The organism is Streptomyces sp. NPDC060049 (assembly GCF_042736715.1).
In the GTDB taxonomy this organism is placed as follows: Bacteria; Actinomycetota; Actinomycetes; order Streptomycetales; family Streptomycetaceae; genus Streptomyces.
Genome location: NZ_JBHWVV010000002.1, coordinates 248,468 through 362,361, shown reverse-complemented (window position 1 = coordinate 362,361; position 113,894 = coordinate 248,468). Strand labels below are relative to the sequence as shown.

General features: G+C 72.6%; 96 protein-coding genes and 1 tRNA gene (2 of these 97 running past the window's edge). 46 read left to right on the top strand and 51 right to left on the bottom strand.

The features are described from left to right. Positions 1-340: the 3' portion of a hypothetical protein gene (locus tag ACFWBY_RS04395; RefSeq protein WP_385329840.1), read on the top strand. Its footprint begins 11 nt before the window's first position; only the last 340 of its 351 coding nucleotides appear in the window; the start codon falls outside the window, past its left edge; its stop codon occupies positions 338-340. A 44-nt stretch (positions 341-384) separates the two neighbouring features. Here the strand turns inward: ACFWBY_RS04395 and ACFWBY_RS04390 are convergent, their stop codons facing one another. The 6 genes from ACFWBY_RS04390 to ACFWBY_RS04365 form a co-directional block, all read right to left on the bottom strand. Next, positions 385-570 (bottom strand): DUF6381 family protein, encoded by a 186-nt coding sequence (locus tag ACFWBY_RS04390; protein WP_385329837.1) that lies wholly within the window; start codon positions 568-570, stop codon positions 385-387. A gap of 97 nt (positions 571-667) precedes the next feature. Continuing rightward, positions 668-1,240, bottom strand: coding sequence for an HPP family protein (locus tag ACFWBY_RS04385; RefSeq protein ID WP_385329834.1), 573 nt, complete (start codon positions 1,238-1,240; stop codon positions 668-670). Positions 1,241-1,585: 345 nt separating this feature from the next. Then, positions 1,586-2,386: an NPP1 family protein gene (locus tag ACFWBY_RS04380; RefSeq protein WP_385329831.1), complete on the bottom strand. Its 801-nt coding sequence runs from the start codon at positions 2,384-2,386 to the stop codon at positions 1,586-1,588. A 117-nt stretch (positions 2,387-2,503) separates the two neighbouring features. Then, on the bottom strand, positions 2,504-3,796 hold the full coding sequence (locus ACFWBY_RS04375; RefSeq protein ID WP_385329828.1) for a serine hydrolase domain-containing protein: 1,293 nt from the start codon (positions 3,794-3,796) through the stop codon (positions 2,504-2,506). A 193-nt stretch (positions 3,797-3,989) separates the two neighbouring features. Further along, entirely contained in the window at positions 3,990-8,156 is a 4,167-nt protein-coding gene (locus ACFWBY_RS04370; protein ID WP_385329825.1) for a helix-turn-helix domain-containing protein, read from the bottom strand. 153 nt (positions 8,157-8,309) lie between these two features. Further along, positions 8,310-8,675, bottom strand: a complete 366-nt coding sequence (locus tag ACFWBY_RS04365; RefSeq protein ID WP_385329823.1) for a hypothetical protein — start codon at positions 8,673-8,675, stop codon at positions 8,310-8,312. Positions 8,676-8,942: 267 nt separating this feature from the next. On the opposite strand from ACFWBY_RS04365, the gene ACFWBY_RS04360 reads away from it, so the two are divergent. From ACFWBY_RS04360 to ACFWBY_RS04350, 3 genes are all read left to right on the top strand, one after another. Further along, positions 8,943-10,121 carry an AI-2E family transporter gene (locus tag ACFWBY_RS04360; protein WP_385329820.1) on the top strand — a complete coding sequence of 393 codons (1,179 nt, stop codon included), beginning with the start codon at positions 8,943-8,945 and terminating at the stop codon, positions 10,119-10,121. Between the two features lie 27 nt (positions 10,122-10,148). Continuing rightward, positions 10,149-11,033: a hypothetical protein gene (locus tag ACFWBY_RS04355; RefSeq protein WP_385329817.1), complete on the top strand. Its 885-nt coding sequence runs from the start codon at positions 10,149-10,151 to the stop codon at positions 11,031-11,033. Between the two features lie 146 nt (positions 11,034-11,179). Next, positions 11,180-11,431, top strand: coding sequence for a hypothetical protein (locus ACFWBY_RS04350; protein WP_385329814.1), 252 nt, complete (start codon positions 11,180-11,182; stop codon positions 11,429-11,431). A 152-nt stretch (positions 11,432-11,583) separates the two neighbouring features. Here the strand turns inward: ACFWBY_RS04350 and ACFWBY_RS04345 are convergent, their stop codons facing one another. Continuing rightward, positions 11,584-12,204, bottom strand: a complete 621-nt coding sequence (locus ACFWBY_RS04345; protein ID WP_385329812.1) for an L-threonylcarbamoyladenylate synthase — start codon at positions 12,202-12,204, stop codon at positions 11,584-11,586. A 371-nt stretch (positions 12,205-12,575) separates the two neighbouring features. On the opposite strand from ACFWBY_RS04345, the gene ACFWBY_RS04340 reads away from it, so the two are divergent. The 3 genes from ACFWBY_RS04340 (at position 12,576) to ACFWBY_RS04330 (ending at position 18,140) form a co-directional block, all read left to right on the top strand. Further along, positions 12,576-15,035, top strand: coding sequence for a YfhO family protein (locus ACFWBY_RS04340; protein WP_385329808.1), 2,460 nt, complete (start codon positions 12,576-12,578; stop codon positions 15,033-15,035). A gap of 53 nt (positions 15,036-15,088) precedes the next feature. After that, positions 15,089-16,201, top strand: coding sequence for an alpha/beta hydrolase (locus ACFWBY_RS04335; protein ID WP_385329805.1), 1,113 nt, complete (start codon positions 15,089-15,091; stop codon positions 16,199-16,201). Between the two features lie 214 nt (positions 16,202-16,415). Beyond that, entirely contained in the window at positions 16,416-18,140 is a 1,725-nt protein-coding gene (locus ACFWBY_RS04330; RefSeq protein ID WP_385329802.1) for a chloride channel protein, read from the top strand. A gap of 68 nt (positions 18,141-18,208) precedes the next feature. Here ACFWBY_RS04330 and ACFWBY_RS04325 read toward each other — a convergent pair whose 3' ends face one another. Both ACFWBY_RS04325 and ACFWBY_RS04320 read right to left on the bottom strand, forming a co-directional pair. Next, positions 18,209-19,024: a hypothetical protein gene (locus ACFWBY_RS04325; RefSeq protein ID WP_385329799.1), complete on the bottom strand. Its 816-nt coding sequence runs from the start codon at positions 19,022-19,024 to the stop codon at positions 18,209-18,211. A gap of 16 nt (positions 19,025-19,040) precedes the next feature. After that, positions 19,041-19,772 carry an N-acetylmuramoyl-L-alanine amidase gene (locus ACFWBY_RS04320; RefSeq protein ID WP_385329796.1) on the bottom strand — a complete coding sequence of 244 codons (732 nt, stop codon included), beginning with the start codon at positions 19,770-19,772 and terminating at the stop codon, positions 19,041-19,043. Between the two features lie 212 nt (positions 19,773-19,984). Here ACFWBY_RS04320 and ACFWBY_RS04315 point away from each other — a divergent pair, with 212 nt between their 5' ends. The 3 genes from ACFWBY_RS04315 to ACFWBY_RS04305 all read left to right on the top strand — a co-directional run bounded on the left by ACFWBY_RS04315 (position 19,985) and on the right by ACFWBY_RS04305 (position 22,855). Next, positions 19,985-21,442, top strand: coding sequence for a D-alanyl-D-alanine carboxypeptidase family protein (locus ACFWBY_RS04315; RefSeq protein WP_385329793.1), 1,458 nt, complete (start codon positions 19,985-19,987; stop codon positions 21,440-21,442). Between the two features lie 19 nt (positions 21,443-21,461). Further along, positions 21,462-21,902, top strand: a complete 441-nt coding sequence (locus tag ACFWBY_RS04310; protein ID WP_385329790.1) for a hypothetical protein — start codon at positions 21,462-21,464, stop codon at positions 21,900-21,902. Positions 21,903-22,138: 236 nt separating this feature from the next. Then, a complete protein-coding gene (locus tag ACFWBY_RS04305) occupies positions 22,139-22,855 on the top strand; it encodes a ribonuclease H (RefSeq protein ID WP_385329788.1) in 717 nt (238 codons plus the stop codon). A gap of 69 nt (positions 22,856-22,924) precedes the next feature. Here the strand turns inward: ACFWBY_RS04305 and ACFWBY_RS04300 are convergent, their stop codons facing one another. Both ACFWBY_RS04300 and ACFWBY_RS04295 read right to left on the bottom strand, forming a co-directional pair. After that, positions 22,925-25,252: a family 20 glycosylhydrolase gene (locus tag ACFWBY_RS04300; protein WP_385329784.1), complete on the bottom strand. Its 2,328-nt coding sequence runs from the start codon at positions 25,250-25,252 to the stop codon at positions 22,925-22,927. A gap of 108 nt (positions 25,253-25,360) precedes the next feature. Continuing rightward, positions 25,361-26,266, bottom strand: coding sequence for a helix-turn-helix transcriptional regulator (locus ACFWBY_RS04295; protein ID WP_385329781.1), 906 nt, complete (start codon positions 26,264-26,266; stop codon positions 25,361-25,363). Between the two features lie 171 nt (positions 26,267-26,437). Here ACFWBY_RS04295 and ACFWBY_RS04290 point away from each other — a divergent pair, with 171 nt between their 5' ends. Beyond that, positions 26,438-27,931, top strand: a complete 1,494-nt coding sequence (locus ACFWBY_RS04290; protein WP_385329778.1) for an MFS transporter — start codon at positions 26,438-26,440, stop codon at positions 27,929-27,931. Between the two features lie 25 nt (positions 27,932-27,956). Here the strand turns inward: ACFWBY_RS04290 and ACFWBY_RS04285 are convergent, their stop codons facing one another. Both ACFWBY_RS04285 and ACFWBY_RS04280 read right to left on the bottom strand, forming a co-directional pair. Further along, complete coding sequence (locus ACFWBY_RS04285) at positions 27,957-28,514, bottom strand: pyridoxamine 5'-phosphate oxidase family protein (RefSeq protein ID WP_385329776.1); 558 nt, start codon at positions 28,512-28,514, stop codon at positions 27,957-27,959. Positions 28,515-28,586: 72 nt separating this feature from the next. After that, on the bottom strand, positions 28,587-28,859 hold the full coding sequence (locus tag ACFWBY_RS04280; protein WP_385329773.1) for a hypothetical protein: 273 nt from the start codon (positions 28,857-28,859) through the stop codon (positions 28,587-28,589). 426 nt (positions 28,860-29,285) lie between these two features. Here ACFWBY_RS04280 and ACFWBY_RS04275 point away from each other — a divergent pair, with 426 nt between their 5' ends. From ACFWBY_RS04275 to ACFWBY_RS04255, 5 genes are all read left to right on the top strand, one after another. Then, positions 29,286-33,047 carry a DNA polymerase III subunit alpha gene (locus ACFWBY_RS04275; RefSeq protein ID WP_385329770.1) on the top strand — a complete coding sequence of 1,254 codons (3,762 nt, stop codon included), beginning with the start codon at positions 29,286-29,288 and terminating at the stop codon, positions 33,045-33,047. Between the two features lie 205 nt (positions 33,048-33,252). Further along, on the top strand, positions 33,253-34,302 hold the full coding sequence (locus ACFWBY_RS04270; RefSeq protein WP_385329768.1) for a hypothetical protein: 1,050 nt from the start codon (positions 33,253-33,255) through the stop codon (positions 34,300-34,302). Positions 34,303-34,482: 180 nt separating this feature from the next. After that, positions 34,483-36,759: a HelD family protein gene (locus ACFWBY_RS04265; RefSeq protein WP_385329765.1), complete on the top strand. Its 2,277-nt coding sequence runs from the start codon at positions 34,483-34,485 to the stop codon at positions 36,757-36,759. A gap of 178 nt (positions 36,760-36,937) precedes the next feature. Next, positions 36,938-37,855, top strand: a complete 918-nt coding sequence (locus tag ACFWBY_RS04260; RefSeq protein ID WP_385329762.1) for a MurR/RpiR family transcriptional regulator — start codon at positions 36,938-36,940, stop codon at positions 37,853-37,855. Positions 37,856-38,191: 336 nt separating this feature from the next. Next, entirely contained in the window at positions 38,192-38,572 is a 381-nt protein-coding gene (locus ACFWBY_RS04255; protein ID WP_385329759.1) for a hypothetical protein, read from the top strand. A 22-nt stretch (positions 38,573-38,594) separates the two neighbouring features. Here the strand turns inward: ACFWBY_RS04255 and ACFWBY_RS04250 are convergent, their stop codons facing one another. Both ACFWBY_RS04250 and ACFWBY_RS04245 read right to left on the bottom strand, forming a co-directional pair. Beyond that, complete coding sequence (locus tag ACFWBY_RS04250) at positions 38,595-39,080, bottom strand: peroxiredoxin family protein (protein ID WP_385329756.1); 486 nt, start codon at positions 39,078-39,080, stop codon at positions 38,595-38,597. 150 nt (positions 39,081-39,230) lie between these two features. Beyond that, positions 39,231-39,833: a hypothetical protein gene (locus ACFWBY_RS04245; protein ID WP_385329753.1), complete on the bottom strand. Its 603-nt coding sequence runs from the start codon at positions 39,831-39,833 to the stop codon at positions 39,231-39,233. 764 nt (positions 39,834-40,597) lie between these two features. Between ACFWBY_RS04245 and ACFWBY_RS04240 the strand changes: the two genes are divergently transcribed. The 4 genes from ACFWBY_RS04240 to ACFWBY_RS04225 all read left to right on the top strand — a co-directional run bounded on the left by ACFWBY_RS04240 (position 40,598) and on the right by ACFWBY_RS04225 (position 43,934). After that, a complete protein-coding gene (locus tag ACFWBY_RS04240; RefSeq protein ID WP_385329751.1) occupies positions 40,598-40,921 on the top strand; it encodes a hypothetical protein in 324 nt (107 codons plus the stop codon). A 90-nt stretch (positions 40,922-41,011) separates the two neighbouring features. Continuing rightward, positions 41,012-41,596: a TetR/AcrR family transcriptional regulator gene (locus ACFWBY_RS04235; protein ID WP_385329748.1), complete on the top strand. Its 585-nt coding sequence runs from the start codon at positions 41,012-41,014 to the stop codon at positions 41,594-41,596. Between the two features lie 71 nt (positions 41,597-41,667). Next, positions 41,668-43,050, top strand: coding sequence for an MFS transporter (locus ACFWBY_RS04230; protein WP_385329746.1), 1,383 nt, complete (start codon positions 41,668-41,670; stop codon positions 43,048-43,050). Positions 43,051-43,169: 119 nt separating this feature from the next. Continuing rightward, positions 43,170-43,934, top strand: a complete 765-nt coding sequence (locus tag ACFWBY_RS04225) for an SDR family NAD(P)-dependent oxidoreductase (RefSeq protein ID WP_385329745.1) — start codon at positions 43,170-43,172, stop codon at positions 43,932-43,934. 102 nt (positions 43,935-44,036) lie between these two features. On the opposite strand, the gene ACFWBY_RS04220 is transcribed toward ACFWBY_RS04225, so the two are convergent. Continuing rightward, a tRNA-Met gene (locus ACFWBY_RS04220) sits at positions 44,037-44,110 on the bottom strand. 352 nt (positions 44,111-44,462) lie between these two features. On the opposite strand from ACFWBY_RS04220, the gene ACFWBY_RS04215 reads away from it, so the two are divergent. The 3 genes from ACFWBY_RS04215 (at position 44,463) to ACFWBY_RS04205 (ending at position 47,018) form a co-directional block, all read left to right on the top strand. Then, entirely contained in the window at positions 44,463-44,666 is a 204-nt protein-coding gene (locus ACFWBY_RS04215; RefSeq protein WP_053678014.1) for a cold-shock protein, read from the top strand. Positions 44,667-45,023: 357 nt separating this feature from the next. Further along, positions 45,024-46,658: a DEAD/DEAH box helicase gene (locus tag ACFWBY_RS04210; protein ID WP_385344120.1), complete on the top strand. Its 1,635-nt coding sequence runs from the start codon at positions 45,024-45,026 to the stop codon at positions 46,656-46,658. A 48-nt stretch (positions 46,659-46,706) separates the two neighbouring features. Then, positions 46,707-47,018, top strand: coding sequence for an SCO5918 family protein (locus ACFWBY_RS04205; protein ID WP_385344123.1), 312 nt, complete (start codon positions 46,707-46,709; stop codon positions 47,016-47,018). Positions 47,019-47,124: 106 nt separating this feature from the next. Here ACFWBY_RS04205 and ACFWBY_RS04200 read toward each other — a convergent pair whose 3' ends face one another. Further along, positions 47,125-47,451, bottom strand: coding sequence for a hypothetical protein (locus ACFWBY_RS04200; protein ID WP_385344126.1), 327 nt, complete (start codon positions 47,449-47,451; stop codon positions 47,125-47,127). Positions 47,452-47,653: 202 nt separating this feature from the next. Here ACFWBY_RS04200 and ACFWBY_RS04195 point away from each other — a divergent pair, with 202 nt between their 5' ends. Further along, positions 47,654-47,983, top strand: a complete 330-nt coding sequence (locus ACFWBY_RS04195; RefSeq protein ID WP_385344129.1) for a MerR family transcriptional regulator — start codon at positions 47,654-47,656, stop codon at positions 47,981-47,983. A gap of 1 nt (position 47,984) precedes the next feature. Here ACFWBY_RS04195 and ACFWBY_RS04190 read toward each other — a convergent pair whose 3' ends face one another. The 3 genes from ACFWBY_RS04190 to ACFWBY_RS04180 form a co-directional block, all read right to left on the bottom strand. Beyond that, positions 47,985-48,998 carry a TolB-like translocation protein gene (locus tag ACFWBY_RS04190; RefSeq protein ID WP_385344132.1) on the bottom strand — a complete coding sequence of 338 codons (1,014 nt, stop codon included), beginning with the start codon at positions 48,996-48,998 and terminating at the stop codon, positions 47,985-47,987. Next, positions 48,995-50,359: an MFS transporter gene (locus ACFWBY_RS04185; protein ID WP_385344135.1), complete on the bottom strand. Its 1,365-nt coding sequence runs from the start codon at positions 50,357-50,359 to the stop codon at positions 48,995-48,997. Before ACFWBY_RS04185 ends, ACFWBY_RS04190 begins: the two co-directional genes overlap by 4 nt. A 113-nt stretch (positions 50,360-50,472) precedes the next feature. Beyond that, positions 50,473-51,339, bottom strand: a complete 867-nt coding sequence (locus ACFWBY_RS04180; protein ID WP_385344138.1) for a glycosyltransferase — start codon at positions 51,337-51,339, stop codon at positions 50,473-50,475. A 407-nt stretch (positions 51,340-51,746) separates the two neighbouring features. On the opposite strand from ACFWBY_RS04180, the gene ACFWBY_RS04175 reads away from it, so the two are divergent. The 9 genes from ACFWBY_RS04175 to ACFWBY_RS04135 all read left to right on the top strand — a co-directional run bounded on the left by ACFWBY_RS04175 (position 51,747) and on the right by ACFWBY_RS04135 (position 64,817). Then, positions 51,747-52,847 carry a Gfo/Idh/MocA family protein gene (locus ACFWBY_RS04175; RefSeq protein ID WP_385344141.1) on the top strand — a complete coding sequence of 367 codons (1,101 nt, stop codon included), beginning with the start codon at positions 51,747-51,749 and terminating at the stop codon, positions 52,845-52,847. A gap of 91 nt (positions 52,848-52,938) precedes the next feature. Beyond that, positions 52,939-53,970, top strand: a complete 1,032-nt coding sequence (locus tag ACFWBY_RS04170) for an NAD-dependent epimerase/dehydratase family protein (protein ID WP_385344144.1) — start codon at positions 52,939-52,941, stop codon at positions 53,968-53,970. Then, positions 53,967-55,139 carry a DegT/DnrJ/EryC1/StrS family aminotransferase gene (locus ACFWBY_RS04165; RefSeq protein ID WP_385344147.1) on the top strand — a complete coding sequence of 391 codons (1,173 nt, stop codon included), beginning with the start codon at positions 53,967-53,969 and terminating at the stop codon, positions 55,137-55,139. The genes ACFWBY_RS04170 and ACFWBY_RS04165 overlap by 4 nt, the downstream gene beginning before the upstream one ends. Continuing rightward, entirely contained in the window at positions 55,136-55,927 is a 792-nt protein-coding gene (locus tag ACFWBY_RS04160) for a NeuD/PglB/VioB family sugar acetyltransferase (protein WP_385344149.1), read from the top strand. Before ACFWBY_RS04165 ends, ACFWBY_RS04160 begins: the two co-directional genes overlap by 4 nt. After that, on the top strand, positions 55,924-57,039 hold the full coding sequence (locus ACFWBY_RS04155) for a DegT/DnrJ/EryC1/StrS family aminotransferase (protein WP_385344152.1): 1,116 nt from the start codon (positions 55,924-55,926) through the stop codon (positions 57,037-57,039). Before ACFWBY_RS04160 ends, ACFWBY_RS04155 begins: the two co-directional genes overlap by 4 nt. A 35-nt stretch (positions 57,040-57,074) precedes the next feature. Then, a complete protein-coding gene (locus ACFWBY_RS04150) occupies positions 57,075-60,374 on the top strand; it encodes a DUF4082 domain-containing protein (RefSeq protein WP_385344155.1) in 3,300 nt (1,099 codons plus the stop codon). Beyond that, positions 60,371-61,840 (top strand): glycosyltransferase, encoded by a 1,470-nt coding sequence (locus ACFWBY_RS04145; RefSeq protein ID WP_385409625.1) that lies wholly within the window; start codon positions 60,371-60,373, stop codon positions 61,838-61,840. Before ACFWBY_RS04150 ends, ACFWBY_RS04145 begins: the two co-directional genes overlap by 4 nt. Further along, positions 61,837-63,903: an O-antigen ligase family protein gene (locus ACFWBY_RS04140; RefSeq protein ID WP_385341742.1), complete on the top strand. Its 2,067-nt coding sequence runs from the start codon at positions 61,837-61,839 to the stop codon at positions 63,901-63,903. The genes ACFWBY_RS04145 and ACFWBY_RS04140 overlap by 4 nt, the downstream gene beginning before the upstream one ends. Further along, a complete protein-coding gene (locus tag ACFWBY_RS04135) occupies positions 63,819-64,817 on the top strand; it encodes a glycosyltransferase (protein ID WP_385341739.1) in 999 nt (332 codons plus the stop codon). Before ACFWBY_RS04140 ends, ACFWBY_RS04135 begins: the two co-directional genes overlap by 85 nt. Before the next feature lie 10 nt (positions 64,818-64,827). Here ACFWBY_RS04135 and ACFWBY_RS04130 read toward each other — a convergent pair whose 3' ends face one another. Continuing rightward, positions 64,828-65,664: a glycosyltransferase family 2 protein gene (locus ACFWBY_RS04130; protein ID WP_385341736.1), complete on the bottom strand. Its 837-nt coding sequence runs from the start codon at positions 65,662-65,664 to the stop codon at positions 64,828-64,830. A gap of 16 nt (positions 65,665-65,680) precedes the next feature. Further along, positions 65,681-66,415: a hypothetical protein gene (locus ACFWBY_RS04125; RefSeq protein WP_385341733.1), complete on the bottom strand. Its 735-nt coding sequence runs from the start codon at positions 66,413-66,415 to the stop codon at positions 65,681-65,683. Between ACFWBY_RS04125 and ACFWBY_RS04120 the strand changes: the two genes are divergently transcribed. Further along, positions 66,372-66,719 carry a hypothetical protein gene (locus ACFWBY_RS04120; protein ID WP_385341731.1) on the top strand — a complete coding sequence of 116 codons (348 nt, stop codon included), beginning with the start codon at positions 66,372-66,374 and terminating at the stop codon, positions 66,717-66,719. The two genes, ACFWBY_RS04125 and ACFWBY_RS04120, sit on opposite strands and share 44 nt — an antisense overlap. Before the next feature lie 76 nt (positions 66,720-66,795). On the opposite strand, the gene ACFWBY_RS04115 is transcribed toward ACFWBY_RS04120, so the two are convergent. The 7 genes from ACFWBY_RS04115 to ACFWBY_RS04085 all read right to left on the bottom strand — a co-directional run bounded on the left by ACFWBY_RS04115 (position 66,796) and on the right by ACFWBY_RS04085 (position 74,666). Next, the gene (locus ACFWBY_RS04115; protein ID WP_385341728.1) at positions 66,796-68,286 is read right to left on the bottom strand and encodes an oligosaccharide flippase family protein; all 1,491 of its coding nucleotides are present in this window, start codon (positions 68,284-68,286) and stop codon (positions 66,796-66,798) included. Beyond that, on the bottom strand, positions 68,283-69,170 hold the full coding sequence (locus ACFWBY_RS04110) for a chain length determinant protein (RefSeq protein ID WP_385341725.1): 888 nt from the start codon (positions 69,168-69,170) through the stop codon (positions 68,283-68,285). The genes ACFWBY_RS04115 and ACFWBY_RS04110 overlap by 4 nt, the downstream gene beginning before the upstream one ends. 139 nt (positions 69,171-69,309) lie before the next feature. Then, a complete protein-coding gene (gene wecB / locus ACFWBY_RS04105) occupies positions 69,310-70,440 on the bottom strand; it encodes a non-hydrolyzing UDP-N-acetylglucosamine 2-epimerase (RefSeq protein ID WP_385341723.1) in 1,131 nt (376 codons plus the stop codon). A 3-nt stretch (positions 70,441-70,443) separates the two neighbouring features. Continuing rightward, positions 70,444-71,700 (bottom strand): nucleotide sugar dehydrogenase, encoded by a 1,257-nt coding sequence (locus ACFWBY_RS04100; RefSeq protein ID WP_385341721.1) that lies wholly within the window; start codon positions 71,698-71,700, stop codon positions 70,444-70,446. Beyond that, a complete protein-coding gene (locus tag ACFWBY_RS04095) occupies positions 71,700-72,470 on the bottom strand; it encodes a WecB/TagA/CpsF family glycosyltransferase (protein WP_385341719.1) in 771 nt (256 codons plus the stop codon). Before ACFWBY_RS04095 ends, ACFWBY_RS04100 begins: the two co-directional genes overlap by 1 nt. After that, positions 72,467-73,636 carry a hypothetical protein gene (locus ACFWBY_RS04090; protein WP_385341716.1) on the bottom strand — a complete coding sequence of 390 codons (1,170 nt, stop codon included), beginning with the start codon at positions 73,634-73,636 and terminating at the stop codon, positions 72,467-72,469. The genes ACFWBY_RS04095 and ACFWBY_RS04090 overlap by 4 nt, the downstream gene beginning before the upstream one ends. A 430-nt stretch (positions 73,637-74,066) precedes the next feature. Then, the gene (locus tag ACFWBY_RS04085; protein ID WP_385341713.1) at positions 74,067-74,666 is read right to left on the bottom strand and encodes a DapH/DapD/GlmU-related protein; all 600 of its coding nucleotides are present in this window, start codon (positions 74,664-74,666) and stop codon (positions 74,067-74,069) included. Between the two features lie 263 nt (positions 74,667-74,929). On the opposite strand from ACFWBY_RS04085, the gene ACFWBY_RS04080 reads away from it, so the two are divergent. From ACFWBY_RS04080 to ACFWBY_RS04070, 3 genes are all read left to right on the top strand, one after another. Then, entirely contained in the window at positions 74,930-76,432 is a 1,503-nt protein-coding gene (locus ACFWBY_RS04080) for a cellulose binding domain-containing protein (RefSeq protein ID WP_385341712.1), read from the top strand. 109 nt (positions 76,433-76,541) lie between these two features. Next, entirely contained in the window at positions 76,542-77,585 is a 1,044-nt protein-coding gene (locus tag ACFWBY_RS04075) for a helix-turn-helix domain-containing protein (RefSeq protein WP_385341709.1), read from the top strand. A 194-nt stretch (positions 77,586-77,779) separates the two neighbouring features. After that, positions 77,780-78,301 (top strand): rhodanese-like domain-containing protein, encoded by a 522-nt coding sequence (locus ACFWBY_RS04070; RefSeq protein ID WP_385341707.1) that lies wholly within the window; start codon positions 77,780-77,782, stop codon positions 78,299-78,301. A 67-nt stretch (positions 78,302-78,368) separates the two neighbouring features. Here ACFWBY_RS04070 and trpS read toward each other — a convergent pair whose 3' ends face one another. Both trpS and ACFWBY_RS04060 read right to left on the bottom strand, forming a co-directional pair. Continuing rightward, on the bottom strand, positions 78,369-79,502 hold the full coding sequence (trpS, locus tag ACFWBY_RS04065) for a tryptophan--tRNA ligase (protein ID WP_385341706.1): 1,134 nt from the start codon (positions 79,500-79,502) through the stop codon (positions 78,369-78,371). A 271-nt stretch (positions 79,503-79,773) separates the two neighbouring features. Then, positions 79,774-81,477 carry an FAD-dependent monooxygenase gene (locus tag ACFWBY_RS04060; RefSeq protein WP_385341703.1) on the bottom strand — a complete coding sequence of 568 codons (1,704 nt, stop codon included), beginning with the start codon at positions 81,475-81,477 and terminating at the stop codon, positions 79,774-79,776. 219 nt (positions 81,478-81,696) lie between these two features. Here ACFWBY_RS04060 and ACFWBY_RS04055 point away from each other — a divergent pair, with 219 nt between their 5' ends. Then, positions 81,697-82,362: a DUF2993 domain-containing protein gene (locus tag ACFWBY_RS04055; protein WP_385341700.1), complete on the top strand. Its 666-nt coding sequence runs from the start codon at positions 81,697-81,699 to the stop codon at positions 82,360-82,362. 43 nt (positions 82,363-82,405) lie between these two features. Here the strand turns inward: ACFWBY_RS04055 and ACFWBY_RS04050 are convergent, their stop codons facing one another. After that, positions 82,406-83,131 (bottom strand): hypothetical protein, encoded by a 726-nt coding sequence (locus tag ACFWBY_RS04050; RefSeq protein WP_385341698.1) that lies wholly within the window; start codon positions 83,129-83,131, stop codon positions 82,406-82,408. Positions 83,132-83,296: 165 nt separating this feature from the next. Between ACFWBY_RS04050 and argG the strand changes: the two genes are divergently transcribed. Then, complete coding sequence (gene argG / locus ACFWBY_RS04045; RefSeq protein WP_385341696.1) at positions 83,297-84,745, top strand: argininosuccinate synthase; 1,449 nt, start codon at positions 83,297-83,299, stop codon at positions 84,743-84,745. Positions 84,746-84,848: 103 nt separating this feature from the next. Continuing rightward, the gene (locus ACFWBY_RS04040; protein ID WP_385341693.1) at positions 84,849-86,135 is read left to right on the top strand and encodes a phospholipase D-like domain-containing protein; all 1,287 of its coding nucleotides are present in this window, start codon (positions 84,849-84,851) and stop codon (positions 86,133-86,135) included. A gap of 16 nt (positions 86,136-86,151) precedes the next feature. On the opposite strand, the gene ACFWBY_RS04035 is transcribed toward ACFWBY_RS04040, so the two are convergent. The 8 genes from ACFWBY_RS04035 to ACFWBY_RS04000 all read right to left on the bottom strand — a co-directional run bounded on the left by ACFWBY_RS04035 (position 86,152) and on the right by ACFWBY_RS04000 (position 95,747). Next, positions 86,152-87,177, bottom strand: a complete 1,026-nt coding sequence (locus ACFWBY_RS04035; RefSeq protein WP_385341690.1) for a hypothetical protein — start codon at positions 87,175-87,177, stop codon at positions 86,152-86,154. After that, positions 87,174-88,484, bottom strand: a complete 1,311-nt coding sequence (locus ACFWBY_RS04030) for an MFS transporter (RefSeq protein WP_385341687.1) — start codon at positions 88,482-88,484, stop codon at positions 87,174-87,176. Before ACFWBY_RS04030 ends, ACFWBY_RS04035 begins: the two co-directional genes overlap by 4 nt. Continuing rightward, positions 88,484-89,833, bottom strand: coding sequence for a discoidin domain-containing protein (locus ACFWBY_RS04025; protein WP_385341685.1), 1,350 nt, complete (start codon positions 89,831-89,833; stop codon positions 88,484-88,486). Before ACFWBY_RS04025 ends, ACFWBY_RS04030 begins: the two co-directional genes overlap by 1 nt. 292 nt (positions 89,834-90,125) lie before the next feature. Beyond that, positions 90,126-90,701 carry an RNA 2',3'-cyclic phosphodiesterase gene (thpR, locus tag ACFWBY_RS04020; protein WP_385341746.1) on the bottom strand — a complete coding sequence of 192 codons (576 nt, stop codon included), beginning with the start codon at positions 90,699-90,701 and terminating at the stop codon, positions 90,126-90,128. A gap of 177 nt (positions 90,702-90,878) precedes the next feature. Further along, positions 90,879-92,114 (bottom strand): M48 family metallopeptidase, encoded by a 1,236-nt coding sequence (locus ACFWBY_RS04015; RefSeq protein WP_385341682.1) that lies wholly within the window; start codon positions 92,112-92,114, stop codon positions 90,879-90,881. Positions 92,115-92,334: 220 nt separating this feature from the next. Then, a complete protein-coding gene (locus tag ACFWBY_RS04010) occupies positions 92,335-93,771 on the bottom strand; it encodes a cellulase family glycosylhydrolase (protein ID WP_385341745.1) in 1,437 nt (478 codons plus the stop codon). A gap of 561 nt (positions 93,772-94,332) precedes the next feature. Next, positions 94,333-94,497, bottom strand: coding sequence for a hypothetical protein (locus tag ACFWBY_RS04005; RefSeq protein ID WP_385341681.1), 165 nt, complete (start codon positions 94,495-94,497; stop codon positions 94,333-94,335). A 218-nt stretch (positions 94,498-94,715) separates the two neighbouring features. Continuing rightward, on the bottom strand, positions 94,716-95,747 hold the full coding sequence (locus tag ACFWBY_RS04000) for a saccharopine dehydrogenase NADP-binding domain-containing protein (RefSeq protein WP_385341678.1): 1,032 nt from the start codon (positions 95,745-95,747) through the stop codon (positions 94,716-94,718). Positions 95,748-95,846: 99 nt separating this feature from the next. On the opposite strand from ACFWBY_RS04000, the gene ACFWBY_RS03995 reads away from it, so the two are divergent. After that, entirely contained in the window at positions 95,847-96,794 is a 948-nt protein-coding gene (locus ACFWBY_RS03995; protein WP_385341675.1) for a helix-turn-helix domain-containing protein, read from the top strand. Positions 96,795-96,857: 63 nt separating this feature from the next. On the opposite strand, the gene ACFWBY_RS03990 is transcribed toward ACFWBY_RS03995, so the two are convergent. Continuing rightward, a complete protein-coding gene (locus ACFWBY_RS03990) occupies positions 96,858-98,006 on the bottom strand; it encodes a hypothetical protein (protein WP_385342223.1) in 1,149 nt (382 codons plus the stop codon). A gap of 128 nt (positions 98,007-98,134) precedes the next feature. Further along, on the bottom strand, positions 98,135-98,338 hold the full coding sequence (locus ACFWBY_RS03985; protein ID WP_112451544.1) for a cold-shock protein: 204 nt from the start codon (positions 98,336-98,338) through the stop codon (positions 98,135-98,137). Between the two features lie 631 nt (positions 98,339-98,969). Between ACFWBY_RS03985 and ACFWBY_RS03980 the strand changes: the two genes are divergently transcribed. From ACFWBY_RS03980 to ACFWBY_RS03970, 3 genes are all read left to right on the top strand, one after another. Further along, positions 98,970-99,572, top strand: coding sequence for a sigma-70 family RNA polymerase sigma factor (locus ACFWBY_RS03980; RefSeq protein WP_385342225.1), 603 nt, complete (start codon positions 98,970-98,972; stop codon positions 99,570-99,572). Then, the gene (locus tag ACFWBY_RS03975; RefSeq protein ID WP_385342227.1) at positions 99,569-100,219 is read left to right on the top strand and encodes a hypothetical protein; all 651 of its coding nucleotides are present in this window, start codon (positions 99,569-99,571) and stop codon (positions 100,217-100,219) included. Before ACFWBY_RS03980 ends, ACFWBY_RS03975 begins: the two co-directional genes overlap by 4 nt. Positions 100,220-100,325: 106 nt before the next feature. After that, positions 100,326-100,514 (top strand): hypothetical protein, encoded by a 189-nt coding sequence (locus ACFWBY_RS03970; protein WP_385342229.1) that lies wholly within the window; start codon positions 100,326-100,328, stop codon positions 100,512-100,514. A 75-nt stretch (positions 100,515-100,589) separates the two neighbouring features. Here the strand turns inward: ACFWBY_RS03970 and ACFWBY_RS03965 are convergent, their stop codons facing one another. Further along, the gene (locus ACFWBY_RS03965; RefSeq protein WP_385342230.1) at positions 100,590-101,576 is read right to left on the bottom strand and encodes a GNAT family N-acetyltransferase; all 987 of its coding nucleotides are present in this window, start codon (positions 101,574-101,576) and stop codon (positions 100,590-100,592) included. A 52-nt stretch (positions 101,577-101,628) separates the two neighbouring features. On the opposite strand from ACFWBY_RS03965, the gene ACFWBY_RS03960 reads away from it, so the two are divergent. Next, positions 101,629-102,261: a TetR/AcrR family transcriptional regulator gene (locus ACFWBY_RS03960; RefSeq protein WP_385342231.1), complete on the top strand. Its 633-nt coding sequence runs from the start codon at positions 101,629-101,631 to the stop codon at positions 102,259-102,261. Between the two features lie 51 nt (positions 102,262-102,312). On the opposite strand, the gene ACFWBY_RS03955 is transcribed toward ACFWBY_RS03960, so the two are convergent. From ACFWBY_RS03955 to ACFWBY_RS03940, 4 genes are all read right to left on the bottom strand, one after another. Then, positions 102,313-103,755, bottom strand: coding sequence for a GH1 family beta-glucosidase (locus ACFWBY_RS03955; protein ID WP_385342232.1), 1,443 nt, complete (start codon positions 103,753-103,755; stop codon positions 102,313-102,315). Positions 103,756-103,816: 61 nt separating this feature from the next. Next, the gene (locus tag ACFWBY_RS03950; RefSeq protein WP_385342234.1) at positions 103,817-104,758 is read right to left on the bottom strand and encodes a carbohydrate ABC transporter permease; all 942 of its coding nucleotides are present in this window, start codon (positions 104,756-104,758) and stop codon (positions 103,817-103,819) included. 4 nt (positions 104,759-104,762) lie between these two features. Further along, on the bottom strand, positions 104,763-105,794 hold the full coding sequence (locus ACFWBY_RS03945) for a carbohydrate ABC transporter permease (protein ID WP_385342235.1): 1,032 nt from the start codon (positions 105,792-105,794) through the stop codon (positions 104,763-104,765). A 90-nt stretch (positions 105,795-105,884) separates the two neighbouring features. Next, the gene (locus ACFWBY_RS03940) at positions 105,885-107,231 is read right to left on the bottom strand and encodes an ABC transporter substrate-binding protein (protein ID WP_385342237.1); all 1,347 of its coding nucleotides are present in this window, start codon (positions 107,229-107,231) and stop codon (positions 105,885-105,887) included. Between the two features lie 435 nt (positions 107,232-107,666). Between ACFWBY_RS03940 and ACFWBY_RS03935 the strand changes: the two genes are divergently transcribed. Next, positions 107,667-108,716, top strand: a complete 1,050-nt coding sequence (locus ACFWBY_RS03935; RefSeq protein WP_385342239.1) for a LacI family DNA-binding transcriptional regulator — start codon at positions 107,667-107,669, stop codon at positions 108,714-108,716. A 403-nt stretch (positions 108,717-109,119) separates the two neighbouring features. On the opposite strand, the gene ACFWBY_RS03930 is transcribed toward ACFWBY_RS03935, so the two are convergent. The 4 genes in view from ACFWBY_RS03930 to ACFWBY_RS03915 are tightly spaced (at most 2 nt apart) and all read right to left on the bottom strand, a layout consistent with a single transcriptional unit that may run on beyond the window. Further along, entirely contained in the window at positions 109,120-110,409 is a 1,290-nt protein-coding gene (locus tag ACFWBY_RS03930; RefSeq protein WP_385342240.1) for a polysaccharide lyase family 1 protein, read from the bottom strand. A 2-nt stretch (positions 110,410-110,411) separates the two neighbouring features. Beyond that, complete coding sequence (locus ACFWBY_RS03925) at positions 110,412-111,215, bottom strand: rhamnogalacturonan acetylesterase (protein WP_385342241.1); 804 nt, start codon at positions 111,213-111,215, stop codon at positions 110,412-110,414. After that, on the bottom strand, positions 111,212-112,552 hold the full coding sequence (locus tag ACFWBY_RS03920; RefSeq protein ID WP_385342243.1) for an ABC transporter substrate-binding protein: 1,341 nt from the start codon (positions 112,550-112,552) through the stop codon (positions 111,212-111,214). Before ACFWBY_RS03920 ends, ACFWBY_RS03925 begins: the two co-directional genes overlap by 4 nt. Continuing rightward, positions 112,549-113,894 carry the 3' portion of a family 43 glycosylhydrolase gene (locus ACFWBY_RS03915; RefSeq protein ID WP_385342245.1) on the bottom strand. 304 nt of this gene lie beyond the right edge of the window, so only the last 1,346 of its 1,650 coding nucleotides appear in the window; the start codon falls outside the window, past its right edge; the stop codon is at positions 112,549-112,551. Before ACFWBY_RS03915 ends, ACFWBY_RS03920 begins: the two co-directional genes overlap by 4 nt.

Here is a 113,894-nt window from a genome sequence, read left to right as displayed (position 1 = left end):
TCACTTCGAGCGGATCACCGCTTTCATCGAGGCGCGGCTCACCCCGCTCTTCGCCGAGGAGACGGGCAGCGACAACGGCTTCGCGATGGACGACACCTCCCGCGCCCTGCGCGCGCTGCGCAACGCGGCGCTGGAGGCGTCCGTCGCCAAGGGGCTCATCGAACAGCGCGCGACCGCCGAGCCGGCCGTCCGCCGGGTCATCGACCAGGCGGTCGAGCACCACTGGGACGTCCTGCGCGGAATCGCCCGCCAGTGGGAGGACCACGCCGATTTCGTGCGGGAGTTCAAGCGCCACGCCTGGGAGCTGGACGAGGCGCCCGCGACGGCCGCAGCCCAGTAGGGGCCGAGGAGGAGTAGCCGCTGTGCGGGCCGGGGGCGGGGCGGCTACCGCAGGTCCATGCCCGGGTCGTCGATGACGCGTTCCTTCTCGCTCTGCTCCTGCAGGCGACGGGCCTTCTCCCGCAGCCGCCGGCTCTCCTCGGGGTCGGCCGACCGCGCGGCGGCATCGTTCAGTTCCCGGGCCTTGTCGCGCAGCTGGCGGGACCGGCCGTGGGTTTCGCCTGCACTCATGATCACTCCTGGCGCTGAGGGGGAACGGCGCGTGCGACCCAGCGAACCAGCCGCACGCTCCGCGCGCATCTCGAACCGTCACCCGAGGTGAACGGACTCACCACCAGTACGCGGGATACCTCGGTGCCGCGCGCCGCGCACGCGAGGCGGCGTACCCGGTGAGGACGATCAGGAGGGTCGCGCCGAACAGCAGGGGGACGAACCGTGCCGCCGCCGGAGTCTGGAGCACGACGACGACGGCCGTGGCGCAGGCGGGTGAGTGCGGGGTACGGGCGAGCATGACCAGCGCCAAGGTGACTCCGGCGGCCACGGCCGCGGCCCACGCGCTGCTGCCGGCGACGGCCAGGACCCCGTAGCCGACGCCGGCCCCCAGCATGTGTCCGATGACGACCCCCCGCGGCTGCGCCAGTGGCAGCGTCGGCGCGCTGTGCACCAGGGCGGCGCTGGCGGCCAGGGGCGGTATGAGGATCGGCTCGTGGAGCAGGGTGCCGATGGCCACGAGCCACAGCAGTACCGCGGTCGCGGCGCCGATGCTGTGGATCGCGGCGGCGGCCGTGGGCCGGGCGGGAGCCCGGCCGGCGATCGCTCGGCGGCGGGACGCTCCAGGGGGCGCGGCGGGCGCCGGAGCGGGGGCGTCGGGGGTGGACGGAGGGTGGAGGGCGGTACTCATCGGGGCAGGCAGGTTTCCGGGCAGGGCGGCCGTCGGCCGGGCAGGGGCGGGGCGGGAGCGGTCGAGGCGGCGCCGCGGGAGCGGCGTCGTGCCACGGCGGCGCGGCGCGGAGCGCGCCGTGTTCGACGGCCGTCCGACCTCGCGCCTACCCGGGGTGTGGGCTGCGCGTTCCGTTATGACCCTATCCGCAGGCCTATCGGCCCCTGCCCGCGGGTCCGGCGACCGCCCCCGGCCTGGCGCTACACGGTGACCTGGCCCTACGCAGTGACCCGGCCCCACCCCGGCCGCCGAACCGGCCGGGCCGGAGCCCTACCGGGGCCCGGCGCCGGCCCCGGCCCACCGCCCTCACGCGTTGGGGTCGAAGGGGATCCCGGCCGGTTTGGCCTTGGCGAGGTGGCCGTTGAACTGCCCGTCCTTGATGCCGAGGAGGGCGCTGCCGAAATCGGCCTGGCTCAGCTTGTCGCGCAGGCCCGCGGGGTAGCCGTTCCATCCGACCAGCGGCGGGTACTGCCAGGTCCCCTTGTGGTTCTCCGGCGGCTCGTCGTTGGAGTTCGCGGCCCGGAAGCAGTGCGTGCTGATCCCGTCCTTGTGGTAAACGATCTTCGGGTGGGTCCCGTCGAAACGTATCTGCGAAGCGGTGTGGACCTTGAAGCCGCCGTGTGCGGAGGTCGAGACGTAGGCGACCTGGTCGTTCTGTATCCACACCACGACGTGCTCCCAGTCGTGCCGGTGTCCGGCACTGCCGGGGCCCAGCGACACCTGGTCCTTCTCGAAGTAGAGGGCGTACATGACGGCGCACCAGCCGTTGTTGCACTTCGCGCGGGAGTAGCCGTTGGTGTTGTTCAGGTCGGAGAGGTCGCGGCAGCTGCCGTTGACGTCGCCGCCCATCTTCAGGCCCCCCGCGATCGTCCCGTCCGGGCCGATGGCCGGCGTGGAGTAACAGCCGTCCCGGTCGTAGTCGTAGGCGGGCTGGAAGGTCTGTTCCAGCCCGTCCGCGTTGGCGGGCAGGGCCGGGGGCGGCGCGGCGTACGCGATCCCCGGGACGGCGAGGACCAGGGCCGCGGCCCCCGCCGTGGCCGCCAGCATCCTGCGGACCCGCCGGCCCGGCCCCCTCGGGGATCGTTTCGCGGGCGGTGCGTCGGCCATCGTGTCCTCCTCATCGGTCACACGGGACAACACCCGTGTGGGAATGCGGAGTTCAGCATTCACGGCTCCCGCCCCCAGGCCAAGGGGCGGGAGCCGCCGGTTGTCCGGGATGAGCCGTCAGCCGCGCTCCGGGAGGTCCGCCTCCGCTGCCGCCGGGCCGAAGGCGAAGCCGCGTGCGGTGGCCGGGCCGGCCGCGGGCGCCTTGCCGCAGAAGGCCGCCTCGAGGGTCCCGCCCAGGGCGGTGTTGGCCTGGCCCCGGTTGGAGGTGTTCGCCATCGCGGACAGGGCGCGGCTGCCGTCGCGCGTGGTGAAGGCGTAGGTGTAGAAGCCCTGGACGGTGCCCGTGTGCCCGTAGACCTGCGTACCGCAGGAGAGGTCGTACCGGCGCAGACCCAGCCCGTAGAACCGGGTGTTCGTTGTGTCGGTCGGGGTCATGGTGAGCATCGCGTCCAGCGTGCCCGGGCGCAGCAGCTTCCCACCGAGCAGGGAGGACATGAAGGTGCTGAGGTCGGCCGCGTTCGAGATCATCGCGCCCGCGGACTGCGCCCAGGACACGGTCTGTTCGGTGGAGTCGACCAGGGGGCCACCCGCCTCGTCGGGGTGGAGGTAGCCGTTGGCGTGCAGGCCCTTGATGGCCGTGCCGGGGTGGACGTACGAGGTGTTCTTCAGTCCGAGGCGCTTGATGATGCGCCGGTCGTACTCCTTGGCCACCGGCTTGCCGGTGGCCTTCTCGATCAGCATGCCCACCACGACGAAGTTGGTGTTCGAGTACTTGTACGCCACTCCGGGCTCGGTGGTCCTCGGCTCGGCGAGCGAGAGGCCGACGAGCTCGTTGTACGTGAACACCTTGTTCCGGACCGCCTCGAAGCCGGGGACGGTGTGCTCGAACATCGAGTTGGTGTAGTCCGCCAGACCGCTCCGGTGGGTCAGCAGGTGGCGCACCGTGATCCGGTCGTCGGGCAGCAGGCCCGGGAGGTAGCTGTTGACCGGCCGGTCGAGCTCGATCTTTCCCTCGTCCACCAGTTGGAGCAGGACGACGGTCGAGAACGTCTTGGTGACACTGCCGATCCGGAAGCGGGCCCGCGGGTCCATCGCCGCGCCCGTGGTGCGGTCCCGGACGCCCTCCACCCTGCTCTGGACACCGCCCGGACCGGTGAAGCGGGCCATCGCGCCCGGCGCTCCGGCCGCCGTGGTGTTGCGCAGAGCCTGCGTCAGCGCCTCCAGATCGGGCGTGACGGCCGGCTGGACGGCGGACTGCGACAGGTCCTGCGCGGCGGTCTGCGCCGCGGACCCCGCTACGGGCGCGGCGTGTGCGGCGGTGGCCGGCAGCAGGCCGCCGGCCACGACGGCGAGCAGGGCGGCACCGACGGCCAGTCGGCGTTCGAGGGAAGGGGAAGGGGACGGACGCACGTTGCTCCTCGACTCGGGGGGTGGTTGGTCGTGTCCGACCTTACGGATGATCAAGGGGAGGTAGGCGCACTTTCCAGCCAAGCCGGTCCCAGGACGCAAATGTCCGTCATCCGCGCCCGGCTGTCGTGAAGTTGGGGCCAGGCGTAGACCTCGGCAGCGGGGCCGGGCGCGACCACGGCCTCCGCCGCCCGCCCTACCCCTGCGGGCAGTCGCGGACCGCGCGTACCGGCAGGTCCGGAACCAGCGCCTGGCGCTCGCGCGTCCCGATGCCGCTCCCCACACGGCAGATGGCCGCCAGTCGCGCTCGGGGGTCCGGATCCCAGAGCCTGACCGTGCCGTCGTTGCTGCTGCTCGCGACGGTCCTGCCGTCGGGGGAGAAGGCGACGCCCCAGACCGCGTTCGTATGACCGGAAAGGGCTGCCCGGAGCCGGCGTCCGGCCACGTCCCACAGCCGCACCGTACGGTCGTTGCCGCTGCTGGCCAGCGTCCTGCCGTCGGGGGAGAAGGCGATGCCCCGCGCGGAGCCGGTGTGGCCGGTGAGTACGGCGGTGACGCGGCGCCGCCCCGTGTCCCACAGCCGGACCGACCCGTCGTTGCCGCTGCTGGCCAGGGTCCGGCCGTCCGGGTCGAACGCGACGGCCCGTACCGCACCCGCATGACCGGTGAGCGCGGCGAGCGGACGCCGCCCGGTGACGTCCCAGAGCCGGACCGTCAAGTCGTCCCCGGCGCTGGCCAGAACCCGCCCGTCGGGGCTGAAGGCGACGTCGTTGGCGAAGTCCGTGTGCCCGGTGAGGATGGCGAGGGGCGCGCGGGCGGCGGCGTCCCACAGGCGTACGGTGCCGTCGGCTCCGGCGGAGGCGAGGGTGTGGCCGTCGGGGGAGAAGGCCACCGAGAACACCGTGCCGGTGTGCCCGGCGAGGGTGGCGAGGGGCGCGCGGGTGGCGGCGTCCCACAGGCGTACGGTGCCGTCGGCTCCGGCGGAGGCGAGGGTGTGGCCGTCGGGGGAGAAGGCCACCGAGAAGACGGTCTCGGCGTGCCCGCTGAGGGTGGCCCGGACCCGTCGTGCGGCCACGTCCCACAACAGCACCGTGTGATCGGCGTCGGCCGTGGCCAGCGTCCTCCCGTCGGGGCTGTAGGCGGCGTGCCAGACCTCGGTGAACGGACGCGCCGTCAGCACGTACCCCCGCAGGTCCCACAGCACGACGGACTGGTCGAAGGCGGCGGTGGCCAGCACCGTACCGGCGGGGTCCATCGCGACCGCGAGCACGTAGTCGGTGTGCCCGGCGAGCGTCGCGGTCGGGCGGCCGCCCCGGACGTCCCACAGCCGCGTCGTGCCGTCGCCGCCGGCGCTGACGACCGTCGCACCGTCGGGCGTGTAGGCGACGGCGTTGACGTCGTCGCTGTGCCCGCTGAGGGTGGCGAGGACGGAGTGCGCGGTGACGTCCCACACCCGCACGGTCCGGTCCACGCCGCCGGTCGCGACCGTGCGCCCGTCCGGCGCGAAGGCCGCCCCCAGGACCTCTCCGGTATGGCCCTCCAGCACGGCGAGCGAACGGGCCCGCGCCGTGTCCCACAGGCGTACGGTCCCGTCGGCGCCGGCCGACACGAGCGAACGGCCGTCCGGCGCGTACGCGAGGGAGTTGACCCGCGCGGCGTGCCCGCTCAACGTCGCGATCTCGCGGTGGTCGTCGGCCGGGTCCAGCAGCTGGACGGTGCCGTCGGCGGCGCCGATGGCGAGGGTGTGCCCGTCGGGGGCGAAGGCCAGGGCCCTGGCGCCCGCCGTGCGCGAGGGCAGCGCCACCGCCGGGCCGGCCCCGGCGCCGGACCTCGCGACGGGCAGGATCCGGACCGGCCCGCCGGTGGAACCGGCCGCCAGGGTCAGCCCGTCGGGGCTGAAGGCGACCGCGCGCACCCGGCCGGGCAGGGTGAAGGACGCGACCGTGCGCCGGTCGGACACCCGGCGCACCAGTACCCGCCCGTCGGAGCCGGCCGTCGCCATGAGCGCGCCGCCCGGCGCGAAGGCCACCGAGTTGACCGGTCCGCCGTGCCCGCCCAGCCGGGCCAGGAACGGCTGCGACTGGGTGCTGAGCAGGGCGCCGCGTGCCTCGGGAGTCGCCTCGGCGCGGTAGGCCTCCTCGGCGAGCAGCATCGAGGCCTCCGGCTGGCCGGCCGCCAGCGAGAGGGACCGCGCGGCCAGGGCCTGTGAGCGGGCGGTCCGCTCCTGGCCGAGCGCCGCGGTGCGCTGCTGGTACGCCACCGCGCCGGCGCTCAGCGCCAGCACGAGCAGGACGACGAGCGTGGCCAGCATCCGCTGGCGCAGGCGTACTTGGAGGCCGGTCTGGCGGCGCCGGCTCTCCTGCGCCGCCCGGCTCGCCCGGAGGAACTCCGCTTCCCGGGGGCCGAGCCTGCCCGCGTCGAGCTCGTCCGCCCAGGCCCCGGCGGTGTCGAGGCGGGTGCCGCGGTAGAGGACGGACGGGTCGCGTCCCTCGCGCACCCACTCGTCGGCGGCCTGGGCCAGTTGCTGGTGGACGAGCAGCCCGGCCCGGTCGGCGTGGATCCAGCCGCGCAGCCGCGGCCAGGCGTGCAGCAGTGCTTCGTGGGTGATCTCCACGGTCGCGCTGTCGGTGGTGACCAGCCGGGCCCGTACGAAGGCGTCGAGGGCGGCCGACGTCCGGTCGGCGTCCGCCTGCCCCTCCAGCAGGGCGGTACGGCTGACCCGGCGCCGGGTCGGTACGGCCCCGTCGGCGATGTGGACCAGCCGTACCAGCAGCCGCCGGATCGTGCGCTGTTCGGACGGGTAGAGGCCGGCGAAGACCTGCTCGGCGCTCCGTGCGACGGCGCCCTGGATCCCGCCGGCGTACTCGTATCCGGCGACGGTGAGGGTGGAGCCCTCGCGCCGCTGCCAGGTGGCCATCAGCGCGTGGGAGATCAGGGGCAGGGCGGCGGAGGGCGCATCGCCGGGCCAGGCCTCAGGACCGGAAGCGGAACCGGAACCGGGCTCCGGGCGGGCCTCCGGGGCGGCGTGCGGGCTGCTGTACGGGCCGGAGTGCGGGCCGCTGTACTGACCGGGGAGCTGGGCGCCGTGCGGTGCGGCCCGCTCATCCGCCTCGTGCACGCCGACGTCGCGCAGGAGCAGCGGGACCAGCCCGGGTTCGAGGGTGAGCCCGGCGAGCTCGGCCGGACGCGTGATGGACTCCCGCAACTCCGCCACCGACATCGGGGGCAGGACGAACAGACCGTCGGCGAAGACGGCCGCCAGCTCGGGCAGGTCCAGGCAGTCCCCCGAGAAGTCGGCCCGCACACCGAGCACGACGGCGGCCGGCTCGTACCCGGTCCGTGCGGGCCCGGACACGGCGTGCAGGACCCGTACGAAGGCGCGGCGCTCCTCCTCGTCGGCGCAGAGGGTGAACAGCTCCTCGAACTGATCGACCAGCAGTACCGGCCGCACGGTCGGGGGCCGCCGCTCACCCGGCCCCGGCCCCGACTCCCGGTCCGGGGCCGCGTCCGGCCGCGCACGGCCGACGTCCGCCCGCCGGTGCACGGCTTCGAGCAGCCGCTCCGGGCGGGAGCGCACCTCCCGCGGACTGATGCCCAGGTCACCTCCCAGCGCCTTGGCGGCGGCGTCGAGGAGCTCCTGCAGCGGGTGCGCGGTGGGGGTGAACCTGACGACCGGCCAGCCGTCGGCGCCCGCCACCGGGAAGTCGCCGCGCCGCAGGGCCGCTACCAGACCGGCGCTGAGCAGCGAGGACTTGCCGGCGCCCGACCTGGCGACGAGCAGCAGCGGCCCGCGGCCCAGGCGTTCGAAGAGCCGCTCCACGAGGGCTGACGTGGCGCGCTCCCGGCCGAAGAACCATCCGGCGTCCTCGGGGGTGAACGCCGGCAGGCCCCGGTAAGGGCACTCGCCGGGCGACTGCGAACCGGGCGACTGCGAACCGGGCGACTGCGAACCGGGCGGGGCGCCGGAGACGGAACCGGCAAGTGCTCCGGCCCCGGAACGGGACGGTCCCGCGACGCCGGAGGGCGCTGGGGCCGGGGGCCCCGGCCCCTCGCTCTCCGGTACCAGCCGCAGGAGTTCGCCCTCCGCCCGCAGCACCCGGTCGCAGCAGCGCGCGACATCGGCGGTGACGGGCTTCGCCCCGGTCTCGATCTTGCTCAGGTAGCCCTTGCTGTAATGGGTCTCGCGGGCGAGGTCGGCGAGCGACAGACCGCGCTGCACGCGCAGACGCCTCAGCTGGGCGGGAAAGGGTGCAGGAGGTACCGGGGGTGCCACGGGCGCCGCGACGTCGTCCGTCGAACCAGTCGGTGTGTTGCGGCGGTCGGCGGTGCGTCCGCGGTCCGGGTCCCCCAAGACGTCCCCCATGGCAATGCGCGCCCAGGCTGTGAGAGGCAGAAGCCCAGGCTAGCGCGGGGGTCGTGGGGCCGACCGGCCATTCGTGCGGCGTGGCGTGAAACAAGGGTGCTCCGGAGCCGCCCGGCGGCCGGCTCCGGAACACCCTTGCGAACGAGCGGTCGGCTACGGCCGGTCGAGGGTGATGGAGTTGATCGGCCCGAGGTCGGCGTAGACCCCGGTGCCCTGGGCGATCACGAAGCCGCAGCGGGCGCCGTTGTAGCCGGTGCACAGGTGCGTGGAGGCGCCGCCGTACTGGTTGTTGAAGACCCAGTGGTTGCCGTACTGATTCTTCAGGTTGTGCGCCCCGTAGCTGTAGAAGATCTGGCTGGGCTTGACGGCGGGGTTCTGGTTCCGGGGGTAGATGCAGACCGCCCCGTTCGGGCAGCCGGCCCACGTGTAGGCCGGCTGCGCGCCGGCCGCGCCGCCCAGGGCCAGGACGGCGGCCGTGGCGGTGGCGAACGCGGCGGCTCCGCGGATCATCTTGCGCATGATGTCCCCTTGTGGGTCTTGCTCCGTGTTGACTTCCCCAGCCTGTCCCCGGCGGGCCCGGGGTCGCCGGGTTTCCCGTCGCCCGTCGCCTGCCCTGCCGGGAAACCGCCCGTGACCAGCGAAATCATCGGGGGAGGGGCAACAGTCGCGGCTCCTTGGCCCAGCGCGGGTGAGACCTTCGGGCGAACGCGCTGCGCGCCGCGCAGGGCGGCCGCCGCCGGGGTGATAGCCCGAGGGGACCAACACACCCCGGAGGTGCGGCCGTACATGACCAGGCTACGCGCGACGCGGCCGGTACGCCGTCCGACAGGTCGGCCGCGCCAGGCGGGCCCGCGCGTCGTCCCCCGCGCCGGTGCGGGCGGCGGGGCGGGGGACGACGGCGCGAAGGTGTCCCCCGGCCTGCGGACGGCGGCCGCCCACGCCTGGCGGCTCCTGGTCGTCGGCGCGGCGGCGTACGCCGTGTTCGCCGTCCTCGGACGGTTCCACGAGATCGCCCTGGCCCTCTTCCTGGCGCTGGTCGTGGCCGCGATGCTGCGGCCGCCGGCCGACCTCCTGGCCCGGGTGATGCCCCGGACGCCGGCCGTGGGCTGCGCGCTGTTCGTCAGCGTGGTGCTGGTGCTCGGCACTCTCGCGCTCGTCGGTGAGGCGGTGGCGGGGGAGTGGCCCGCGCTGGTGAGGGAGTTCAAGGACGGCCTGGAGCGGATCCAGGACTGGCTCAGCGGCCCGCCCTTCCGGATGGACTCCCACCTGCTCGAAGACCTCCAGTCCCGGATCGGTACCTACCTCTCCAGCCATCGCTCGACCCTGCTGAGCACGGCGCTCAGCGGGGCGGGACGCGCCGTGTCGGTGCTGACCGTGGCGGCCCTCGCACTGTTCTGCTCGGTCTTCTTCATCCACTCCGGCGACCGGCACTGGAGCTGGTTCTGCGGGCAGCTCCCGCAGGGCGCGCGGGAGCGGGTGGCCGTGGCCGGGAGCGCGGCGTGGCGGACCTTCACCGGCTACACCCGCGGCATCGTGCTCGTGGCCGCGACCAATGCCCTCCTGGTGGGCATCGCGCTGTTCTGCCTCGGCGTTCCGCTGGCCGTCCCGCTCGCGCTGCTGGAGTTCGTCGCCGCGTTCGTCCCGCTCATCGGCTCCCCGGTGGCCCTCGGCGTCGCCGCGGTCGTCGCCCTCGCCACCCAGGGGCCGCTGGTCGCGGCCCTGGTGGTCGCGCTCATCGTGGTCATCGGCCAGATCGAAGGGCACCTCCTGCACCCCTTGGTGATGAGCTGGGCCGTCCGGCTGCACCCCATGGTGGTGGCCCTGTCCGTGGTGGCGGGAGCCATCGCCGCCGGGATCGCCGGCGCCGTGGTGGCCGTTCCCGTGGTCTCGGTCGCCTGGTCGGTCCGCCAGTGCCTGCGCACCGGTGGAGGGGTCCGGGTACCGTCCCGTGCCGGGGCAGGGTAGAACTGCTCTGCGAAAGAGGGGGACGGGATGCGGCGCGGGATACGCGAGTGGTTCCTGGGCGCGGCCGACGGAGAGATACGGGCACTGGAGGACGTGCCCGGCATCGAACCGGAGCGGCTGCGCGAACTGTGGTGCGCCGAACCGGAGCTGATGCTGCGCCTCGACCGGCTCTACGCGGCTTCGCAGCGGGCCTTCGAACGCCGTACGCGGGCCGCCGCCGCCGAGGACCTGCTCCGTGCCCTGCGCGCCGTCGCCCGGGGCGCCGACGTGGCCCGGCTGGACTCGGCGGTCGCACTCGCCGGGTCCCGGCTGGAGGCCGACACGGCGACCGCCGGGGCGCGGGGCCTCAACATCGGCCTGACCTGCGGGGTCGTGGTCAGCCCGGTGGTACTGGTCGTGGTCTTCGCCCTGGGGGCGTGGCTGCCCGGCCTCTTCGGCGTCGACTTCGGCTGCCAGGAGCGGCTGGCCCTCGTCCACGCCCTGGTGTGCTTCGCGGGCGGCGCGCTGGGCGCCGTCTTCAGCGTGATCATCCGACTGCGCGACCCCCACCGGCTCATCCGGTCCCGGGCGGGGCAGGGCACCCTGGACGCCGATCCGGTCCAGCTGTCCCAGGCGCTGCGCCAAGAGGGCTGGTACCGCGTGGTGGTGGGGTGGTTCCTGGCCACCTCGCTCTTCCTCCTCGTCAGCGGCGGCGTCCTCACCGTCCTCACCCCGCCGCTCACCCCGTCCGAACTGTGCGGACCGGGACCGCTGACCGCCGCCGGGCACGAAGCCCTGGTCAAGGCGTGGTTCTTCTGGGGCGCCGTCGGCTTCCTGGCGGGCCTCAACGAACGCTGGGCCCGCGGCCTGCTGCGCCACCCCTCCGCCCCGCGCGACGAGGGCGGGCACGAGGGCGGCCCGCACCGCTCCTAGGACGGGGCGCAACGGCTGACGAGAACCGCTGGGACGGTGCGGAACGGCTGAAGACAACCGCCGCCGCCGGGAGACGGCCGATGTGCACGGTGCGCCGACGGCTACGCCGGCCAGCGTGATCCGCGGGAGGCGGTTAGCGTCGGGGGATGAGCACCGAACCGCGCACATTCGAGGTCCTACTGGTACCCGAGCACGTGGTGGACGGATCCGACGACGACGCCGTCCGCTCGGCCGTCGTCGCGCCGACCGGCCAGAACGGCGCCTCCGGCTACCCGCGCTACGCGGGGGACGGGATGGTGGCCGACATCGACCCCGTCACCCGAACGGTGCAAGCCATCCTCGTGGACGGCTCCGAACTCGACTACGGCCTCAAGCCCGTCCTGCGCCAGGGCACCTGACGGACCGGAGACCGGACCCGCGACCGGAGCGCCGGCCCCGACAGGCACGACCGGACCCCACGGACCCGACCGGAGCGGCGGCGCCCGACCGGACCGGACACGCCCGGCCCGGTCCGATGTGACCTGAGCCGGCTGCGCCGGCCCGCCCGCCGCTACTCGAAACGGCTGGTGTCGCCCGCGCCCCGCCGGACGATCTCGGCCTCGCCGCTGGAGAAGTCGATGACCGTGGTCGGCAGCGTTCCGCATTCGCCGGAGTCGACCACCATGTCCACGACGTGGTCGAGCCGGTCCTTGATCTCCCAGCCCTGCGTCATCGGCTCGCTCTCGTCCGGCAGCAGCAGCGTGCTGGACAGCAGCGGCTCGCCGAGCTCGGCCAGCAGGGCCTGGACCACGACGTGGTCGGGGATGCGCACGCCGACCGTCTTCTTCTTCGGGTGCTGGAGCTGGCGCGGAACTTCCTTCGTCGCCGGGAGGATGAAGGTGTAACTGCCGGGGGTGGACGCCTTGATCGCGCGGAAGACGTCGTTGTCGACGATCACGAACTGGCCGAGCTGCGCGAAGTTCTCGCACACCAAGGTGAAGTGGTGCCGGTCGTCGAGCCGCCGGATCGACCGGATGCGGTCGACACCCTCACGGTTGCCCATCTTGCAGCCCAGCGCGTAGCAGGAGTCCGTCGGATAGGCGACGAGCCCGCCGGAGCGGATGCTGTCGGCGATGCTGCCGATGGTGCGGGGCTGGGGGTTCTCGGGGTGTACGTCGAAGTACTTTGCCATCCACCGAGCCTACGGGATCCGGGGTTCCGGTACGGGACGCGCCGTCGGCCGGCGGTCGACCGGACCCGAACGGATAAGTGGCTGATTGTCCATTTTATGTGGCAATTTATGCTGCACGCGTTCGTGATTGCGATCATATTCTTTGGGTCGGGTGCGCTTATTGTTCGGCGGTGTACATAGGGTGCGGGAATCGGCGGCCTGTCCGTGGCCGATGAATCACGCACGAGGGTTTCCCATACATGACCGCCACGTCTCTCCCGCCTGCCGAAAGCCCCCTCCCCACGGGAGTCCGAAGAGGGGCTGAAGCCCAGGTCGGCGGGGTGAAACGGAATCTAGGATTCCTTTCCGCTCTCGTGGCCGCATTCATATCCATGACCGCCTACAGCGCCGGCCTCGCCGCGCACGGCGTGTATCCCTTCGGCGCGATACCGCGCGCCGACAACGACCTCCGCCACCAATACGTACCCTTCCACGCGCACCTGTGGGACCTCCAGCACGGAAAGGCCCAGGGCGACCTGCTCTTCAACTGGCAGAGCGGCTACGGGGTCGGATTCCTCGGAGACTTCTTCACCTATCTCACCAATCCGTTCTCCTGGCTGGCCGGCGCCCTGCCCCGCGGGCACGCCGAGTTCTCCGTCTACCTCGTCAGCCTCTTCAGCATGGGCCTCGCCGCCGCCCTGATGACCGTCTTCCTCGGCCGGCTCCGCCCCGGCTCGCCCTGGCTGCGCGCCCTGCTCTCCGTCGGCTACGCCGTCTGCGGCTGGGGAGTCGCCGAGGGCACCGTCGTCCCGATGTGGACCTGGGGCCTGGTCGCCGTACCCATGCTGGGCATAGCCGCCGACTGGTGCCTGACCGGCCGCCACTGGGTCCTCGGCAGCCTCCTCGTCGCCCTCTGCTGGTTCGCCAACTTCTACACCGCCGCCATGGCCACCCTCGCCACCGCGCTCGTCTTCCTCGTACGGCTCCTGCTCGCCGACACCGACTGGCGCACCCGGGGACGCGCACTGTGGCGGGCCGCCACCATGACCGGCACCGGACTGCTGCTCGCCGCACCGGCCGTCCTGGTCTGCGCCCGGGCCAACCAGCGGTCCCAGCCCACCGAGCTGTACGTCGTCAGCGTGAGCACCGATCCGCTGACCTACCTCTCGATGCTCATACCGGGCACCCACCCCGGCCTCCCCGCGCCCAACATCTACGCCGGCGTGCTCGTCCTCCTCCTCGTGCTGACCCTGCCCTTCCAGTCGAAGGTCCGCGTCCGCGAACGCGCCGCCTGGTTCGCACTCCTGCTCCTCACCGCGGTGACCTTCGTCCTCACGCCCACGGCCAAGCTCTGGCAGGGCGGGGCCCTCCCGCACGGCGCCCCCTTCCGCGAGTCCTTCGTCCTCAGCGGCATGCTCGCGATGGCCGCCTGGATCTGCCTCGCCCACATGCCCCGGCCCCGCGCCCTGCTCGGCGGGGCGGCCCTGCTGGCCCTGCTCGTCGCGGTGACGTACGACCTCCCGCCGGTCAACCGGTACGCCCTGACCGGAGTCCTGGCCGGCGGCGCCGTCACCACGGCCCTGCTCCTCGTCTACGCGCGGGGCCTGCGCCGCCCCGCACGCATGGGCGTCATGGTGCTGCTGGCCGTCTCGGTCTTCGCCGGCACCACCTACGCCGTCTACGGCAACGCCGTCGTCGACGACCCCCGCCGGCGCGGCCCCGTCCGCCCGCAGACGATGACCACGCTCGGCGCGGACGCGCACCGCACCCTGCGGGATCGCGAGGACTGGCCCGCCACCCGCTCCGACGCGGGACCCGAGGTCTTCGTCACCAACAACGACGCGATGCTCGTCGGCGGCCAGGGCGGCGCCTACTACAGCAGCTACGTGAGCGTGGAAACCGCCCGCGGACTACGCGGCCTCGGCCTCGGCCAGGCGATGGGCGGCCGCCACCTGTGGCCCGCCCACGACCCGGTCCTGCGGGCCCTGCTCGGTGTCGGCACCGTCCTGGAACCGGCCGGCGAGAACGGCGTCACCGCCCGCACCGTGCCCGCCCCGCCGCTCGTCACCCTCCGCCCGCCCGGCAGCGACCAGGCGTACGGGGCCCCCGAGGGCTCGGTCTGGGCCCGGCGCCACGCCGCCCTCGGCGCCAGGGTGTACACCGTGCCCCCGCTCTCGCGCACCGGAGGGCCGGCCGCGCCCGACACCGGGAGGGGGTTCGCCCTGCCCAGGGCGGACGGCGAGGCCGAGGAGCACTGGACCGCCTTCTCGTCGCGGTGCGCCCCGGGGGAGCGGGCCTTCCTGTACGCGCCCGACCTGTACGCCACCGTCCAGGTCCGCGGAACCGGCCACCGCGAGAACTTCTTCGGCAAGCCGCCCGCCGTCAGCGCACCGCTCAAGGAACTGGGCACGGTCCCGCCCGACGGCCGCTTCGAGTTCTCCGTCCGCGCCCCGAAGGACGGCCAGCTCCTGCCGCCCGACGCGCTCGGCTGCCTGGACCCGGCCGCCTTCGACGCGGCCGTGACCCGTCTGAAGGCCACCGGAGCCACGGCCGTCACCGCCGGCGGCCACACCGTCGAGGCACGGCTCCCCAAGGCCTCGAAGGGCACGGCGGTGCTCGCCACCACCGCGTCCCCCGGCTGGACCTGCTCCGTCGACGGGGGCCCGGCCCGCGCCCCGGTCTCGTACCAGGGCCTGATGGGCGTCCCGTTGGGCGCCTCGGGCGCCGAGCGGCTCTCCTGCTCGTACCTCCCCGAGGGACTGGGCGCCGGCCTGGCCGGCACGGGTGCGGGCACCCTGCTCATCGGGGGCGTCCTCGCCGCGACGGCGTGGCGGCGGCGCCGCGAGCCGTGATCATTTGCGCCTCGGCAGGCAACGGATCGTCTCGCAGGCCTGTCTAGTTCCACGTGACTCTGACAAGCAACTCGCTCTTCGTGACGGCCCTCCTCGCCGCGGCCGCGCTGTTCGCGGCATCCGTACGGCTGTGGCCGCGGCTCGCGCGGCAGGGATGGCGGCCGGTCCTGGGCCGGATCGGCCTGGTCCTCGCCCTCCAGGTGCTGACCCTCTGCGCCGTCGGCCTCGCGGCGAACCGAAGCTTCCTGATCTACGGGTCCTGGGCCGAGCTGGCCGGACGGGAGAAGGCGCCCACCGTCAGCGGGCAGGACACGGGCGGCACTTCCGCGCTGAAGGTGACCGGCCGGCAGAAGCCGTGGGTGCCGGGCGGCGAGAGCAGACACCTGGGCGGGGAGATCGAGAAGGTCATGATCCAAGGGGAGCGCTCCAAGATCGCCACTCCGGCCTACGTCTACCTGCCGCCGGAGTACTTCCACAAGGGCAACGAGAACCGGGTCTTCCCCGCCGCCGTCGTCCTCACCGGCTTCCCCGGCACGGCGGAGAACCTGCTCAAGCCGCTGCCCTACCCGAAGACCGCGCTGAACCTGGTCAAGCAGAAGAAGATGAACCCGATGATCCTGGTGCTGATGCGGCCCACCGTCGCGCCGCCGGTCAACACCCAGTGCGTCGACATACCGGGCGGGCCGCAGACCGAGACCTTCTTCGGGGCCGACCTCCCGGAGGCCCTGTCCGGCGCCTACCGCATCGGGAAATCGCCCCGCGGCATGGGCATCATGGGCGACTCCACCGGCGGCTACTGCGCGCTGAAGATCGCCCTGCAGCACCCGGAGACCTACGCGGCGGGCGTGGGCCTGTCCGCGGACTACGCGCCCGAGATCGACGAGGACTCCGGAGACCTCTACCGCGGCGACGAGGAGGAGAAGAAGCGCTCCGACCTGCTGTGGAGCCTGGACCACCTCCCGCAGGGGAACACCTCCTTCCTCGTCACCACCTCGCTGCAGGGCGAGAGCAACTACCGCCCGACGCTGGACTTCATCGCGAAGGTGAAGAGCCCCGCCCGGGTCTCCTCGATCACCCTCGACCACGGCGGGCACAGCTTCAACACGTGGAACCGCGAGATCCCCCCGGCGCTGGAGTGGCTCAGCGGGCGCCTCGCCGCCGGATAGCGGGGATCACACCCCTCGGACGGACCGGTCGCGCACGCGGGTGAGCGCGGCCGGCGTGGGGCCCGCCGCCCGGACCCCGGCTACGCCGAACGGAGGGAGCGACGGCCCGCCTGCGGGCCCCGGCGGGACGCGGACCGTTGGATGGGACCGTCCGGGGGATCGCGGTCAGGGGCCGGAAGACGCGATCGGCGCGGCGCCCGCCCGAGGAGTGCACATGAGGCCGTTCGCGGCGCAAGGCCTACGGGCCGGAACACGCCGGGCCCAGCCCGCCATGCTGCTGCCCGCCGTACTGGTCGGCGCCGGAGCCGGGCTGGGAGCCGTGGTCTTCCGCTGGCTCGTCGAGGTCTTCACCCGGATCCTGTCCGGACACGACGACTACTCCACGGCCGGCCACGCCGACAACCCGTACGTGCCCTGGCTCGGACCGTACTTCGTCCTGTTCGCCCCCGTCGTCGCGGGCGCCCTCTACGGGCCCCTCGTCTACCGCTACGCCAAGGAGGCGCGCGGCCACGGCGTCCCCGAAGTGATGTACGCGGTCGCCCGCAAGGGCGGCCGGATCCCGGCACGGGTCGCCGTGGTGAAGTCCCTCGCGTCGGCGCTGTGCATCGGCGGCGGCGGTTCGGTGGGCCGCGAGGGCCCCATCGTGCAGATCGGGTCCGCCCTCGGGTCCGGCGCCGCATCGATCCTGCGCATGGGCGAGGAGCGGATGCGGCTGCTGGTCGCCTGCGGCGCCGCCGGCGGCATCGCGGCGACCTTCAACGCGCCCCTGGCCGGAGTCTTCTTCGCGATGGAACTGATCCTGCGCGACTTCACCGCCCGCGGCTTCGCCTTCGTGGCCGTCTCCTCGGTCACCGCGGTCGTGATCGGCCGCGAGGCCTTCGGCGACGAACGGTTCCTGCACCTCGTGCCCCTGGGCGTGGAACACCTGGCCTCCTACGCCCTGTTCGTGCTGCTCGGCGCGCTCGCCGGCGTCGTCGGGGTCCTCTTCACCAAGGTGCTCTACGGGGTCGAGGACCTCTGCGACGCGGTCTGGCGCGGCCCGGAATGGCTGCGCCCCGCTGCCGGTGGCTTCCTGCTGGGCGCGATCCTGCTCGCACTGCCCGAGATGTACGGGGTCGGCTACCCGGTGCTCGGCAAGGCCGCACTGGGCGGGTACGCGGTCGGGTTCCTCCTGGTGCTGCTCGTCGGCAAGATCCTCGCGTGCAGCGTCACCATCGGGATCGGCGGTTCCGGCGGGGTCTTCGCGCCGACCCTGTTCGTCGGCTCGATGCTCGGCAGCGCCTACGGCCAGACCATGGACCGCGTCCTGCCCGGCCTGACCGGCTCCGCCACCACCTACGCCGTCGTCGGCATGGCGGCGGTCTTCGCCGGAGCGGCCCGCGCGCCGATCACCGCCGTCGTCATCATCTACGAGCTGACCGGCGAGTACGGCGTCATCCTGCCGCTGATGGCGGCCGTCGCCATCGCCACCGGCATCAGCCAGGTGCTCAGCCGCGACACCGTCTACACGACCAAGCTCCGGCGCCGCGGGGTCGACCTCGACCTGACCGGACCGGCCGCCGTCGAGGTCCGGACCGCGATGGGACCGCCGCCCGCCCCGCTCGCACCCGGCACCGGCCTGCGCGCGGCGGTCACGGCGATGATCGAGGCGGACGCGGGCCGCCTCCCCGTCGTCGACGCGCGCGGCCGCTACGCGGGCTCGGTCGCCGCCCTCGCCCTCGCCCGGGCCCTGCACGAGGGCCGGCCCGGGGAGGAACCCGTCGAGACGGTACGGGACCACCCGCCCACCCTGCTCGCCCACCAGTCCCTGGAGGAGGCGCTGCCGCTGCTCGCGGCGGGCGAGGGCGACGGCCTCCCCGTCCTGGACGAGGACGGGCGCCACCTCCTGGGCTGGATCACCCACCGCTCGGCGCTCGCCGCCCTGCACTCCGCCGCCTGACCGGCGGTACGCCCGGCACCCGGGTCACGGAGGGGACGTCAGCCGGCACCCCGGTCGCGGAGGGGACGTCAGCCCGCGGTCTCGTAGCGGGCCGCCCTGTCCGAGACCGCCTTCAGCAGCGGGGCCAGCCCGTCGACCAGCTTCTGGTAGTCGGCGACCCGGCCGTCCGACCACTGGCCCAGTCCGACGGCCATGACCCGGCCCTGACTCGTGAAGGACTGCACCATCCCGCTGTCGGCCGGCAGGACCTTCAGGCCGGACCCGCGCGGCGGGGCCTGTGCGCCCACCTGGTAGTCGTCGAACGCCAGCGACAACCGCGTCACCAGCCGCACGGCGTCCCCTGGGTCCTTCAGCGTGAACAGGGCCAGGTTGTACTGGTTGTCGTGCGCGTCCTTGTACAGCGCGACCTGCTCGCCCACGCAGCCCGCGCCGTCGGCGAGGGCGGACGCGAGGCCCGGTCCGACCGAGTCGGGCTCGGTGCAGGACTTGAGGACGACCGCGCCCACCTTGGTGAACGTGCCGCCCTTTCCGTCCGGAACCTGGGCCGGGAACGCTTCGGCGAGAGGGATCATCGGCCGTTCGCCGGACGGGGCTGAGGACGCGGCCGGTCCCGCTCCCGGTCCCGATCGGTCCTTCGCCTTCGCTTCCGCCTCCGTGGAACTCGGCGCGGTCACACCGGCGTCGAACGGCGATCCGATGAACTCCAGCGCCACGAAGGCCAGTCCCGCCAGCAACAGGACGGCCAGGACGCCCCGGGGCCACGCCCGCTTCGGTGCGAACGCCTCCGCGGAGGGCGTCCCCGCGGCGTGCGCCAGGACGAAGGCGTTCCATTCGTCCTCGTCCGGACCGTTCCGACCTGCGGGTATCTCATTGCTTTCCGACACGTTGAAACCCTAGTGATCACCGCGGCCGGGCTGAAGACCCGGGGATCACGGACTCATCACTATCCGATGCGGGAAGGTGTTCCTTCATCCGGCGGATGATCTCGGTCCGCTGGCCGGCCCGGAGCGTGCCGGGGCAGGCGTGGGCCCCCCACGACGCCCCGCCCATGGAGTGGGTGCCCAGCCCCGGCTGGTCCGGGCGCTCGCTCAGCGCCGCGGGCCAGCCGTGTGCGCCGGCGCCCCAGGCGTAGATGCGGGCCACCGCGTCGACCTGGGCTTCGGTGAGCGTCCGGGTGGCGAAGCCGGAGGTCTCGACGGAGGCCCACGCGCCGTTGCCCTCCACCTGCGCCCAGGCCCGGTCGAGGACGGAGACGTACTGTTCCGTCTCCCCGTCCCGGGACACCCAGAAATGGGCGGAGGCCTTGAGCCCGGGCGTGCCGAAGCGCTCGTACAGGGACCCCTCGCCCTCCTGGACGTGGAGGACGAGCCCGCGCTGCGCGTCGCGCTCGCCGGCCACGTAGTTGCGTTCCAACGGCCTTCTGCTCACTCCCGGCATCCATCCCGAGGCGGGGGAAGGGGAGGTCGGTGCCTGAGGCCGTCCCCCGGCGCCGCGTTCGTCGACCCGCGGGTCGGGACCGCCGGGCCGGGCGGAGAGCAGGGAGCCCGCGGCCGCGGCCAGGAGCAGGGCTCCGCCGCCGGTGAGCAGGCGGCGCCTGCCGCCGGCCGGGGGGCCGGGCTTCCGGTGGTTCATCGGCGGTACCGGACTTCCTGAAGGTTCCTCGCAAAGGGAGAGTGAGTCTTCAGGGCCTTCATGATGGGAATTTGAGCGCTGGATGACCGTTTGATGACCGTGTGAGCGCCTCCGACTGTGACGAATTGGTCATCCGGCGCTCACCGCTCGCGCATACGGGGCACGGAGACTGGCGCCCGATACAGAACGGCACGAGCAAGGCGGTGTACGGCATGACTGCGGTACCGGTGGAGGGCGCGGCCCCCGAAGCGGAGGGACGGGAACCGGACGCGGAAGGGCCGGCGCACGGTCCCGCCGAGCCGGCCGGGCCGGTGGACGCGGTGGATGCGGTCGATGCGCCGGATGCGTCGGTTGTGGCAGACACGGTCAACGCGCCGGACACCCCGGATGCGGTCGACCCCCCGCCCCCGCCGCAGACACCGCGTCGGACGGTGGCCGGCCGGGTCCGGATCTGGGTGCCGGTCCTCCTCCTGCTGGGCGTCGCACTCGCCGTCGTGCAAGTGCTGAGGCCGCTGCCCGCTGCCGCCCTCGTACAGGGGGACGCGCCTGCCGCCTTCACCCTCGACGGCCGCTTCGACGTGCCCTGGCCGGAGAAGGGCCAGGCCGCCGTACGCGTGGGCGGCGCGGGCGACGTGGGGACCTTCGGGGAGCAGAAGCCCGTGCCGACGGCCAGCGTGGCCAAGGTGATGACGGCGTACGTGATCCTCAAGGGGCACCCGCTGAAGAAGGACGAGGCCGGCCCGTCCATCGAGTTGGACGCCAAGGCGGTCGCGGACGGCACCTTGGAGAACGAATCGCGCGTCGAGGGGCTGACGGCCGGAACCCGCTTCAGCCAGCAGGACATGCTCAAGATGCTGATGATCCCCTCGGGCAACAACATCGCCCGCCAGCTGGCCCGTTGGGATACCGGCAGTGACTCCGAGGCCGCCTTCGTGGAGAAGATGAACGCCGAGGCGCGGGCGCTCGGCATGACGGCCACCACGTACACCGACCCGAGCGGGCTCGACGCCAAGACCGTGAGCACCGCCGTCGATCAGCTGAGGCTGGCCGAGGCCGTCATGGCGCTCGACGCCTTCCGGGCCGTCGTCCAACTGCCCAGCGCCACCATCCCCGGCCTGCCTCGGCAGATCGTCAACAACAACGACGACCTCCTCGTCTCCCCGCTCAGCGTCAGGGGCATCAAGACGGGCTCCAGCTCGCCGGCCGGCGGCGCGCTGATGTGGGCGGCGTACAAGACCGTGGGCGACAAGACCCCGCTGATCCTCGGCACGATGCTCGACCAGCACGTGACCGGCGCCGACCCCAACGGCTCCAACAGCCTGATCCTGGTGAAGGACAACAGCAAGAAGGTCATCGAGGCCGTCCGCGCGGCCCTGACCTCCGCCACCGTGGTCAAGAAGGGCCAGGTCCTCGGCTACGTCGACGACGGGCTCGGCACCCGCACGCCGGTGGTGGCCACCCGGGACACCGCCGCCGTCGCCGTGCCGGGACAGAGGATCGAACTGAGCCTGGCCGTAGGCGAGAAGGGCATTGCGCGCCAGGGCCGGGCGGGTACCGAGGTCGGCGTACTGACCATCGGCACCGGACCCGGTGCGCCGCGGGTCCCAGCGGCGCTCGGGACGGACCTCTCCGAACCGTCCCTCGGCGCGAGGCTCACGCGCCTCGGATGACGAGAGGAAGCAGCACACCATGCCGACGGCATCGGAAATCTTGCGCCGATCTGCGGGGACCGCGGTGGTGGCCCTGGCCGCGGGCGTTCTGTCCGCGTACATCGCGGTGGCCGGTGACGGCGACGGACTGGACGTGACCGCCGCCGGCCGCTTCGCCTCCGGCTACGTCCCCTACACCGCGCTCGTCTTCGCCGTGGCGGCCACCGCCCCCACCGCCGCGCACGCGGTCGCGCGGGCGGTGGTCTCCCAGCTGATCATGGTGTGGGGCTACTACACGTGGGGTCCGATGACCAACTTCACCGCCACGCCCGACCGGGCCCTGCACTACGCGGAGAGGTGGAGCATGGTCGCCCTCACCGCCGTACCGATCGCCGCGCTGTGCGCCTTCGCGGTGGGTTGGGCGGTCCGGAGCATGCTGGCACCCCGGACGGCCCGGGCCGCGGACGGTGCGGAAGCTTGAGCCCGGCTCCGGTCCCGGCTCCGGTCCTGGAGTTGGCTCCGCTAAGGAATTGCCGGTCGGGCGGCCGCCCAGCGGCTCCACGCGGGAATGACCTCGCGGGCCTCGAACCAGTCCCGTTCTCGGGGCTACCGGCCGGCGATCGGAGGGACCGCGCGGCGGCCGCCCGCCGCGGCCGCTTCGCCGGCGGCCCCTGCCGGTGGGCGCCGGACCCGCCGCGGGTGAGGCATGATCGGGGGATGTCTGATCGCATCATCGCCGCCTGTGACGGGGCGGCCAAGGGAAATCCCGGGCCGGCCGCATGGGCCTGGGTCATCGCCGACGCCCACGGGCACCCCGAGCGCTGGGAGGCCGGACCCCTCGGTCGGGCCACCAACAACGTGGGGGAACTGACCGCGCTGCAGCGGCTGCTGGAGGCGGTGTCCCCCGGTACGGCCGTGCAGGTGCGGATGGACTCCCAGTACGCCATGAAGGCCGTGACGCAGTGGCTCCCGGCCTGGAAGCGCAACGGCTGGAAGACGGCGGCGGGCAAGCCGGTGGCCAACCGCGAGCTCGTGGAGAGCATCGACGCACTGCTGGTGGAACGGGACGTGGAGTTCCGCTACGTCCCCGCTCACCGCGAGGACGGCGACCACCTGAACGCGATCGCCGACCAGGCGGCCAGCGACGCGGCCGTCAGCCAGGAACCGGCCGGAACCGCGCTGGGGCACGCGGCCATGCCGATCCCGGCGCCGGCGCGCAGTACGCCGGCCCGTACCGCGCCCGCCCGGCGCGGGTCGACGGCGGCGGGAACCGGCGCCGCTCCCGCCCGCAAGACCGGGTCCGCGCGGGGGAGCGCGACCATCAAGGCCAAGTTCCCCGGAACGTGCCCCTGCGGCAAGCCGTACCCGGCGGGCGAGAAGATCACCAAGCTCGGTTCCCGCTGGGGACACCCGGGCTGCGCCGACGCCGAATAGCCGGAAGCCGGCCGAGTGCCGGGTCGGGGCCGAGCAGGGGGCCCGGCCGGGCGGGGTTCGGGGGAGGGGTCAGCTGATCTGCCAGCGCTGGTAGGCCGAGACGGGGCCCGTTTGCTGGGTGGCGGGGGAGCCGTCCGCGCCCGACGCGGTCGTCAGGAGGAGGCCGCTCTTCTTGTTGGTCACCGAGTGGTCACCGGAGCCGAGCGCCGTGATCAGCCAGCGCTGGCCGTCACCGCTGCCGCAGGTGGCCTGGACCACCGCCGCGCCCGGGGCGGTGGAGCCGCCCGCCACGTCCGCGCAAAGGTTGGACGAGCCGTTGGCCATGGTGTAGCTGCCGTCGGTGTTCAGGGTGAGCCGCCACTGCTGGTTGGCGCCGCCGTGGGGCGTCCAGGTGATCAGCTGGGTTCCGGAGGTGCTGGAGCTCGCCGGGTCGTCGAGTGCCTTCCCGGCCGCGGTGAGCGTCCGGGTCCCGCTCAACTGGCCTCCGTACACCTCGAACTCGTACAAGGAGTAGCCGTACGCGGTGCCGCGCTGGGTGGCGTACAAGCGGATGTAGCGGCCCGAGCCGGACAGCCCGGTCAGGTCCTGGACCCCGCCCGTGCCGGCCGTGGTCGAGTACGCGGTGCGCCAGGTGGTCTTGTCGTCGGACAGCTGGATCTGGAAGGCCTTGCCGTATGCGGCCTCCCACCGCAGGACCACGCGGTTCACGGCCTGGATCGACCCGAGGTCGACCTGGAGCCACTGCGGGTCGCTGTACGAGCTCGACCAGCGGGTGCCGGGATCACCGTCGGTGGCCCGCGCGGCGGGGAAGCTCGCGGTCTCGGTACTGGAGGCGGTGGTGGGCCGGTTGCGGGCGAGATTGCCCGGCTGTGCGAGGCCCGGCCAGGCGGGGTTGTGGCCGACCGAGGCCACGATCGTGGCGAAGTCCGCGTAGGCGGCGACCAACTTGGGTGAGCCCCAGGTCTGTTGGGCCAAGCCGCGCAGCGGGTTCTGGATGCCGGCGGCGATCTGAGTCTCCGTCTCGGCGTTGGGGTTGTCGCACCACACGTGGATGAGCGAGCCGGGGTTCTTCGAGGTGTCGGTGAGGGTCGCGCCGCCCTCGAAGCGGTCCGGCGTCCAGGTCTCGTACATCCACTTGGTGTCCGGCTTGGCGCCGCCGAGCACGTAATAGGTGGGCGTCCAAGACTCGTTGGCGACCGTGTGGCCGGCCGCGACCAGCTGTTGCGGGGTGAGTCCGTAGCTGTACCAGTACTCGACGAGGATGTCGGCGTTCGGCGTGACGGTCCCGTCGCCCGCCTTGATGCCGTCGTTCCACATCCGGGTGGTCTTGCCGCCGGCCCGGACCAGGCCGTCGGCCCAGTTCACGAACCCGTAGTACGTGTCCTTGGCCGTGGCGTTCGAGCCGTAGTGGGCGCGGGCGTAGCTCAGCAGCTGCGGATACTTGCTGTAGTCGGTCACGTACTCGTCCGCGCCGATGTGCCAGTACGGGGCCGGGAACAGGGGCAGGTACTCGTTGATCAGGTCCTTGACCAGGGTGTAAGAGCCGGGCAGGGACAGGTCGATGAAGTCCGGACTGACCGCGCCCGAACTGCTCTTGAGCTTGAGCTCGGGGTGGGCGGCCAGGATCTGGTTCATGTGCCCGGGGGTGTCGATCTCCGGCACGATCGTGACGTGGTACTTCTGCCCCAGCGCGACCAGGTCGGCGATGTCCTGTTTCGAATAGTGGTCGGCGGAGACGATCTCGGGATGCGTCGCACTCTCCAGCCGGAAGCCGAAGGTGTCCGACAGGTGGAAGTGGAAGTAGTTCAGCTTGAGGTAGGCGAGCTCCTTGACGTGCTGCTTGACCCAGTCCACGGTGAAGAACTTCCGGCCCTGGTCGATCATGAGCCCGCGCTCGGCCTTGGTGGGCCAGTCCACCGCCGTTCCGGCCGGCACCGAAGCGGACTGGTGCAGCAACTGCAGTACCGTGCGGGTGCCGTTGAACGCCCCGGTGTCCGTGGCCGCCTGCAGGGAGACGGACTGCCCGACGGTCATCCGGTACCCCTCGGCGGGCAGCGAGGCGTCGCCGAGGCTCAGGCGGATGTCGCCCGGGGAGGCGCTCCCGGTGGCCACGGCCACCGTGCGCCCGGCCAGTGCGCCCAGGTCCTCGGCGAACGTGGCTGCCTCGTCCGCGAGTTGGGTGGTGTAGGCCGGATCGACGACGATCCGGCTGCTGCTCGTGAAGCCGTACGTACCGGTGGCGGCCGTCCACTGCCGCAGAGCCGGCACGGTCTGCGGCGCTCCGGCGGCAGCGGCCGCCGGCAAGGGCCCGGCGGCCGTGGCGGAGGCGCCGGTACCGGGCAGGGAGAGGGCGGCCACCGCCAAGGCGGAGGCGGTGAGGAATCCGAGCAGGCGCATGACGAGTCCCCAAGCGTGGTGAGAGGAGGGGGAGTGCACGGCGGCGTCCCCCTCCAGCCGTGACTGCTGGAGGGAGTGGCCAAAGTGCAGCGCAGCGCCCGAGCCATGTCAAGAGATGCTTGAAACTCCGTCCGAATGAGCATGATCGAGCATGGAGGCCGCGGAATCCGCCGCCAGCCCCGCCAGTAGACGCAGCGCCGCATCGGAGGGGGAGGACTCGGGGGCGCTGTAGAGCAGCATCCGATGGCCGGTGCCGTCGCTCAGCCGCAGGTTCTCGAAGTCCAGGGTCATCGCACCCACGGCCGGATGGTGCAGCGCCTTGGTTCCGATGGTGCAGTCGCGTACCGGATGCTTGGACCACAAGTCCGCGAATTCGGGGCTCCGCAGCATCAGGGAGCCGATCAGTTCGGCGAGCGCGCGGTCCTCGGGATTGCGCCCGGCGACCAGCCGCAGCGCGGACAGGGCCACGCGGGCCTCGTGCTTCCAGTCGGTGTACAACTCCCGGGTGTGCGGGTCGAGGAACAGCATCCGGGTCAGATTGGGGCGTACGGCCGGGTCGTCCGGGCTGGTGAAGCCGAGGTGTCCGGCGAGCAGGGCATGGCCCAGCGGATTCCACGCGAGCACGTCGTTGCGGCCGTCCAGCACCACGGCGGGCACCCCCGGCATCGCGCCGATCAGCCGGCGCGTGGCGGCCCGCGCGTATTCGGGCCGGGGAGACCTCACCCGCTTGGCCTTCGGCGGCCGTGCGAGGTCCCTTAGGTGTGCGTGCTCGTCCGGGGTCAGGCGCAGGGCGCGGGCGAGCGAATCGAGCACGCTGTCCGAGGCGTTCGTACTCTGCCCCTGCTCCAGGTGCGTGTAGTACGTGATGCTCACGCCGGCGAGCAGCGCGAGCTCCTCACGGCGCAGGCCGGGCACGCGCCGGCGGGTGCCGTGGGCCGGCAGCCCGACGTCCTCCGGCTGGAGCCGGGCGCGGCGGTTGCGGAGGAAGTCTCCCAGGGCGGTGGCTGTGTCCATGCCCTCCAGTGTGCCGAGGAGCCGTCGCGAACGGGGCTCGCGAGGGTGGCCCTGGCAGTGACAGCTTCCACGGTGCCGGCACAGCCAGGGGGCTGGGTAACACCCGGCGGCCGGGCCAGAGTCGCTTCCCGGAACACCTTCCGCCGTGTGTGAGGGAAAGGACGCAGGACGATGTCTGTTGCGCAAGGAAGTCGGCAGGGGAGTCGGCGAGGAGCCGGGGCGGGAAGCGGGCAGGGAACCGGGCAAGGAAGCGGGCAAGGAAGCGGGCAGGGGGAAGGGCCGGTCGGTCTCGAGGGCCGGCAGGCCCTGGTCCTGACGGTCCTGCTCGTGGCCCAGTTCATGCTGGCGGTCGACTTCTCGATCCTGAACGTGGCGCTGCCGGTGATCGGTGACGGGCTCGGCTTCTCGCTCTCGAACCTCCAGTGGATCGCGACGTCGTTCGCGCTCAGTGCCGCCGGGTTCACCCTCCTGTTCGGCCGGATCGCGGACCTGTTCGGCCGCCGCCGACTCTTCCTGGCGGGGCTCGCGGTGCTGGCCCTGTCCTCCCTGGCCGGAGGCCTGGCCACCACCCCTGAAATGCTCCTGGCCGCCCGGGTCCTGCAGGGCCTGGCCACCGCCGCGGTCACCCCGGCGGGCCTGTCCCTCCTGACGACCTCCTTCCCGGAGGGCCCGCTGCGCCAGAAGGCCCTGGGCCTCAACGGCGCCCTGATGTCGGCCGGTTTCACCACGGGCGCCGTCCTGGGCGGGGTCCTGACGGACCTGCTCTCCTGGCGGTGGGCGTTCTTCGTCAACGTCCCCGTCGCTCTCGCGGTCCTCGCCGTCGCCCCGGCGGTCATCAAGGAATCCCGCCCCACCACCCGCCCGAAGCTCGATCTGCCGGGTGCCACCACGGTCACCTTGGGCCTGCTGGCCCTGATCTACGGCCTGACGCGTGCGGGCGAGCACGGCTGGGGCTCGGCGTCGGCGCTGGTGTGGCTCGCCGCGGGGGTGGCCCTCCTGATCGCCTTCTACGTCGTCGAGTCCAAGGCGGCGGCCCCCCTCGTCCCCGTCTCGGTGCTGAAGAAGCCCTCGGTCGCCTGGGGCAACACCGCCGGTCTGGTCGCCTTCCTGACGGAGACGAGCCTGGTCTTCCTGATGACGCTCCACCTCCAGGAGGTCCTCGGCTTCTCCCCGCTGACGGCCGGTCTCTCCTTCGGCGTCCTGGGCATCGGTACGGTCGTCGGAGGCTCCCTCGCGCCCCGGGTCATCTCCGCCACGAGCACCCGTACGACCCTGATCGCCGGAGGGCTCCTCCAAGCGGCGGCCACCGTGAGCCTCGTCGCCATCGGCGAGTCCCGTACCGGAATGTGGCTGCTTCTGATCGCGACCTTCGTCGGCGGCGTCGGCAACATGCTGGTGATCGTCGGCTTCATGGTCACCGCCACCACCGGCCTGGCCGATCACGAGCAGGGCATGGCCACCGGCCTCGCCACGATGACCCAGCAGATCGGCATCACGATGGGAACCCCCGTCATGAGCGCGGTCGTCGCGACCCGGACCGACATCCACTCCGGCATCACCACCGCGATCGTGGTGAACACGGCGATCGTCCTGGCCGGGACCCTGGCCACGGTCCTCTTCCTCGGCCGGACCACCGACCGCCGCCGGGCGGTGGCCGGCTCGTGAGTCGGCCGAAGTGGTTCGACGCGGTTCAGAACGTCCACCGCGTATGGGTGTAGATCCCGTTGTCCCGGCCGAAGCCGTACGCCGTGGCCGGTGCCAGCGCGAACACCACGGCGGCGCCCTTGCGGAACTCGTCCCCGATGCCGTGGAAGGTCCCCTCGGGCGAAGTGATGTGGCGCCCGTACTTCGCCTCGTACGCGGAGATCACCTCCTCCAGTACCGCGGGATCGGCGACCGGCTCCGCCGTGCCCTCGACCACGAGGTCGAGTCCTTCCGTGAGGGAGTTCCCCCCGGTGGTCAGCGCGCAGTGCCCGTCATGGGCGAGGTTCCTCGCCTTCTGCTCACCCGTGCCGGTGGAGAAGTACAGCGCTCCGTCGTGCCAGGCGGCGATCACGGGAGTGACGTGCAGCCGGCCGTCGGGCCGCACCGTGGACACCCAGAAGATCTCGGCGGTCTCCAACTGTCTCTGGGCCTCGGCCCACTCGGTGGCGGTGACGTCCGCGGCACCCGGGAGCGGGTGGAGCGCCGAGCTGTAACGGGCGTCGAGTTCGGTCGTGGGCCGCGCTGCCGGTCCGCGCGTTCGCATCGTGGATCCCTTCCTCTCCCTCGTGGTGCGGACCGGCGGCCGCGCGACCGGCGGCGTGCCTCGCGGCGTCCTCTACTTGGAGGCCGTCGCGCAGGCGGTCCCCGCCGTTGCCTTGGTCACGCCGCTCGAGGTCAGGCCGGACACGCACGTGTCCTGCGCGCCGGTCGATCCGGCGGAGCACGCCGACCGGACGGATTCGGGGGCCTCGCCGCCCTTCAGCTCCCGCTCGACCTGGTTGATGCAGGCCGACACGTCGGCGTGGGCGGCGGGGGCGGTGAGGACCGCGCCTCCGAGGGCGAGGGTCAGGCCGGTGAGGGCTCCTGCGATACGGGTCGACGTGCGCATGGGACGTACCTGCTCTCCGGGGTCGCCGCGGGTCCGGCACCGGGCGTGCCGGAAGCACCTGGGAACGGCGCCGAGCGCGCGGTCGACGTACGGCCACGGGGCTGTGTCCCCCGCACCGGACCGGCTCGGCAGGGCATCCGCTCCCTCATTCGACGCTAGATCAGCCCCCCGCCGCCCGCACTCGCTGGGCCTCGCGAAAGGTCCGTGCCGTCCGACCGGGCAGGGCGTTCCGGCCGGGGTCCTTCCCGGGGACGGGCGCGCCTTCACATCGACACGGAGCGCGTACGTGCCGGACGGGCCGGCTGCGGCGCTCGGCCACAGGGAGTGCCGCGGTCCGGAGTGGCGTTGTTCGAATTCTGTTCGATACGGTGGTTGTATCTGGTCAGGGTGGCTGGAAAGGGGTGGTCGGTCGATCGGAGGTGGCCCGTGAGTGGCTGTGCACACCTTCATGCCGCGAGCGGCTACTCGGCCCGCTACGGGGCTTCTCACCCTTCTGACCTGGTGAAACGAGCTGCCGAGCGGGGGATCGGCACGCTCGCGCTCACCGACCGGGACACCGTCGCCGGAGCGGTCCGCTTCGCGAAGGCGGCCATCGGGGCAGGGGTCCGGCCGGTCTTCGGGGTCGATGTCGCCGTCGCTCCGTTCGGTCCCACCACACCGTTCGATTCCGCCGGCCCGTTCGGTTCCGCAGGCCCGTTCGCAGGCCCGTTCGCAGGCCCGTTCGTCGGTCCGTTCGGTCCCGGGGATCCCGCGGCTCCCGGCGACCCGGCCGGACTCGCCGGCCCCGCCGACCCCGGCGGTCCAGCCGGGCCCGGGGCTCCCGCGGGTCTCGCCGGCCCCCTCGGGCTCGGCGTTCCCGGCGGTCCAGCCGGGAACAGAGGCCCCACCCGCCCCACCAGCCCTGGCGGGGCCCGGCCGCGGACGCCCGTGCGGGGTGGGGCGTACGTTGCCGAGCCCGCTCTGCGGGTCACGCTCCTCGCGCGGGACGCGGGCGGTTGGGCACGGTTGTGCCGGCTGCTCTCCGCCGCCCACGCGGACGCCGCCGGCGGGCCGCCGGTCGTGTCCCGGGCGGTGTTGGAGCGGTACGCCGACCACGGCTTGGTGGTCCTGCTCGGACCGGTGTCCGAGCCCGTACGGGCCCTCGCGGCCGGCCGGCCCGACGTGGCCGAGCGGCTCCTCGCCCCGTGGCGGGAGATCGCGGGTCCGGACCTGCGGCTGGAGGTGCTCTGGTACGGGCTCTCCGGCACCGGGCCGGGCTCGCTGCGGCTGGCCGCCCGCACCCTCGCCCTGGCCGACCGGCTCGGTATCCCGGCGGTCCTCACCAACGCGGTCCGCTACGCCGATCCCGCCCAGCACCGCATCGCCGACGTGCTGGACGCGGCCCGGCTGCTGCGCCCGATCGACCGCCGCCGGCTCGACTGCGGAGAGCGCTGGCTGAAGGGGCCGGCCGCGATGGAGGAGGCCGCCGAGCGGATCGCCGCCGCCGCGGGCTCGCACGCGGGCTCCGGCTGCGGCCGGGCGGCGGAGCTGCTCGCGGAGACCGCGCGTACGGCGGAGCTGTGCGCCGTCGACCCGGTGGCCTTCCTCGGCCTCGGCACCGGGCGGCCCGCCTTTCCCGAGCCGGAGGTGGTCGGCGCCGACCCCGGTCCGGGCGGCGCCGCGGCCCTGCTCCGCCGACGCTGCGAGGAGGGCATGTTCGCGCGCGGCCTGGACCGCGACCGGCGGGCGGTCGAGCGGCTGGAGTACGAGCTCGGGGTGATCGGGAAGCTGGGCTTCGAGTCCTACTTCCTGGCGGTCGCACAGGTCGTCGCGGACATCCGGTCCATGGGGATCCGGGTCGCCGCCCGTGGGTCCGGTGCCGGGAGCATGGTCAACCACGCGCTCTTCATCGCCACGGCCAACCCCCTCGAACACCATCTGCTCTTCGAGCGCTTCCTCAGCGTCCGCAGGCTCTCGCTCCCCGACATCGACCTCGACGTGGAATCGGCCCGCCGGCTGGAGGTCTACGACAAGATCATCGAACGGTTCGGCACCGAGCGGGTGGCCGTCGCCGCGATGCCGGAAACGTACCGGGCCCGCCACGCCCTGCGCGACACGGGCCTCGCCCTCGGCCTGGCCCCGCAGATCGTGGACCGGATCGCGAAGTCCTTCCCGCACATCCGGGCCTGCGACATCCGCGACGCGCTGAACACCCTGCCGGAACTGAAGCAGCTCGCGAGCGAGGCCGACGGGTTCGGACCGCTGTGGGAGCTCGCGGAGGGCCTGGACGCCCTGCCGCGCGGCTACGCCATGCACCCGTGCGGAGTGGTCCTCTCCAACGCCTCCCTGCTCGACCGGCTGCCCGTACAGCCCACCCCGGGCGGCCGGTACCCGATGGTCCAGGCGGACAAGGAGGACGTCGAGGACCTCGGCCTCGTCAAGCTGGACGTCCTGGGGGTACGGATGCAATCGGCGATGGCGCACGCCGTCGCCGAGATCCGCCGCACCACCGGGCGCCAGATCGACCTCGACAACCCCGACCACGTCCGGCTGGACGACCCCGGAGCGTTCGAGCTGATCAGGCAGGCCCGCACCGTGGGGATGTTCCAGCTGGAGAGCCCCGGCCAGCAAGACCTCGTCAGCAGGCTCCAGCCGCGCGGCGTCCAGGACGTCATCGCCGACATCAGCCTGTTCCGGCCGGGCCCGGTCAAGGGCGGCATGCCCGCCCTCTACATCGCGGCCCGCCACGGCGCCGCCCCCCGCTACCCCCACCCCGACCTGGAGCCCGTACTCGCCGACACCTACGGCGTGACCATCTGGCACGAGCAGATCATCGACATCTTCGCGGTGATGACCGGCTGCGACCGGGCGCTGGGCGATATCGCGCGCCGCGCCCTCGCCGCCCGCGACCGGCTGCCCCGGGTGGAGGCCTGGTTCCGGCGGCAGGCGGGCGCCCGCGGCTACGGCACGGAGGTCCTCGACGAGGTCTGGGAGATCGTCGCGGCGTTCGGCGCGTACGGGTTCTGCCGCGCGCACGCCGTCGCCTTCGCCGTGCCCGCGCTCCAGTCGGCCTGGCTCAAGGCCCACCACCCCGCGGCCCTCTACGCCGGACTGCTGGAGCACGACCCCGGAATGTGGCCGCCCCGGGTGATCGTCTCCGACGCCCGCCGCCACGGCGTGCCGGTCCTGCCCGTGGACGTCAACCGCTCCGAGACCGGCCACCGCGTCGAGCGGACGCCGGACGGTACGTGGGGGGTGCGGCTGTCACTGTCGTCGGTGAAGGGGATCAGCGAGGAGCAGACCGCCCGGATCGCCGCCAACCAGCCCTACGGCGGCCTGCAGGACTTCTGGGAGCGGGCGCGCCCCGCGCTGCCGGTCGCCGAGCGCTTGATCCGGATCGGAGCCCTCGACACCCTGCGCGGGCCGCTCACCCGCCGCGACCTCCTCCTCCAGGTGTCCGAGCTCCACCGCCACACCCGCGCCCGCGCGGCCGACGGACAACTGGCCCTCGGCGGCGAACTCGTCACCGCCGAACCGTCCGGCCTGCCGGAGATGACCAGCCGCGAGGCCCTCACCGCCGAGATCGACATCCTGTCCATCGACGTCTCCCAGCACCTGATGGAGCACCACCACCGCCTGCTCCGCGAGATCGGCGCCACCGACTCCGCGCACCTCGCGACGATGAGCCCGGGCCGGCCTGTCCTCGTCGCCGGCGTCCGGGCCTCCACCCAGACGCCCCCGATCCCCTCGGGCAAGAGGATCATCTTCGTGACCTTGGAGGACGGCAGCGGGCTCGTCGACGTCGCGTTCTTCGAAGACAGCCACGATGCCTGCGCCCACACGGTCTTCCACTCCGGGCTGCTCCTGGTCCGGGGCACCGTCGAGGCCCGCGGCCCGCGCCGCACCGTCGTCGGGCAGATGGTGTGGAACCTCGAGGAGATCGCCGCAGCGCGCCGGGACCGCGGCCCCGAAGCCGCCCTCGCCCTCCTCGGCCGCGCCGATCCCGCCCCCACCCCCGCCCAGGGCGGCGTCCCGGAGCACGCCCCCGCCGACGGCACCCCGCGCACATCCGCCGCCGGCACCCGGCGCACCCTCGCCAACGGCACCAGCGGCGCCCGTCTCCACCCGTACGCGGACCTCCAGCCCGCCGGCACCCGCGCCGCCGACCTCACATCCCTCGGCTACACCAGCCCCGGATCGGCGGGGTGATCACGATGACCGGTGGGGCGTCGTCACACGGGGAACCGGACCGCCACGCGGATCACCCGGCGGACCGGGCCCGCCGGACCGTCCCCCGGGACGACCGGCGCCATCGAGCCCCCTCCGTCCACCGCGCGCGGCATGCGTCCCCTGCGGGACGCGGCCCGGACCGGCCGGCGGGGAGCCCGGCCGAGCGCACGCGAGGAGAGCCGCGATGACGCGGACCGGCAGGCCGGACAGGAGCCCGTCGGGCAGCGGGTGCGATGCCCCGCGCTCGAAGCAGATCCTCCACGCCCGGTTCCACCTCCCCCGGGGAGCCGACGCCGACCTCTACGGGCACCTCCTCGACCTCGCCGCCGACATCACCCCCCGCGTCCAGCCGGTCCCGCCCGACGCCGCCGACCTCGACATCACCGGAGCCCTGCGCTACTGGCAGCGCGACGCCGAAGAGCTGGCCGCCCTCCTGCGGCTGCGCACCGTCGCCCTCCACGGCGTGCCGACGACCTGCGCCGTCGCGCCCAACCGCATGCTCGCGACGATGACGGCCGCCTCCACGCCCCTCGGCGCCGCCACCGTCCTCACCGAGGCCGAGGTCACCGCCTGGCTGCGGCCCCGGCCCGTCGCCGCCCTCTACGGAGTCGGCCCCGCCACCGCCGCCTCGCTGGCGACGTACGGGCTGCACACCGTCGGAGACCTCGCCGACGCGCCCCTGCCCGCCCTGACCAGGATCTTCGGCTCGGCCACCGGACGCGCCCTGCACGCCCGCGCCCGCGGCGAGGACCTCCGCCCGGTCGACGCCCACCCCGTACCCAAGTCCTTCAGCGCCGGCCACCCCTTCGACGCCGACTGCCTCGACGCGGCCCAGCACCACCGTGCCCTCCTCGGCCTGGCCCACCGGATCGGCGCCCGCCTGCGCGAGGAGGACCGGGCGGCCACGGGCCTGACCCTCACCGTCCGCTACGCCGACCGCACCACGTCCACCCGGAGCCGGGCCCTGGCCGAACCCACCCACCACACCCACCCCCTGACCCGCGCCGCCTACGAGCTGTACGGGCTCCTCGGCCTCCAGCGCGCACGCGTACGCTCCTTCGACCTCCGCGCCGAAGCCCTGTGTCCCGCCTCCGAGGCCAGGAGACAGCTCGCCTTCGACCCGGCCGATGACCAGGCGGTCGCCGTCGAGGCCGCCGCCGACCGCGCCCGCGCCCGCTACGGCCCCGACGCCGTCAAACCGGCGACCCTCGCCGGTGCGCGGGGGCGGGCGTAGGAGCGGCTGCGCACGCACCGCGGACGGCGGGCCGGACGAACAAATCCCGCAAAACAAAAACACCCCGGCCGATTGAGGCCGGGGTGTTTGTTTGTGTATATTTGACGTTTCACATCTTCGCTATTCGCCGCGGTGAAGTGAAAAAGCTTATGGGGACACTGTAGCGCGTCAGGAGTGGAATTGTCAACCGAAGAATTCCGGAATGAGCAGCAATTCATCACCTCTCTCTACGCACGCCTCGACGACCTGCGTGACGAGGCCGAACGCGCCGTGCAGGGCGCGCTCGCCGCGTCTGACAGCGGGTTCCAGGCGCGGCTGGAACGGGATGTCATGGTCGCCGAACAGTCCGGTCTGCTTTCCGCTCTGAACACGGGCGAGAACGGTCTTTGTTTCGGCAGGCTCGAGTTCTCCGACGGATCGGACCACCACATCGGCCGTATCGGAATCAGGCAGGACGACCGGGACCGCACGCCCCTCGTGCTCGATTGGCGGGCCGATGTGGCACGCCCGTTCTACCTCGCCACCGGGTATTCCCCCATGGGGCTCCGCCGACGCCGCCACATCACCACCCGGGGCCGCCGGGTCACCGCCCTGCACGACGAGATCCTCGACCTCGCCGACACCGAGCGCACGGGCCACGAGGGGGCCGACGCGGACGCCGTGCTGCTCTCCGCGCTCGATGCCGCGCGGACCGGCCGGATGCACGACATCGTGCAGACCATCCAGGCCGAACAGGACCGCGTCATCCGCTCCACCCACCGCGGGATCCTGGTCGTGGAGGGCGGACCGGGCACCGGCAAGACCGCCGTGGCCCTGCACCGGGCCGCGTACCTCCTCTACGCGCACCGCGAGCTGCTCGCCAAGCGCGGTGTGCTGATCGTCGGGCCGAACCCGGCCTTCCTCGGCTACATCGGCGAGGTCCTCCCGGCCCTCGGCGAGACCGGGGTACTGCTCGCCACCCCTGGCGAGCTGTTCCCGGGCATCCGCGCGACCGGCCGCGACCGCCCGGGCGCCGCGGCGGTCAAGGGGAGCGCGCGGATGGCCGAGATCCTCGAGCGCGTCGTGAGCGAGCGCCAGACGCTGCCCGAGACCGTGCCCGCCGGCAGCGGCGAGGACGCCGACGTGGTCCCCGAAGCGGCCCTGGAGGTCGACCACGACGACTACGGGACGCTCCTGCTCGACCGGACCATGGCCCACGAGGCCCGCGACCGGGCCCGCGCCACCGGCCTCCCGCACAACCTGGCGCGCCCGTACTTCGCGTTCCGGATCATCGACGCGCTCACCGAGCAGCTCGCCGACAGGCTCGGCGCGGACCCCTACGGCGGCCCCAACCTGCTGGGACCGGACGACATCGCCCAGCTGGGCAAGGAGATCGCGACCAGCGCCGAGGTGCACGCCGCCATCGACACGCTGTGGCCGTCGCTCACGCCCCGGCGGCTGATCGCCGACTACCTCGCCGATCCCACGCATCTTCCCGAGCGGGAAGCCGAGTTGATCCGCCGTACGAGGACGGGCGACGCGGACTGGACCCCGGCGGACGTCCCGCTGCTCGACGAGGCCGCCGAGCTGCTCGGGGTCGACGACACCGCGCGGCGGGCCGCCGAGGAGCGCGAGCGCCTCGAGCGCGTCGCGTACGCGCAGGGCGTCCTGGACCTGTCGGCGGGCTCGGAGAGCTACGAGTTCGAGGACGCGGAGAGCGAGTTCCTCGCGGCCCACGACATCATCGACGCGGAGCGCATGGCCGAGCGGCAGGAGGAGGACGACCACCGCAGCGCGGCCGAACGGGCCGCCGCCGACCGGACCTGGGCCTTCGGGCACGTCATCGTGGACGAGGCGCAGGAGCTGTCCGCCATGGCGTGGCGGCTCCTGATGAGGCGCTGCCCGACCCGTTCCATGACCCTGGTCGGCGACCCGGCCCAGACCGGCGACGAGGCGGGCTGCGGGTCGTGGCAGCAGATCCTGGCCCCCTACGTCGAGGACCGCTGGGAGCTGGTCCGCCTCGCAGTCAACTACCGGACCCCCGCCGAGATCATGGACGTCGCGGCCGCCGTGCTCCGGGCCCGCCACCCCGGTTTCGAGCCGCCGAGCTCGATCCGCTCCACCGGACGACGGCCCTGGGTGGTGCGGACGGACGACATCGCCGCGGCGCTCGCCCGGGCGGTGCGGGACCACGCCCCCGCCGAGGGCCGCCTCGCGGTGATCGCACCGCGCCCGCTGCACGGGACGCTGGCCGCCGCGCTGCCCGGGGTACGGGCGGGGGAGGAGCCGGACCTCACCCACCCGGTCGTCCTGCTGGACCCGCGCCAGGCCAAGGGGCTGGAATTCGACACCGTGCTCGTCGTGGAGCCGGCGGACCACGAGCCCAGCGATCTCTACGTGGCCCTGACGCGCGCCACCCAGACCCTGGGGGTGCTGCACACCGGCCGGCTTCCCCAGGGCCTGAGCGAACAGCCGTAGACCGGACCCCGGGCCGCCGCCGGCGGAACGCCGGCGGTCGGCCGCCCGGCACCGGATCACGACGCGGGGGCGGTAGCGGGCTGCTGACGGGTCGTGACCCTTGGCACAAGCACGCTGGTCAGCCGGATGCAGTGGGCTATGTTGGGATCACGGAGCGGCACTACAGGGAGGACCGGCGGTGTCATCGGGTCAGCAGGCGCGCGCACAAGCGGCCGCGATCACGCCGAGCGGGCAGGCGGCCGACCACCAGCGTGCCCCCGCCGACCGGGTCCGGGCTCTGTTCGACGGGCATCCGCTCTCCCCGGGACAGCGACGGATCGCCCAGTACCTCGTCGACCACCTCACCGAAGCGGCGTTCCTCTCGATCACCGAACTCGCCGAGCGGGCCGGAGTGAGCCAGCCGTCCGTGACCCGCTTCGCGGCCGCCCTCGGATTCAGCGGCTATCCGGCCCTGCGCGACGTGCTCCAGCCAATCGCGCTCAGCGCGGTGGCCGGCGCCCCGGACAGCCCCGAGCAGGCCCGCCGCAATGAGCTCCAGGCGGCGGTCGACGCCGAGATCGAGAACCTGCGCAATGTGCGCAGGCTGCTCGCCGACACCAACCAGGTGCTCGACATCGGCCGCGAGCTGGCCCGCTCGGTCCCGCTGACGGTGGTCGGGCTGCGGATCTCCGTCTCCCTGGCGGAGTACTTCGCGTACGCCGCCCGCCGCATCCACCCCGACGTGCGCCTGGTGACCGGCGGCGGCAGCGTGGCCTACGACGCGCTGCTCCAGGCGCGGGCGGCGGGCGGCAGCTGGGTACTGGCCTTCGCGATGCCCCGGCACGCCAAGGAGACCCTGGCGGCGCTGCGGGTGGCGCGCAGCGCGGGGCTGCGGATCGCGCTGATCACGGACGGCACCCTGGGGCCGCTGGTGGACGAGGCCGACGTGGCGTTGACGGCCGGTACCGGTTCGCGGCTGGTCTTCGATTCGTACGCGGCGCCGGGCGTGCTGTCCGCCGCGCTCCTCCAGGCGATGTCCGACGCCGACCCCGAACGGACACAGGCGCGCCTCGAAAGCTATGAGCAGGCCGCTGACCAGCACGGATTCTTCCTCTAAAAGAGCCCAGTGACAGGCTGTCGCCGGTTCGAGAAGGGCCGACGAGGAGCGATATTCAGCCATCCAGCGGGCATGAATATTTTCATGCGCTTGCTTACTCAACGGTATATATGTTTACTGATGGCGGCGCGGGCATCCGTCAAGACGCCAGGGAGAACGACCCCACGTGCTCCCAGAACAGACACCCGGTGCGACGCCCTCCTCCTCACGTCGCACCAGGTGTCCCGTCCGGCCTTCGGATCCCGCAGTGCCCCTGCGGCCTCGGCCAACCCCTGGGCCGAGGCCGCCCCCGGCACCTCATCGATCGCAGTCCGACACCTTGTGGAAGCGGCAGGAATGTCTCAGACGACACTCACCACGCACAGCCCGGACTGGCCCTGCCAGGTCAAGCGCCCCGGGAACCACGACTGGGAGCGCACGGCCACCCGATGGCTGCGCGACCTGGTACCGGCCCGCTACGCCGGTTACTCGACCTTGACGCGCAGCCCCGTGCTGCTCGCACGCCATGCCCAGCTGCAGGTGCAGCACGAGATGCGCGCCGTACGCGTGGCCATGGAGACCAGCCGCGCCGAACTCCCCGCCCTCGGGGTGGCCGAGGCGGTCATCGAGACCTCGATCAGGATGTACGCCGGAGAGCTGCGGCAGCTCGCCCACCTGGCCCGGGCCATCCGCCTCGTCGGCGAAGCCCTCGCCCACGGCTCGTCCCGCGCGCGGTAGGAAAGGGCGCGCCGGCCGCCGCCTAGGCGGCGGTGACGCCCGTCAGCTGCTCCGCGATGACCTCGGCTGACGGGAACCGCATGCCGAGCGTGGAGACGTGCTTCCAGTGCAGGGTGCCGTCCGGCGCGATGACGAAGACGGCCCGCCGCAGGCCGATCACGGGCGCGGAGATGCCCAGGGCGCGGGCCACCTCCCGGTCGGTGTCGGCGAGAAGCGGCATCCGCAGGCCGCGGGCCCGCGCGAAGGCCTCGTGGCTGTCGACGCCCTGCGGGCTGATGCCCCACACCTGGGCACCGCAGGCGCCGAGCGCCTCCAGTCCGTCGGAGTAGGAGCACAACTGCGCGGTGCACACGGGGGTGTTGTCGCCGGGGTAGAAGGCGAGAACGACCGGGTTCCCGCGCTGCTCGCCGAGCGAGTACCTTCCGCGTACGAAGGCGTCTTCGATGAGCTGACCGCCGGGGAGCGAGAAATCGCCCACGACGTCGCCCACGTCCGGGATTCGGGTCACGATGGCCGCACCTCTCTGTCGTCGAGGGGCGTACGGTACCCGGTCGCGCCCGCCGCGTCGCAGGCCGCAGGCCGCGGCAGGCCGCGGCCGTCCGGGCGGGGCGCACAGAACACTCGCCGCGTCTGCGCTCACCGGCGGCCGCGCGGGTCCTCAGTACGGCCCGCCGCGGAAGTACAGGGACGATGCCGGGCGGGGGCGGTCGCCGCGTTCGTGCGCGGCGTCGGACCTGTCGGCGGGGGAGGGGCTCCCGGCCAGGGCGCGGAGCGTGTCCAGGCCGGCCAGGACATCGGAGCGGTTCCCCGCGGTCTTCATCCAGGCGGGCAGCCGGGGGAACAGCGCCCGTGTCGGGCTTCCGGTGCCGCGCTCGCGCAACCGGGCGCCGACGTAGGCGGCCAGCGCGTCGACGTGCTCCTCGTTGTAAGCCCACAGGACATGCCCGGCGCACCGGGTCTGCAGCCACAGGGGCCGCCGGAAGAACGGGTCCTCGGTGCCGCCGAGAGCCACGCCCCGCAGCCCGGCTCCCTCGATCCCGGCCTCCCACTCGGCGACCGCGCCGCAGCGGGCGCACGTCATGCGGCGGGGCCGGAAGAGCAGCTCGGTGTAGTGGGTGAGCTCGGGAAGGCCGGGACGGGGCGAGACCAGCGCCCGGCCGCCGCACCGGGGGCAGGCCACGAGCACGCGCTCGGCGAAGCGGTCCAGGGCGAAGCCCGGGTCGCGGTGCCGGGACGGTTCGCCGCGCGATGCGGAGTCCATGACGGCCACGATGCCAGACCTGCGGGGCGGTCTCCGGCGCGGGGGTCGGCGCATCTGCGTCGAGCTACTGCTGTGGCCGGGAAGGTGTGCCGGGTCGCGGTGTTCGGTGTGGTGCATCTCCCCCAGCTACCACTGGGAGGTGCCACCGGGGCGGAGGGCCACGGTTCGTACCGGACGTACCGCCGTGGCCCGACAACGCGGCGAGGTGCCGTGCCTGGCGCCGCGACCCGGCACACCTTCCCGGTCACAGCACTAGGCGCCGCCGGAGCGACCGTGTACGTCACCGGCCGCAGCAGCGCCGCCGGGCCGTACCAACTCCGTACGGAGGGCGGCCCGCCGCGTCGCCCGAGCGGCCGAACCGGGGCCCCCGCGGCATCGCCGTGGTGGCGATCGCGCCCGGATTCCTGCGCTCGGAGGCCCTGTTGGAGCACTTCGGGATTGCCGGTGCCAACTGGCGCGACGACGTGGCCCCTTGGCGACCCGCTGCGACACCTGCCGGGGCGGGTCCATCCGCATGGTGAGATGCCTTGCCGCGCAGCAGCGGCCGCGTGCCAGACTCTCCCGCATGTCGCGCCAGCTGAAGATTAGCGCCGGCGTGCCGGCCCCGAGCTGACTGCGATGCCCCCAGCAGCTCACCGCCCGCACGCAGACCTCTCGCATCCGCGAGGGGTCTTCTTGTTTTCCGGGCCCACGCACCCTCCCGCTCTGCGACCCTCTCACCCCGGCCGGCAAAGCCCCCGCCCCAGGACAGGAGCCCACCACTCATGACCCGCAGCGATGTTCTTCCCGCCGTCTCCGTCGTTCCCGCTGTTCCCGCCGTGCGCGCCGCGCGGGCCGGTGCCCCCGCCTGTCACATGCTGACCGTCACCGTCCAGGACGGCGGCCATGCCCTGACCCGGATCGCCGCGATGCTCAACAACCTCTCCGTCAGGGCGCTTTCCTTCAGGGCCTCCGAAGGCGGCGGCCCCGCCGTCTGCGAGATCGTCGTGCCCGCCACCGACTCGCCCCGCGCCCAGGCCAAGCTGCTGCGCTGCGTCGAGGTCGTGGGGCTCACGGCCCGTCTGGCGCCGGACCTCCCGGTCGGCTGAACGGCGCGCATCGTCCACGGTTCCGCCTGCCGACGCTTCTCCGTCCGCCTTACTTGACTGACCGTTCCAGTATCTCGTAAGGTATCGACCATGGCCAGGACCAAGGAATTCGACCCGGACACCGCACTGCAGTCGGCTATGGAGCTGTTCTGGCAGCGCGGGTACGAGGCGACGTCGATGGCCGACCTCGTCGAGCGGCTCGGCATCGGACGCGCCAGCATCTACGCCACCTTCGGCAACAAGCACGAGCTCTACCTGAAGGCGCTCGACCGCTACAACGAGAACCGCGACCCGGCCCTGCTCGGGGAGTTGTCCCAGCCGGGGCCCGCGCTGCCGGCCGTACGGGCGGTGGTGCGCCGGTTCGCCGCCGAGGCGAGCTCCGGCAGTCGGCGGTCGAACGGCTGCTTCGTGACCAACACGGCCGCGGAGCTGGGAGCGCGCGACCCGGTCTCCGCTCGCAGGGTCGAGGCGAGCTGGAACCACATAGAGACCCTGCTCCACTCGGCGCTGGCCAGGGCCCACGCCCAGGGCGAGCTGCGCGCGGACCGCGATCCGCGCGCGCTGGCCCGGATGCTGCTGGTGCTCATGCAGGGCTTCAGGGTCGTCGGCAAGGTGTCGGACGACCCGGGCCGGGTGCGCGACGCGGCGGAGCAGGCCCTCACGCTGCTCGACTGAACACGTATCTCCCTGCGGGGAGATGCTTTATGAGCTCATTTTGGAATGTACGATCAAGTTTAGGGGGAGTCATGACCGTCACCCAAAGCGAGAGCACGACCGGGTACACGGCGAGCGCGGACCGCGTCGGAACAGCCGGACCTGCCACCGGCCCCGCCTTCGCGCTGCTCGGCACCGTCCAGATGTCACTGATCTTCGCGCTCACCTCGCTCGTGGTGCCCCTTCCCATGATCGGGCGGGAGTTCTCCCTGGGCCGCGACGACCTGATCCTCCTCAGCGCCGCCTACGGGCTGACCTTCGCCGGCCTCCTGCTCTTCGGCGGCCGGCTCACCGACCGGTTCGGCGGCCGCCGCGTGCTCAACGCCGGACTGCTCGTCTTCGCCGTCGCATCCCTCGCCGCGCCGCTCGCCCAGGGCCCCGGGATCCTGCTCGCGGCCCGTTTCGCCCAGGGGTTGGGCGCCGCGCTCACCGCTCCCGCCGCGATGGCCGTGCTGCGGGCCGTCTTTCCCCGGCCCGCCGCGTACGCGAAGGCCATGGCCACCTGGGGCGGCCTCTCGGTCCTCGGCGCGACCGCAGGCAACCTGCTCTCCGGGGTGATCTCCGCACTGGCCGGCTGGCGGCTGTCCTTCGCCGTCCCGGTCGCGGTGGCCCTCGCCGCCCTGGTCCTCGCCCCCCGGCTGCTGCCCGCCACCCCGGCGGGCGTGGGCCGCTCCCTGGACCTGCCGGGCGCCCTGCTGGCCACCGGTGGAATCAGCCTGGCCAGTTACGGACTCGTCCTCACCGACGCCCACTCCTGGGGTTCGGCCTCCGTCCTGGTCTCCCTGCTCTTTGCGGCAGCGCTCCTCCTGGCCTTCCCCCTCGTCGAGCGCCGGGCCCGCGATCCGCTGCTCCCGCTCGGATTCCTCCGCGACCGGCGGCGGGTCCTGGCCCTCTCGGCCATCGGACTGACCGCGGCCGGCACGGCGACGACCTTCGTCCTGCTCTCGCTCCACCTCCAGCAGGACCTCGGCTGGTCGGCGCTGCGCACCTCCGCCGCCTTCCTCCCCTTCGCGGTGGTGCTGCTCGCCGTCGGCCGGGCGGCGGGCCCGCTCGTCGCCCGGTACGGGGCGACGCGCGTCAGCACGGCCGGGCTCGTGACCGCCGCCGCCGGTCTCGCACTGCTCGCACTCACCGGCCTGGCCACGGAGATCCCGTACGCCTACGGCCTCCTTCCCGGCCTGGTCCTGCTGCCGGCCGGCGCCGCCGCGGCCTTCGCGGGCGCCGCGGTGCTCGCCACCGAAGGGGTGGAGCCGCACGAGGCGGGACTCGCCGGGGGCGTCATGAACACCGCGATGGAACTCGGTCCGACGGTCGTCTTCGCCACCGTGCTCGCCCTCGGCTCCGACACGATCTCGCTCGCCGCCTCGGCGCTCGCCTTCGCCGCGGTCGCCTTCCTCAACAGCCGCGGCGAATGACCGCCGCGGCGGCCGGCCCCCACGGGCCGGCCGGCGCGGGCCGGGTGACCCTCACGGGACACCGGTCGCCGCTCGTCAATGCCGACGAACACCATTCACCGAACAGGGGATCCACCATCATGTCCGCACGTTTCACCGGCAAGAGCGTCCTCGTCACCGGCGCGGGTTCCGGAATAGGACGGGCCGTCGCCCTCGCCTTCGCCGCCGAAGGGGCCTCGGTGGTCGTGGCGGGGCGCAGCGCGGCCCCGCTCGACGAGACGGTCGCGCTGATACGGAAGGAGGGCGGCACGGCCGCCGCGGTGACCGCGGACGTGACCCGCTCCGATGAGGTACGGGCCTTGGTCCGCAGCACCGTCGAACACTTCGGCGGCCTCGACGTCGCGGTCAACAACGCGGGCGTCTTCCGGGGCGGCGCGCCCGTCGCCGACCTCCCCGAGGAGGACTGGCGCACCCTCCTCGACGTCAACGTCACCGGAGTGCTGCTCGGCCTCCAGGCGGAGATCGCCCAGATGCGCGTGCAGCCCACCGGCGGGGCGATCGTCAACATCTCCTCGAACCTCGGCGCCCACGCCCGCATCCCGGGGGCGGCCGGCTACATCGCCACCAAGGCGGCCGTATCCGCCCTGACCAGGACCGCGGCCCTGGACCACATCGCCGACGGGGTGCGGGTCAACGCGGTCAGCCCGGGTCCGTCCGCCACGTCGATGTCGCTGCGGCACGGCGAGAGCGAGGCCGACCGCGCCGCCCGGATGAAGCACCAATCGCCGTTGGGAAGGGTGTCCTCGACGGCCGAGGTCGCGGCGGCCGTGCTGTACCTGGCCTCAGCGGACGCCGCCTCCGTGGTGGGCACCGACCTGGTGATCGACGGCGGCGTGGCGGCCTGAGGCGGCGGTGGCCCGCCGCCCGGGACGTCCGGCGGCGGCGGAGGCGCCGGAAACGGGTTCGGCCCCCTTGACGCCAATGCGTCAAGGGGGCCGAACCATTCGTAGCGGGGACAGGATTTGAACCTGCGACCTCTGGGTTATGAGCCCAGCGAGCTACCGAGCTGCTCCACCCCGCGTCGTTGATCCCACTGTACGGGACATCCGGCGGGCCCCAGACCACTCGCACCGTCGGGGGCCTGAACGGCATCTCCCATATCTGTGTCCGCGAAGACAGAATTGAATACGGGGTGCGGTAAGAATTTCTGGCGCCGCGACGGAGTCGATCGAATTGCGGCTCCGTCCGGTTCGGCCGTGCTACTGTGGTTTCAGTTGCAGTTGAGGTTCCCAAAATTTCAGCGCCCTCACCGTCTCTTCACCGAGCGGCGAGAGTGTTCTAGTTTTTCCGGTGTTTTCCGGGCTGGGCAATCATCGGCGACTCGAGATCCGCAAAGTGCGGATCTCTGGGCTGTGCCCCGAAGGAGATTTACCATGGCTAATGGCACCGTGAAGTGGTTCAACGCGGAAAAGGGTTTCGGATTCATCGAGCAGGAGGGCGGCGGTCCTGACGTCTTCGCCCACTACTCGAACATCGCTTCCCAGGGCTTCCGCGAGCTCCAGGAGGGCCAGAAGGTCAGCTTCGACATCGCGCAGGGCCAGAAGGGCCCGACCGCTGAGAACATCGTCACCGCCTGACGTTCAAGCGTAACCACGTAGCTGGGGCCCGCACCTTGGGGTGCGGGCCCCAGCTCGTTGCGTTTTCCCGGCTCCGCCGGCCTCTCCTCTATGGGCCCGCGTGAGCGGCGCGATCGCGCAAGCTTTCGACGCGCCACTGTTCGGCCGACGGATTCACTCCTCGGCTCTCCGCCCGCACGCGATCGCCGTTCGCATCGGCGCGCAGTGCGGTGCCCCTTTCCTGACGGGCCGGTCTCAGTTCACTCCGGCTCCGCCATATCTGACTTTTGCTCCGGCTCATTCTTGTGATTCGTCGTGCGGCTCGTATTCCCGCCGCCGGGAATTCCTCGATGTGTGCCGTATCGAGGAAGGTTCTGCATGAACCGCACGACCCGCATGAATGACCGCTCTTCCCGTACCCGCACGGGCGGAGGCTCCTCCGGCTCCTACAGCGGCGGTGGCTCCTCCTCCGGCTCGTACGGCGGCTCCTCCTCCGGCTCTTACGGCGGCGGCTCCTACGGCGGTTCCTACGGCGGTTCCGCCGGGTCCTCCAGCCGAGGAAGCCGTTTCGGAACGTCGGCCCCCAGCCGGTCCGGCGGCCCGAAGCGCTCCGGCGGTGGCTACGGCGGCCGCCGCTCGTCCGGGCCTCAGGGCGAGTTCGCCCTGCCGGTCACCGTGGTCCCGGGCCTGCCCGCCGTCGAGGCGTTCGCCGACCTCGACATGCCGGCCCAGCTGCTCACCGCACTCACCGCCGAAGGCGTGAGCACGCCGTTCCCCATCCAGGCCGCCACGCTTCCCAACACCCTCGCGGGCCGGGACGTCATGGGTCGCGGACGCACCGGCTCCGGCAAGACCCTGGCCTTCGGCCTCGCGCTGCTGGCCCGTACGGCCGGCCAGAGCGCCGAGCCGGGTCGCCCGCTCGCGCTGATCCTCGTCCCCACGCGTGAGCTCGCGCAGCAGGTCACGACGGCTCTCACCCCTTACGCCCGCGCGGTGAAGCTGCGCCTGGCCACGGTCGTCGGCGGCATGCCGATCCACCGGCAGGCAGGCGCGCTGCGCGCCGGGGCCGAAGTGGTCGTGGCCACGCCCGGCCGGCTGAAGGACCTCATCCAGCGGGGCGACTGCCGGCTGAACCAGGTCGCCATCACCGTCCTGGACGAAGCCGACCAGATGGCCGACATGGGATTCATGCCCCAGGTCACCGCGCTGCTCGACCAGGTGCGTCCCGAGGGCCAGCGGATGCTGTTCTCCGCCACGCTCGACCGCAACGTCGACCTGCTGGTCCGCCGCTACCTGACCGACCCCGTCGTGCACTCGGTCGACCCCTCGGCCGGCGCCGTCACCACGATGGAGCACCACGTCCTGCACGTGCAGAGCTTCGACAAGCAGGCCGCCACGACCGAGATCGCCGCCCGTGAAGGCCGCGTGATCATGTTCCTGGACACCAAGCACGCCGTGGACCGGCTGACCGAGCACCTGCTGAGCAGCGGCGTGCGCGCCGCGGCCCTGCACGGAGGCAAGTCGCAGCCCCAGCGCACGCGGACGCTCGCGCAGTTCAAGACCGGGCACGTCAGCGTGCTGGTGGCCACGAACGTCGCCGCACGGGGCATCCACGTCGACAACCTCGACCTCGTCGTCAACGTCGACCCGCCGACCGACCACAAGGACTACCTGCACCGCGGCGGCCGTACCGCCCGGGCCGGTGAGTCCGGCAGCGTGGTCACCCTGGTGCTGCCCAACCAGCGCCGCGAGATGACACGTCTGATGGCCGCCGCCGGGATCACCCCGCAGACCACGCAGGTCCGCTCCGGCGAGGCCGAACTGAGCCGGATCACCGGTGCCCAGGCGCCGTCCGGCGTCCCCGTCGTCATCACCGCACCCGTCACCGAGCGCTCCAAGCGCTCGACGGCCTCCTCCCGGGGCCGGCGCAGCCGCCCCGCGCAGGACCGGCGCAGCCGCACGGGCGCGGCGCCCAGGGGCTCCGAGGGCCGCTCGGCCCTCGCCGCCGCGTAGATCGCCCGGACAGTCCCCCGACCGGTTCTCTGCTACCTGTGAGGCATCATGCGCTGCGTCATCGCCCGCTTTCCGTTCGACCTGACCAAGGCCGGGGTCCTGGAGTCGATGAAGGGCGTCAAGCCCGAACCCATCACGGGTGAGTCGGTGATCATCGGCCGTCGCTCCTACCCCGTCAAGCAGGTGGGTGCAGTCATCACCCGCCAGGACCGCCGCGACTTCACGGCCGGTGAGGTGATCAGGGCCCTGAGCGCACTGGGCTTCACCTGCCGCGTGCTCGCCCCGGAGCCCGCACCCGCCGACGCCCTGACCCCGGTGCAGAAGGCGTCCGCCCTGCTCGGCGCCCCCGCGAGCGCGTAGGGCGCACAGCGCGCTCAGGGCGTGACGAGCACCACGTAGGGACCCGAGGGCCCCGATCGGCACCAGCCGGCGGGGCCCTCAGTGCTGTGCGGTAACCGCTCCCGGCTCATGCCCGGGTCCAGCGCGGCGCCGGCGCGGCGGGCTCCGGCGGCGGCTCTGCTCCGTCCAGGCGCAGGCTGCGCAGCGTGGCGTCCGTCTCGCGCTGGAAGTGCGCGTAGGTGATCAGCCGTTCCCACAGCGGGTCGGGCCGGCCGGGAACGGTGGCGCCGCGCGCCTCCCACTCGCGGGCGAGCTGGTCGAAGAGGACCGCCCCGCCCGCCGGTACGGCTCTGCCGGGCTGCTGTCGGGGGATGCCCCGCGCCGTCACGGCGGGGCTGCGTTCGGGTGCCCGGTGCCGGGCCGGGGACGGGGAGACGGCGTGTGGAGTACCCATGCCCGCCCCAACGATTCTGCGCGTCCACGGGCACGCTCCCGGCGCGGCTCGACGTTGCCCGGACGGCTCCGGGGGCGGGCGCGCGCCGCCTCATGGGGGGCCGAAGGGGAGCGGGGCCCGGCAAATGGTGTTGAATTTCCCTCGGGGCCCCGGTGCCGAACGGCAGCAGGGCCCTCGACGCGTCCCCACAAACGAGGTGAAAGTGACACCAGAGAATTCGCTCGGCCGTCTGGACGACGACGACTACCCGGCCTACACCATGGGCCGGGCCGCCGAGATGCTCGGCACCACACCGGGCTTCCTCCGCGCGATCGGCGAAGCCCGCCTCATCACCCCGCTGCGCTCCGAGGGCGGGCACCGCCGCTACTCCCGCTACCAGCTGCGCATCGCGGCCCGCGCCCGGGAGCTCGTCGACCAGGGAACCCCCATCGAGTCCGCCTGCCGCATCGTCATCCTCGAGGACCAGCTGGAGGAAGCCCAGCGGATCAACGCCGAGTACCGGCGGGCGGCCGCCGACGACTCGGAGACCTGAGTCAGCCGAGGCGGGTCGGTGAGGAGGCCGCCGGCGCCAGGACGCGGGGGGCGCCGGTGCCGTCGGCCGCGACCGTCCACAGGTCGGTGGTCTCCACCGAGCCCTCGGCGGGCAGGGCGTAGACGAGGGTCCGGTCGTCGAGCCAGAGGGCCTGGTCGTCCACGCTGCGCTTCTCCGCGAGCGGCTGCTCCCGCAAGGTCCGCAGGTCAAGGACGTGCTCCCGCCACAGGGACGCGCCGCGCTGCACGCGCTTCTTGTACGCGACCCGGGTCTCGTCGGGGGACAGGGACGGACACTCGACGTTCTTGGCGAGGGTGGTGACGCTGCGCCGCGAGATCGACCCCCGCACCAGGTAGGTCTGGTTGCCGGTGCCGAGCGTGGCGTAGAAGGTGTCGTCGTCCTTGGAGAAGGTCACGCCCCAGAAGTTCACGTCACCCGAGCTGTAGGGCCGGCCGTCCAGCTCGATGGCGAACTTCTCCAGGTCCGCTTCTAGCGCGCCGGTGCGGGTGTCCGCGATCGAGGTGCGCGTGGAGAAGAACGCGGCGCCGTAGGACTCCCCGGCGACGAAGACGGTCCAGGCGGCGAAGCGGCCGCTCGGTGAGACCCGGGCCCGGGAGGGGGTTCCCGCGAGCGGGAAGCTGCGCAGGGTCCGCAGCTGCGAGTCGACGATGAGCGCCCGGTTGTCCTGGGCGAGCGCGCCGGGGGAGGAGTCGAGGCAGACTCCGGTGCCGGCCGCCGCGTGGAAGCGCAGGCACGTGAGGTCCGAGGCGGTCCGCCCGGCCCGCGGCGCCGCGGCCGGTACGGACACGAGGGCGCCGCGGTGCGGGCCCTGCGCGCCGTTGAGGAAGGCCAGCCCGTCCTGCCGGTCGAGCGTGACCGGTCCCGCGGCGGCCGTCGGATCGCCCTCCCGCGTCTGCTCCGAGCGGGCGGCGGCGCGCACCACCATCGCGCCGGCCAGGCCCGCCAGGAGCAGCACGGCCAGGGCGAGTACGAGCAGCCGGCGTGAACGGGTCATCGGGTTCCTCGGGGGCGTCGGGGGTGCGGGGTCCGGGGCAGGCCGGCGTCGTCAGCAGCCGTGGGGCGGAGTACGAATCCGGCGACGGCCGCGGAGCAGCACAGGCCGGCCGCCGCGGCGGCCAGCGCCGGGCCCGCGCCCAGGAGCGTCCACGCGCCACCGAAGGCGAGGGAGCAACCGAAGCGGGACAGTGCCTGGCCGGTGCCGACGAGCGCGATCCCGGTCGCCCGCAGCTTCGCCGGGACGGTCGCGGCGACGGCGGCGGGCAGGACCCCGTCGGTGGCGGCGTAGAACATGCCGTGCAGCACGAGGACCAGGTAGGGCAGGGCGGGCCAGGCGGGGGCCCACAGGAGCAGTCCGTACGCGGCCAGCAGGAGGGCGTGCCCGGTCAGGAACACGGTGCGGCGGCCGATCCGGTCCGCGAGGGCGCCGGCCGGAACGGCCAGCAGCAGGAACACGGCGGCGGTGCCCAGGGGCAGGAGCGGGAACCACTGCTCGCCGACGCCGGTGCGGTCCTGGAGCAGCAGGTAGAGGAAGGCGTCGCTGACCGTGGTCAGGCCCAGTAGCGCGGCGCAGGCCGCCAGGGCGCGCAGCCGGGGCAGGCGCAGCAGGGCCAGGGCCGCGCGGACGTCGACCGCGGCCGCCGGATCCGGGGCGGCGGGGTCGACGGAATACGGTTGAGGGGGCGCGCCGGGGCCCGGGCGGGCCGGGGCGGCGGTCGCGTCCGGGGCGGCGCCGGACGGGACGAACAACATGAGCACCACGACGCCGAGTGCGGCGACGCAGGCACTGACCCCGAAGACGGCGTCGTACCCGTCGACGGTCACGCTCAGGATGAAGAAGGCGGCGAGGGGGCCGAGCAGCGCCCCGGTGGTGTCCATGGCGCGGTGCACACCGAAGGCGCGGCCCTGTGACCCGGCCGGTGTGGAAAGGGAGATGAGCGCGTCGCGGGGGGCGGTGCGCAGGCCCTTGCCGGTGCGCTCCAGCGCGAGGATCACCCCCACCGGGCCGAGGCTGTGGGCTAACAGCAGCAGCGGTTTGCACAGGGCGGAGAGGCCGTAGCCGATGCCGGCGATCAGCTTGTGGTTGCGGATCCGGTCGGCGAGGTGGCCGCCGGTCAGCTGCACCAGCGCGCTGACGCCGTTGTACAGGCCGTCGAGCGCGCCGAAGCCCAGTGGGCTCAGGCCCAGTCCGGCGACCAGGTAGAGCGGCAGGACGGCGGTGACCATCTCGGAGGATATGTCGGTGATCAGGCTGACCGAGCCCAGCGCGAGGACGGCCGAGGCGACCGCGGGCGTCCGGACGGGGCCGCCGTCCGCGGCCTTCGCGCCCCCCGGCGCGGAGCGGTCCGCGAGGTACATGCTCTCGAGCTCCCGGTGCAGACGGTCTGAGCCACTCGTACGTACGAGTGGCACCCTAATGGTTGTACGGGCCAACTGGGCGCGGTACGGCCCGATTCGGCCGCCTACCGGCCTCAGCCCTGCCGGCTGCTCTCGTCGCGCAGCCAGGTGGAGAAGTCCCCGGTCCGGATGGCCCTGCGTGCGCCCCGGCGGGCCACGAGGGCCGCCACCACGAACACCACGACGCCGGGGAGCAGGCGCGGCTGGTCCCGTAGCAGCGCGCGCAGGTCTCCCGTACCGGTGCGCGCGGACGGTACGGACGACGGCGGTCCGCAGGGCTGCGCGGCCTGGAAGCGCTCCAGCTCGGCGGACGAAGTCGCCGCCCGGACCCGACGCTTGATCAGATCGGCCCAGGTGCGCGGCGGGTGAACCACCACCCGGGCGGCCTCGACCACGCTCCGCTCCTCCGGCGCGAAGGCGAGGGAGGCGGCCAGGTCGTCCGCCATCAGCGGGGGCAGTGCGGCGATCCGCGCGTGCCCCGGTTCGGACACCGCGATGACCCCGCGGCCGAACAGCCCTTCACGGACGGCGGGGAGCCGCTGCCAGACCCGGTAGTACGCCCGGACCGGCCAGGCGCAGCCGGCGAGCGGGATGTCCCGGCCGGGGGCCGCGGCGAGCAGGTGCGGAGCGTCGGCGAGGGCTCCGGCAAGGGCCCGTACGTCGGCGGCCCCGACTTGGACGTCGGCGTCCACGTACAGCCTGGGGAAGCCCCGGGCGTGCTCGTCGCCGACCCGAAGTGCGAGGTGTTTGGAGGGAGTCGGGACCTCCACCACGCGCACGCGGGGGCCGCGCGCGGTCGCCACCGCGGCGGTGTCGTCCGTACAGCCGTTGCACACCACGACGATGTCCGGCCCCGCGGCAGGGGCGTCGGCCAGGAGCGCGTCGAGGAGCCGGCCGATGACCCGGCCCTCGTTGTGGGCCGGGATCACGATGCTGGTCACCCCGGAAGTATGCACGGCCGAACGCCTGTACCGACCGATTCCTCCAACTCTCCCCGGGGGTAGGCCGGGTGGTCTAGATTGAACGCAGCCGAGCGGATTCGGCGTGCTTCGGCGACGCCATGATCCGATCGGTGCAGGGAAGTTGAGTCAGGGACGGGTAGCGCGGCTTGGGGGAACAGGCCGCCTGCCCGGGGCCGGACCGGCGCGAGGGGTGCCGGACGGTCGGGGGGCGGAAGTACGTGGAACACGTACGGCATCGGTCGTGGGGGCCATCGCCGTCGGGCGGGTCGTACACGGGTCGCGCAGGCGGCCCGGTCTGCCGTCGACGGCACCTCCTTCCTTCGCACGCGTCCCGGCCATGGGTCGTCGACACGCCCGCGGGCGTGCGCGGAAGGAAAGGGAACGCTGTGAAGGACACCGCGAAGCACGTGGGGCGGGGCACCGGAGCCGCAGGCGGGGGACCTGCGGAGCCGTTAGGCGTAGCCGTGGTGGGTGCGGGCTACTGGGGCCCCAACCTGGTCCGAAATTTCCAGTCCAGCCCGGAGTTCCGGCTGCGCTGGCTCTGCGATCTGGACGTCGACCGGGCGCGGCAGGTGCTCGGCGGCTACTCCACGGTCCAGGCGACCTCCGACTACGAGGCGGTCCTCGCCGACCCGGCCGTCGACGCCGTCGCCGTGGCCACCCCGGCCGGCACCCACCTCGACGTCGCGCTGGCCGCCCTGCGCGCCGGCAAGCACGTCCTCGTGGAGAAGCCGCTCGCCGCCACGTACGAGGACGGTCTGCGGCTGGTGACCGAGGCCGAGGAGCGCGGCCTCACCCTCATGTGCGACCACACCTACTGCTACACCCCCGCGGTGGCCCGCATCCGGGACATGGTCCGCTCCGGTGAACTCGGCGAAGTCCAGTTCGTGGACTCGGTCAGGACCAACCTCGGGCTGGTCCAGAAGGACGTCGACGTCCTGTGGGACCTGGCCCCCCACGACCTCTCGGTCCTCGACTTCATCCTCCCCGACAACGTCCGACCGGTCGCCGTGGCCGCGCACGGAGCCGACCCGATCGGCGCCGGACAGTCCTGCGTCGCCTACCTGACGCTCCAGCTCAACACCGGCGCCATCGCGCACGTGCACGTCAACTGGCTGTCCCCGGTGAAGGTCCGCACCACGATGGTCGGCGGCTCCAAGCGGACCCTGGTGTGGGACGACCTCAACCCCACCCAGCGCGTCGCGGTGTTCGACCGGGGCGTGGACCTGACGGCCCCGCAGGAGATCGGCGCGGACGAGCGCCGCGACATGCTCGTCTCCTACCGCACCGGCGACATGGTGGCGCCCGCGCTCGGCGAGAAGGAGGCCCTGCGGACCATGGTCGAGGAGTTCGCCTCCGCGATCAGGGCGGGGCGACCGGCGCTGACCGACGGCCGGGCGGGCCTGCAGGTGCTCGACATCCTCGAAGCGGCTTCCCGGAGCCTGGAGTTCCGCGGAGCAGTCGTCGGACTGCGCACCGGGCGTTGACCGTTCACGAAGCCTTCGGGCCCGGCGCCGCACGCGGTGCGGCGGCGGGCGCGACGGGCGACACCATGACCGACTCAGTAGGGGCAGGGCGTTGAGCAGCGTACGAGGCAAGAGGATTCTGGTCACCGGCGGAGCGGGCACGATCGGCTCGCACCTGGTGGACCTGCTGGTGGACAACGGGGCGCGCGAGATCGTGGTGCTCGACAACTTCGTGCGGGGGCGCACCGCCAACCTGGCCCGCGCCCTGCCGAGCGGTGTGGTGGACCTGGTCGAGGGCGACATCCGGGACGTCGCCGCGGTCCGCAAGGCAACCGAGGGCGCCGACCTGGTCTTCCACCTGGCGGCGATCCGGATCACGCAGTGCGCGGAGGAGCCGAGGCTCGCGAACGAGGTGATGGTCGACGGCACCTTCAACGTGCTGGAGGCCGCGGCCGCCGCCGGGGTGGGCAAGGTCATCGCCTCCTCCTCGGCGTCGGTCTACGGGATGGCGGAGTCCTTCCCGACCACCGAGCGCCACCACGCCTACAACAACGACACCTTCTACGGGGCCGCGAAGGCCTTCAACGAGGGCGTGCTGCGCAGCTTCCACTCCATGTACGGGCTGGACTACGTCGCACTGCGCTACTTCAACGTCTACGGCCCCCGGATGGACATCCACGGGCTGTACACCGAGGTGCTGATCCGCTGGATGGAGCGGATAGCGGCGGGCGAGCCGCCGCTGATCCTCGGCGACGGCACGCAGACCATGGACTTCGTGCACGTCAGGGACATCGCGCGCGCCAACCTGCTGGCCGCCGAATCGGACCTGACCGACGAGGTCTTCAACGTCGCGAGCGGGACCGAGACCAGCCTGCTCGACCTGGCGAACGGCCTGCTGGAGGCCATGGACGCGCGGGGGATGGTGCCGGAGCACGGGCCGGCCCGCGCCGTGAACGGGGTGACCCGGCGGCTCGCGGACACCTCGGCCGCCAGGGAGCGCCTCGGCTTCACGGCCGACATCGACCTGAGCACGGGACTGCGGGACCTGGTGGACTGGTGGCGGGCCGAGCGCGTGGCGGACGCGTCGGCCGCCGCTTCGGGTGCCGGCGTCCGCGTAGACCCCGCCGGGGAGCCCGGCCGATGAGCGCCGGGACCGTACCCGCCCAGGACGGGCCCGCGCCGGCCCGCATCCCCGTCATGATCCCGTGGCTCGGCGAGGAGGAGGCAGCTGCGGCCGCCGACGCCGTCCTCTCCGGCTGGGTCGCCCAGGGCCCGCGGGTCGCGGAGTTCGAGCGGGCCTTCGCCGAGCGGGTGGGCGCCGAGCACGGCGTCGCCGTGAGCTCGTGCACCACTGCGCTGCACCTGGCGCTGATCGCACTGGACCTCGGCCCGGGCGACGAGGTGGTGGTGCCCTCCCTGTCGTTCATCGCCACGGCCAACGCGGTGCGCTACGTGGGCGCCCACCCGGTGTTCGCCGACGTCGAGGAGGCCACCGGGAACCTGACCCCGGCCACCGTCGACGCGGTGCGCACCCCGCGCACCAAGGCGGTGCTCGCCGTCCACCAGGGCGGGGTCCCGGCCGACGTGCACGCCCTGCGCGAAGCCTGCGCCGACTGGGGGGTACCGCTGGTGGAGGACGCCGCCTGCGGCATCGGCGCGACCGTGGGCGGCAAGTCCGTCGGCCACGGCGCCCTGCTGGCCGCCTGGTCCTTCCACCCCCGCAAGGTGATCACCACCGGCGAGGGCGGCATGGTGACGACGGACGACGCCGAGTGGGCCCAGCGGCTGCGCCGGCTGCGCGAGCACGGCATGAACGTGTCCGCCGCGCAGCGGCACGCGAGCAGCAAGCCGATCGCCGAGAGCTACCTGGAAGTCGGCTACAACTACCGGATGACCGACATCCAGGCCGCGGTCGGGCTGGTGCAACTGGGCAAGCTGGACGCGATCGTGGCCCGCCGGCGCGAACTGGCGGCCCGGTACGAAAGGCTGCTCGCCGGGATCCCGGGCCTGCGCCCCGTCCGCGACCCCGGTCACGGCGAGGGAAACTTCCAGTCGTACTGGGTGCTGCTGTCCGAGGCCTTCCCTGTCGGCCGGGACGAACTGCTCGCGGCGCTGGCCGAGGCCGGGATCTCGGCCCGGCGCGGGATCATGGCCTCGCACCTGGAGCCGGCGTACGCCGGTCACGGGGCGGCCGCGCTGCCGGTGACCGAGCGGATCAGCCGCCACTCGCTGATCCTGCCGCTGTTCCACACGATGACCGAGGACCAGCAGGACCGGGTGGTCGCGGCGCTGCGCCGACAGGCCGGCGGATGAGCGGGGCGGGCGGGCAGCACGGCGCGGGCGGTCCGCGGACCGAGGACCTGCTGATCGTCGGCGCGGGCGGCTTCGCCCGGGAGACCGCCCAGGCCGTACGGGACGCGGCCGCCGCGGACCGGCGGCTGGGCCGTGCCCCGCGCTGGCGGCTCGCCGGACACCTGGACGACGACCCGGCCCTGCACGGCCGGGACGTCGACGGCACGGTGGTGCTGGGCGGCTGCGACCTGGTGCACGGCATGCCGGCGGCCCGGGTGGTGGTCTGCGTCGGCAGCCCGCGCGACTACGCGGTGCGGGCGCGCCTGGTGCGCCGCCTCGCCCTGCCCGCGAACCGCTACGCGACGGTGGTCCACCCCACGGCGGCGGTCTCGGACTCCTCGGAGCTCGGCGCCGGCTCGGTGCTGCTCGCGCACTGCGTGCTGACCGCCGCCGTCCGTCTGGGCTCGCACGTGGCGGTGATGCCGCACGCGGTCCTGACCCACGACGACACCGTCGGGGACTTCGCGACGCTCGCCTCGGGGGTCCGCCTCGGCGGCGGGGTGCGGCTGGGCCGGGGAGCCTACGTGGGCGCGGGCGCGCTGGTGCGGGAGTACACCTCGGTCGGTGCCTGGTCGCTGACCGGAATGGGAAGCACGGTCCTGGCCGACGTGCCGCCCGGCGAGGTGTGGGCGGGAAGCCCGGCCCGCCGGCTGCGCGAGGCGGGGGGCCCGGCGCTCGACGAGCTGCGGGCCGATGAGTCGGAGACCGGCCGCGTGCCGGTGACACGGATGGGGAGCACAGCCGGATGAACCAGATACCGCTCGTCGACCTGAAGGCGGCGCACGCCGAGGTCGAGGAGGAGATACGCGCCGGATTCGACCGCGTGCTCGCCGGCACCGCCTTCATCGGCGGTGAGGAGGTCCGCGCCTTCGAGCGCGAGTACGCCGACTTCGCCGGGGTCGGCCACTGCGTCGGCGTGGCCAACGGCACCGACGCGCTGGAACTGGCCCTGCGCGCCAGCGGGGTGGGCGTCGGCGACGAGGTCGTGCTGCCGGCCAACACCTTCGTCGCCACCGCCGGCGCCGTGGCCCGGATCGGAGCCCGGCCGGTCCTCGTGGACTGCCTCCCCGACACCCTGCTGATCGACCCGCAGGCCGCGCTCGCCGCCATCGGCAAGGACACCCGCGCGGTGGTCCCCGTCGACCTGTACGGGCAGTGCGCGGCCGCCGCGGAGCTGGCTGCACAACTGCCGTCGCACGTGTGGCTCGTCGAGGACGCCGCGCAGAGCCAGGGCGCCACCCGCGACGGCCGTTCCCCCGGCACCGGCGGGATCGCCGCGACGAGCTTCTACCCGGGCAAGAACCTGGGCGCGTACGGGGACGCCGGCGCGGTCGTGACCGACGACGAGGAGACCGCCGACCTGGTGCGGGCGCTGGCCAACCACGGCGGCGTCGCCAAGTACCGGCACGACGTGGCCGGCTTCAACAGCCGGCTGGACGGCCTGCAGGCCGTGGTGCTGCGGGCGAAGCTGGCCCGGCTGGCCGACGGCAACGCGGCCCGCCGCGCCGCCGCCGCCCGGTACGACGGCCTCCTGGCCGACCTGGCCGCCGCCGGCCGGCTGACCCTGCCGGTCACGGCACCGGGCAACGTCCACGTGTGGCACCTGTACGTGGTCCGGGTCCACGACGCCGACCGCGACGCGGTCGTCGGCAAGCTGAACGCGGAGGGGATCGGCGCCGGCGTGCACTATCCCTCCCCGGTCCACCTCACGCCGGCCTTCGGCCACCTCGGGCACGGCCGCGGGGCCTTCCCGCACGCCGAGCGGGCCGCCGACCGGATGCTCTCCCTCCCGCTCTTCCCGCAGATCACCCCCGCGGAGCAGCAGAGGGTCGTGGGCGCGCTCATCGACGCCCTGCGCTGACGCACTGTGCTGACGTACAACACAAAGAGGTACAGATGAACAGACGGACAAGGCTGCTCCGGTACGGCCTCCTCACCGTGGTCTCGGCTCTGATGGCCACGGTCTTACCTCCGTTCGCGGTGGCCGACGCGGCGGACCCCTGCGGTCCCGGCACGAACGCGATCGTGTGCGAGAACTCCAAGCCGGGCACACCCATGTCCGACTGGTTCGCGCCCAGCGCCTACGGCGACATCAAGGGCTTCAGCGCCCAGATGAGCGTCCAGGCGGGCGACACCGTGCAGTTCAAGGTCCAGTCGCCGACCCCGTACAAGGTGTCGGTCTACCGGCTCGGCCACTACGGGGGTGACGGGGCCCGGCTGATGTCGACCGCGGCACAGGCCGCCCAGACCTTCCCGGCGAACTTCCCGCAGGGAGGCAATCCGCAGAGCTGCACCACCAAGGCCTCCACCGGCCTGGTCGACTGCGGCAACTGGCCCGTCACCTCCACGTGGACGGTGCCCTCGGACGCCGTCTCCGGCCTCTACATGGCCAACTTCGACCAGGCGGACGGCAACGGCGTGATGCCCTACCCGTTCGTGGTCCGCAACGACTCCAGCCACTCGGACATCGTGGTGCAGACCAGCGACCAGACCTGGCAGGCGTACAACAACTACGGCGGCCAGGACCTGTACGACGGAGCCGGGCCCGCGCCCGACGGCCGCGCGTACGAGGTGAGTTACAACCGGCCGATGGACATCGGCGGCGAGAACGGGATCTACGGGTCCGAGTACCAGATGATCGCCTGGCTGGAGCGCAACGGCTACGACGTCAGCTACATGTCGGGGATCGACATGTCGACGAAGGGCGCGACCCAGCTCCAGAACCACAAGGTGTTCATGTCCTCCGGGCACGACGAGTACTGGACCCAGGACCAGTTCACCAACGCCCTGAACGCACGTCACGCGGGTGTCAACCAGACGTACTTCGCGGGCAACGAGGTCTTTTGGAAGACCCGCCTCGCTCCCAGCATCGACGGGGCCAACACCGCCAACCGGACGCTGGTCTGCTACAAGGAGACCAAGCTCTCCTTCCCGCAGCCCAACGGCATCCCCGACCCGAGCGGGATCTGGACGGGCACCTTCATGGACCCGGCCAGCGCCACGAACGGGCGGCCCTTCCAGCCGCAGAACCAGGTGACCGGCTCGCTGTTCAGCGTGAACGGCTACCGCAGCGACGCCATCACCGTGCCCGGAGCATTCGCCAAGATGCGGCTGTGGAGGAACACCACCGTCGCCAACCTGACCCCCTCCCAGACCGCCACCTTCCCCGTCGGCACGCTCGGCTACGAGTGGGACAGCGATGTGGAGGACGCGGCGCGCCCGGCCGGGCAGATCGCCCTGTCGTCCACCACGGTGGACATCAACGACGGCAAGTACCGCCTCGACTACGGCAACACCTACGGGAACGGGACCGCGACGCACAGCCTGGTCGCCTTCCGCGACCAGACCTCGCACGCCCTCGTCTTCGGCTCGGGCACCGTCCAATGGTCCTGGGGCCTGACCAACATGCCGACCGGCAACCCGGACGACGCGGTGGTCACCGAGGACAAGCGGATGCAGCAGGCGACGGTGAACATCTTCGCCGACATGGGGGTCCAGCCCAAGTCCCTCCAGAGCAACCTGGTGGCGGCGAGCGCCTCCACCGACACCACCGGCCCGGTCATCACCGTGACCAGCCCCGCGGCGAACGCCACGGTGCCCGCGCTGCGGCCGGTGACCATCACGGGCACCTCGACGGACAGCGGCGGCGGCGTCGTGGCCCGCGTGGAGGTCTCCACCGACGGCGGGACCACCTGGAAGGCGACCACGGGCATCGGCTCCTGGAGCTACAAGTGGACCCCGACCGTCCCCGGAGCAGCGCAGATCAAGGTCCGCGCGGTGGACGACAGCGTCAACATCGGCGCCACCACCACCGTGCCGCTGACCGTGGGGCCCCAGCAGTGCCCCTGCACGGTCTGGCCCGCCGCCGCCGTACCGGGCACCGTCAACGCCGGTGACGGCAGCGCCGTCGAGCTCGGCGTGAAGATCCGCTCCTCGGCGCCCGGTTCCATCACGGGCGTCCGCTTCTACAAGTCACCCGCCAACACCGGTACCCACACCGGCAGTCTGTGGAGCAGCTCGGGCCAGCGCCTGGCCACGGGCACCTTCACCAACGAGACGGCGTCCGGCTGGCAGCAGCTGAACTTCTCCTCGCCGGTTCCCGTCAAGGCCAACACCACCTACATCGCCTCCTACTTCGCCCCCAACGGCGGCTACTCCTTCGACACCACCTTCGCGTCGTCCGACGCGGGGCTGGCCCCGCTCACCGCGCTGAAGAGCGGAACCGACGGCGGCAACGGCGTGTACCGCTACAGCGCCACGGGCGGGTTCCCGGCCACGGCGTCGGCGGGCAGCAACTACTGGGTCGACGCGGTCCTGGACACCGCCACCGCGAGCACCACACCGCCCACGGTGACCTCGACCACGCCGCAGTCCGCGGCCACGGGCACCGCGATCACGGCGACGGTGAAGGCCACCTTCAGCGTGGGAGTCGACATCGACACCCTCGTCTTCACCCTGAAGGACCCGGGCGGCGCCACCGTCCCGGGCAGCAAGGTCCTCGACGTGTCCAACAGCGCCACCTTCACGCCGTCCACCGAACTGGCGCTGAACACCACCTACACGGCATCGGTGCAGGCAGCCGACCTGTGGGGCAACACCATGGCCGCGCCGGCCACATGGACCTTCACCACCAGCACGAGCCCGCCGGCGGTGAGCTGCCCCTGCACCCTGTGGGGCCCCACCGCCACTCCGACGACCGCCAACGTCGGCGACGACACCAACTCCGTCGAGCTGGGCACCCGCTTCCAGTCCACCGTCGGCGGCTACGTCACCGGCATCACCTTCTACAAGGGGCCCGGCAACACCGGCACCCACACCGGCAGCCTCTGGTCGGACACCGGCACCCTCCTGGCCACCGGCACCTTCGGCAGCGAGACCGTCTCCGGCTGGCAGCAGCTCCACTTCACCACCCCCGTGGCCATCACGGCGGGCACCACCTACGTGGCCTCGTACCACGCGCCGAACGGCAAGTACTCCGTGGACGGCGGGTACTTCACGGCGGCGCACCGCTCCTATCCACTGGTCGCCCCGGCCGACGGCAGCGGCGGCGCCAACGGCCTCTACAAGTACGGGGCGGGCACGGTCTTCCCCAACAACACCTTCGGATCCGTGAACTACTGGGTCGGCCCGGTCTTCACCACCACGGCGCCGTCCGGCCTCGCGGCGGAGGGCTCCACGGAGGTGTCCGGCCAGTGAGCACGGTCAGCGTGGTGATCCCCTGCTACAAGTACGGCCATTTCCTGGCCGACTGCGTCAAGAGCGTCCTGGACGAGCAGGAGGGCGTCGACGTACGCGTACTGATCATCGACGACGCGTCCCCCGACGACTCGGCGGAGGTCGCCCGCGCCCTGGCGGCCGCCGACCCCCGGATCGAGGTCCGGGTCCACGAGCGCAACCGGGGTCACATCGCCACCTACAACGAAGGTCTGCTGGAGTGGGCCGACGGGGACTACGTGGCCCTGCTCTCGGCCGACGACCGGCTGGTCCCCGGCGCGCTGGTGCGCGCCGCGGCCCTGCTGGACGCCCACCCGGAGGCCGGCTTCGCCTACGGCAGGCCGCTGCGGTTCCAGCACGGCGGGCCGCTTCCCGCGGCCCGCACCCGCAGCACCGGTTCGGTGGTCTATCCCGGGCGGTGGTGGCTGGAGCGGCGCTTCCGGGAGGGGACCGGCTGCATCACCTCGCCCGAGGTGGTCGTGCGCACCAGCCTCCAGCGCAAGGTCGGGGGCTACGACCCGGAGCTTCCGCACGCCGGTGACATCGAGATGTGGATGCGGCTCGCGGCGCACGCCGACGTGGGCTACGTCCGGGGGGCCGACCAGGCCTTCTACCGAGTCCACGGCAACAACATGTCCACCACGGACTTCGGCGGGCAGCTCGACGACCTGCGCCAGCGACTCGTCGCCTTCGACTCCGTCCTGGAGAAGTGCGGCGACCTGCTCCCGGACGCCGCCCGGCTGTCGGAGGCGGCGCGCACGCGGCTGGCCCGGTACGCCCTGCGCAGGGCGTACCGGGCCTACGACCGGGGGCGCACCGGGGTGGTGCCGGTCGAGGACCTGGAGGCCTTCGCCGCCGAATGCCGTCCGGACTACACCGGGCTCGCCGAGTACGGGGCCCTGCGCCGCCGCCGGGATCCGCTGCTCGGTCTGCATGTCCGAGAGGTGCTTCGTGTAGACCTCGACGACCTTCAATACGGAGCGGTCGGCCACGGCGGGGTCCACGTGCTCCGCCTGCACCTGGAGGGAGGGGATCAGATAGCGCGGGGTGACGCTGGTGCCGCTGTTGCGCGGGATCATCCGGTACGTGCCCTCCACCCCGGCGGCGCGCAACTCGGCCTCTCCGCCCGGGGAGTCCAGCTGCTGGACGGCCGCGTAGGAGACGGCGGCGAGCGGCGGCTGCAGGTTGGCGAGCTGGTTCGGCTGGTTGCCCGTCACCGGCGGCTTGAGGACGACGATCGCCGAGCTCACATAGGTCTGGGTGGGCCGGAGCACCTGCAGGGCTCCGGCGGCCGCGAGAGCCGCCGCCAGGACCAGGACGTACCAGCGGCGGCGCAGCGTGCGGAACAACTCACCAGGCGACACAGGATTCCTTCCGTCGTGATCGATCTTCCCAGGACGCGGGTCCGCCCGCCATCGGTTCCCGGCCCTCGTGGGGGCCGTTCGTGAACATCGGTGAGATAGGCGCGGTGCTCAGGCGCCGCTGGTACGTGATGGCGCCCCTGACGATGATGGGCCTCCTCGCGGGCCTGCACCTGTACGAGTCCGTTCCGGTGTCCTACCAGTCGCAGAGCTCGGTGGCGCTGCTCGACTCCACGGCGGTCGCGCAGCTGGCCCCGACCTTCGGCAACCCCATCTCGAACGCGGGCGGTTCGCTCGTCGTGACCGCCGACGTCCTGATCAGGACCCTGTCGGGAGCCGACGCGGCGCGGGACCTGCAGGGGCTGGGGGTCACCGACCCCTATACGGTCGGGTTCGCCGCGAACACCTCCGGCCCGATGCTCACCCTGACCGTCACGGGCAACGACCGGGCCAAGGTGCTGAAGGAGACCAGCACGCTCACCGCGTTCGCCGGCGAGCAGCTGAACGCACTGCAGTCGGCGGCCAAGGTACAGCCCGCCTACTTCGTGCAGACCGCCCCGGTGGTGCTGCCGCAGACTCCGAAGCCACAGCTCAAGAGCCGCTACCAGCAGGTCCTGGCCGTCGTCATCGCCGGCGTGGCCGCCGGCTTCACCCTGTCCTTCGTCACCGAGAGCCTGCTGGGGTCCCTGCGCCGCCGGCGCGAGGCGGCCGAAGCCGCCCGTACGGACGCAGCGGCCGGCGGGGCGGCGCCCGTGCGCAAGCGGAGCAGAGCCAGGCAGTTGGACGCCACCGCGCTGCTCACCGGCTACCTGGCGCTGGCCTTCTTCATCCCCTCGAACCTGACGCTCCCGGGCCTGGGGGGCGTGGGCACCCCGGCCAACGTGTTCGCGCTGCTGGGGCTGTTCTGGTACCTCGCGACCTGGCTGACCGGCCGGATCCGGCCGGCCCCCGGCACCCGGCTGCCCCGGGTCGCCATGTGGCTGCTGACCGTGTCGGTACTGGCCTCCTACCTCGCGAACGCGTCCCGGGGCAGCTCGCACAAGGAGGTACTGGGAGCCGACCGGGGCCTGATCGGGCTGCTCGTCTGGGTGTCGCTGGTGGTGCTGGTCTCGGCCGGCATCCAGGACCGGGCCCGCCTCGACGTACTGCTGCGGCGGGCCGTGGTGATGGGGGCGGTGGTGGCCGCCATCGGCTACTACGACTTCTTCACCGCGACCAACATCGCCGAGAAGATCAGCATCCCCGGACTCCAGTCCAGCGTCGCCCAGATCACCACCCTCGACCGGGGGGCCTTCACCCGGCCCCGTTCGACGACGGCGCAGCCGCTGGAGTTCGGCGGCATGCTCGCCCTCCTGCTGCCCTTCGCCGTGCAGCAGGCCTTCGATCCGGTCCGCGCCCACCTGAGCCGCTGGCGCCGATGGGCCCCCGTGGCACTGATGGGCGGCGCCCTGCCGCTGACCGTGTCACGGACCTCCATCATCGGCGCGCTGATCGTGGTGCTGGTGATGGTGCCGCGGTGGAAGCCGCAGCGGCGCTGGACCACCTTCGGCCTGCTGCTGGGCTCGGTGGCCGTCTTCAAGGTGCTCGTACCCGGGCTGATCGGCACGATCACCACCCTCTTCGCGTCCTTCCTCTCGAACTCCGACAGCAGCACCCAGGCGCGCACCGTCAAGTACAGCGCGATCGTGCCCTACTTCGAGGACCGTCCGCTGTTCGGGCGGGGCCTCGGGACCTTCACCCCGGACCTCTACTTCTTCACCGACAACCAGTACATGCTGACCCTGGCGGAAATGGGGCTGCTGGGCGTGGTCGCGCTCCTCGCGCTCTTCCTCACCGGGATCCACCAGGGCGGCGCCGTCCGCCGCATCGCCTCCTGCGAGTCCGACCGGGAGCTGGGCCAGGCCTTCTTCGCCTCGGCCCTCGTCGCCCTGGTCAGCGCCGCCACCTTCGACGCCCTCAGCTTCCCGATGTTCGCCGGGATGTTCTTCCTGACGATCGCCGCCGGAGGCAGTTACCTCGGCTTCATCCGGCGCGCCGCGCCGAAGCCCCGAACCGTGGAGTCCCCGTGCTCTCCAGTGGCCCAGCCTCCGAGCTCCCACCGTCCCGCCGGACGGTCCCGCCGGCCCGACCGGGCACAGCCGGTCCCGTAGCCGTCGTCGTCGTCACCTGGAACAGCGCACTCGTGCTGCCGGAGTTCCTCGCCTCCCTGCCGGAGGGCATGGCCGGGCTCGACTGGCGCCTGGTCGTCGCCGACAACGACTCCGCCGACGACACCGTGGACCTGCTCCGGTCGCTGGCCCCGGAGGCGACCGTCGTCCAGACCGGCCGCAACGCCGGCTACGCGGCCGGGGTGAACGCCGCTCTGGAAGCGGCCGCCGCATGGGAGGGCGGCTTCGGGACGGCCCTGGTGTGCAATCCGGACGTCCGGATGCGACGGGGCTGCGCCGCACTCCTCGTCGGCGCGCTCGGCGCCCCCCTCGACGGCGGCGGCCGGGTCGGGATCAGCGTCCCCCTGCTCCACGAGGAGGACGGGACGCTCCACTACTCGCTGCGCCGGGAGTCGCGCGTGACGCGGGCCCTGGGCGAGGCCGTGATCGGCAACCGCCGCGCGGGGCGCTTCCCGCTGTGGAGCGAGCTGGTCACCGATCCGTCCGCGTACCGGCGGGCCACGGTCGCCGATTGGGCGACCGGTGCGCTTATGGCGCTCTCCCGGGAGTGCCTGGACGCCTGCGGAGCTTGGGACGAATCGTTCTTCCTGTACTCGGAGGAGACGGAGTACTGCCTGCGCGCCGGAGACCGGGGCTTCGCCACCCGGCTGGAGCCCGCCGCGGCCGCCGTCCACCTCGGCGGGGACTCGCAGGTGTCGCCCCGGCTGTGGACGCTGCTGACCCTGAACCGCGTACGGCTCTACGGGCGTCGGCACGGGGCGGCGGCCACCACCGCCTTCCGCGCGGCCGTCCTGCTACGGGAGACCTCGCGCGCGGTCCTCGGCCGGCCCGCGAGCCGCGCGGCGGCGCGGGCCCTGGCCAGCCCGTCCGCGTTGCGCGCGACCCCGGGTCCCTGATCCGGCGGGGTCACTCGGTCGGCGTCGGCCCGGTGGGCGCGGACCCGGTGGGCGCGGACCCGTCCCAGGCGGTGTAGAAGCTCTCCGGGTTGACCAGGTAGCGGACCGTGGGCCGCGGCACGTGGCGGACCTCGTGGCGGCGGCTGTAGCGGCGTACGAGCTCCCAGTCCTCGCGGGGCAGCACCTCGGGCGTGCGCCGCAGCCGGCTGAAGTACAAGGACCGGGTGCGGCGCGCGACGAAGGCGTTGGTGTCGAGGAAGGCCTCGCGGGCGGAGCGGCGCCGGTCGAACGGCACCGACAGGACGTCCCGTTCGCGGCCGTCGGGGAGCACCCTGCGCAGCGCCGTGTACACGGCGTCGGGCCCGCCGGCCGGCTCCAGTACCGCGAGGGCCTGCTCCAGGTGGTCGGGCTCCCACAGGTTGTCGTCGTCCAGGAAGGCGACGTACCGCGAGCGGGTCAGCCGGATCCCGACGTTGCGCACGACACCGGCCGTAGCCGTGTTGCGGGCCAGGGACACCGCGAACAGCCGTGGATCCGCGGGCAGCGGGGGCAGACCCGCGCCGTCGTCCACGACGACGACCACCTGGTCGGCCACGCTCTGCCCCAGGGCCGAGAGGACCGCCGCCCGCAGTGCCTCGGGGCGCCGGTGCGTGGCGATCACCGTGGCGACCAGAGCGGACGGCGGCCGGCCGAGCCGGGCAGCGAGCCGGATGGTCTCGGCGTCCTCGAAACGGCGCAGCCGTACGGCGGAGGGAGCCAGCAGGAGCTTGTTCCTGGCCTCGAAGAGCACCAGCCAGCCGAAGGCCCGCTTGAGCAGCTCCCAAGGGGCCCGGGCGATGCGGCGCATGATGTCCTCTCGATCGTCAGGGGGCGGGTTCGGGGACGACGGGACGGCCGTCGCTCATGCGGTTGCCGCGCCACACGTTGCCCGCGCCGCCCTGGTTCCAGGCGGCGACGGCCCCGTAGGTCCCGCCGGCGGGGTGGTACTGGGTGGAGAAGACGTTGTCCGTCACCTGGATGCCCGTGGCCCCCGGGCCGCCGCCGTAGAGCGCGTACGCCCCGCCGGCCAGCCAGTTGCGGTCGACGACCACGTTCGACACCACGCCGGTGTCGGCGAAGAGCCCGAGGGCCGCGCTGGCGCCCCGGTCGACCGGGACGGCGTTCAGCAGGGTGTTGTGGCGGATCGTCAGCCGACCCTTGTTGCCGCCGCCGCTGATGACGGCGTCCGTGTGCTGCCACTCGCCGCCCTGGTTGCGGAAAGCGACGATGTCGTGCACGTAGTTGTCGTGCAGGTCGCCCTGGCCCATGGACAGGGCGTTGCCGAACACCGAGATGTCGCACCAGCCGACCTCGATCGAACTGTCGCCCATGTTGGAGACCGCGTAGTCGACGCCCCCGTTGTCGGGTCCCTTGCCCGGCACGGCGGTGATCTCGGTACGCAGGACCCGCAGGCCCTTGAAGCCCGGGCGCAGGTTGACGCCCCACCAGTTCGCCGAGGTGATCTTGCTGTCGATGATGGTGACGTCGTTGGCGTAGACGTCCAGGGAGCCGTGGATGTCCCAGCCCTTGATGACCATGCCGTCGGTCTTCACGGACATGTTCCCCGTGTCGTGCCGCTCCAGCGCGATGCGCGGCCCGGTGGTGCGCGCGTCGGGGAACCCGCAGGCGCCCGGCGAGGCCGAGGTGCAGACGGGCGCCGCCGGAGTCGGCGCGCCGCTCGTCGGCGGGGGAGTGGCGGAGGGCGAGGCGGCGGAGGCGGAGGGGCTGGGGGAGCCCGGCGCGGACGGGTCCGCGGACGGTTCGGGCGAGGGCGGGGGACTGCTCTCGCCGGGGCACTGCGGGGCGCTTTCCGGGCAGGAACCGGCCGAGGACTCGCTGACGCCCGTCCGCTCGGCCTGGTAGAGGGCCAGTGCGCCGACCAGGAGGACCCCGGCCAGGAGCCAGGCCCATAAGAGGCGTCTGCGGTGACGTGCCATGGTCAGACTCCCGCGGTCGTGGCCGTCGGCGCGGACCCGCGCAGGAAGCCGAGGCTGGGCAGCACGCAGAGGCCGTAGCACAGGACACCGGCGGTCCCCGTCGCGAGGAGCGCGAGGACGCCGTCGCCCAGCAGCGCGGCCAGGAGGAGGACCACGGCCGTCATCACGGCGCCGCCGAGGAAGGGCCAGGCGCATGCCCGCGCCACGGTGGCCAGGCCGATGCCGCCCCGGTGCAGGGCGACGAGGAAGACCGGCACCACCACGGCGCCGGCGACAAGTACGTGGCCTTGGGCGACCCCCACGATCCCGCCGGCCCCGGCGCCGATCACCAGGGCCGGGACCAGGATGACGAGCCACAGGCCCTGCACCCCGATGAGGGAGCGGCGCCGGCCGATGGCCACCAGGCAGTCGTAGGCCAGTTCGCAGCCGATCCGGACGAGGCCGAGGCCCATCAGCCAGGGCAGGGCGGCGGCGGCGGGCAGCCAGCGCTCCCCGTAGACGAGCCCGACGATCGGCGCGGAGAGGGCGGCCAGCAGGACGCAGAGCGGAACCGTGCCCGTCATCACCACGCCCAGGGCGCGGCCGAACCCGCCGGCCAGCGCCCCGGGCGTGTCGGCCAGCCGGGAGAACCCGGCGAAGGAGACGCGGCGGGCCGCCTCGGAGATGATCCGCACGGGCCAGCCGGAGATGTTGAAGGCGAGCACGTAGAAGCCGAGGGCAAGCTGGTCCAGGGCGGAGCCCACCACCATGGTGTCCACGTTGACGACGCCGAGGGCGAGCATGCTGGCCCCGGCCAGGGGGAGCCCGAAGCGGAGCAGGGCCCGCGCCTGCTCCCGGTCCCAGCCGAACTTCAGGGTGCCGGGAGCGGCGAGGCAGCATCCGGCGAGCGCGGCCACGTTGCCGGCGACGGAACCCCAGGCGAAGCTCATCGCGCCCCAGCCCTGGACGGCCAGCAGCAGGGTCACGGCGGTGCTGAGGACGAAGTTGAGGGCGTCGATGGCCATCCGCCGGCCCTGCGCGAACTCCCGGGTCAGGAAGCCCGCGGGCACTTGCGACAGCCCGTCCAGGACCACGCACACGCACATCACGCGCAGGACGCCGGAGGCCTCCGGCGAGCCGAGCACCCGGGCCACCGCGGGGGCCGCCGCGAACAGGACGGCGTACAGCAGGCAGCTGGAGGCAGCGCTCAGGGTGAGGACGGTCGGGGCGAAGCGGCGGGGGTCGCCCTCCCAGCGCACGATCGCGAGGGAGACGCCGAGCTCGTTCGCGGAGAGCAGGACCAGCAGGACCGTCTGGGCGATCCCGTAGACGCCCCAGGCCTCGGGGCCGAGGAAGAAGCGGGCGAGGATGATGCCGGTGACGAAGTTGCCGAGGCGCATGACCACGGTGTTGACCAGGCTCCACCGGGCGGCGGAGCCGACCTTGCGGCCCAGGGCGGGCGCGTCGGGCGGGGGCCGCACGCCCGTTCCGGCGTCCGTCGAGGGGCCGGTCACGGTGATCCGCTGGAGCGGTACTTGGTGGACGGCAGGATCTTCAGGGCCATGGTCTGCGTGGGGTCCGCCGTGCTGGAGGAGGCGTCGGGCGAGGTGCCGGGCGCGTGGTCGACCCGGGTGGAGTCGGCCGCGCCGCCGGACCGGTCGGACTCGGGGACGGTCGTCGCGGACACTCCGGCCGCGGGCACCGTTGCGCGGGGCGCCGTGATGTCCGGCGCCGTGCCGGCCGGCGTCGCGCTTTCGGGCGCCGGCGGCCGGCGCCGGCCCGTGGTGCCGGGGCCGGCGGACTTCCGGCGGCGGGCCTCCACGAAGAAGGTGGCCACCAGGCTCAGTACGAAGCCCAGGGCCCCCGCCATGACCAGGTACTGGATCCGGGTCTTGGTCTGCGGTTCCGGTTTCTGCGGCGGGACGATCGTCGCCATGCGGATCATGGCCTCCGGCGCGACCGACTGCTGGGACTGGAACTCCTGCAGCCGCTTCTCGGCGTAGGCGGTGAAGACCTGGTCCGACTTCAGGACGGCGTCCGGATCGGTGCCGGTGACGCTCAGCCACATGAAGGGCCCCTGCGCGTTGTCGGCGATCTTGGCCTCGTACTCGCCGGTGACGCCCTGAGCCTTGAGGTCGGCCTTCGAGTCGTCGGAGTTGAGGTTGCGGGCCAGGCCGTCGGCCATGCCGGTGAGCGAGGACTGTGTGCTCAGGAAGGGGTTGCCGTCGAAGGCCACCGTGGCCTTCTTCGAGTTCAGCAGGGTCACCGTGCTCTGTGACAGGTACTCCACCGGGACCAGCAGGTACACGCCGGCGGTCAGCGCGGCCGTGAGCAGCAGTCCGGGCAGCAGTACGTACCAGCGCCTGCGCATGACCCGCCAGATCTCCGCGAGATCCATGGTCTCTTCCCCCTCGCGGCGGCGTCGTGTCCTCCACGCGCCGCCGCCCTGTTCATTGCGGTGTTTACGGTTGTCGGTGTGGTGTGGTGCGGTGTCGAAGTCGTGCGGTGTCGTGGTGTTGCGTAGGCGTGCCGGGTCCTTACGGTGCTCCGGGCGCCGCGGACGGAACCAGATCCGTGGGCCGCGGCCGGACCGCCCCGGGCCCGCCGTCCAGCAGGACCCGGGCGATGCGCTCGCTCGCCCGCCCGTCCCAGAGTTCGGGGCAGCGGGGCGCGGGCGGATCGTCGAGCACCCGGTTCACCGTGGCGGTGATGCGCTCCGGGTCGGTGCCCGCCAGGACGTTGGTGCCCTGCTCGACGGTGATCGGGCGCTCGGTGTTCTCCCGCAGGGTCACGCAGGGCACGCCGAGCGCGGTGGTCTCCTCCTGGATGCCCCCGGAGTCGGTGAGGACCACGCGGGCGGAGTCCTGCAGGGCGATGAAGTCGAGGTAACCGGCGGCCGGCACCAGCCGGATGCCGCCGGGGACCCCGATCCCGGCCAGCCGCTCGGCCGCCCGCGGGTGCACGGGCAGCAGGAGCGGGCAGCGTCCGGCGATCTCGCCCAGGGCCTTCAGCAGGCCCCGCAGCGCGTCGGGGTCGTCGACGTTGGCCGGCCGGTGCAGGGTGACGAGACCGTATCCGCCGCGGGTGAGCCCGTACCGGTCGAGGACGTCGGACTCCCTGGCCCGCTCCAGGTTGGCGAACAGGGTGTCGATCATGACGTTGCCGACGACGTGGATCTGGTCCTCGCGGTACCCCTCCGACCGCAGGTTCGCGGCCGCGTCGGGCGAGGGTGCCAGCAGGTAGTCGCTGACGCGGTCGGTGGCGACCCGGTTGACCTCCTCGGGCATGCTCCAGTCCCGGCTGCGCAGTCCCGCCTCCACGTGGGCCAGCAGCGGGCCCGCCTTCGCGGTGACCAGCGCGCAGGCGAGCGTGGAGTTGATGTCGCCGACCACCACCACGGCGTCCGGGGCCAGTTCGTCGACGAGCGGCTCGAAGGCCGCCATCACCCGGCCGGTCTGCTGGGCGTGGCTGCCGGAGCCCGCCCCCAGGTACCGGTCGGGGGAGCGCATGCCGAGGTCGCGGAAGAAGACGTCGTTCATGGACTCGTCGTAGTGCTGGCCGGTGTGGACGAGGACGACCTCGGCGCCGCGGCGCTCCAGTGCGTCCATCACCGGTTTGATCTTCATGTAGTTGGGCCGGGCCCCGGCCACGCAGATGATCCTCGTCATGGGTCAGAGCACCTCCACCTTGGGCCCGGACAGCCGGTTGCGGCAGTCCAGGATCAACGAGGCGTGCTCGGTGACCATCGCGTAGTCGAAGGAGTCGTGGTCCGTGAGGAGGACCACGACGTCGGCCGAGGTCAGCTCCTTGCGGGTCGGCTCGACCCGCGAGAGGCGGGCGTCCACCTTGATGCCCTCCACCACGTGCGGGTCGGCCGCGCGCACCTTGGCGCCCATGTCGAGGAGCAGCTGCGCCACGCGTACGGCCGGCGACTCCCGGGCGTCGCCGGTGTTCTTCTTGTACGCCAGCCCGAGGAGCAGGATCCGGGAGCCGTTGACCGAGCGGCGCTTGGCGTTGAGCGCGTCCATGACCCGCCGGGCGACGTACTCCGGCATGTGGCTGTTGATGTCGTTGGCCAGCTCGACGAAGCGGAAGTTCTGGCCGAGTTCGCGCTGCACCCGCCAGGACAGGTACGAGGGGTCGATCGGCAGGCAGTGGCCGCCGACCCCGGGGCCCGGGGTGAACTTCATGAAGCCGAACGGCTTGCTGGCGGCGGCCTCGATGGTCTGCCACACGTCGATGTCGAGGTGGCGGGCGAACATGGCTATCTCGTTGACGAGGGCGATGTTGACGTGCCGGAAGGTGTTCTCCAGCAGCTTCGCGAGCTCGGCCTCCTTGGGCGAGCGCACCGGCACCGTCGTGTCGACGAGGCCCGCGTAGAACGTCTCCACCGCCTTGAGGGACGCGGCGTTGACGCCGGAGACGACCTTGGGCGTCTGCTGGAAGCCCCAGACGGTGTTGCCGGGGTCGATGCGCTCCGGGCTGTAGCCCAGGTGGAAGTCGACACCGGCGGTGAGCCCCGAGCCGTCCTCCAGGATCGGACCGAAGAGTTCCTCGGTGGTGCCCGGGTAGGTGGTCGACTCCAGCACGACCGTGGCGCCCGGGCGCAGGAAGCGGGCCAGGGTGTGCGCCGACTCCTCGATGTAGCGCAGGTCGGGGGCGCCGTCCTGCAAGGGGGTCGGGACCGTGACGACCGCGACGTCGAAGCCGCCGCAGTCGCGGGCCAGTTCGCTGGCCTGGTACGTGCCGAGCTCCAGTGCTCGGGCCAGCCGCTCGGAGGAGACGTCCTCCACGTACGACTCGCCGGCGGCGAGGCTCTTGACCCGCCGCGCGTCCACGTCGTAGCCGACCACTTGGTGTCCGACCTCGGCGGCCCTGATGGCCAGCGGAAGTCCGACGTATCCCTGTCCCACGACGACGACGCGCATCAGTGACTCCTGTTCGCGGAACCGGCAGACGGTGTACGGCGGATGAGCTCGCGGACCGTCATGAGGAGGAAGGCAGCATTGGTGGTGAGGTAGCGCTTGCCGAGGCGGCGGGGCTCCTGGAGGGTGCGGTAGAACCATTCGAGGCCCAACCGCTGCCAGACCAGGGGGGCCCGCTTGGTGATCCCGGCCAGGATGTCGAAGGACCCGCCGACACCGTGCACCACGTGGGCGCCGGTGCGCTTGCCGTAACCGGCGGTGAAGATCTCCTTCTTGGGGGAGGTCATGCCGAGGAACAGCAGGCGGGCACCGCTCGCGGCGACGCCGTCGGCGACCGCGGCCTGGTCTCCGTCCTCGAAGTAGCCGTTGCGGCTGCCCGCCACGCGCAGCGCCGGGAACCGCTCGGAGATCCGGCGGAGCATCAGCTCCAGGACCTCCTGGCGGGCTCCGAGCAGGTACACGGGTACGTCCGCGGTCTCGGCGGCGGCCAGCAGCCGCATGAACAGGTCGATTCCCGCGACCCGTTCGGGCAGCCGGACCCCGAGGACCCGGCCGGCCCACACCACTGCCTGGCCGTCGGCCAGGACGAGGTCGCAGCCCGCGACCGCCGCGGCGAGGCGGGGGTCGCGGCGCATGTTGACCAGCTTGGCGGCGTTGACCATGCCGATCTCGATCTGTTCGCCGCGCCGCACCGCTTCGAGGCAGCGCCGCACGGTCTCGTCCATGGTCAGGGCGTCGAGCGCGACCCCGAAGAGGGTCTGTCTGTGATTCATTTCCCGAGCCCCCCGAGCCAGGCGTGCAGGAGCCAGCCGTACTCGTAGGGCCTGCACTCGCGGTCCACCGCCAGGGGGCGGAAGAGCCGGTCGAGCGGTGCCAGCCGGGCCTGCGGGAGCACCCGGGTGGTGAGGCCGCGGGCGGCGCGGACGGCCTTCACGGGGTCGCCGCGGTAGACCTTGCGCCAGGTGACCCCGTAGTCCTCGCGGATCATGGACTCGCGCGGGGTGCCGTCGGGCCCGGCGATCTCGGGCACCGCCGTCATCCACCGAAGACCCCCGCGGATCGCGGCGCCGAAGTCGGTGCCGCCCGCGTCGGCCAGGTCGAAGAGGGCGGTCGGGGCCATGGCGTGCTGGTGGACGCTGTAGACGGGGTAGCCCTCCACCACGCGGCCCGTGCGGGCGTCGTAGTGCCACCACCACTGTCCGCCGTCCCCCTGGAGGGCGCAGATGCGGGCGGCGCAGGCGTCGGCGGCGGCCAGCGCCCGCGGGTCCGAACCGCTCGCGTGCAGCCGGGCCAGCGCCTGGATCGGATAGGTCTGGTCGGCGAAGCAGGCCACATGGGAGCGGTAGCCGGGGACCAGGCCGGGCCCGGTGGCGTGCGGGAACAGCGGACCGCCGTCGGTCCTGGCCGAGAGCAGCCGGTCGCGGGCGGCAGCCAGGCGGTACTCCACGTCCACCTCGGTGCGGGCGGCGGCGAGCGCGGACAGCACCCAGGCCGCCTCGACCGTGTACTGGGGCCGCCCGGGGACGTCCAGTACGGCCACGCGCGCGAGGGCGTCCGCGAGCTTCGGATGACCGGTCTCGGCGGCGGCCCAGGCGATCAGCGCGGCGTCGCCGAGGTTCGTCACCGCGGGCAGCCGCTCGACGAGCAGTCCGGTGAACTCCCCGGCGGTGAGCCCGCCGAACAGGGCGCGCTGGCGGTCCTCGGGAAGGTACCGCGCACCCAGGGCGGTGATGGCCGAGTACCGGGTGCTGGTCCCGCGCCGCTCCACGCGGCGGGTGCCGTCGGACGCGACCGTTCCCACCCGCGTGAACACGAAGGTCTCCGCGCCCGGCAGGTACATCTCGGGCAGCCCCGCCTCGGCCAGCGCGAGCAGCCGCTCGGCCAGCGCGTGCAGTGACGCGTCCTCGTGGGCCAGTGCTGCTAATCGTGTGGTGTTCACAGGGTCCCCACCCCGAATTCCCGTGTGCCGAGCACACCCCGTATGTCCGAGCTGTACGGCTCCAACACACCTACCCCCTCTGAATTGTTCCTCGGACAGACCCGGCGGTCGTCGTTCGGCGGAGGGGAAACGCGCATGACGGGACACGTGCCCGCGGTGTGATCCCCCCGATGGCACGAACCGCCCGTGGGCGCCCGCTGGATCCCCCTCCAGCTACGCCCCGGACCGGAGCACGCGCGGACGGCGGCGCCGGGCGGGCGCTCCTGCGCCGGCCGTCACCTCGTCCGCGATGCCCTCGTCGTGTACAACCCCCCACTGAAAACAGCCTGTTGCCTGCTCAGATCCCGTGTACAGGGACAAGGTATGCCCAAGGATGTTCGTTGATTGTGGTTTTGAGGAAATGCCGCGCACCTAAATCGCGGACGTTCCGTCAAGTCCGTTCGCTCAGCGTCCCGTCCGTCTCCTCGTGCAGCACGCCGGTGCGCGGACACTCCCACACGCCCGGCTCGCCCTCGCGTTCCACCAGACGGACCCCGGCCCGGCCCACCCAGCCGATGCGGCGGGCCGGAACGCCCGCGACCAGTGCGAAGTCCGGCACGTCCCGGGAGACGACCGCGCCGGCCGCCACCAGTGCCCAGCGCCCCACGCGGACCCCCGCCACGCACACCGACCGGGCCCCGAGCGAGGCGCCCTCGGCCACCACGACCCCGGCCGCCTCCCAGTCGCCGCCGCGCTTCTGGCGTCCGTCGGGATCGACCGCCCGCGGGTAGAAGTCATTGGTGAGCACCACGGCGGGGCCGATGAACACGCCGTCGCCGAGCACGGCGGGTTCGTACACGAGCGCGTAGTTCTGCAGCTTCACGTTGTCGCCGATCCGTACGCCGGGTCCGACGTACGCCCCGCGGCCCACGATGCAGTCCCGGCCGAGCCGCGCGTCCTCCCGTACCTGCGCCAGATCCCAGATCGTGGTCCCCTCCCCGAGTTCGGCCGTTTCGTCGACCTGGGAGGAGGGTTGGATGCGGACACTCACGGAGCGGTCCCCTTACGGCTCGCAGGCGTTCGGATGCACGGCGTACTGACGTACGAAGGGAGCATATGCCCCACGGGCCGGGCCCGTACGGGGATCAACGGACTGTTCACGGAGCGGACTTGCCGGTTCGGCTTAACGGCCCCCGATCGCTTCCTTAAGCGGAACCTAAGACTCACACCCCCTGCCTCGAATCGATCAAATGTCCGTTTCGGGGCGGCTAGCGTACTGCCCCACCCCACCCCCCGATCAGAGGCAGGCACGCGATGGGCAGGACGACCGGTCACCGGCGCAGGACGGGAAAGAAGACGAAGGCCGCGGGCGCGTTCGCGGCGGCGGTGGTGATCGGCGGCGCCGCCTTCCTGTTCACCGGCACCGCGCAGGCCGCCACCGTAGGAGCGGTGTACACCAAGTCCGCCGCCTGGAGCGGCGGTTACACCGGGCAGTACGTGATCACCAACAAGTCCGGGCAGACGCGCGAGGGGTGGACCCTGGAGTTCGACCTGCCCGCGGGCACGAAGATCGACTCCCTGTGGAACGGAACCCACACGGTCTCCGGGCGCCACGTCACCGTGAAGCCGGCCGACTGGAACGCGGCGCTCGCCCCCAGGGCGTCCGTCACCGTCGGCTTCGTGGCCAGTGGGACCGCCGACTCCGGCGCCCCCACGGCCTGCCGCATCGACGGCGTGAAGTGCTCCGCCGACCAGGGCACGACACCCGCGCCGGGCGGCCGCCCCACCACCGTCCCGTCCCCGACGGCAACGGCCTCGCCGAGCACCGGCGCACCCGCGCCGGGCACGCCCTCCGGGCAGCCAACGCGGACCGCGTCCCCGTCCGCGCCCCCCACGACCCCGCCGACGAGCGGTACCCCGGCCGACGGGGCGCGCTTCGCCCCGTACGTGGACACCTCCCTCTACCCCGCCTACGACCTGGCCGACACGGTGGCCAAGACCGGCGTCAAGGAGTTCCACCTCGCCTTCATCACCTCCGGAGGAGGCTGCGCCCCGCTGTGGGGCGGCGTCACCGACCTCGCGAGCGACAAAGTGGCCGCGCAGATCGGAGCCCTGCGAGCCGGCGGCGGGGACGTGCGCGTCTCCTTCGGTGGCGCAGCCGGCCACGAACTGGCCCTGAACTGCGGATCGGTGGGCGAGCTGGCCGCCGCGTACGGCAAGGTCGTCGACCAGTACCGGCTGACCAAGGTCGACTTCGACATCGAGGGGGCGGCCCTGCCCGACACCGCGGCCAACGCCCGCCGCGCACAGGCCGTCGCCGCGCTGCAGAAGTCCCACCCGGGTCTCGACGTGGCGTTCACGCTTCCCGTGATGCCGGAAGGCCTCACCCCGCCGGGTGTGGCGCTGCTGGCCGACGCGAAGAAGGCCGGCGTACGGGTCGACGGCGTCAACATCATGGCGATGGACTACGGGCCCGCCTACAGCGGCGACATGGGGCAGTACGCGATCCAGGCCGCGACGGCCACGCAGGCACAGGTCAAGGCCGTGCTCGGGCTGTCCGACGCGGCCGCCTGGAAGACGGTCGCCGTCACACCGATGATCGGGGTCAACGACGTCACCAGCGAGATCTTCACCGTCGCCGACGCGACCGAGCTCGTGGACTTCGCGCGGTCGAAGGGAATCGGCCGCCTGGCGATGTGGTCCGGGACCCGCGACAAGCAGTGCCCCGCCGGAGCCGTCAACCACGCCGACGCGACGTGCAGCTCGATCCTCCAGCAGCCGCTCGCCTTCACGAAGGCGCTCGGCGCACTGCGCTAGTCAGGTCCCCGGCCCTTGGGCCCCCGGCCCTCGGGCCTTCCCCCCCGGCCCTCGGCGGGAGCGCGCCCGCCCGGCCGGGGGCGCTCCCGCCGCTCATTAGAGTGCCGGTATGACTCCGCAGCCCTCCGTAACTGCCGCGAACGCCGTGGCCGTCGAGCTCGGGAAGCCGGCTCCCGCCCACGTGGTGGCGGTCCTCGCCTTCGACGGCATGGCCCCCTTCGAGCTGGGCGTGGTCGTCGAGGTGTTCGGGCTCTCCCGGCCCGAGCTGGGGGACATCCCTTGGTACGAGCTGCGGGTCTGTTCGGCGGAGCCGGGACGCGACCTGCGCGCCGTCGGCGGATTCACCCTCCGGGCCGAACACGGCCTCGACGTGCTCGCGGCCGCCGACACCGTGATCGTTCCCGGCGTCTCCTCGGCGGGCGGCGCGATACCCGGGGAGCTCGTCGAGGCCCTGACCACGGCCCATGCCAGGGGGGCGCGCCTGGTCTCGATCTGCTCGGGGGCCTTCGCGCTCGCCGCGACCGGCCTGCTCGACGGACGCCGCGCCACCACCCACTGGCGCTACGCCCGTACGCTCGCCGAGCGGCACCCCGCCATCGAGGTCGACCCGGACGTCCTGTACGTCGACAACGGCGACGTGCTGACCAGCGCGGGCAGCGCCGCCGGGATCGACCTCTGCCTCTACCTGGTGCGCGGCGACCACGGCGCCGCCGTGGCCAACACCGTGGCCCGCCGCTTCGTCGTACCGCCCCACCGCGAGGGCGGGCAGGCCCAGTTCATCGAGGCGGCGGTCGGCGAGGTCGGCCCCGACGCCGCGGACGACGGCATCGCCCAGAGCATGACCTGGGCCATGCGGCGCCTGTACACGCCGCTCTCGGTCCCGGCCCTGGCCCGCGAGGCCCGGATGTCCGAGCGGTCCTTCCTGCGTCACTTCACCCGCCGCAACGGCGTGAGCCCGATGCGGTGGGTCGTCTCCCAGCGGATCTCCGCGAGCCTGCCGCTGCTGGAATCGGGCGAGGGCTCGGTGGACGAGGTGGCGGCCGCCGTCGGCTTCGACTCGGCGGCGACCTTCCGCCACCACTTCACGCGGCAGATGCGCACGACGCCCACGGCGTACCGGAAGGCCTTCGTGAGGGTCGCCGCGCGGCCGTGAGGAAGGCTTTCCCGGGCCTTCACGAGCGGTGGCGGGCACTGGCGGGCGGTGGCGGGATCTTGACGAACAGCGGCGTTCACGCCACTCGAAGCGTGCGGGCGCGGGACAGAGGATGGAGTCATCGCCGCAAGGGAAACGACCCGGCCGGCGCGAGAGACCCCCGCCCCGTCCTGCCCCGCCCAAGGAGTACGCCGATGTCCGCCATCCTCGCCACCGCCCCCGCCGGCACCCTTTCTACCGTCGCCCCCGCCGGGGCCGCCGGCGCCGTCCTGTCCGTCCCCGCGGCGGCCCCGGCGGACGCCGCCGCCCACTACGCCGCCCGGCTCGCCTTCGAGGCCGACGTCTCCGACGTCCGCGCCGACCTGCTCGCCGGCGTTCCCGGCATCGTCGTGGTCGACTCCCGCAGCGTCGAGTCCTGGGACCAGGGCCACATCCCCGGCGCCCTGCACGTCCCGACCGCGCGGATCGCCGAGCTGGCGCCCACCCTGATCGACCCGGCCGTGACCGTGGTCACGTACTGCTGGGGTCCCGGCTGCAACGGCGCCACCCGCGCGGCGCTCGCCTTCGCCCGCCTCGGCTACCAGGTGAAGGAGATGCTCGGCGGCTTCGAGTACTGGGTCCGCGAGGGCTTCGCCTACGAGACCGCCCAGGGCCCCGACCAGCGCCGGGTCGACGACCTGACCGCCCCGCGCTCGGGCATCTCGTGCGCTTGCTGAACCGGGTGCGGGCCAACCGGGCCCGTGCCCGGCACCCCGAAAGGGGCCGCCGGGCACGGGCGGCGCCTCAGTAGCTAGTACCCATGGCCGCGCGGACCTCCTCCAAGGTGGTCTCGGCGATCGCGTTCGCCCGCTCGTTGCCGGCCCGGACGAGCCCCCGCACGTACGCCCTGTCCGCGGCGAACTCCGCACGGCGCGAACGCAGCGGCGCGAGACGGTCGTTGACCGCCTCGGTCACCGTCCGCTTCAGGGCGGCCGACCCCGCGTCGCCGATCTCCCGCGCCACCTCCTGCGGTTCCCGGTCCTGGCACAGCGCTGCGAGCAGGACCAGGCTGGAGACCTCGGGACGGCCGACCGGGTCGTAGGTGATCCGGCGCACCGCATCGGTCTTGGCGCCCTTGACGAGGCGGGCGGTCTCGTCCGCCGTGTCGGACAAGGCAATGGCGTTTCCACGGGACTTGCTCATCTTCGTCCCGTCGGTCCCCAGGAGCAGCGGCGCCGCCGACAACAGCGCGTCGGGTTCCGGGAACACCGGTCCCCCTTGTCCGTAGCGGTCGTTGAAGCGGCGGGCGACCGTGCGCGTGACCTCCAGGTGCGGCAGCTGGTCCTGTCCGACCGGCACGAGGTTCGCCTTGCAGAAGAGGATGTCGGCGGCCTGGTGCACGGGATAGGTGAACATCAGCCCGCTGACCGAGGCCTGCCGGGAGTGCGCGATCTCGTCCTTGACCGTCGGATTGCGGCGCAGCTCGGCGACCGAGACCAGGGACAGGAACGGAAGCAGCAGCTGGTTCAGGGCGGGCAGCGCGCTGTGCGTGAAGATCGTGGAACGCTCGGGGTCGATCCCGGCGGCGAGGTAGTCGAGGACCAGGTCCTCGACGTGCTCGGTCAGCCGCTGGGCCACGTCCCGGTCGGTGAGCACCTGGTAGTCCGCCACCACCACGTACGTGTCCACGCCCGCGTCCTGCAGCCGCACGCGGCCCTGGAGCGTCCCGAAGTAGTGGCCGAGGTGGAGCCGTCCGGTGGGCCGGTCCCCGGTCAGTACTCGGAAGCGGCCGGGGGCGTCCCGGATCCGCAGCTCCAGCTCGGCGCTGCGCCGCTGCGCGACCGCCACATCGGCGTGCGCCTGGCCCTGCGCCTGGCCCTGCGTCTGGCTCTGCGCCTGGTTGCGGGTATGCGGGGCGAGGAAATCGAGGTTCGACATGTGCGGGTCTCCTGCCTGGAAGGGGGAGGACCGCCGCCCGGGGCACCCGGGAGCACATGCGTCCCGGGCCGTCCGATCGACGGCCCGGGGGGGGTATGACTGGTCCGTGGCCGCTCCTACGGGGAGCGCCACCAGCACGGACGAGACGAAACGGACATGTCTCGAGGCTACCGGACCCGGCCCGCCCGGGGCCGGGCATTTTCGCCCCGAGCGGGTTCCGCCGGTCTTCGAGGCCGCGGAGCGCGGCCGCCGGCACCGCCCGCCACGGCGTTCACCGTGGCGCGGACAGGGCCGCGAGGTAGTCGGACAGGGCCCCCGCCGTGCCGGCGAGGGGGAAGCGGGCGGCGAGGTACCCGTCCGGGCGGACGAGGAAGCCGGTCGGGCCGTCGGGGCGGTAGAGCCGGGCGAACTCCCCCGCGGCGTCGAGGTATCCGGGAACGGCCGGGGAGTCCGCAACGGCCGGGGCACCGGAGGCGGGCGGCGCGGCCTCCCGGGCGAGGACGGCGAGCGTCTGCAGGGCGGGCCCGCCGGTCGGGCCGCCGGCCGCGCCCGTTCCCCCGTCCGCGGCCCGGACCGCCTCGGCCGCCCCGGCCAGGGCCGCGGAGTCGGCCGCGTACAGGAGCACGACGTGCGCCGTACGGCCGCGCAGGACGTCGAGCAGCCGCCACGGGTAGGCGGCGATGGACCGGGTCAGTCCCGCGCAGTCCGGGGCGCGGTCCCCGGGCTGGGGCGCGGCGGGCGGCCCGTACGGGGCGGGCGCGAGCGGACCGCCCCGGTAGCCGACGAGGAGTTGGGCCTCACGGAGCTGGATGGTCAGCGGGTCGTCGGGGTCGGCCTCGATGCCTTGCGCGGCGTGCCTGACCGTCCGGCCGACGACCTCCTCGCCGACCGGGCGGCGCTCGGCGTCGTAGCTGGCCAGCAGGGAGGGACCGGCCTCTCCCCGGACGGCGAGTGCGAGCTTCCAGGCGAGGTTGCAGGCGTCCTGGATGCCGGTGTTCATGCCCTGGGCGCCGGTGGGCGGGTGGATGTGGGCGGCGTCCCCCGCGACGAAGACGCGTCCGTCGCCGTAGCGGTCGACGATGCGGTGGCTGATGCGGAAGACGGACGACCAGCGCATCCGGGACAGGACGGTGGGCGTGGGGGCGAGGCGGTCGGCCACGGCCTGGATGTGGGACAGCTCCGGGACGCGGCCGGCCTTCTCCAGCCCGTGCGCCACGCCGTCGCCGGCGGGGGACTCCGGGCCCGTCGCCCGTGCGGAGAGTTCGGGCGGCACCAGCATCGACATGCGGTAGCGGCCCTTGCCGGGAAGCGGGATGCAGACCAGCAGGTCGTCCGTGGAACCGTCGGCGCCGCGGTGGACGGACCGTACGGTGTAGCCGTGCGGCAGGTCCCAGTCGGCCTCGACGTCGGCCAGCATGTACTCCTCGGGGAAGGCGCCGCCCTCGTAGGAGAGTCCCAGCCCTTTGCGCACGGTGCTGTGCGCACCGTCGCAGCCGACCAGATAGCGGGCGCGCAGCTCTTCCTCGGCTCCGGAGGTGTTGAGCAGCCGCGCGGTGACGCCCTCCTGGTCCTGGGTGAAGGACAGCAGTTCGGTGCCGCGCTCGATGGCCGTCCCCAGGGAGGCGACGTACTCCTCGAGCAGGCGCTCGGTCTCGTACTGCGGCAGCGCGGCGAACCAGTAGGGCACTTCGGGCGGGAGCGTGAGGTCGATGCGGCCCTGCTCCCGGCCGTTGACGTACATCAGCTGGCCGCGCAGCGCGACGGACGCCTCCAGCATGGTGCGGGCCAGCCCCATGCGGTCCCAGATCTCCAGGGTCCGCGGCTGGACACCGACCGCCTTGGCATAGGGAAGTCGGGCCGGCAGCCGCTCGACGAGACGGCAGTTCACGGCCTGCCGGCGCAGCTCGGCGGCCGCACTCAGCCCTACCGGTCCGGCTCCCACGATCAGTACGTCCGTCGTGTGGGCGTGTGCCACGGGTGCCTCCCACCGCTCGGCTCCGACCGGCCCCGTACTCCATGGTCACCCGGCGGCACCCTGAGGGCGACCCGGGCGCCCGGCCCGGAAAGGACCCGGGGCAGAATCAGGGGCGCACCTGCCCGCGGCCCCCGCCGTACCCTCCCGGATCGGAACCACCGCCCAGTGATACCTCGCCGCACGCTCCTGCTTGCCTCCGCCTGCGCGCTCACTGTGGCCGTGGCGGCCGCGGCCGCCGCCGACGTCTACGTCGAGGGCGAGATCGAGCGGCGGGTCTCCGAGGCCGTCGCCTGCCGCCTGGACACCGCCGGGGGAGTCGACGTCGAACTGGAGGGCGCCCTCGCCGGCCTCGGCGCGCTCACCGGCACGGTCGGCACGGTCCGCGTCACCGCCGAGGGCGTGCACCACCAGGGCGCCGACGTCGATTTCGCCGCGACGCTGCGCGGGGTCTCCACCGACGGGCGCACCGAGGGAGGCAGCGCCACGGCGACCGTGGCCTACAAGCAGCTGGCGGCGAGGATGGGCGAAGAGGGCCAGGGCGTGGAACTGGGCAGCGACGGAAGCCGCCTCACCGTCACCGGGGGAGCGGGCGGCCTGCCCGTCACGGTGGTCGCGGACCTGTCCACCACCGCGAACACCGTCACCATCACCCCCGCGACGGTCAGCCTGTTGGGACGCCAGGTGCCGGTGGGGGCCCTGTCCTCGTTCCCCGGCGCCGCCCGCGTCGCCGACAAGCTGGAGCCGCGGACGGTAGAGATCCCGGATCTGCCCGAGGGCGCCCGCCTGACCGGTGCCCGCGCGGGCGCCGCAGGCCTCGTACTCGACTTCGCGCTCTCACCCGGCGCCACGGCGCCCCGCGCGGGCGCCGGGTGCACCACCGCCTGACGGGGCCGGGCAGCGGGCGGGGCGCCGCCGCGCCGCGGGCCGGTCAGGAGACGGCGTACCACTGGCTGCCCCAGCCGGTGTTGATCGTGCTCGTGGACTGCTCGGCGAGGTTCAGCGTCGCAGGCAGGGAGCTCTGGCCGGTCAGGACCGTGCTGTAGCGCAGGCTCGGGGGAGCCAGGCCCGCGTTCACGGAGATCCCGGCGCCCGTGGCCTTGAGGGTCAGGGCGTTGGTGGCCCAGCTGCCGTTGAGGAGGAGGGCGACGAAGTACGTCCCGGGCTCGGCGGTGAACGGCTTGGCGAGGGGCAGCGGCTTGGCCACGGCCTCGGTCATCAGCAGCGGGGAGACGTCGGCGGTGGAGGCGAGCAGGGTGCCGCTCGCGTCGTACACGCCGAGGTAGCAGTGGGAGAGCTGGGCGTTCGCGTCGATCCCGGCCAGGCCCAGCCAGATGTTGGACCACGTGATCCGCTCGCGCAGGACGAGCCGTACCAGGGTCACGCGTCCGCCGACCCCGGCGGCCGTCTGGGCGGTGACGTGCCCCGCGTCGTTGGGGTCGCCGGTCCAGGCCAGCAGGTTCTGGTCCTGGGGCCGGGGGCCCTCGTACACCGGTCCGCCGCCGGGCGCGGCCGTGGCGGGGCCCGCTGCGGCGGACGCGGCGGCGCTGCCGGCCCTCGCGTTCGGGCTCCCGGTGGAGCCGGCGCAGCCGGCCAGGACGAGCACCCCCGCGAGCGCGGCGGCAAGGCTGGCGGCGGCGGTGGTACAGGTGCGCATGGTCCCCCCATGTGGTGCTGGCGAAGAGACATGGTCACACGGGCGCCGTCCGCGCCCGGGACCGGATGCCGGCTCGGATCGCCGCCGATGAGCGGCTCGTAGCCGGGCAGCGGCTCGAGGGCACCCTGTTTTGCATAAACATGTGTTCAGGTGCATACTCTTCCCATGTCTAAGGTTCTCACCTCTCTGCCCGTCGGCGAGCACGTCGGCATCGCCTTCTCCGGCGGCCTCGACACCTCCGTCGCGGTCGCGTGGATGCGCGACAAGGGTGCCGTCCCCTGCACCTACACCGCCGACATCGGCCAGTACGACGAGCCCGACATCGCCTCGGTGCCCGGCCGTGCGAAGGCCTACGGCGCCGAGATCGCCCGCCTGGTCGACTGCCGCGCGGCGCTCGTCGAGGAAGGCCTGGCCGCGCTCGCCTGCGGGGCGTTCCACATCCGCTCGGGCGGCCGTGCCTACTTCAACACCACGCCGCTCGGCCGCGCCGTCACCGGCACGCTCCTGGTGCGCGCGATGCTCGAGGACGGCGTGCAGATCTGGGGCGACGGATCGACCTTCAAGGGCAACGACATCGAGCGGTTCTACCGCTACGGCCTCCTGGCCAACCCCCACCTGCGCATCTACAAGCCGTGGCTCGACGCCGACTTCGTCACCGAGCTCGGCGGCCGCAAGGAGATGTCGGAGTGGCTGGTCGCCCATGACCTGCCGTACCGCGACAGCACGGAGAAGGCGTACTCGACCGACGCGAACATCTGGGGCGCCACCCACGAGGCCAAGACGCTGGAGCACCTGGACACCGGCGTCGAGACCGTGGAGCCGATCATGGGCGTCCGGTTCTGGGACCCCTCGGTCGAGATCGCGACCGAGGACGTGACCATCGGCTTCGCACAGGGCCGCCCGGTCACGGTCAACGGCAAGGAGTTCGCCTCCGCCGTCGACCTGGTGATGGAGGCCAACGCGATCGGCGGCCGCCACGGCATGGGCATGTCGGACCAGATCGAGAACCGGATCATCGAGGCCAAGAGCCGCGGCATCTACGAGGCGCCCGGCATGGCGCTGCTGCACGCCGCGTACGAACGCCTCGTCAACGCGATCCACAACGAGGACACCCTCGCCCAGTACCACAACGAGGGACGGCGCCTCGGCCGGCTGATGTACGAGGGCCGCTGGCTGGACCCGCAGGCGCTGATGGTCCGCGAGTCCCTCCAGCGCTGGGTCGGCTCGGCGGTCACCGGTGAGGTGACCCTGCGGCTGCGGCGCGGCGAGGACTACTCGATCCTCAACACCACGGGCCCCGCGTTCAGCTACCACCCGGACAAGCTGTCGATGGAGCGCACCGAGGACTCGGCCTTCGGGCCGGTCGACCGGATCGGCCAGCTCACCATGCGCAACCTCGACATCGCCGACTCGCGCGCCAGGCTCGAGCAGTACGCCGGCCTCGGCATCGTCGGCACCGCCCACCCCGAGCTGGTCGGCGTCGCCCAGGCGCCCGGGACCGGCCTGATCGGCGCCATGCCCGAGGGCGGCGCCGAGGCCATCGCCTCCCGCGGCGAGGTCTCCGGCGACGACGAGCTGCTGGACCGCGCCGCGATGGAGTTCGGCACCGACTGATGACCGGTCGGGCCCGACCGTTCGGCCCGACGGGCCGGTGCACCCGCTCACGGTGCGCCGGCCCGTTTTCAGTGGCGGGAAAACGTTCAGTAATGTGCCCGCCATGACAAAGATCAAAAATATGATGACGGCTGCCACCGCCCTCATACTCGGCTCGGTCGTGTGCGCCGCCGCGCCTGGCGCAGCGGCCGCCGTGACCCAGCCGGCCGCCGGGGCCGTACCGCTCGTGACCACGGGCGCGCTCTTCAACGACCCGAGCGACCCTGCCAAGCAGGACGTGATCTTCGGGCACCTCTCGCGCCTCATCGACGGCGCCGTGCCCGGATCCTCCATCAAGATCTCTTCGTACGTCTTCGGGTCCGACTGGCTCGTGGGACGGCTCAACGCGGCGCACCTGCGCGGGGTCGACGTCCAGGTGCTGCTCGACAGCGAGAGCCTCAAGCACTACGCGGGCGGCCCGTCCTACACGAAGCTCGCCGAAGGCCTCGCGGTCAAGACCCAGACTTCCGGGAACTCGTGGGTGCGCGTCTGCGGTGACCGGCAGGCCTGCCTGGCCAAGGACCCGAACCCGGCCGACACCGCCTACAGCAACAACCACAACAAGTTCTACCTCTTCTCCCGCACCACGGGCAGTGCCTCCGGCACCGTCCCGGTGGACAACGTCGTCGTTCAGACGTCGATGAACCAGACCCCGTGGGACCGGCAGAAGGCGTGGAACGACGCCCTGACGGTGGCGGGCAACACGGAGCTGTTCGACGCCTACTCCGGCTACTTCGGCCGGCTGACCGCCGCCCAGGCCGATCCGGCCCTGCAGGTCTCCGACCTGTCGACGGAGTACCAGGCGGGCAAGGCCAAGGCCTACTTCTTCCCCCGGTCCGCCTCGGACCCGATCCTCAACATCCTGAACACGGTGGACAATCCGGTCGAGGGCAGCGCCGCCTGCTACGGCAACACCGACGGCTTCGGCACGGCCGACGGCCGGACCGTGATCCGGATCGCCATGCACCAGATCACCCGCGTCGAGGTGGCGAAGAAGCTGTGGGAGCTCGACGAAGCGGGCTGCTACGTCGACATCGTCTACCGCCAGCTCGACAACACCGGCACCGCGATCGCCGACCAACTGGCCAAGCCCACCAAGTTCGGCGGCATCTCCCTGCACCAGCTGAACGACGACGCGCAGGGCGGCACCTCCACCCACTCCAAGTACCTTCTGATCGAGGGCGCTTACAAGGGCCTGAAGAACCAGAAGATCGTCTTCACGGGCAGTCACCCCTATACGAACATGGGGCTGACGAGCAATGACGAGGCGCTGCTGAAGTACGAGGACGCCGACGTGCACGACGCCTACCGGGAGAACTTCCGCACGCAGCGCACGGCCGCGGACCAGTAGTCAGGACGCCCGCGGCTCACCGCGCCGCGGGCGAGGACCCTCCCGCGACGGCGATCCGGGGTGCGCCGCCGCCGTCCGCGGGGACGGTCCAGATGTCGCTGGGCCGTCCCTCCGCGCCCGGCAGCGCGTACGCGACCGTGCCGTCGTCCAGCCAGGCGGCCTGGTCGTCCACGCTCCGGGTCTCCGCGAGCGGGGTCTCGGTCATGGTCCGCAGGTCCAGCACGTACAGCCGCCAGGGTGCGGACGGATCGTCGGACACCTTCTTCTTGAAGGCGATCCGGGTGTCGTCGGGCGAGAGGGAGGGGCACTCGACGTTCTGCCGCAGCGTCTTGGCCGACCAGTCCTTCATGTTCCCCTCGACGAGGTAGGTGCGCCCCTTGGTGGACACGGTCGCGTAGAAGCGGTCGTCGTCGCGGGCGAAGCTCACCCCCCAGTAGTTGACGTCGGGCGCGTGGTAGCGCTCGCCGTCGATGGTCAGGGGGATCTCCTCCAGGGACTTGACGAGGTAGCCGGTGCGCAGGTCGAGGACGGCGGTCCGGGTCGAGAACGCCGTCGTGGCGTAGGAGTCGCCGGTGGCGAACACCGTCCAGGCCAGCATCTGCCCGGAGGCGGACACGCGGGCCCGGGTCGGAACGCCCGGCACGGTGACCCGGCGCACCTCGCGCAGCTGCCGGTCGAGGACGATCGCGTACGTCTTCGGCAGCACCCCGGGCTCGGCCCGCAGGCACAGGGCGCTCTCCCCGGCGGTGTGGAACCGGTCGCAGGCGGGGCCGCCGGTGGTCGCGGCGCCCGCGGCGTCCGGCGGCAGCGGCCGGTGCGCGACCCGTCCCGTGGCGGAGTCCCGGAAGTACAGGGCGGGTCCGTCCAGGGTGAAGGAGGCTTCGGCGGACGCGCCGGCGGCCGCCCGGCCGTCCTGGCGGGAGCCCGCGTGCAGGGCGTACGCGACGGATCCGCCCGTCAGGGCCACCAGCGCGGCCGCCACGACGGCCGTACGGGCCCGCCGGCCGAGCGGGAGCCTCGCTCCGGGGAGCCTCGTGGTCATCCGGTCCGCCTCTCGGGGGTGGGGGTGGCCGGCGTCGCCCCGGGGGCGGGGGTGCCGGACGGGTCGCGGGGGAGCAGGGCCCGGCCGCCGGCCAGCGCGGCGACCAGCACGGCCATGGCCGCCCACAGTGCGTGCTGCGGCCCCCACACCGTCCACGCGGCGCCGAAGCCCGCCGCGGCGAGCATCCGCGCGACCGCCTGGCCGGTCTGGAGCAGGGCGAGACCGCCCGCCCTGCCCTCGGCGGGCAGCGCCGGTCCGGCGAGGGCCATCAGTACTCCGTCGGTGCAGGCGTAGAAGACGCCGAGCAGCGCGAGGACGGGCACGAGGACGAGCAGGGCCGGGCCGCCTGCGGGGACGAGCAGGACGGCGTAGGCCCCGAGCAGCGCGAGGTGTCCGTACAGGAACGGCCGGCGCCGGCCGATCCGGTCCGCGAGCCGGCCCGCCGGAACGGCGAGCAGCAGGTAGCCCGCCGCCGCGCCGAGCGGCAGCAGGGGGAACCAGCTGGGGGAGAGCCCGAGGCGGCGCTGGAGCAGGAGGTAGACGAAGGCGTCGCCGATGGTGGCGGCGCCGAGCAGGGCGGCGGCCGCGAGGATCCGCCGGAAGGCGGGATCGCGCAGGGCCGCGAAGGTCGCCGGCGCCTTGCCGGTGCGCGGGGCCGGAGCCGCAGTCGGCACCGGGTGGCGGCCGGGAACGTAGAGGACCAGGAGCAGTACGCCGAGCAGCCCGACGCAGAAGCTGACGAAGAACACCGCGTCGTACGCGCCGGCGGTCGCCCACAGCAGGGCGAAGGCGGCGAGCGGACCGAGCAGGGCTCCGGCGGTGTCCATCGCCCGGTGCACGCCGAAGGACCGGCCGAGCGCGTCGGGGTGGGAGCTCAAGGTGATCAGGGCGTCGCGGGGGGCCGTACGGATGCCCTTGCCGACCCGGTCGGCGGCCAGCGCCGCCGTGATCCCGGCGGCGCCGGCGCCCGCGAGCAGCAGGCCGAGACGGGAGCACGCCGACAGGGCGTAGCCGATCCCCGCGACCCGCTTGTAGCGGTGGCCGCGGTCGGCGAAGTGCCCGCCGAGCAGCCGGACGACCGCGGCGCCGCCGCCCAGCAGGCCGTCCAGGAATCCGAACTGGAGGGGTGAGAGACCGAGTCCGAGGACGAGGTAGAGCGGCAGCACCGCCGTGACCATCTCCGAGGAGATGTCGGTGACGAGGCTGACCGTGCCGAGTGCCAGGACGGTGCCGGGAACGCGCCGGCCCTCCCCGACGGTGCGGGGCGGGACCGGCGTGTCCCGGCGGCCTGTGGTCGCCAGGTACATCAGTGGCAGGTGTACTTCGGGCTGGTGTCCTTGACGCTGCCGTCGGTACCGACGTAGGTCCAGCTGTAGCCCGAGTCGGTGAAGTCCATCTTCAGGACCCCGTACTGGCCGGTGATCCGCTTCTGGCTGTTGGGCTGGACGTTCTCGATGTCGTAGGGCTCGGCGCCGCCCATGCCCCCGACGATCTCGGTGATCCCGTCGGCGACGGCCTTGCCGCTCGGGTCCTGCGGGGCGAACCGCTCGTAGTGGTGGTCGTGCCCGTTCAGCACGAGGTCGGCCTTGGCGCCGTACAGGATGTTCCAGACCGGCTTGCTGACCGGGTCGTTTCCGTGGCCGCCCGAGGAGTACAGCGGGTGGTGCCAGTAGGCGGCGACGCAGGACTTGGCGTTGGCGGCGAGGTCCGCCTTGAGCCAGTCGATCTGTGCCTTCTGGTCGAAGGAGTTGGAGTCCAGGGCGATGAAGTGCCAGTTGCCCTCGTCGAAGCTGTAGTAGCTCTTGCCCTGGGGGTAGGCGATGGCTCCGAAGTAGGCCTTGTAGCCGGCGAGGGGTCCCGCGGGGTCATAGGTCTCGTGGTTGCCCGGCACCGGCCGCGTCTTGTCCTTGAAGGCCCCCCACGTCTTGTCGTAGTAGTTGCGGAAGTCGGAGATCCGGGCGTCGTCGTACTGGTTGTCGCCCATGGTCAGGTAGAACTTCGGGTTGATCTTCTGGGCCTGCGCGGCGGTCTTGGGGTGCGCGCAGGAGCTGTCGGACGCGGTGCACTGGGCGGCGATGTCACCGGCGGCCACCACGGTGAAGGCGCCGGTCTGCGGGGGCTCCCCGCCGCCGAAGGTGCCGTACACCTCGACCTCGTACAGGGAGTAGCCGTAGGAGGTGCCCCGGGCGGTCCCGTACACGCGCAGGTAGCGGCCCTTGCCGGACAGGGCGGTCCAGTCGTCGGTGCCGCCGTTCCCGGCCGTCTCGTTGGCGAGGCGGGTCCAGGTGGTGCCGTCGGCGGATATCTCGACGCGGTAGGTCTTGGCGTACGCGGCCTCCCAGGCGAGCCGCACACGGGTCACGGTCGCGGAGGCGCCGAGGTCGACGCGTACCCACTGAGGATCCTTGCCCTCGGCGCTCGCCCAGCGGCTGGCCGGATCGCCGTCGAAGGCCTTCTGCGGGCCGAGGGCCGACGACTCGCTCGAGGACGCGGTGGCGGTCTTGCCGCGCGAGATCAGGGGGTCGGCGGCGGCGCCGGCCCGTTCGGGGTAGGCGAGCAACAGCCCGCCGACGAGGAGGAGCACGGCGGCGATGACCACGCCCACCGTGCGGCGTGATGCGGTGACATGGGGCGTACTTGGGGTGCTCAGGCGCATTCCTGACTCCCTGGCCTTGTGGGTGGCGAGAGCTGGCACGGGTACGTGACCCGCGCCTCCGACCCGCCCGCGGGCAGGGGAGGACGGTGTCACAGCGGCCGGGTCAGAGCTCTCGCTGAGCGCGTCATGCCCAGGAGTTCGGGCACCGCGCCAAGCCGCCGAAGCGGGATGCTAGCAAACAGGAAAGTTTCCTACTAGTCATCTGGTGCGCGCTGCCGGGGAGTTGGGAACGGTCCGGCGGACCTGTGGAGCCGCGGGGCCGCCCTGCTCCGGTGGCGCCGCCCCGCGCGGGTCAGCCCCCGCCGTCGAGGTCCCAGGCCTCGATGTCCCGGTAGTGGATCCGCCCGGGGCCGCGGCCGATGTTGCTGCCCACCAAGTGCAGCCGTTCCGTCCGCCACGGACTCCCGGCGAACGCGGCGAGCCCGGCGGCGGCCTCGACGGCGGAGGAGGGGTCGTTGCGGCGGGCGCGGGCCAGCGTCAGGTGGGGGCGCAGGGGCCGGTCCTCGAAGGGGATGCCGCACTCCTTCACCACGGAGCGCACGTCCGTGGCGAGCAGGTGCAGTCCTTCGAGGTCCCCGTCGATCCCGCTCCACAGCACCCGCTCCCCGAAGTGCCCGCCGCCGCGCAGCGCCAGTCGTACGGGCCCGCGCGCCGCCGCGAGGTCGGCGAGCGGCGGGCGCAGCAGGGGAACGGCCGCGGCCGGGAGCTCACCGAGGAAGGCCAGGGTGACGTGCCAGTCCTCGATGCGGTTCCACCGCATGTGCGGGTACGCGTCGTAGGCGGGGCGGAGTGCTCGCGCCAGTTCGTCCTTCGCGTCGTCGGGCGGGGCGAGGGCGATGAAGACGCGAACGGTCGCGGGCCGGATCATTTCGTTCACGAGTGACTTCGTACAGTGCGCGGGGCGATCCCGTCACATCGGCCCCCCGGGGCCGGCCCCGGGGCGCACCAGAGGCCCCGACCCCGAGCGGCTCGCGGTCGGCGACTTCGAGGACGTCCGGGCCGCCGCCCGACGACAGGTCGAGGCCGGCATCGCCTGAAGCCGCCCTCAGCCCGCGTGGTCGCGGATGACCTCTCGGGCCAGGACGGCACGGGCGGCCGCGAGTTCGCCCGACACCGCCGCCGCGCGCGAGGCGTCGTACGGCACCTGCTGGGGGAAGGGTCCGGCCGCCGCGGCGCAGCGGCGGCGCAGGTGGGTCGGCGGGTGCGTGGCGTCGACGGTGTGCCCCCGCCGCGCCGCGACCCGCCGCAGGCGCTCGTACTCGTGCTCCGGCACGGCGGCGAAGTGCCCGGCCAGCCGCTCCCACAGCCCGTCCTCGCCCTGGTCGCGGGCCGAGTGCCCGCCCGGCCCGTTAGCCATCCGCGCCACCACCGACTCGCGGCGCAGCTGGTTCCCGACGGCCCCGCAGACCAAGAGCCGGTCCATCAGCGCCGCCGCCGCCTCGGTGGACCCGGCCCGGGCCGCACTCACGTCGGCCAGGTACTCCCCGCGCTGCGAGTCGCGCAAGGTCAAGTGGTCCAAGAGCGTCAGCAGCCCCAAGACCGCCCACCGGGGCAGGAGCATCAACGCGCTCGTGATCCGTTCCCACAGATCGGGTTGTGGCACGGGCGTCAGGATGTGGAACCACGTGTCCAGGGCGGCCAGCGCGTCGGCCAGGACGGTGCCGCGCCGGGTGTCCCCGTTGGCGAAGTGCCCCAGCTCGTGACCCAGCAGGGCCACCCGCTCCCGGGGCGAGAGGATCTCCCACAGTCCGAGGCCGAGGAAGAGCACCCGGCGCGCCCGCAGACCGTAGTTCGTGACCGCGGCGTTGGCGTCGGCTCTGACCACCACGGCGTACACCCCGTGGGTCCCCACGGCCCGCCCGACCCCGTCGATCAGCTCGAAGAGCTCCGGCGCGTCCGACCGGTACAGCACGGGCTCGTCCTTCGGGAGCCGGCTGCGCCGCGGCCGCGCCAACCATGCCAGAACCAGCAACAGCGCGCCGATCGCCGGCTGGATGCCGGCGTTCCAGCCCAGCAGGACCAGCAGGACGCCCCCCACCGCGAGGAGCACGGTCACGCCGTGCACGAGCAGGGCGATCCCGAACGCCAGCAGCGTCGTCGCGTCGCGCCTCACTGGCTCGACCGTGCCGCCGGACCGCTCCATCTCGGCGGCGAGCTGTTCGCCGTGTTTCCGGGCGAGCCGCCGCCGGGCGGCGGCGATCCGGCCGGGTTCGGGATCCGGAGCACCCGGATCCACGTTCCAGTCGCAGGCCGCGCACCAGTCGACGTGCCGCTCGTCCACCGGAACGCCCGCCCCGCACTCCGGGCACGACCGAACGACACGCTGCGCCAGGTCACCGCTGGTTTCCACGAACCCGTCCCCCCGCGCGGACCACCATGATCCACGGTCCCGGCAGCATAGAGGGCGCACTCGCGGAGCTGCGCGCCGCGGTGCCCCGGCCCCCGCGGCGGTGGGGTCCACCCGTGCGGGGGCCGGGGTCGGGCCGGGGCCCGGGGCTGGGTCAGGCGGTGGGGAAGTCGTCGGCGGTGCGGATGCGGTCGCGGATCCAGACACCGGCCGGCTTGAGCGAAGTGGTGCCGGTCCACGGGCCGTTGCGGTCGCAGGTGCCCGTCTTGAAGACCGCTCCGGTGCGGTTGTCGTCGGAGAAGTTCCAGTTGGTCCAGCTGATCTTCTTGGCCGCCATCAGGTCGAGGTACTTCTGCGACATCGTGAAGTCGTTGCCGCCCTCACCGGCGTAGTTCTGCGTGCCGAACTCGGTGACGAACACCGGGATGCGGTCGGCGGCGCGGGAGAGGGTGTCCAGGTACTCCTCGCGGTGTGAGGAGGCGTAGAAGTGGAACGTGTACATGATGTTGGACGCGTTCACCTGGTTGCCGACGACCTCGTTCTCGTCCGCGCCCTCGGAGACGCCGAGGGAGGACCAGGCCCGGGTGCCGACGATGACCGGGGCGTCGGAGTCGATGTTCCGGATGACCGGGATGATCTGCTCCGCATAGCTCTTGATCTTGGACCAGCTCACGCCGCTGGGCTCGTTGGCGATCTCGTAGAAGATGTTGTCCTTGCCCTTGTGGCGGTTGGCGATCGCGGTGAAGAACGTCTTGGCCTTGGCCAGGTTGTACTGCGGGTCGCCCGGATCGAGCATGTGCCAGTCGACGATCACGTACATGCCGCGCGCCGTCGCCTGCTCTATGAGCGAGTGGGCGAGGTCGGTGAACTTCTGTGGGTCGGTCTCGTAGCCGTCCTCCTGGACGTACGTCGAGACGCGCAGGACGTCCGCGTTCCAGTCCTTGGCGAGGGCGTCGAGCGAACCACCGGTGAGGCACTGCGCGTACCACTGGGTGCCGTGCGTGCTCATGCCGCGCAACTGCACCGGCTTTCCGTACTTGTTGCACAGCTTGGTGCCGCAGACCGAGAGCCGGCCGTTGGCGGCGACCGGGGTGGTGCCGGGTACGGGCGGCGTGGATCCGGTGTCGACGGCGAGGTGGTCGACGTTGGGGCCGCCGTTGGCGGTGGTGGCGGTGGCCCGGACGGTGTTCGCGCCGGCCTTGAGGGTGGCGGTCAGCCCCGTCGTGGCCCAAGTCGTCCAGGCGCCCGTTGCGTTGAACGCCTTGTTCGGCGCGACGGGCGTTCCGTTGACGGTGATGGTCATGGGCCGGTTGGCAGTGGTGCCGTTGGCATAGCGCAGGCTGACCACCGCGTCGCCGGCCTGAGCGGCGTTGACCGTCCACTCGACGTAACTGCCCGTGACGTTGTCGTAGTTGACGAAGCCGCTGCCGGTGTAGCCGGCGTGGTTGGACTCGGCCGCGCCCCGGGAGACCACGGCGTTCTCCGCCTCCTGGACGACAGGGGCCGCCGAGGCCGTACCGGGCGTGGTGGTGAGGCCGACGAGGAGCGCGGTGACGAGGGTTCCGGCGGCGCCGAGGGAGCGCAGTCGCATGCGTGGGGGCTTCAAGGTGTCTCCGTCCTGGTGACGATCGACTGTTCGTAAGGAAACTTTCCTAACGACATGGAAGGGAATAGCAGCGTCCGGCCCGGCCGCACAAGGGATTGCGCAAGGAGTCCAAGAAGGTGGACGCCGGACCGGGGCCCGGAGACGGCCGCGGACCAGCCGGATCCGTCCGGCGGGCCGCACCGCTCTGCCGGCCCGCCGACGCCCGCGTCACCGCACTGCCGGGGAGCGCCCCACATGCCCCGGACACCTGCCGCGGCCCGCCCCGCACCCGTTGATGACCGGCGCCGCGGGAGGCGTCGGGGCCTTCGAAAGAGAGCCGACCCGGCTCCGGACACCGGCCGCGCCTGGCGCGCCTGAAGCCACGCCTGCGGCAGCGTCCCGCTGGGAGGCGCCGACCCCATCGGCAGAAGGATCGCGGCCCGGCCGGACAGCTTCTCGCGCACGCCGCCCTCACCCGGACCGCTGCGCACGACAGGCCGGGTCAGCCGCCGTGTCCCGTCGCAGGGACATTGCTCTCCCCGGACACCGGCGGCGAAAGCGCCCCGTTCACCTCCTCCTGGAGGCGGCGGCGACCGCCGTGGCGCCGGCCGGCGCCGGCGCCCGGTGGCGCCGTACGTGCCAGGTGCGCAGGGCGGTGTACAAGGCGGCAGTGGCCACGCCGGCGGCGGACCAGGCGACGAGGACCACGGCGATCGTGCTGAGGAGGGCCATGAGAACTCCTCCGGGGTGAGGCGACGGGGGCGGGCGGCACGGGCCGCCGCCCGGAGAACGGAAGCCAGGACGCTCCGGTTGCGGTCGGCGCGCCCTCGAAGCGGAGTGAACTCGCCGCCCTGCCTGTCGCGTTCCCCCTCGCGGCGCTCCTCACACGCGCAGCGGGGCACCGTTCGGCCGCGACGCGGGCCCCGCAGGCCGCCCCGGCCCCCGGGGTGTCAGCGCGGGAGCTCGACCGACAGGACCGGGGAAAGCGCCCGGAGGAAGTCCGCCGCGTCGAACATCGCGCCGGCCGACGCCACGCCCGTGGTCCGCGTCCGTCCCGCCAGGATCCGCTGGACCGCCTCGACCACCAGCGGTGCGGTGATCGCGTAGATGTCCTGGCCCCGGGCGCTCGCGCGCCGCTCCACGCCTCCCGCGCGGATCAGGACGTCCACGACGAAGACCTGGTCCGACCGGCCCAGTCCGTCGACCGGTTCCGGCTCCGGCGTGTCCTTGCCTGCGAGGTCGCGTGCGGCTTCGACGGCCATGTAGGTGCGGACCTCGGGCACCGTGAAGTGGCTGGGGACGGTGACGACGTCCGCCATGGTGAACTCCGCGATCACCGCTCGCCGGCCCAGCGGCTCCGGGAAGAGCCAGTCCTGCTCCCGCGCCGTGTCGTCGTGGTATTGCAGCGCGCCGCCCGTGAACCGCACCCGACGGCCCGCCCGACGCTCGTGCGACACCTCACCGGCCGTCCGGGTGCCCGGTGTGGGATGCCAGCTGGTCAAACCGTAGGCGACGTGCACCTCGTCCGCGGCGGTCCGCTCTCCCATGGCCGCGGTCACCAACAGGTCGCCCAGGCCACCGAAGAAGGCCATGGCCGGCACCACGGGCGTGCCCGACGTCCGGGCCGCCTCCGCGTGGTCGGCGAAGGTCGCGACGTTCGCCTCGATCTCCGCCGCGACGTCGAGGTACGGGATCCCCGCGCGCAGGGCCGCCTCGACGAGGGGGCCACCCGTCACCGCGAACGGTCCGGCGCAGTTGATGACGGCCGCCGCGCCGGCGAGGGCCCGGTCCAGCGAGCCCGCGTCGTCCACGGTGGCCGGCCGCACGACCACCCCCGGCCACTCGGCCGCCAGCACTTCCAACTGGGCCGCGTTGCGGCCGGAGACGACGGTGGCCACGCCGCGCCCGCGGAGTTCGGCGACGATGAAGCGACCGGTGTGCCCTGTCGCCCCGTAAACCACCACTGCGGCCGTCGTGTTCATCACTTTTCCCCGTTCTCGATCCCTTGACGAGTCCAGTCTCGCCGCGTGCGCACCCCGATCGTGATGGTCCGCAACGACATCACCCGTACACTTTCGGACATGCCAACTGTCGCCCTGCCGACCGTCGGACACCAGCTGCACTTCGAGCTGGCGGTGGCCTGCGAGATCTTCGGCAACCCGCCGCCCGAAGCCGCGGACGGCTGGTACGACGTGCAGCTCTGCGGGGTCGGCCCGGTGAAGGTCGGCCCCTTCACGGTCGAGCCCGACCACGGACTGGAGCAATTGGCCGCCGCCGACACCGTGATCGTGCCCGCGTGTGCCGACATCGACGATCCGCTGCCTGCGGAGCTGATCGACGCCGTGCGCGCCGCCCACGAGGCGGGCGCCCGCGTCGCCTCCTTGTGCACCGGGGCGTTCGTGCTCGGCGCAGCGGGCCTGCTGGACGGCCGGCGGGCCACCACCCACTGGGCCCATGCCGCCGAACTGAGCGCACGCCATCCGCTGGCGGAGGTCGACCCGGACGTGCTGTACACGGACAACGGGAGCGTGCTCACGGCCGCGGGCAAGGCCGCCGCCGTCGATCTCTGCCTCCACCTGATCCATCTCGACCACGGAGCGGCCATCGCCAACTCGGTGGCCCGGCGCCTCGTCATGCCGCCCCACCGGCCGGGCGGTCAGGCGCAGTTCGTGGCCACGCCGGTGCAGACCGGGGGAGAACACGTACTGGCCCACCTGCTGGCCTGGGTGCAGCAGCGGCTGGACCAGCCGCTGACCGTGACCGACATGGCCCGCCGGGCGAACACGAGCCCGCGCCACCTCGGGCGGCAGTTCCGGTCGGTGCTCGGGCAGACTCCGCTCCAGTGGCTCCTGGTCCAGCGGGTGCGCCGGGCACAGGAACTGCTGGAGGTTACCGACGAGAGCATCGAAGCGGTCGCCCGCGCCACGGGCATGGGGACCGCCACGACGCTCCGCCGGCAGTTCAAGCGGACCGTCGGGGTCCCACCGGACACCTACCGGCGCTCCTTCCGCGGCGCCGGGCCCGCCTGACGGGCGCGGGCGCGGCCGCGGCCCGGCCCGACGTTCGGGCCGGGCCGCGCGCAGGACGATCCGTCACACCTGGCCGGGCGCGGTTCCCGGTGCGGTCTCGGGCGTGAGCCCCGGGCCCGGCGCCGCGGCGGGCGCGGGGGCGTACGTGGGGGTGATGGAGGCGATCAGGGCCGGCGCGAGGTTCTCCTTGCGCATCCGCTGGTCCACGTAGAGCAGGGCGATGACCAACTGGGGGAAGCCGTACTGGAACAGCGCGCTGATCATGCCGCCGACCAGGAGGCTGACCGCGTACACGACGAATCCGAGGATGATCGCGCCGACGTCCGGGCTGCCTTCGTTCGCATTCGCCAGGTTCGGGAAGAGCGCGACCATCCCGACGAAGCCGAACGGCATCTGGATGACGTAACCCACCGCCATCGCCACGATGTACCCGAGCATCGTGACGCCGAACACGCGCCACCAGCCGTCCTTGACCAGCTGGGAGGAGCGCCGCAGCGCCGCGACGGGTCCGAGCCCCTCGCACACCGCGGCGGCCGGCGCGAGGCTGAACCGTGTCATGAGCCACACCGACAGGGGCACGCAGACCAGCATGCCCGGGAACAGCAGGAACATGGCGGCCGGAGGCCCGGAGCCGTCCAGGGACATGATGATCAGCGGGAAGCAGACGGCGTAGAGCAGGATCACCGGCCCGCCCGCGATCAGCCCGGCGAGCAGTACGGTGCCGAGCACCGACGGGAGCCGGGACCAACTGCGGCGCCACATGGCGCCGAAGGTCGTGGGGCGGCCGAGCACGGCCTCCTGGATCACGGCAGGGCACAGGGCGCTGATCACCGCCGCGCTCACCGTCATGGTGATGAGCAGGAGCACGCCGGCCGGTACGAAGGCCAGGAACAGCGCCGCCACGTCCGAGCCGGCGGGGCCTTCCCCCGGCGGGACGTCGAAGACGGCGGTGAACCGGCTCCGCGCCGCCGCGACGCAGATGCCGATCGCGGTGACCACGAGCAGGAGTCCGACTCCCTGCACCGTGAGCATGATGCCGGCCAGGGGCTTCCAGTAGCGGCGGAAGGCCGCGAACGCGCCGTTGACTATCTCGCCCGTTCCGAGCGGCTGCAGGGGTATGACGCCCGGCTGCGGCGCGGCCGGCGGCATCCAGCCTCCCCACTGCGGCATGGGCTGTCCCGGGTGCTGTCCCCACCCCGTGTTGTGCGACATCGCTGTACTCCCCCTCTGATGAAGGGACACGGTAACCCGCGGGGACCCGGCCGACGGAACGGCCGCCACGTGCGGAAACGCGAAGGCGCCCCGCATCGGTGTGATGGGGGCGCCTCGGTGGCGTGGGGTCAGGAAGCCACGATGTTCTCGGCCTGCGGGCCCTTCTGGCCCTGGGTGACGTCGAAGGTCACCTTCTGGCCTTCCTGGAGCTCGCGGAAGCCGGTGGCGGCGATGTTGCTGTAGTGCGCGAAGACGTCGGGGCCGCCGCCGTCCTGCTCGATGAAGCCGAAGCCCTTTTCGGCGTTGAACCACTTCACGATGCCAGTCGCCATCGCTGTCTCCTTCTCGGGTGCGCCCGTGCTCACCCAAGGGTGTGCGTCGTGCGTTGTCGATATGTCGTGGTGGCCGGCGGCCACCTGCGGACCACTGGGCCGGGGTGGTGGCGTGGTCCGCCAGACCGGCCCCGAGCAGCCCGCATGACGGAAGGTACGAGGCCGGACACCCCCTGCGATACATGTATATCAGCCAGCCACGGGTTGGGATGGCTGAAAGGTGATCCTGAAGGGTTCGCTCCGCAGGCCGGGGGCCGTTGGGCCGGCGTGCGCGGTGTGCCTCGCCCAACGGGCGACTGCGGACCCTCGTGGAGGCGGAAGGCGCGATGTTCTGGCCAATTTTGCGGGCCTGGTGGTGGGTTCTGACGCCGACTGCGCGCACCGACGGGGCGAGGTGCCCGTATTTCGCCTGCTCAGGAGGGTGGATGGCACGCATGTTCCCCATTCGAAACTACAGAGCGTTCCACGCCATGATCATCGGATGATTCTTTTCTTCGGCCCCCATGAGTGATCAGCCTCCGTTCCCGACATGGTGAGTGCAAGGAGCCCAACGGGCGTCCCGCGCAGGGCATCCGACTGCGCTGCCCACACCGAAGAGGAACGACCACATGAGTGCATCCCGGAGGCCCGCATGAGTGACGACGACGTCCTCGGTGGCCTCTCGCTCCACGGTGAGGACCACGGCCCCGCCGCAGGGCAGGTGGACATGCCCCTGGACTTCGAGGCCTTCTACCTCGTGAACCAGGAGTTCTTCCACCTCTACGCCGAGATCCACCTCGGCGGCCGGGCCGTGGCAGAGGAGACCGTCCACCAGACGTTCCTGCAGATCCTGGGCAACTGGGACCGTCTCCTCGAGGAAGGAGACCTCGAACAGCAGACGCTGGCGGCACTGACCCGCCACGTCCGCGGCCAACTGCTCCGGGACGAGCGGCGCCCCGCCTTCTTCGACGGGCCGATAGCCGACAAGCTCCGGACGATCCGCGGCGAACTGGAGCTCAGCGACAGCCCCGCGGGGCTCTACGAAGCGATGCTCGAACTCTCCGGGAAACAGTTCAACGTCATCGTGCTGCGCCACATGCTCGGATACACCACCACGCGCATCGCGCGCGTCATGGGACTCGACCCCCGCACCGTCGACTACCACGGCCGCAAGGCCAAGGAGCGGCTGCGCAACCTGCTCGGCCTGCCCGCGACCCAGCCGGCCACCACCGGCCGGAAGGAAGAAGCACAGTGACCAGCCCCATCGACGAACTCCTCGACGGCGCCCGGCTCCCGACCCCCGCCCACTCCCGCTTCGACGTCGGCGCCGCCCTGCGCCGGCTCGCCCGGGACGCCGCCAAGTCCCAGGCACCCGCTCAAGACATCGAGCGCGCCGCCGAAGCCGCGCAGAGCCTGGTCGTCGTCTCCCGCTGGCTGCTGAACCAGCCCAACGCCGCTCACCACGTGCACCGGCTGGCCAGCAGCGCCAAGGACCTCGACATCGAGGGCGCCGCCGTCTTCGCCTGCCTGCTCCACCTCACCGGGCACCCCGAGAGCGCCCAGTTCTGGTGGCAGCTCGCCGCCGGGGCCGGACACCGCGCGGCCGCGTACTGCCTGCACCTGCACCACCGCGCACTCGGCGAGACCCGGGAGGCCGAGCACTGGCGCCGCCAGGTCATGCAGGCTCCGGTCGCGCCCCGGGACCTGTCGGACACGTTCCTCGACGGCATCTGCACCTTCGCCCGGTACGTCGGCGCCAACGGATCCGAAGCCACCGGCCCCACCGGGATCCTGGAGATGGAGGTCGACCGCCTCGCCGAGGACGGCGAGGACGCCTGCATCATCGTCCCGCGCCCCGACCGGCGACTCGCCGACCACCTGCTCGACTTCGCCCGGCGCTGACCCGCCCGCGACGACAGAGGAGCCCCGGCTCCGGCCCCCGGTTCCTACGCCTCCGGGCCGAAAAGGGCTCCTCCTGTGACGACCCTCTGTGAAGAAGGCATCCACCGTGAACGATAGCCGCGCACACCGCGTGGGGCGCAAGGCCCGCGCCGCCCTGGTCCAGCTCCGCCGACTGCCCGCCTGGGTACGGCGCCGTCGCCGCGTCGCCGCCGCGCACCTGTTCCGCGGCGTCTGCTACGGCAGCGGCACCGCCCTCGTCGGCACCCTCACCCTCTGGCTCCAGAACCGCACGTGACCTCGTACGGCCACCGCCCGACGGGCCCGCACTCCTCTGACCGGTGTGCGGGCCCGTCGCGTACACGGGCCGCCCCTATACGTCCTCCCAGGCCATCGAGCTCATCCGCCAGCCGGCGGGCGTCCGCACGAACTGTGTGGTCTTGCGCCCGGAGCCCTCGAACCACGCGCCGTCGAGGAATCCGGACTTGCCGTACTCGCTGTACCGGTGCGCGATCGTCCCGAAGACCTCGGTCCGCTCGGAGACTTCCCATTCGGAGAACTCCGTCAGCGTCCCGTCCGTGAGGATCTTCTCCCGGGGCTCGACGAAGGAGTCGAGGTCGTAGACCACCGGCTCGCCCCCGGCGTTGCCGATGATCGTTCCGCGCGCAATGAACACCTCGCGCACGGCGCCGAGATCGGGCAGGCGGCCGCCGGTGTTGGTGAACGCGCCGAGGAACGTGCCCATCAGCCGGTCGATTTCGGCCTTGTCCCCGGACGGCGCCGAGCCCGCCGCTGCCGGCGCAGGTCCCCCCTCGGAGGAAGGCGGCCACTCCTCGGAGAGGACCGACCAGATCTCGCTGTCGTGCCGAACGCCCCGGTACGAGGAGCGCTGCCGCAGCACTCCGTCGCGGGTCATGCCGAGCCGGCGCGCGGCGTTGACGCTGCGGGTGTTGCCCGACGCGACCCACCACTCGACCCGGCTCATCCCGCGGTCCTCGAAAGCCCAGGTGATCAACGCCCGGCAGGCACGGGTCACCAGCCCGCGGCCCTCACCCGCAGGCTCCAGCCAGCAGCCGATCTCGCAGACGCCGGCGGTGGCGTCGAATTGCGTGAACATGACGCCGCCGACCAGCGTGCCCTCCCGCCAGATCCCGTAGATCCGGGCGGCGTCCTGGGCCCGCCGGTCGGCGTACCGCTGGAGGACGGCGGTGGCGGAGGCGAGGTCGGTACTGAACGTCGCCCACGGTATCCAGGGGTCCACGGAGGGCCGGGCGCGATCGATGTGGGCAAGGAACTCCTGCGCGTGCCAGGGCTCCAGCGGGCGGAGCACGGTTTCGTCACCGATCGGCAGTGCGAACACGGGTACCTCGATCCTCGGTCCGTAACAAGCGTTCGGTATGTAAGATAGCAGCATGCCACCCGCACCCGGAGACCGTGAAGCCCGCCGCGAGGACGTGTCCCAGGCGGTGTGGCACGTACTCGCCGACAAGGGTTTCGGCGGCCTGACCCTGCGCGCCGTCGCCTCTGCCATGAACGTCTCGACCGGGATGCTCATGCACTACTTCCCGACCAAGCGGGCCCTGATCGCGCACGCCCTGGACCTGCTGGAGAAACGCACCGCGCAACGCCCCCGCCGTGAACGACCCACCGGGGGCCTGGCCGCCGTAAGGGCCGTGGTGCTCGACATCCTGCCGCTGACCCCGGACGACACCGCCCGCAACCGCATCTGGGTCAGCTCCTGGGACCTGGCCCTCGCCGACGCCGGGCTGGCGGTCGACCAGGCCGACCGCTACACCCGGCTGCGCGCGACGATCAGGCCGCACTTCGAAGCCGCCCGCGCCCAGGGCGAGCTGCTCGCCACCGCCGACCCGGAGCAACTCGCCGCCACGACCGTCGCCTTCACCCACGGACTCGTCGTCCAGGCCCTCTTCGACCCCGGCCGCTTCCCCGGGGACGTCCAGATCGCCATGGTCGACACGTTTCTCGCGTCGCTGACCCCGGCCCGCCCCGACGCCGGCGCCGGCAGGCCGGCCCCCGCGCCGTAGGGGCGGACCGTCCCCCGGCCCCCCGGGCGCGGCCCGGTCCCTCCCCCGTCGCTACGCCTCACCGGGGACGCGCAGTTCGCCCGTCCGGGCCACGCCCGCGTACCAGCGCGCGCTCGACTTGGGCGTGCGCTCCAGCGTCTCGTAGTCGACGTGGATCGCGCCGAACCGCTTCGCGTACCCGTACGCCCACTCGAAGTTGTCGAGCAGCGACCAGAGGAAGTAGCCGCGCACGTCCACCCCCGCGTCGATCGCCCGGTGCACCGCGTCGAGGTGCGCGTGGACGTATGCGGCGCGTTCCGGGTCGTGGACCGTGCCGTCCGGTCCGATCTCGTCCTCGTACGCCGCACCGTTCTCGCTGATGACGAGCGGCAGACCGGGATACCGGGCGGCGGTGCGGGTCAGCAGGTCGTACAGGGCGCCGGGGTCGACCGGCCAGCCCATCGCCGTGCGCTCGCCCGGCGCCCGGTGGAAGGCGACGTCGTCCGCGCCCGGCCAGGGGGAGTGCTCGCTGTTGCCGTGTCCGTCGTCCTGTGGCTTCTGTGCCCCCGCCGCCACGTGCGAGACGACCGTCGGGGTGTAGTAGTTGACGGCGAGCAGGTCCAGGGGCTGGTGGATCGTGGCGGTGTCGCCGTCACGGACGAAGGACCAGTCGGTCAGGTGCGCGGTGTCCGCGAACAGGTCCTCGGGATAGGCGCCCTCCAGCATCGGCCCCAGCCAGACCCGGTTGCCCACGGCGTCGATGCGCCGGGCCGCCTCCAGGTCCTCGGGCGAGGAGGTCAGCGGGCGGACCTCGTGGAGGTTGAGGGAAACGGCGATCTGACCGTCTCCGGGCAGCGCGGCCCGCAGCGCCTGCACGGCGAGGCCGTGGCCGACGTTGAGGTGGTGGGCCGCGCGCAGGGCGGCGACCGGGCTGGTGCGGCCCGGGGCGTGGACCCCGGATCCGTAGCCGAGGAACGCGCTGCACCAGGGCTCGTTGAGCGTGATCCAGCGCTTCACGCGGTCGCCGAGGGCGTCCGCGACGAGGCCCGTGTACTCGGCGAACCGCTCGGCGGTCGGGCGCTCGGGCCAGCCGCCCGCGTCCTCCAACTCCTGGGGCAGGTCCCAGTGGTAGAGGGTGAGGGCGGGCTCGATGCCGGCGGCGAGGAGCTCGTCGACGAGCCGGCGGTAGAAGTCCAGGCCCCGCTGGACGGCCGGGCCCCGGCCGGTCGGCTGGACCCGGGACCAGGAGACGGAGAACCGGTAGGCGCCCAGCCCGAGCTCGGACATCAGGCGGACGTCGTCGCGGAACCGGTGGTAATGGTCCACGGCCACGTCACCGGTGTGGCCTTCGAAGACCTTGCCCGGGGTGTGCGAGAACGTGTCCCAGATGGAGGGCGTCCGGCCGTCCTCACGGGCGGCGCCCTCGATCTGGTACGCGGCGGTGGCCGTGCCCCACAGGAAGTCGGAGGGAAAAGAGCGGACGGCGGCGAGCGGCCGGGTATCGGACGCGGTCATAGAGAGCGCTCCCAAAGCGAGTGCGGATGATGCGGTACGGACAGGGATAAGAACCCGCCGGTCAGTTCTTGACGGCGCCGGCCGTGATGCCGCCCACGACGTGTTTGCCGAGTACGGCGAAGACCAGGAGCAGCGGCAGCGTGGAGAGGAGCGCGCCGGTCAGCACGACGGCCTGGTTGACGGTGTGGTTCCCCGCGCCGAGACCGGCCAGGGCGACCTGCAGGGTGGGGTTCCCGTCGGGGGTCAGCGCGATGAAGGGCCAGAAGAAGTCGTTCCAGGCCTGGACGAAGACGAGCATCCCCAGGACCGCCATGGCGGGCCGGGCCACCGGGAACACCACGTGCCAGATGATGCGCAGGCTGTGCGCGCCGTCCATCCGGGCGGCCTCCACCAGCTCCACGGGCAGGGCCTCGATGAGGTACTGCCGCATGAAGAACACGCCGAAGGCCGCGACGAGCGAGGGCAGGACGACCGACTGGAGCTGGTCGACCCAGCCCAGGTCGGTGATGATCTGGTAGAGCGGGATCACGCTGAGCTGCGGCGGGATCGTCATGGTCGCCACCACGAGCGCCAGCATCGCGCCCCGGCCCTTGAAGGGCAGCTTGGCGAAGGCGAAGCCGGCCAGGGTGGAGAACAGGACCGTGGACAGGGCCACGAGCCCGGCCACGATCGTCGTGTTGACCAGCGCCTCGCCCATGTCGACCTGGTTCCAGGCGAAGGTGAGGTTGTCGAACAGCCGGGGGCCGGGCAGGAGCGGGGCCGGCGCCGCGACCACGCGCTCGCCCGAGTGCGACGCGGCGACGAGGTTCCAGTACAGCGGGAAGAGGGAGATCAGGGCGGCCAGTCCCAGCAGGACGTAGGTCAGCGGTCCCGCGTGGTGCTGGCGGCCCGCCGACTGGCGAAAACGCCTGCCTCGCGGAGCCGGGGACGTGGTGGCCGCGGTTGTCGTTGCGGTCTTCGCGGTCTTCGCGGTCTTCGCGGTCGTATCGAGTGTGCGGGCCATGAGCTCAGCTCCCCGGCTTCTTGCGCTTGCGGTTCGAGCGGGTGATCAGCATCTGGAGACCGCCGATGAGGAGGAGGAGCAGCAGCATCACCCAGGCGATGGCGGAGGCCTGGCCCAGCGCGCCCGTCACCCATCCCTTCTCGTACATCAGCAGGCTCAGCGTCTGGAACTGGTTGCCGCTCCCGCCACTGATGCCGACGCTGCCTCCGAAGAGCATCGGCTCGCCGAACAGCTGGGTCGCGCCGATGGTGGACACGACGATCGTGAAGAGGATCGTCGGCCGGATGGAGGGGATGGTCACGCTGATGAACTGGCGCCAGCGCGAGGCCCCGTCCAGCGCCGCGGCCTCGTACAGGTCCTGCGGCACGGCCTGCATGGCCGCCAGGTAGATGAGCGCGTTGTAGCCCGTCCACCGCCACGTCACGATCGACGAAATGGCGATCTGGGCCGGCCACTTGGAGGACTCCCAAGCGACCGGTTCGAAGCCCGCCCAGCCCAGCGCCGTGTTGATCAGGCCGTAGTCCGTGTTGAACAGCTGGGCGAAGACGAGCGTCGCCGCCGCGATCGAGGTGGCGTACGGGGCGAGGACCGCGACCCGGAAGAACGCCCGGCCGCGGAGCTTGTAGTTGAGCAGATGTGCCAGCCCGAGGGCCATCAGCAACTGGGGAACCGTCGAGATCGCGCCGATGGTGAAGGTGTTGGCGAGCGCGTTCCAGAAGAACTCGCTGGTCGCCAGGGACGTGTAGTTCTCCAGCCCCTTCCACCGTGCGCTGCCGCCGAGCTCGACCCGGTGGAGCGAGAGCCAGCCCGTGTAGATCAGGGGGAAGAGGCCGAAGGCCGCGAAGGTGAGGAAGAAGGGGGCGACGAAGACGTAGGGGACCGCTTTGATGTCCAGGCGGTACAGGGTGCTGCGCCGGCCGGCACGGCGAGAGGACCGCTGCTCGCCGGAGCGTGAGCCGGAGCTGGAGCCGGAGTCCGGGGGTTGTGCGGCCGGCGGCGGGGGGCCGTCGCCCGCCGCCCGTACGGAGGTGGCCACGGGGGCGTCCTTCCAGGTGGATGCGTGCGGTGGTGCGGACGGTGACGGCCCGCCGCCCGCGAGAGGCGGCGGGCCGTCACACTGCCCCCGCTACTGGTCGATCTTGTCGTCGACCAGCTTCTTGACGTTCTCCCAGGCCTTCGCCGGGTCGGTGCCGCGCTGCTCGATGTCGAGGATGCCGTTGTCGGTGAGGAAGGTCTTCACCTGGCCGTCCCAGCGGCTGATCGGGGCGGGCGCGATGCCGGCCGCGGCCTCCGAGTAGATCTTGCCGACGGGGGTGTCACCGAAGTAGGGCAGCTTGGCGCCCTGGACCGTCGGGGAGCTGAGCGTGTCCTTGGAGGACGGGATGTTGCCGTTCACGCCGAAGACCTTGGTGTGCTGCGCCGGAGCGGTGAGCCAGGCAGCCAGCTCGGCCGCCTCCTTGGCGTGCTTGCCCGACTTCGGTACCGCGAGGAAGGAGCCGCCCCAGTTCCCGGCGACGGGGGGCGCGGCGATGTCCCACTTCCCCTGGTTCTCCGGACCCGCCTGCTCCTTGATGATGCCGGTCATCCAGCTCGGGCAGGCCACGGTGGCGAACTTCGAGTTCTTGAAGGCCGAGTTCCAGGTGCCCTTCTCGTCGAACTGGCGCAGTTTCGCCGTCAGGTCGCCGCTCGCCGCCGCCACGGCGGTGTCCCACGCCTTCTTCACGCCGGGGCTGTTCTCGTAGTCCAGCTCGCCCTTGGTGTCGGCGTACTGCACCGGCTCGCTGGAGATCACGGCGTTGAACAGGCCGCTCGCGGAGTCGTGGAACGAGGTCCCGGCCGGAGCGCTCTTCTTGTACTCCTCGCCGGTCTGGATGAACTTCGCCCAGTCGCCGGCCCAGAGCTTGGCGACCTCGGTGCGGTCGGTCGGCAGTTTGGCCGCGGCGAAGAGGTCCTTGTTGTAGCAGATGGCCATCGGGCCGATGTCCGTGCCGAGACCGATGACCTTGCCGTCGGCCGTGGTGGCCTGCTTGACCTTCCAGTCGAGGAACGCGCCGAGGTCCGCGCCGCCGGTCTTGCCGAGGTCGGCCCACTTGTCCGCCATGGCGGACCCGGTCGCCTCCGCGATGTAGCCCACCTCGAGGGCCTGGATGTCGGCGAGGCCGCTGTCGCGGGAGAGGCGCAGCTTGAGCGTGTCCCAGTACTTCTGGCCGTCGGCGACGTTCGATTCCTCGATCTTGATGTTGGGGTGGGCCTTCTCGTACTCGGCGTAGAGCTTGGCCCCGGTCGCGTCGTCGTAGCCGAAGGAACCGAAGGTGCCTATCCGCAGCGTGATCTTCTCGCTGCCGGCTGCACCGCTGTCGCCACCGCCGTCGGCGTCGCTGCCGCAGCCGGTGAGCAAGGCCGTACCGGTCGCTACGACGGCGACCGCGGCGATCGCGGTGCGGCGTCCGCGTCTGCTGCTGGAAGTGCCCATTCCACTCTCCTCGTCCAAGGTGGTGCTCTTTGTGCGCCAGGCGGTCCCGGCGGGCTGTTCGCGGCTCGGCGAGGGCCTGCCCGGACCTGATGTGAGGGTCGTTCTCGCCTACTGGAGTGGGAGCGCTCCCACGTCGTTGCCGGAAGGTTGCTGCTTGACGGGGTCGGGTGTCAAGAGATGAACGCGAATTCATTACGCGAAGGTGTTCGCCGGGTCTCGTGCGTGTATCTCGGGGAACGTCCCGTCGGGTTGTGAACGCGGTCATGGCACCCGCGCGAGATCACAGGTAGTGTGGGAGCGCTCCCACACTTCCGACCGGCGTAACGTGTTCCGCGCGGGCGGGGGAGCGGGATCCACTGTCTTGCCTGATCAGCCGCGACCGTCCGGTGCCTACCGGCACGGAGCGCGAAGTCGTACGAGGGGAGTTCGAGGGTCGTGAGCGGACGGCAGAACGGCAGGCCCACGCTGGAAGAGGTCGCGGCCCTGGCCGGCGTCGGCCGGGGCACGGTCTCCCGGGTGATCAACGGCTCGCCACGGGTCAGCGAGCAGGCCAAGGACGCCGTCGCCCGCGCCGTCGCCGAGCTCGGGTACGTTCCCAATCAGGCGGCCAGAGCGCTGGCCGGCAACCGTACCGACGCGGTCGCCCTCGTCATCCCGGAGACCGAGGCGAGACTGTTCTCGGAGCCGTACTTCCTCGACCTGATCCGCGGAGTGAGCGCCGAACTCGCGGAAGCGGACAAGCAGTTGCTGCTCACCCTGGTCCGGACCGAGGCGGAGCGGCAACGGTTCGAGAACTACCTGGCCGCCCAGCGGGTCGACGGCGTGCTGCTGGCGTCCGTCCACGGCGACGATCCGCTGCCCGACCGGATAGCGAAGCTCGGGCTGCCGGTCGTCATGAACGGCCGGCGCTCCGAGGGCGAACCCGTCGACTACGTCGACTCCGACAACATCGGCGCGGGCCGGGCGGCCGTGGCCCACCTCGTGGCACGGGGCAGGAGCAGGATCGCGACCATCAGCGGTCCGCTCGACATGTACGTGGCCCGCGCGCGCCTGGGCGGGTACCGCGCGGGTCTCGCCGAAGCGGGGATCGCGCCGGACGAGTCGCTCGTGGCGACCGCGGACTTCACCGAGGAGGGCGGCCGGCTGGCGATGCGCGAGCTGCTCGGACGCGCCCCCGGCCTGGACGCGGTCTTCGCCGCCTCCGACGTGATGGCGGCGGGCGCGCGCGGTGTGCTGCGCGAGGCCGGGCGCCGGGTCCCCGAGGACGTGGCCCTCGTCGGGGTCGACGACTCGACGGTGGCCCGTCTGATGGACCCGCCCCTCACGAGCGTGCGCCAGCCGATCGAGGAGATGGGCAGGACGATGACCCGGCTGCTGCTCCAGAAGATCGCGGAGGTGTCCGGCGGCGCGGCGGCGGAAGCGGGGGCGGACGAGGACCCGCGCCGGGTCCTTCCCACCGAACTGATCGTGCGGGACTCCTCCTGAGGGGGTGGCCCGGTCCCTGTCGTCGCAGGGGTGCCGGGCCCCCCGGGACGACAGGAGCCGGCCGTACGGGTCCGCCCGGGCCCCGTACGGCTCCTTCCCGCGACCCGTCAGTTCATCGTCGAGCCGATCGCCGTCGAACCGGTCGTCAGGAACGCCGACGCCGGGAGCGAACCGTCGGACTTCCCGGCGCCGTACGCGCTGGTGGCGTCCTTGCCGTGTCCACCCCGGCCCGTCCGCCGCGTTCACCGCGGCCTGGACGGAGGTGTGGTCCCCCAGGCCGCCCGGGTGGACGTACAGCGTGCGGTCGGTGAGGCGGGCGGCGGCCGAGGACGGTTCGGGGGTGGTGCGAGGGCACGGGGGAGCTCCTTCGCTGCGGAAAGGGGGAGGGGGCGGGGGCGGAAGGTCAGCACAGCCGGCCCGCGCCCGCGCGGTGGCCGACGAGGGCGGGCACGGCCCGCGGCACGTCGACCCGCGTGCGCAGGGACGGCGTCCAACCCGCGTCGGGGCGCAGGATCTCCCCGGGGATCTGTGCGTTGTGGACCGCGAGGAGGTCGACCGGCGCTCCGTTGACGAGGTTGCCCTTCGTGGTGACCGGGGCGTCCTTCCACTTCTTGAGGATCTTTCCGGCCTGGACGCCCTCGGCGAGCGTGAAGGCGTTCTTCTCCGCGACGAGCTGCGACTCGATTCCGATGCCGAGGCTGTAGGCGTAGGCCGAACCGGGCACCACGAAATGGTTGTTGTAGGCGTCGACCTTGCCGAAGCGGACCCGCGGCGCCCTCTCGACGACGTTCTGGAAGAGGTTGTGGTGAAGGGTGACGCGCAGCTTGCCGCGGTCGGTGGCGCCCGCGCTGTCGCTGTTGCCGATCATCAAGGTCTTGTCGTGGTCGGCGAAGACGTTCCAGGAGACGGTGACCAGGTCGGCGCCGCGCACGACGTCCAGCTCGCCGTCGTGTTGCTGGTAGGGCTCACCGTAGTACGAGGGCAGGGAACTGTCCGGGTGGGCTCCGTCGGTGAACGTGTCGTGGTCGATCCACACGTGGGTGGAGCCGTACACGACCACGCTGTCGTACTCGGAGTTCCACGCCCCCGTCGCCCCGTCGGTCGGGTCCCACTGCGGGAAGCAGTCGAGGGGGCTCTCCAGGGTCAGATTGCGGACGACGACGTTGTCGACGCCCTGGATCTGAAGGCTGCCGCCGGTGATGCCGGCGTTCCTGCCGACCCCGATGATCGTCGTGTTGGCGGGAACGTACGCCTTGATGGCCTTGCCCTGTGCCGTGGCGGAGGCGGCGCGCAGATCCTCCTGTTCCCCGCTGACCGCGGTGTCGTGTCCCCAGACCGCGGGGTCGTAGGCGGCGAGGTACGCATCGAAGTCGTAGCCGGGGGCCTCGAAGGCCGCGCAGCCGGCGGCCGTGGCGTTCAGCGTTCCCACGACCTTGACGATCCGCGGCTCGGTGCCCGGGGCGGCGAGTGCCGTGCGCAACTCCTCCCAGGTGGTGACGGTGAAGACGCGGGAGGCACCGGCCGCGGCGCCGCCGCTGGTCCCCGTACCGTCGGACGCCCAGCCGTCACCGGCCGGGAGGACCTGACGGGCGGGGTCGGGCGCGCCCGGCCCGGCGTACGCGGCGGACGCGGGAGCGGTGACGCCGAGGACGAGGGCGGTGGCGCCCACCGCCCATGTCCGTGTGTGTCGCATGCTCAGCTCTCCTCGGAATCGGGCCAGGTGATCCATTGCGGGGGGACTTCCTCGTCGACGCGGCGGGTGTCGCCCGGTGCGAGGGCGCGGGTGCGCAGGAGTCCGGAGGCGACCAGCCGGGCCACGGCGATCGCGCCCGGCGGGTTGAAGTGGGTGTTGTCCTGCTCGGTGGCCGTCCAGTTGAAGTACGTCTTCGTGGTCTGCGGGCCGAGCCGCTGCCAGAGCGCCAAGGACTGCTCCTCGATGTCGAGGAGCCCGACGCCCTCCTCCCGGGCCACCTGACGCATCGCGGCCGGGTACTCCCCGTGGGTGCGAAGGGCGGTGCCGGCGGCGTCGAACCTGCGGCGCTCGACGGAGGTGGCGAGCACCGGCAGGGCCCCGCGCTCGCGCGCCCCGTCGACGTACCGGCAGAGGTTGTCCTGGTAGGAGGTCCAGGGTTCCGTGTAGCGCGCGGGGTCGGTGGCCTTCTGGTCGTTGTGGCCGAACTGGACCAGCAGGACGTCCCCGGGCCGGATCAGTTCCAGGACGGCGGTCAGCCGGCCCTCGTCGATGAAGCTCTTGGTGCTGCGGCCGTTGACCGCGTGGTTGGCGACCGTCACGTCCTTGTGCAGGAAGAAGGGCAGCGCCATGCCCCACCCGGTCTCCGGGGCGGCGCCGGCGTACTTCTGCGCGGCCGTGGAGTCGCCGGCGATGTAGAGGGTGCGCGGTCGCCGGCCGCCGGGCGGGACGGCCGCGGCGGGGGACGAGGCCAGGGCGAGCGCGAGCCCCGTCCCGGCTGTGACCGCCCGGCGGCGGGTGAGGGTCACTTCTTCTGCGTCTTCCACTCGGCCTGCGCCGCGTTCAGCTGCTCGGCGAGGCTGTCGAGGAACTCCTTCGACGTGGACTTGCCGAGCAGGACCTTCTGGAAGGCGGGCTCGTTGTCGGCCTTGGAGATGGTGTTCCAGTCGGGCAGGTAGTACGGCAGCTGCACGATCGTGGCCTTGCCGCTGAAGAGGGCTTCGGCGGCGAGCTTGGTCGGCTCGGCCTTCTGGATCCAGGGGTCCTGGGCCGCCTCGGTGTTGGCCGGGATCGCGCCCGCAGACTCGTTCCACTTGCTGTTGGAGGCGTGCGAGGCGGCGAACTCGATGAACTTCCAGGCCGCCGCCTTGTTCTTGCCCGACGAGAACAGGGCGAGACCGTCGACCGGGTTGGAGACCTGTACCCGGACGCCGTCGTCGGTGGTCGGGTTCGGGATGCCCCGGAACTTCTCCGTGCCGAGCGCCTTCACATGGTCCTTGTAGGAGCCCAGGTTGTGGCTCAGCATGCCGATCTCGCCGCTGTCCCACTGGGCGACCATCTTGGTGAAGTCGTTGTTGACGTCGGCCGCCGGGGTGTTGTTCTTGAACAGGCCCACGTACTTCTCCAACGCGGCCACGTTCTTCGGGTCGTTGACGGTGGTCTTGTCGCCGTTCCAGAAGCTGGTGACCCCGCTCTGGCCGTACATGGCGTCCAGGGCCTGGGCGATGGAGCCCGCGCCGCCGCGGATCGTGTAGCCGAACTTGTTCGCGTCCTTCTGGGTCAGCTTGTCGGCCGCCGCGTAGAAGGCGGACCAGGTGTCCGGGGGCTGCAGGCCGGCCGCCTGGAACAGATCGGTGCGGTAGTAGAGGACGCCGTTGCTGGCGGAGGTGGGAACGGTGAAGAGCTTGCCCTGGCCCCCCGCCGACTTCACGCTCTCGACCATCCCCGCGTTGAGCTTGCCCTTGAGCGCGCCGGCGTCGACGCGGGCGTCCAGCGGCTCCAACGTGTCCTGCACGGCGATCCCGGCGAGCATCGCCGCTCCGACGCCGCCGACGTCCGGCAGGCCGCCGCCCTGGATGGCCGTGTCGTACTTGGACTGCACCTCGGTCGAGGCGATCCCGACGTACTTCACCTTGATCTCGGGGTTCTGCTTCTCGAAGTCGGCGATGATCGCCTTCCACACCTCGGTGCGGACACCGCCGTTGTTGTCCCAGAAGGTGATCTCTCCCTTGCCGGAACCCTCGCCGCCCTTGTCGCCCGCCGCGCCGCTGCCGCCGTCCCCGCAAGCGGTGGCGGTCAGGGCGAGCACGGTGGTCAGGGCCAGGGCACAGGCGGCTCTGCGCTGTCCTTCACGGAATCCGGTCATCGTCGGCTCTCTCTTCTCAAGGTCGTCCGGGGACGTCGGGTGATGGGGGGAGTGGGTTCAGGGGTGATGCGGAACGCGGTGAAAACGGCCGTCCCGCCGGGGCCCGCGCCCGGCGGTACGGAGGCGAACAGACCGAGCAGCGCGCCGACCCACTTCCAGGGGGTGGCGGCGAAGACCTCGCCGGAGGGCGTGAAGCCCCCGCCCGTGTCGAACGAGAACCGGCAGCGCGCGTCCGCCGTGAGCTCGATCCGCAGCCGCGCCCGGCCCAGGGGCGCCGGCCGGGCCCAGGCCGCCTCCCGCTCGGGCTCGACCCGGGCCGGAGCGAACCGGTGCACCAGCCGGACCGCGCCGTCCGTGCAGCCGGCGCCGTCCGCGTCGCCCGGGCCGTCCCCGCACCCGGTGACGCGTTCCAGCCCGATCCAGGCGTACGCCTCGCCGAACACCACGAGCCCCGCCCGGGCGCCGGGCGCCCCGCCGTCGAGCCGCAGGTCGACCTCGACGGTGCAGGCACGGGCCGGCATCCGCTGGGTGAGCAGGTGCGGCAGCGCCCGCAGGTCCTCGAACCGCTCCGTGCGGACGCAGTTCAGCCGGAGCCCGTCGCCGGCGTGCCGGGTGGTCCAGCCGGGTTCGGGGTTGGCGGTCCACTGCCACTGGGCGGCGAACCGCCCCCCGGGGAAGGCGTCGTCACCGGCCGACGGCGACGGCTGCTGCCGCGGCAGAGCGGGCTTGGCGTGTACGCGGACGGGGGCGCCCGCCCTGCCGATCACCGGCCACCCGTCCGCGTCCCAGCGCATCGGCTGCAGGTGGACGAGCCGCCCGTGCGCGCCGCGCTGCTGGAAGTGCAGGAACCAGTCCTCGCCGTTCTGGGTACGGACCCAGCCGCCCTGGTGCGGGCCGTTGACGTCCGTGTCCCCCTGCTGCAGGACGACCCGTTCCTCGTACGGGCCGAAGAAGGAACGCGACCGGAAGGCGCCCTGCCAGCCGGTGGAGACGCCACCGGCCGGGGCGAGGATCCAGAACCACCCGTCGTGCCGGTAGAGCTTGGGGCCCTCCAGGGTGAACCAGCCGGGTATCCGGTCGGCGTCGACGATCACCGTTCCCTCGTCGAGGAGCTTCTCGCCGTCCCGGCTCATCCGGTGGCCGGTAAGCCGGTTGTTCACCCCCGAACGGGACTTCGCCCAGGCGTGCACGAGGTACGACTCGCCCGTCTCCTCGTCCCACAGGGGGCAGGGGTCGATGAGGCCCGAGCCCGCCTTCAGCAGGTGCGGTTCGCTCCACGGGCCCTGAGCGGAAGGCGAGTTGACCTGCCAGATACCGAAGTCGGGATCACCCCAGAAGAGCC

What these genes read in the sequence shown, in the direction of transcription:
- ACFWBY_RS04305 (WP_385329788.1), top strand. Translation starts at nt 22,139, where the DNA reads ATGTCTGATCGCATCATCGCCGCCTGTGACGGGGCGGCCAAGGGAAAT.
- ACFWBY_RS03980 (WP_385342225.1), top strand. Translation starts at nt 98,970, where the DNA reads ATGAGTGACGACGACGTCCTCGGTGGCCTCTCGCTCCACGGTGAGGAC.
- ACFWBY_RS04110 (WP_385341725.1), bottom strand. Translation starts at nt 69,170, where the DNA reads ATGGATCTCGCGGAGATCTGGCGGGTCATGCGCAGGCGCTGGTACGTA.
- ACFWBY_RS04315 (WP_385329793.1), top strand. Translation starts at nt 19,985, where the DNA reads ATGACTGCGGTACCGGTGGAGGGCGCGGCCCCCGAAGCGGAGGGACGG.
- ACFWBY_RS04185 (WP_385344135.1), bottom strand. Translation starts at nt 50,359, where the DNA reads ATGTACCTCGCGGACCGCTCCGCGCCGGGGGGCGCGAAGGCCGCGGAC.
- ACFWBY_RS04025 (WP_385341685.1), bottom strand. Translation starts at nt 89,833, where the DNA reads ATGCGCCTGAGCACCCCAAGTACGCCCCATGTCACCGCATCACGCCGC.
- ACFWBY_RS04030 (WP_385341687.1), bottom strand. Translation starts at nt 88,484, where the DNA reads ATGTACCTGGCGACCACAGGCCGCCGGGACACGCCGGTCCCGCCCCGC.
- ACFWBY_RS04095 (WP_385341719.1), bottom strand. Translation starts at nt 72,470, where the DNA reads ATGAATCACAGACAGACCCTCTTCGGGGTCGCGCTCGACGCCCTGACC.
- ACFWBY_RS04000 (WP_385341678.1), bottom strand. Translation starts at nt 95,747, where the DNA reads ATGAACACGACGGCCGCAGTGGTGGTTTACGGGGCGACAGGGCACACC.
- ACFWBY_RS04270 (WP_385329768.1), top strand. Translation starts at nt 33,253, where the DNA reads ATGACGCGGACCGGCAGGCCGGACAGGAGCCCGTCGGGCAGCGGGTGC.
- ACFWBY_RS04300 (WP_385329784.1), bottom strand. Translation starts at nt 25,252, where the DNA reads ATGCGCCTGCTCGGATTCCTCACCGCCTCCGCCTTGGCGGTGGCCGCC.
- ACFWBY_RS04350 (WP_385329814.1), top strand. Translation starts at nt 11,180, where the DNA reads ATGAGCACCGAACCGCGCACATTCGAGGTCCTACTGGTACCCGAGCAC.
- ACFWBY_RS03920 (WP_385342243.1), bottom strand. Translation starts at nt 112,552, where the DNA reads ATGACCGGATTCCGTGAAGGACAGCGCAGAGCCGCCTGTGCCCTGGCC.
- ACFWBY_RS04005 (WP_385341681.1), bottom strand. Translation starts at nt 94,497, where the DNA reads ATGGCCCTCCTCAGCACGATCGCCGTGGTCCTCGTCGCCTGGTCCGCC.
- ACFWBY_RS04385 (WP_385329834.1), bottom strand. Translation starts at nt 1,240, where the DNA reads ATGAGTACCGCCCTCCACCCTCCGTCCACCCCCGACGCCCCCGCTCCG.
- ACFWBY_RS04215 (WP_053678014.1), top strand. Translation starts at nt 44,463, where the DNA reads ATGGCTAATGGCACCGTGAAGTGGTTCAACGCGGAAAAGGGTTTCGGA.
- wecB (WP_385341723.1), bottom strand. Translation starts at nt 70,440, where the DNA reads ATGACGAGGATCATCTGCGTGGCCGGGGCCCGGCCCAACTACATGAAG.
- ACFWBY_RS04290 (WP_385329778.1), top strand. Translation starts at nt 26,438, where the DNA reads ATGTCTGTTGCGCAAGGAAGTCGGCAGGGGAGTCGGCGAGGAGCCGGG.
- ACFWBY_RS04355 (WP_385329817.1), top strand. Translation starts at nt 10,149, where the DNA reads ATGCGGCGCGGGATACGCGAGTGGTTCCTGGGCGCGGCCGACGGAGAG.
- ACFWBY_RS04070 (WP_385341707.1), top strand. Translation starts at nt 77,780, where the DNA reads ATGTCCGCCATCCTCGCCACCGCCCCCGCCGGCACCCTTTCTACCGTC.
- ACFWBY_RS04190 (WP_385344132.1), bottom strand. Translation starts at nt 48,998, where the DNA reads ATGACCCGTTCACGCCGGCTGCTCGTACTCGCCCTGGCCGTGCTGCTC.
- ACFWBY_RS04345 (WP_385329812.1), bottom strand. Translation starts at nt 12,204, where the DNA reads ATGGCAAAGTACTTCGACGTACACCCCGAGAACCCCCAGCCCCGCACC.
- ACFWBY_RS04205 (WP_385344123.1), top strand. Translation starts at nt 46,707, where the DNA reads ATGCGCTGCGTCATCGCCCGCTTTCCGTTCGACCTGACCAAGGCCGGG.
- ACFWBY_RS04280 (WP_385329773.1), bottom strand. Translation starts at nt 28,859, where the DNA reads ATGCGCACGTCGACCCGTATCGCAGGAGCCCTCACCGGCCTGACCCTC.
- ACFWBY_RS04235 (WP_385329748.1), top strand. Translation starts at nt 41,012, where the DNA reads ATGGCCAGGACCAAGGAATTCGACCCGGACACCGCACTGCAGTCGGCT.
- ACFWBY_RS04330 (WP_385329802.1), top strand. Translation starts at nt 16,416, where the DNA reads ATGAGGCCGTTCGCGGCGCAAGGCCTACGGGCCGGAACACGCCGGGCC.
- ACFWBY_RS04075 (WP_385341709.1), top strand. Translation starts at nt 76,542, where the DNA reads ATGACTCCGCAGCCCTCCGTAACTGCCGCGAACGCCGTGGCCGTCGAG.
- ACFWBY_RS04035 (WP_385341690.1), bottom strand. Translation starts at nt 87,177, where the DNA reads ATGACCACGAGGCTCCCCGGAGCGAGGCTCCCGCTCGGCCGGCGGGCC.
- ACFWBY_RS04150 (WP_385344155.1), top strand. Translation starts at nt 57,075, where the DNA reads ATGAACAGACGGACAAGGCTGCTCCGGTACGGCCTCCTCACCGTGGTC.
- ACFWBY_RS03995 (WP_385341675.1), top strand. Translation starts at nt 95,847, where the DNA reads ATGCCAACTGTCGCCCTGCCGACCGTCGGACACCAGCTGCACTTCGAG.
- ACFWBY_RS04120 (WP_385341731.1), top strand. Translation starts at nt 66,372, where the DNA reads ATGTCCCAGCCCTTGATGACCATGCCGTCGGTCTTCACGGACATGTTC.
- ACFWBY_RS04100 (WP_385341721.1), bottom strand. Translation starts at nt 71,700, where the DNA reads ATGCGCGTCGTCGTCGTGGGACAGGGATACGTCGGACTTCCGCTGGCC.
- ACFWBY_RS03930 (WP_385342240.1), bottom strand. Translation starts at nt 110,409, where the DNA reads ATGCGACACACACGGACATGGGCGGTGGGCGCCACCGCCCTCGTCCTC.
- ACFWBY_RS03950 (WP_385342234.1), bottom strand. Translation starts at nt 104,758, where the DNA reads ATGGCCCGCACACTCGATACGACCGCGAAGACCGCGAAGACCGCGAAG.
- ACFWBY_RS04225 (WP_385329745.1), top strand. Translation starts at nt 43,170, where the DNA reads ATGTCCGCACGTTTCACCGGCAAGAGCGTCCTCGTCACCGGCGCGGGT.
- ACFWBY_RS04165 (WP_385344147.1), top strand. Translation starts at nt 53,967, where the DNA reads ATGAGCGCCGGGACCGTACCCGCCCAGGACGGGCCCGCGCCGGCCCGC.
- ACFWBY_RS04380 (WP_385329831.1), bottom strand. Translation starts at nt 2,386, where the DNA reads ATGGCCGACGCACCGCCCGCGAAACGATCCCCGAGGGGGCCGGGCCGG.
- ACFWBY_RS03990 (WP_385342223.1), bottom strand. Translation starts at nt 98,006, where the DNA reads ATGTCGCACAACACGGGGTGGGGACAGCACCCGGGACAGCCCATGCCG.
- ACFWBY_RS04160 (WP_385344149.1), top strand. Translation starts at nt 55,136, where the DNA reads ATGAGCGGGGCGGGCGGGCAGCACGGCGCGGGCGGTCCGCGGACCGAG.
- ACFWBY_RS04080 (WP_385341712.1), top strand. Translation starts at nt 74,930, where the DNA reads ATGGGCAGGACGACCGGTCACCGGCGCAGGACGGGAAAGAAGACGAAG.
- ACFWBY_RS04370 (WP_385329825.1), bottom strand. Translation starts at nt 8,156, where the DNA reads ATGGGGGACGTCTTGGGGGACCCGGACCGCGGACGCACCGCCGACCGC.
- ACFWBY_RS04245 (WP_385329753.1), bottom strand. Translation starts at nt 39,833, where the DNA reads ATGGACTCCGCATCGCGCGGCGAACCGTCCCGGCACCGCGACCCGGGC.
- ACFWBY_RS04340 (WP_385329808.1), top strand. Translation starts at nt 12,576, where the DNA reads ATGACCGCCTACAGCGCCGGCCTCGCCGCGCACGGCGTGTATCCCTTC.
- ACFWBY_RS04125 (WP_385341733.1), bottom strand. Translation starts at nt 66,415, where the DNA reads ATGTCCGTGAAGACCGACGGCATGGTCATCAAGGGCTGGGACATCCAC.
- ACFWBY_RS03940 (WP_385342237.1), bottom strand. Translation starts at nt 107,231, where the DNA reads ATGGGCACTTCCAGCAGCAGACGCGGACGCCGCACCGCGATCGCCGCG.
- argG (WP_385341696.1), top strand. Translation starts at nt 83,297, where the DNA reads ATGTCTAAGGTTCTCACCTCTCTGCCCGTCGGCGAGCACGTCGGCATC.
- ACFWBY_RS04240 (WP_385329751.1), top strand. Translation starts at nt 40,598, where the DNA reads ATGACCCGCAGCGATGTTCTTCCCGCCGTCTCCGTCGTTCCCGCTGTT.
- ACFWBY_RS04210 (WP_385344120.1), top strand. Translation starts at nt 45,024, where the DNA reads ATGAACCGCACGACCCGCATGAATGACCGCTCTTCCCGTACCCGCACG.
- ACFWBY_RS04390 (WP_385329837.1), bottom strand. Translation starts at nt 570, where the DNA reads ATGAGTGCAGGCGAAACCCACGGCCGGTCCCGCCAGCTGCGCGACAAG.
- ACFWBY_RS03960 (WP_385342231.1), top strand. Translation starts at nt 101,629, where the DNA reads ATGCCACCCGCACCCGGAGACCGTGAAGCCCGCCGCGAGGACGTGTCC.
- ACFWBY_RS04320 (WP_385329796.1), bottom strand. Translation starts at nt 19,772, where the DNA reads ATGAACCACCGGAAGCCCGGCCCCCCGGCCGGCGGCAGGCGCCGCCTG.
- ACFWBY_RS04285 (WP_385329776.1), bottom strand. Translation starts at nt 28,514, where the DNA reads ATGCGAACGCGCGGACCGGCAGCGCGGCCCACGACCGAACTCGACGCC.
- ACFWBY_RS04295 (WP_385329781.1), bottom strand. Translation starts at nt 26,266, where the DNA reads ATGGACACAGCCACCGCCCTGGGAGACTTCCTCCGCAACCGCCGCGCC.
- trpS (WP_385341706.1), bottom strand. Translation starts at nt 79,502, where the DNA reads ATGTCGAACCTCGATTTCCTCGCCCCGCATACCCGCAACCAGGCGCAG.
- ACFWBY_RS04360 (WP_385329820.1), top strand. Translation starts at nt 8,943, where the DNA reads ATGACCAGGCTACGCGCGACGCGGCCGGTACGCCGTCCGACAGGTCGG.
- ACFWBY_RS03955 (WP_385342232.1), bottom strand. Translation starts at nt 103,755, where the DNA reads ATGACCGCGTCCGATACCCGGCCGCTCGCCGCCGTCCGCTCTTTTCCC.
- ACFWBY_RS04130 (WP_385341736.1), bottom strand. Translation starts at nt 65,664, where the DNA reads ATGCGCCGCATCGCCCGGGCCCCTTGGGAGCTGCTCAAGCGGGCCTTC.
- ACFWBY_RS04310 (WP_385329790.1), top strand. Translation starts at nt 21,462, where the DNA reads ATGCCGACGGCATCGGAAATCTTGCGCCGATCTGCGGGGACCGCGGTG.
- ACFWBY_RS04200 (WP_385344126.1), bottom strand. Translation starts at nt 47,451, where the DNA reads ATGGGTACTCCACACGCCGTCTCCCCGTCCCCGGCCCGGCACCGGGCA.
- ACFWBY_RS04365 (WP_385329823.1), bottom strand. Translation starts at nt 8,675, where the DNA reads ATGCGCAAGATGATCCGCGGAGCCGCCGCGTTCGCCACCGCCACGGCC.
- ACFWBY_RS04040 (WP_385341693.1), top strand. Translation starts at nt 84,849, where the DNA reads ATGACAAAGATCAAAAATATGATGACGGCTGCCACCGCCCTCATACTC.
- ACFWBY_RS04010 (WP_385341745.1), bottom strand. Translation starts at nt 93,771, where the DNA reads ATGCGACTGCGCTCCCTCGGCGCCGCCGGAACCCTCGTCACCGCGCTC.
- ACFWBY_RS03985 (WP_112451544.1), bottom strand. Translation starts at nt 98,338, where the DNA reads ATGGCGACTGGCATCGTGAAGTGGTTCAACGCCGAAAAGGGCTTCGGC.
- ACFWBY_RS04230 (WP_385329746.1), top strand. Translation starts at nt 41,668, where the DNA reads ATGACCGTCACCCAAAGCGAGAGCACGACCGGGTACACGGCGAGCGCG.
- ACFWBY_RS04050 (WP_385341698.1), bottom strand. Translation starts at nt 83,131, where the DNA reads ATGCGCACCTGTACCACCGCCGCCGCCAGCCTTGCCGCCGCGCTCGCG.
- thpR (WP_385341746.1), bottom strand. Translation starts at nt 90,701, where the DNA reads ATGATCCGGCCCGCGACCGTTCGCGTCTTCATCGCCCTCGCCCCGCCC.
- ACFWBY_RS04255 (WP_385329759.1), top strand. Translation starts at nt 38,192, where the DNA reads ATGTCTCAGACGACACTCACCACGCACAGCCCGGACTGGCCCTGCCAG.
- ACFWBY_RS04155 (WP_385344152.1), top strand. Translation starts at nt 55,924, where the DNA reads ATGAACCAGATACCGCTCGTCGACCTGAAGGCGGCGCACGCCGAGGTC.